Origin of the sequence: Falsiroseomonas oleicola, assembly GCF_019029495.1 — a bacterium.
Taxonomy (GTDB): domain Bacteria; phylum Pseudomonadota; class Alphaproteobacteria; order Acetobacterales; family Acetobacteraceae; genus Falsiroseomonas; species Falsiroseomonas oleicola.
This window is the reverse complement of the sequence record NZ_JAERQM010000001.1, coordinates 776,358-888,221: the sequence shown is the minus strand read 5'-3', so window position 1 is coordinate 888,221 and position 111,864 is coordinate 776,358. Positions and strand designations below refer to the sequence as shown.

The 111,864-nt window shown below is 69.7% G+C and carries 109 protein-coding genes (2 of these 109 running past the window's edge); 71 read left to right on the top strand and 38 right to left on the bottom strand.

What is annotated here, in order from left to right; genetic code table 11:
- A protein-coding gene (locus JJQ90_RS04160; RefSeq protein WP_216873171.1) for a YeeE/YedE thiosulfate transporter family protein crosses the window boundary here: on the top strand, nt 1–142 show its 3' end. The gene continues 1,016 nt to the left of window position 1, outside the view; only the last 142 of its 1,158 coding nucleotides appear in the window; its start codon lies off the left edge, out of view; it ends in the stop codon at nt 140–142.
- On the opposite strand, the gene JJQ90_RS04155 is transcribed toward JJQ90_RS04160, so the two are convergent.
- Together JJQ90_RS04155 and JJQ90_RS04150 are read right to left on the bottom strand one after the other, a co-directional pair.
- Nucleotides 69–998 carry a bifunctional riboflavin kinase/FAD synthetase gene (locus JJQ90_RS04155; protein WP_216873170.1) on the bottom strand — a complete coding sequence of 310 codons (930 nt, stop codon included), beginning with the start codon at nt 996–998 and terminating at the stop codon, nt 69–71. The two genes, JJQ90_RS04160 and JJQ90_RS04155, sit on opposite strands and share 74 nt — an antisense overlap.
- Nucleotides 995–1,588 (bottom strand): LOG family protein, encoded by a 594-nt coding sequence (locus JJQ90_RS04150; RefSeq protein WP_329959363.1) that lies wholly within the window; start codon nt 1,586–1,588, stop codon nt 995–997. Before JJQ90_RS04150 ends, JJQ90_RS04155 begins: the two co-directional genes overlap by 4 nt.
- A 111-nt stretch (nt 1,589–1,699) precedes the next feature.
- On the opposite strand from JJQ90_RS04150, the gene JJQ90_RS04145 reads away from it, so the two are divergent.
- Genes JJQ90_RS04145 through JJQ90_RS04130 form a run of 4 tightly spaced genes read left to right on the top strand, consistent with a single transcriptional unit; the run spans nt 1,700 to nt 5,203 of the window.
- Nucleotides 1,700–2,839, top strand: a complete 1,140-nt coding sequence (locus JJQ90_RS04145) for a M20 family metallopeptidase (protein ID WP_216873169.1) — start codon at nt 1,700–1,702, stop codon at nt 2,837–2,839.
- A complete protein-coding gene (locus tag JJQ90_RS04140) occupies nt 2,812–3,162 on the top strand; it encodes a YnfA family protein (protein WP_329959362.1) in 351 nt (116 codons plus the stop codon). The genes JJQ90_RS04145 and JJQ90_RS04140 overlap by 28 nt, the downstream gene beginning before the upstream one ends.
- Before the next feature lie 10 nt (nt 3,163–3,172).
- The gene (locus tag JJQ90_RS04135) at nt 3,173–3,847 is read left to right on the top strand and encodes an SDR family NAD(P)-dependent oxidoreductase (protein WP_216873168.1); all 675 of its coding nucleotides are present in this window, start codon (nt 3,173–3,175) and stop codon (nt 3,845–3,847) included.
- Nucleotides 3,848–3,859: 12 nt separating this feature from the next.
- A complete protein-coding gene (locus JJQ90_RS04130; protein WP_216873167.1) occupies nt 3,860–5,203 on the top strand; it encodes a tetratricopeptide repeat protein in 1,344 nt (447 codons plus the stop codon).
- Between the two features lie 45 nt (nt 5,204–5,248).
- On the opposite strand, the gene JJQ90_RS04125 is transcribed toward JJQ90_RS04130, so the two are convergent.
- Nucleotides 5,249–6,229 (bottom strand): OmpA family protein, encoded by a 981-nt coding sequence (locus JJQ90_RS04125; protein WP_216873166.1) that lies wholly within the window; start codon nt 6,227–6,229, stop codon nt 5,249–5,251.
- A gap of 82 nt (nt 6,230–6,311) precedes the next feature.
- Between JJQ90_RS04125 and JJQ90_RS04120 the strand changes: the two genes are divergently transcribed.
- The 7 genes from JJQ90_RS04120 (at nt 6,312) to JJQ90_RS04090 (ending at nt 12,846) form a co-directional block, all read left to right on the top strand.
- Entirely contained in the window at nt 6,312–6,740 is a 429-nt protein-coding gene (locus tag JJQ90_RS04120) for a CoA-binding protein (RefSeq protein WP_216873165.1), read from the top strand.
- A gap of 134 nt (nt 6,741–6,874) precedes the next feature.
- Nucleotides 6,875–7,585 (top strand): DUF2076 domain-containing protein, encoded by a 711-nt coding sequence (locus tag JJQ90_RS04115; protein ID WP_216873164.1) that lies wholly within the window; start codon nt 6,875–6,877, stop codon nt 7,583–7,585.
- Between the two features lie 118 nt (nt 7,586–7,703).
- Nucleotides 7,704–8,561, top strand: a complete 858-nt coding sequence (locus JJQ90_RS04110; protein ID WP_216873163.1) for a LysR substrate-binding domain-containing protein — start codon at nt 7,704–7,706, stop codon at nt 8,559–8,561.
- A complete protein-coding gene (gene wecB, locus JJQ90_RS04105; RefSeq protein WP_216873162.1) occupies nt 8,558–9,688 on the top strand; it encodes a non-hydrolyzing UDP-N-acetylglucosamine 2-epimerase in 1,131 nt (376 codons plus the stop codon). The genes JJQ90_RS04110 and wecB overlap by 4 nt, the downstream gene beginning before the upstream one ends.
- On the top strand, nt 9,670–10,917 hold the full coding sequence (gene wecC, locus JJQ90_RS04100) for a UDP-N-acetyl-D-mannosamine dehydrogenase (protein WP_329959361.1): 1,248 nt from the start codon (nt 9,670–9,672) through the stop codon (nt 10,915–10,917). The genes wecB and wecC overlap by 19 nt, the downstream gene beginning before the upstream one ends.
- 57 nt (nt 10,918–10,974) lie before the next feature.
- Nucleotides 10,975–12,198, top strand: a complete 1,224-nt coding sequence (locus tag JJQ90_RS04095; RefSeq protein WP_216873161.1) for an MFS transporter — start codon at nt 10,975–10,977, stop codon at nt 12,196–12,198.
- A complete protein-coding gene (locus tag JJQ90_RS04090) occupies nt 12,199–12,846 on the top strand; it encodes a trimeric intracellular cation channel family protein (RefSeq protein WP_216873160.1) in 648 nt (215 codons plus the stop codon).
- 6 nt (nt 12,847–12,852) lie between these two features.
- Here JJQ90_RS04090 and JJQ90_RS04085 read toward each other — a convergent pair whose 3' ends face one another.
- The 8 genes from JJQ90_RS04085 to JJQ90_RS04050 all read right to left on the bottom strand — a co-directional run bounded on the left by JJQ90_RS04085 (nt 12,853) and on the right by JJQ90_RS04050 (nt 20,894).
- Nucleotides 12,853–13,203, bottom strand: coding sequence for a bleomycin resistance protein (locus tag JJQ90_RS04085; protein WP_216873159.1), 351 nt, complete (start codon nt 13,201–13,203; stop codon nt 12,853–12,855).
- Nucleotides 13,200–13,808 (bottom strand): nitroreductase family protein, encoded by a 609-nt coding sequence (locus tag JJQ90_RS04080; protein ID WP_216873158.1) that lies wholly within the window; start codon nt 13,806–13,808, stop codon nt 13,200–13,202. The genes JJQ90_RS04085 and JJQ90_RS04080 overlap by 4 nt, the downstream gene beginning before the upstream one ends.
- Nucleotides 13,809–13,911: 103 nt before the next feature.
- Nucleotides 13,912–14,955 carry a hydroxymethylbilane synthase gene (gene hemC / locus JJQ90_RS04075; RefSeq protein ID WP_216873157.1) on the bottom strand — a complete coding sequence of 348 codons (1,044 nt, stop codon included), beginning with the start codon at nt 14,953–14,955 and terminating at the stop codon, nt 13,912–13,914.
- 2 nt (nt 14,956–14,957) lie between these two features.
- Nucleotides 14,958–16,187, bottom strand: coding sequence for a geranylgeranyl diphosphate reductase (locus JJQ90_RS04070; RefSeq protein WP_216873156.1), 1,230 nt, complete (start codon nt 16,185–16,187; stop codon nt 14,958–14,960).
- Nucleotides 16,184–17,515 (bottom strand): BCD family MFS transporter, encoded by a 1,332-nt coding sequence (locus JJQ90_RS04065; RefSeq protein ID WP_216873155.1) that lies wholly within the window; start codon nt 17,513–17,515, stop codon nt 16,184–16,186. The genes JJQ90_RS04070 and JJQ90_RS04065 overlap by 4 nt, the downstream gene beginning before the upstream one ends.
- Complete coding sequence (gene chlG / locus JJQ90_RS04060; protein WP_216873154.1) at nt 17,512–18,411, bottom strand: chlorophyll synthase ChlG; 900 nt, start codon at nt 18,409–18,411, stop codon at nt 17,512–17,514. The genes JJQ90_RS04065 and chlG overlap by 4 nt, the downstream gene beginning before the upstream one ends.
- 6 nt (nt 18,412–18,417) lie before the next feature.
- Nucleotides 18,418–19,833 (bottom strand): transcriptional regulator PpsR, encoded by a 1,416-nt coding sequence (gene ppsR, locus JJQ90_RS04055; protein ID WP_216873153.1) that lies wholly within the window; start codon nt 19,831–19,833, stop codon nt 18,418–18,420.
- Between the two features lie 119 nt (nt 19,834–19,952).
- Nucleotides 19,953–20,894 (bottom strand): cobalamin B12-binding domain-containing protein, encoded by a 942-nt coding sequence (locus JJQ90_RS04050; RefSeq protein ID WP_216873152.1) that lies wholly within the window; start codon nt 20,892–20,894, stop codon nt 19,953–19,955.
- Nucleotides 20,895–21,160: 266 nt separating this feature from the next.
- Here JJQ90_RS04050 and bchF point away from each other — a divergent pair, with 266 nt between their 5' ends.
- The 18 genes from bchF to JJQ90_RS03960 are packed head-to-tail and all read left to right on the top strand — an operon-like array spanning nt 21,161 to nt 41,421.
- On the top strand, nt 21,161–21,742 hold the full coding sequence (bchF, locus tag JJQ90_RS04045) for a 2-vinyl bacteriochlorophyllide hydratase (protein ID WP_216873151.1): 582 nt from the start codon (nt 21,161–21,163) through the stop codon (nt 21,740–21,742).
- The gene (locus JJQ90_RS04040; protein ID WP_216873150.1) at nt 21,739–23,016 is read left to right on the top strand and encodes a ferredoxin:protochlorophyllide reductase (ATP-dependent) subunit N; all 1,278 of its coding nucleotides are present in this window, start codon (nt 21,739–21,741) and stop codon (nt 23,014–23,016) included. Before bchF ends, JJQ90_RS04040 begins: the two co-directional genes overlap by 4 nt.
- A gap of 4 nt (nt 23,017–23,020) precedes the next feature.
- Nucleotides 23,021–24,625 (top strand): ferredoxin:protochlorophyllide reductase (ATP-dependent) subunit B, encoded by a 1,605-nt coding sequence (gene bchB / locus JJQ90_RS04035; RefSeq protein ID WP_216873149.1) that lies wholly within the window; start codon nt 23,021–23,023, stop codon nt 24,623–24,625.
- 33 nt (nt 24,626–24,658) lie between these two features.
- Nucleotides 24,659–28,297, top strand: coding sequence for a magnesium chelatase subunit H (locus JJQ90_RS04030; RefSeq protein WP_216873148.1), 3,639 nt, complete (start codon nt 24,659–24,661; stop codon nt 28,295–28,297).
- A complete protein-coding gene (bchL, locus tag JJQ90_RS04025; RefSeq protein ID WP_216873147.1) occupies nt 28,294–29,196 on the top strand; it encodes a ferredoxin:protochlorophyllide reductase (ATP-dependent) iron-sulfur ATP-binding protein in 903 nt (300 codons plus the stop codon). Before JJQ90_RS04030 ends, bchL begins: the two co-directional genes overlap by 4 nt.
- The gene (gene bchM, locus JJQ90_RS04020; RefSeq protein ID WP_216873146.1) at nt 29,196–29,897 is read left to right on the top strand and encodes a magnesium protoporphyrin IX methyltransferase; all 702 of its coding nucleotides are present in this window, start codon (nt 29,196–29,198) and stop codon (nt 29,895–29,897) included. The genes bchL and bchM overlap by 1 nt, the downstream gene beginning before the upstream one ends.
- On the top strand, nt 29,894–31,324 hold the full coding sequence (locus JJQ90_RS04015) for a BCD family MFS transporter (protein ID WP_216873145.1): 1,431 nt from the start codon (nt 29,894–29,896) through the stop codon (nt 31,322–31,324). The genes bchM and JJQ90_RS04015 overlap by 4 nt, the downstream gene beginning before the upstream one ends.
- Nucleotides 31,325–31,348: 24 nt before the next feature.
- Entirely contained in the window at nt 31,349–32,125 is a 777-nt protein-coding gene (puhA, locus tag JJQ90_RS04010; RefSeq protein WP_216873144.1) for a photosynthetic reaction center subunit H, read from the top strand.
- Complete coding sequence (gene puhB, locus JJQ90_RS27225; RefSeq protein ID WP_216873143.1) at nt 32,122–32,784, top strand: photosynthetic complex putative assembly protein PuhB; 663 nt, start codon at nt 32,122–32,124, stop codon at nt 32,782–32,784. The genes puhA and puhB overlap by 4 nt, the downstream gene beginning before the upstream one ends.
- 12 nt (nt 32,785–32,796) lie before the next feature.
- Nucleotides 32,797–33,243 (top strand): photosynthetic complex assembly protein PuhC, encoded by a 447-nt coding sequence (gene puhC, locus JJQ90_RS04000; RefSeq protein WP_216873142.1) that lies wholly within the window; start codon nt 32,797–32,799, stop codon nt 33,241–33,243.
- A gap of 5 nt (nt 33,244–33,248) precedes the next feature.
- Nucleotides 33,249–33,581 (top strand): hypothetical protein, encoded by a 333-nt coding sequence (locus JJQ90_RS03995; RefSeq protein ID WP_216873141.1) that lies wholly within the window; start codon nt 33,249–33,251, stop codon nt 33,579–33,581.
- On the top strand, nt 33,569–34,672 hold the full coding sequence (gene acsF / locus JJQ90_RS03990) for a magnesium-protoporphyrin IX monomethyl ester (oxidative) cyclase (protein WP_216873140.1): 1,104 nt from the start codon (nt 33,569–33,571) through the stop codon (nt 34,670–34,672). Before JJQ90_RS03995 ends, acsF begins: the two co-directional genes overlap by 13 nt.
- A gap of 5 nt (nt 34,673–34,677) precedes the next feature.
- On the top strand, nt 34,678–35,466 hold the full coding sequence (gene puhE, locus JJQ90_RS03985; protein WP_216873139.1) for a putative photosynthetic complex assembly protein PuhE: 789 nt from the start codon (nt 34,678–34,680) through the stop codon (nt 35,464–35,466).
- 52 nt (nt 35,467–35,518) lie between these two features.
- Nucleotides 35,519–36,730: a 5-aminolevulinate synthase gene (gene hemA, locus JJQ90_RS03980; protein WP_216873138.1), complete on the top strand. Its 1,212-nt coding sequence runs from the start codon at nt 35,519–35,521 to the stop codon at nt 36,728–36,730.
- Nucleotides 36,730–37,785: a magnesium chelatase ATPase subunit I gene (gene bchI / locus JJQ90_RS03975; protein ID WP_216873137.1), complete on the top strand. Its 1,056-nt coding sequence runs from the start codon at nt 36,730–36,732 to the stop codon at nt 37,783–37,785. The genes hemA and bchI overlap by 1 nt, the downstream gene beginning before the upstream one ends.
- Nucleotides 37,782–39,521, top strand: a complete 1,740-nt coding sequence (locus JJQ90_RS03970) for a magnesium chelatase subunit D (RefSeq protein ID WP_216873136.1) — start codon at nt 37,782–37,784, stop codon at nt 39,519–39,521. Before bchI ends, JJQ90_RS03970 begins: the two co-directional genes overlap by 4 nt.
- A complete protein-coding gene (bchO, locus tag JJQ90_RS03965; RefSeq protein WP_216873135.1) occupies nt 39,521–40,411 on the top strand; it encodes an alpha/beta fold hydrolase BchO in 891 nt (296 codons plus the stop codon). Before JJQ90_RS03970 ends, bchO begins: the two co-directional genes overlap by 1 nt.
- Complete coding sequence (locus tag JJQ90_RS03960; protein WP_216873134.1) at nt 40,408–41,421, top strand: phytoene/squalene synthase family protein; 1,014 nt, start codon at nt 40,408–40,410, stop codon at nt 41,419–41,421. The genes bchO and JJQ90_RS03960 overlap by 4 nt, the downstream gene beginning before the upstream one ends.
- Before the next feature lie 7 nt (nt 41,422–41,428).
- On the opposite strand, the gene JJQ90_RS03955 is transcribed toward JJQ90_RS03960, so the two are convergent.
- Nucleotides 41,429–42,235 (bottom strand): DUF2189 domain-containing protein, encoded by an 807-nt coding sequence (locus JJQ90_RS03955; RefSeq protein WP_230410326.1) that lies wholly within the window; start codon nt 42,233–42,235, stop codon nt 41,429–41,431.
- Between the two features lie 212 nt (nt 42,236–42,447).
- On the opposite strand from JJQ90_RS03955, the gene JJQ90_RS03950 reads away from it, so the two are divergent.
- The 14 genes from JJQ90_RS03950 (at nt 42,448) to JJQ90_RS03885 (ending at nt 55,456) form a co-directional block, all read left to right on the top strand.
- Complete coding sequence (locus tag JJQ90_RS03950) at nt 42,448–43,320, top strand: polyprenyl synthetase family protein (RefSeq protein ID WP_216873133.1); 873 nt, start codon at nt 42,448–42,450, stop codon at nt 43,318–43,320.
- Entirely contained in the window at nt 43,317–44,480 is a 1,164-nt protein-coding gene (locus JJQ90_RS03945) for a methyltransferase (protein WP_329959360.1), read from the top strand. The genes JJQ90_RS03950 and JJQ90_RS03945 overlap by 4 nt, the downstream gene beginning before the upstream one ends.
- 78 nt (nt 44,481–44,558) lie before the next feature.
- Entirely contained in the window at nt 44,559–45,488 is a 930-nt protein-coding gene (bchC, locus tag JJQ90_RS03940; protein ID WP_216873132.1) for a chlorophyll synthesis pathway protein BchC, read from the top strand.
- Nucleotides 45,485–46,504, top strand: a complete 1,020-nt coding sequence (locus tag JJQ90_RS03935; RefSeq protein WP_230410325.1) for a chlorophyllide a reductase iron protein subunit X — start codon at nt 45,485–45,487, stop codon at nt 46,502–46,504. The genes bchC and JJQ90_RS03935 overlap by 4 nt, the downstream gene beginning before the upstream one ends.
- Before the next feature lie 3 nt (nt 46,505–46,507).
- A complete protein-coding gene (bchY, locus tag JJQ90_RS03930) occupies nt 46,508–47,989 on the top strand; it encodes a chlorophyllide a reductase subunit Y (protein ID WP_216873131.1) in 1,482 nt (493 codons plus the stop codon).
- Nucleotides 47,990–47,992: 3 nt separating this feature from the next.
- Nucleotides 47,993–49,453 carry a chlorophyllide a reductase subunit Z gene (gene bchZ / locus JJQ90_RS03925; RefSeq protein ID WP_216873130.1) on the top strand — a complete coding sequence of 487 codons (1,461 nt, stop codon included), beginning with the start codon at nt 47,993–47,995 and terminating at the stop codon, nt 49,451–49,453.
- Between the two features lie 139 nt (nt 49,454–49,592).
- Complete coding sequence (locus JJQ90_RS03920; RefSeq protein ID WP_216873129.1) at nt 49,593–49,772, top strand: light-harvesting protein; 180 nt, start codon at nt 49,593–49,595, stop codon at nt 49,770–49,772.
- Between the two features lie 36 nt (nt 49,773–49,808).
- Nucleotides 49,809–49,994, top strand: a complete 186-nt coding sequence (pufA, locus tag JJQ90_RS03915) for a light-harvesting antenna LH1, alpha subunit (protein WP_216873128.1) — start codon at nt 49,809–49,811, stop codon at nt 49,992–49,994.
- Between the two features lie 119 nt (nt 49,995–50,113).
- Nucleotides 50,114–50,938 carry a photosynthetic reaction center subunit L gene (gene pufL / locus JJQ90_RS03910; RefSeq protein ID WP_216873127.1) on the top strand — a complete coding sequence of 275 codons (825 nt, stop codon included), beginning with the start codon at nt 50,114–50,116 and terminating at the stop codon, nt 50,936–50,938.
- A 21-nt stretch (nt 50,939–50,959) separates the two neighbouring features.
- Nucleotides 50,960–51,955, top strand: coding sequence for a photosynthetic reaction center subunit M (gene pufM / locus JJQ90_RS03905; protein WP_216873126.1), 996 nt, complete (start codon nt 50,960–50,962; stop codon nt 51,953–51,955).
- The gene (pufC, locus tag JJQ90_RS03900) at nt 51,952–53,025 is read left to right on the top strand and encodes a photosynthetic reaction center cytochrome PufC (protein WP_216873125.1); all 1,074 of its coding nucleotides are present in this window, start codon (nt 51,952–51,954) and stop codon (nt 53,023–53,025) included. The genes pufM and pufC overlap by 4 nt, the downstream gene beginning before the upstream one ends.
- A 114-nt stretch (nt 53,026–53,139) precedes the next feature.
- Nucleotides 53,140–53,577 (top strand): YqaA family protein, encoded by a 438-nt coding sequence (locus JJQ90_RS03895; RefSeq protein ID WP_216873124.1) that lies wholly within the window; start codon nt 53,140–53,142, stop codon nt 53,575–53,577.
- A gap of 16 nt (nt 53,578–53,593) precedes the next feature.
- On the top strand, nt 53,594–55,114 hold the full coding sequence (locus JJQ90_RS03890) for a phytoene desaturase (RefSeq protein ID WP_216873123.1): 1,521 nt from the start codon (nt 53,594–53,596) through the stop codon (nt 55,112–55,114).
- Nucleotides 55,115–55,153: 39 nt separating this feature from the next.
- A complete protein-coding gene (locus JJQ90_RS03885; protein WP_216873122.1) occupies nt 55,154–55,456 on the top strand; it encodes a DUF4189 domain-containing protein in 303 nt (100 codons plus the stop codon).
- On the opposite strand, the gene crtD is transcribed toward JJQ90_RS03885, so the two are convergent.
- The gene (gene crtD / locus JJQ90_RS03880; RefSeq protein ID WP_216873121.1) at nt 55,425–56,927 is read right to left on the bottom strand and encodes a 1-hydroxycarotenoid 3,4-desaturase CrtD; all 1,503 of its coding nucleotides are present in this window, start codon (nt 56,925–56,927) and stop codon (nt 55,425–55,427) included. The two genes, JJQ90_RS03885 and crtD, sit on opposite strands and share 32 nt — an antisense overlap.
- Nucleotides 56,927–57,661, bottom strand: coding sequence for a hypothetical protein (locus JJQ90_RS03875; protein ID WP_216873120.1), 735 nt, complete (start codon nt 57,659–57,661; stop codon nt 56,927–56,929). Before JJQ90_RS03875 ends, crtD begins: the two co-directional genes overlap by 1 nt.
- 76 nt (nt 57,662–57,737) lie before the next feature.
- Here JJQ90_RS03875 and JJQ90_RS03870 point away from each other — a divergent pair, with 76 nt between their 5' ends.
- Nucleotides 57,738–59,123, top strand: a complete 1,386-nt coding sequence (locus tag JJQ90_RS03870; RefSeq protein ID WP_216873119.1) for a cytochrome P450 — start codon at nt 57,738–57,740, stop codon at nt 59,121–59,123.
- Nucleotides 59,123–60,241, top strand: a complete 1,119-nt coding sequence (locus JJQ90_RS03865; protein WP_216873118.1) for an ATP-grasp domain-containing protein — start codon at nt 59,123–59,125, stop codon at nt 60,239–60,241. Before JJQ90_RS03870 ends, JJQ90_RS03865 begins: the two co-directional genes overlap by 1 nt.
- Here the strand turns inward: JJQ90_RS03865 and JJQ90_RS03860 are convergent.
- Nucleotides 60,238–61,440, bottom strand: coding sequence for an FkbM family methyltransferase (locus tag JJQ90_RS03860; RefSeq protein ID WP_216873117.1), 1,203 nt, complete (start codon nt 61,438–61,440; stop codon nt 60,238–60,240). The two genes, JJQ90_RS03865 and JJQ90_RS03860, sit on opposite strands and share 4 nt — an antisense overlap.
- A gap of 18 nt (nt 61,441–61,458) precedes the next feature.
- Nucleotides 61,459–62,436 (bottom strand): methyltransferase domain-containing protein, encoded by a 978-nt coding sequence (locus JJQ90_RS03855; protein ID WP_216873116.1) that lies wholly within the window; start codon nt 62,434–62,436, stop codon nt 61,459–61,461.
- A gap of 126 nt (nt 62,437–62,562) precedes the next feature.
- Here JJQ90_RS03855 and JJQ90_RS03850 point away from each other — a divergent pair, with 126 nt between their 5' ends.
- The 9 genes from JJQ90_RS03850 to JJQ90_RS03810 all read left to right on the top strand — a co-directional run bounded on the left by JJQ90_RS03850 (nt 62,563) and on the right by JJQ90_RS03810 (nt 73,843).
- Nucleotides 62,563–63,135 (top strand): D-sedoheptulose-7-phosphate isomerase, encoded by a 573-nt coding sequence (locus JJQ90_RS03850; RefSeq protein WP_216873115.1) that lies wholly within the window; start codon nt 62,563–62,565, stop codon nt 63,133–63,135.
- On the top strand, nt 63,128–64,330 hold the full coding sequence (locus JJQ90_RS03845) for an HAD-IIIA family hydrolase (RefSeq protein WP_216873114.1): 1,203 nt from the start codon (nt 63,128–63,130) through the stop codon (nt 64,328–64,330). Before JJQ90_RS03850 ends, JJQ90_RS03845 begins: the two co-directional genes overlap by 8 nt.
- Nucleotides 64,327–65,565: a glycosyltransferase gene (locus tag JJQ90_RS27435; protein WP_216873113.1), complete on the top strand. Its 1,239-nt coding sequence runs from the start codon at nt 64,327–64,329 to the stop codon at nt 65,563–65,565. Before JJQ90_RS03845 ends, JJQ90_RS27435 begins: the two co-directional genes overlap by 4 nt.
- Before the next feature lie 79 nt (nt 65,566–65,644).
- Nucleotides 65,645–66,577, top strand: coding sequence for an NAD-dependent epimerase/dehydratase family protein (locus JJQ90_RS03835; protein WP_216873112.1), 933 nt, complete (start codon nt 65,645–65,647; stop codon nt 66,575–66,577).
- Nucleotides 66,570–67,847: a class I SAM-dependent methyltransferase gene (locus JJQ90_RS03830; protein ID WP_216873111.1), complete on the top strand. Its 1,278-nt coding sequence runs from the start codon at nt 66,570–66,572 to the stop codon at nt 67,845–67,847. The genes JJQ90_RS03835 and JJQ90_RS03830 overlap by 8 nt, the downstream gene beginning before the upstream one ends.
- Nucleotides 67,844–68,797, top strand: coding sequence for an NAD-dependent epimerase/dehydratase family protein (locus tag JJQ90_RS03825; RefSeq protein WP_216873110.1), 954 nt, complete (start codon nt 67,844–67,846; stop codon nt 68,795–68,797). Before JJQ90_RS03830 ends, JJQ90_RS03825 begins: the two co-directional genes overlap by 4 nt.
- The gene (locus JJQ90_RS03820) at nt 68,781–69,719 is read left to right on the top strand and encodes an NAD-dependent epimerase/dehydratase family protein (protein ID WP_216873109.1); all 939 of its coding nucleotides are present in this window, start codon (nt 68,781–68,783) and stop codon (nt 69,717–69,719) included. Before JJQ90_RS03825 ends, JJQ90_RS03820 begins: the two co-directional genes overlap by 17 nt.
- A complete protein-coding gene (locus JJQ90_RS03815; RefSeq protein ID WP_216873108.1) occupies nt 69,716–70,708 on the top strand; it encodes a GHMP family kinase ATP-binding protein in 993 nt (330 codons plus the stop codon). The genes JJQ90_RS03820 and JJQ90_RS03815 overlap by 4 nt, the downstream gene beginning before the upstream one ends.
- 3 nt (nt 70,709–70,711) lie before the next feature.
- Nucleotides 70,712–73,843 carry a glycosyltransferase gene (locus JJQ90_RS03810; RefSeq protein WP_216873107.1) on the top strand — a complete coding sequence of 1,044 codons (3,132 nt, stop codon included), beginning with the start codon at nt 70,712–70,714 and terminating at the stop codon, nt 73,841–73,843.
- Between the two features lie 21 nt (nt 73,844–73,864).
- On the opposite strand, the gene JJQ90_RS03805 is transcribed toward JJQ90_RS03810, so the two are convergent.
- From JJQ90_RS03805 to JJQ90_RS03790, 4 genes are read right to left on the bottom strand one after another with little or no spacing between them, the layout of a single operon-like run.
- Nucleotides 73,865–76,387: a glycosyltransferase gene (locus tag JJQ90_RS03805; RefSeq protein WP_216873106.1), complete on the bottom strand. Its 2,523-nt coding sequence runs from the start codon at nt 76,385–76,387 to the stop codon at nt 73,865–73,867.
- Nucleotides 76,384–77,121 (bottom strand): ABC transporter ATP-binding protein, encoded by a 738-nt coding sequence (locus tag JJQ90_RS03800; RefSeq protein ID WP_216873105.1) that lies wholly within the window; start codon nt 77,119–77,121, stop codon nt 76,384–76,386. Before JJQ90_RS03800 ends, JJQ90_RS03805 begins: the two co-directional genes overlap by 4 nt.
- Before the next feature lie 3 nt (nt 77,122–77,124).
- Nucleotides 77,125–77,967, bottom strand: coding sequence for an ABC transporter permease (locus tag JJQ90_RS03795; protein WP_216873104.1), 843 nt, complete (start codon nt 77,965–77,967; stop codon nt 77,125–77,127).
- A 50-nt stretch (nt 77,968–78,017) separates the two neighbouring features.
- A complete protein-coding gene (locus tag JJQ90_RS03790) occupies nt 78,018–78,596 on the bottom strand; it encodes a hypothetical protein (RefSeq protein WP_230410324.1) in 579 nt (192 codons plus the stop codon).
- A gap of 338 nt (nt 78,597–78,934) precedes the next feature.
- On the opposite strand from JJQ90_RS03790, the gene JJQ90_RS27430 reads away from it, so the two are divergent.
- The 8 genes from JJQ90_RS27430 (at nt 78,935) to JJQ90_RS03750 (ending at nt 87,081) form a co-directional block, all read left to right on the top strand.
- On the top strand, nt 78,935–80,494 hold the full coding sequence (locus JJQ90_RS27430) for a transglycosylase SLT domain-containing protein (protein ID WP_216873103.1): 1,560 nt from the start codon (nt 78,935–78,937) through the stop codon (nt 80,492–80,494).
- Between the two features lie 3 nt (nt 80,495–80,497).
- A complete protein-coding gene (locus tag JJQ90_RS03780; protein WP_216873102.1) occupies nt 80,498–81,130 on the top strand; it encodes a NeuD/PglB/VioB family sugar acetyltransferase in 633 nt (210 codons plus the stop codon).
- Nucleotides 81,131–81,337: 207 nt separating this feature from the next.
- Entirely contained in the window at nt 81,338–81,523 is a 186-nt protein-coding gene (locus JJQ90_RS03775) for a hypothetical protein (protein WP_216873101.1), read from the top strand.
- A 117-nt stretch (nt 81,524–81,640) separates the two neighbouring features.
- A complete protein-coding gene (locus tag JJQ90_RS03770; protein WP_230410323.1) occupies nt 81,641–83,719 on the top strand; it encodes an acetate--CoA ligase family protein in 2,079 nt (692 codons plus the stop codon).
- Nucleotides 83,720–83,721: 2 nt separating this feature from the next.
- Nucleotides 83,722–84,582: a MaoC/PaaZ C-terminal domain-containing protein gene (locus tag JJQ90_RS03765; protein WP_216873100.1), complete on the top strand. Its 861-nt coding sequence runs from the start codon at nt 83,722–83,724 to the stop codon at nt 84,580–84,582.
- A gap of 115 nt (nt 84,583–84,697) precedes the next feature.
- Nucleotides 84,698–85,378 (top strand): 3-oxoacid CoA-transferase subunit A, encoded by a 681-nt coding sequence (locus tag JJQ90_RS03760; RefSeq protein WP_216873099.1) that lies wholly within the window; start codon nt 84,698–84,700, stop codon nt 85,376–85,378.
- A 270-nt stretch (nt 85,379–85,648) separates the two neighbouring features.
- The gene (locus JJQ90_RS03755) at nt 85,649–86,311 is read left to right on the top strand and encodes a 3-oxoacid CoA-transferase subunit B (RefSeq protein WP_216873098.1); all 663 of its coding nucleotides are present in this window, start codon (nt 85,649–85,651) and stop codon (nt 86,309–86,311) included.
- Nucleotides 86,308–87,081 (top strand): enoyl-CoA hydratase/isomerase family protein, encoded by a 774-nt coding sequence (locus JJQ90_RS03750; protein WP_216873097.1) that lies wholly within the window; start codon nt 86,308–86,310, stop codon nt 87,079–87,081. Before JJQ90_RS03755 ends, JJQ90_RS03750 begins: the two co-directional genes overlap by 4 nt.
- A gap of 15 nt (nt 87,082–87,096) precedes the next feature.
- Here JJQ90_RS03750 and JJQ90_RS03745 read toward each other — a convergent pair whose 3' ends face one another.
- The 12 genes from JJQ90_RS03745 to JJQ90_RS27605 form a co-directional block, all read right to left on the bottom strand.
- The gene (locus JJQ90_RS03745) at nt 87,097–87,462 is read right to left on the bottom strand and encodes a gamma-butyrobetaine hydroxylase-like domain-containing protein (protein ID WP_216873096.1); all 366 of its coding nucleotides are present in this window, start codon (nt 87,460–87,462) and stop codon (nt 87,097–87,099) included.
- Nucleotides 87,462–87,641, bottom strand: a complete 180-nt coding sequence (locus JJQ90_RS03740) for a Trm112 family protein (RefSeq protein WP_457851878.1) — start codon at nt 87,639–87,641, stop codon at nt 87,462–87,464. The genes JJQ90_RS03745 and JJQ90_RS03740 overlap by 1 nt, the downstream gene beginning before the upstream one ends.
- A 123-nt stretch (nt 87,642–87,764) precedes the next feature.
- Nucleotides 87,765–88,424 (bottom strand): LON peptidase substrate-binding domain-containing protein, encoded by a 660-nt coding sequence (locus JJQ90_RS03735; RefSeq protein WP_216873094.1) that lies wholly within the window; start codon nt 88,422–88,424, stop codon nt 87,765–87,767.
- A gap of 89 nt (nt 88,425–88,513) precedes the next feature.
- Nucleotides 88,514–89,467: a thioredoxin family protein gene (locus JJQ90_RS03730; protein WP_216873093.1), complete on the bottom strand. Its 954-nt coding sequence runs from the start codon at nt 89,465–89,467 to the stop codon at nt 88,514–88,516.
- An 81-nt stretch (nt 89,468–89,548) separates the two neighbouring features.
- Complete coding sequence (locus JJQ90_RS03725; RefSeq protein ID WP_216873092.1) at nt 89,549–90,055, bottom strand: prolyl-tRNA synthetase associated domain-containing protein; 507 nt, start codon at nt 90,053–90,055, stop codon at nt 89,549–89,551.
- Nucleotides 90,055–90,468 (bottom strand): Co2+/Mg2+ efflux protein ApaG, encoded by a 414-nt coding sequence (gene apaG, locus JJQ90_RS03720; protein ID WP_216873091.1) that lies wholly within the window; start codon nt 90,466–90,468, stop codon nt 90,055–90,057. The genes JJQ90_RS03725 and apaG overlap by 1 nt, the downstream gene beginning before the upstream one ends.
- 46 nt (nt 90,469–90,514) lie before the next feature.
- Nucleotides 90,515–92,080, bottom strand: a complete 1,566-nt coding sequence (locus tag JJQ90_RS03715; protein ID WP_216873090.1) for a GMC family oxidoreductase — start codon at nt 92,078–92,080, stop codon at nt 90,515–90,517.
- Nucleotides 92,081–92,085: 5 nt separating this feature from the next.
- Nucleotides 92,086–93,654 (bottom strand): ABC transporter substrate-binding protein, encoded by a 1,569-nt coding sequence (locus JJQ90_RS03710; RefSeq protein WP_216873089.1) that lies wholly within the window; start codon nt 93,652–93,654, stop codon nt 92,086–92,088.
- An 81-nt stretch (nt 93,655–93,735) separates the two neighbouring features.
- The gene (locus JJQ90_RS03705) at nt 93,736–94,344 is read right to left on the bottom strand and encodes a LysE family translocator (RefSeq protein ID WP_216873088.1); all 609 of its coding nucleotides are present in this window, start codon (nt 94,342–94,344) and stop codon (nt 93,736–93,738) included.
- Nucleotides 94,345–94,348: 4 nt separating this feature from the next.
- Nucleotides 94,349–95,722 (bottom strand): O-succinylhomoserine sulfhydrylase, encoded by a 1,374-nt coding sequence (metZ, locus tag JJQ90_RS03700; RefSeq protein ID WP_216873087.1) that lies wholly within the window; start codon nt 95,720–95,722, stop codon nt 94,349–94,351.
- 275 nt (nt 95,723–95,997) lie between these two features.
- Nucleotides 95,998–96,570 (bottom strand): Bug family tripartite tricarboxylate transporter substrate binding protein, encoded by a 573-nt coding sequence (locus tag JJQ90_RS27610; protein WP_377097689.1) that lies wholly within the window; start codon nt 96,568–96,570, stop codon nt 95,998–96,000.
- Entirely contained in the window at nt 96,567–96,983 is a 417-nt protein-coding gene (locus tag JJQ90_RS27605; RefSeq protein ID WP_377097687.1) for a Bug family tripartite tricarboxylate transporter substrate binding protein, read from the bottom strand. Before JJQ90_RS27605 ends, JJQ90_RS27610 begins: the two co-directional genes overlap by 4 nt.
- Nucleotides 96,984–97,098: 115 nt before the next feature.
- Here JJQ90_RS27605 and JJQ90_RS03690 point away from each other — a divergent pair, with 115 nt between their 5' ends.
- On the top strand, nt 97,099–98,343 hold the full coding sequence (locus tag JJQ90_RS03690) for an amidohydrolase family protein (protein ID WP_216873086.1): 1,245 nt from the start codon (nt 97,099–97,101) through the stop codon (nt 98,341–98,343).
- A gap of 51 nt (nt 98,344–98,394) precedes the next feature.
- On the opposite strand, the gene JJQ90_RS03685 is transcribed toward JJQ90_RS03690, so the two are convergent.
- Genes JJQ90_RS03685 through JJQ90_RS03670 form a run of 5 tightly spaced genes read right to left on the bottom strand, consistent with a single transcriptional unit; the run spans nt 98,395 to nt 102,924 of the window.
- The gene (locus tag JJQ90_RS03685; protein ID WP_216873085.1) at nt 98,395–99,228 is read right to left on the bottom strand and encodes a universal stress protein; all 834 of its coding nucleotides are present in this window, start codon (nt 99,226–99,228) and stop codon (nt 98,395–98,397) included.
- Between the two features lie 59 nt (nt 99,229–99,287).
- A complete protein-coding gene (locus JJQ90_RS27220; RefSeq protein WP_268958575.1) occupies nt 99,288–99,422 on the bottom strand; it encodes a hypothetical protein in 135 nt (44 codons plus the stop codon).
- Nucleotides 99,423–99,478: 56 nt separating this feature from the next.
- Nucleotides 99,479–100,312: a penicillin-binding transpeptidase domain-containing protein gene (locus JJQ90_RS03680; RefSeq protein WP_216873084.1), complete on the bottom strand. Its 834-nt coding sequence runs from the start codon at nt 100,310–100,312 to the stop codon at nt 99,479–99,481.
- The gene (locus JJQ90_RS03675; protein WP_216873083.1) at nt 100,309–101,526 is read right to left on the bottom strand and encodes an MFS transporter; all 1,218 of its coding nucleotides are present in this window, start codon (nt 101,524–101,526) and stop codon (nt 100,309–100,311) included. Before JJQ90_RS03675 ends, JJQ90_RS03680 begins: the two co-directional genes overlap by 4 nt.
- A 3-nt stretch (nt 101,527–101,529) precedes the next feature.
- Entirely contained in the window at nt 101,530–102,924 is a 1,395-nt protein-coding gene (locus JJQ90_RS03670) for an FAD-binding oxidoreductase (protein ID WP_216873082.1), read from the bottom strand.
- 154 nt (nt 102,925–103,078) lie between these two features.
- On the opposite strand from JJQ90_RS03670, the gene JJQ90_RS03665 reads away from it, so the two are divergent.
- The 3 genes from JJQ90_RS03665 to JJQ90_RS27215 all read left to right on the top strand — a co-directional run bounded on the left by JJQ90_RS03665 (nt 103,079) and on the right by JJQ90_RS27215 (nt 105,008).
- Complete coding sequence (locus tag JJQ90_RS03665) at nt 103,079–103,834, top strand: HpcH/HpaI aldolase family protein (RefSeq protein WP_216873081.1); 756 nt, start codon at nt 103,079–103,081, stop codon at nt 103,832–103,834.
- Between the two features lie 217 nt (nt 103,835–104,051).
- On the top strand, nt 104,052–104,678 hold the full coding sequence (locus tag JJQ90_RS03660; RefSeq protein ID WP_216873080.1) for a hypothetical protein: 627 nt from the start codon (nt 104,052–104,054) through the stop codon (nt 104,676–104,678).
- 204 nt (nt 104,679–104,882) lie between these two features.
- Nucleotides 104,883–105,008, top strand: coding sequence for a hypothetical protein (locus tag JJQ90_RS27215; protein WP_268958574.1), 126 nt, complete (start codon nt 104,883–104,885; stop codon nt 105,006–105,008).
- A 45-nt stretch (nt 105,009–105,053) separates the two neighbouring features.
- On the opposite strand, the gene JJQ90_RS03655 is transcribed toward JJQ90_RS27215, so the two are convergent.
- Nucleotides 105,054–106,064 (bottom strand): SMP-30/gluconolactonase/LRE family protein, encoded by a 1,011-nt coding sequence (locus tag JJQ90_RS03655; protein ID WP_216873079.1) that lies wholly within the window; start codon nt 106,062–106,064, stop codon nt 105,054–105,056.
- A gap of 222 nt (nt 106,065–106,286) precedes the next feature.
- On the opposite strand from JJQ90_RS03655, the gene JJQ90_RS03650 reads away from it, so the two are divergent.
- The 4 genes from JJQ90_RS03650 to JJQ90_RS03635 all read left to right on the top strand — a co-directional run.
- A complete protein-coding gene (locus JJQ90_RS03650; RefSeq protein WP_216873078.1) occupies nt 106,287–107,687 on the top strand; it encodes an amidase family protein in 1,401 nt (466 codons plus the stop codon).
- Nucleotides 107,688–108,010: 323 nt separating this feature from the next.
- A complete protein-coding gene (locus JJQ90_RS03645) occupies nt 108,011–110,320 on the top strand; it encodes a M10 family metallopeptidase C-terminal domain-containing protein (protein WP_216873077.1) in 2,310 nt (769 codons plus the stop codon).
- Between the two features lie 78 nt (nt 110,321–110,398).
- Nucleotides 110,399–111,376, top strand: coding sequence for a Bug family tripartite tricarboxylate transporter substrate binding protein (locus JJQ90_RS03640; RefSeq protein WP_216873076.1), 978 nt, complete (start codon nt 110,399–110,401; stop codon nt 111,374–111,376).
- Nucleotides 111,373–111,864 carry the 5' end (the start) of a mandelate racemase/muconate lactonizing enzyme family protein gene (locus tag JJQ90_RS03635; RefSeq protein ID WP_216873075.1) on the top strand. Its footprint extends 654 nt past the window's final position, so the window shows 492 of its 1,146 coding nt (coding positions 1–492); it begins with the start codon at nt 111,373–111,375; its stop codon lies beyond the right edge, outside the window. Before JJQ90_RS03640 ends, JJQ90_RS03635 begins: the two co-directional genes overlap by 4 nt.

Genomic DNA, 111,864 nt, shown 5'->3' with positions numbered 1-111,864 from the left:
GCTCTGGGTGGCGGCGACGCTGCCGGGCTGCTGGCTCGGCATCCGGCTGCGGCCGGTGTTTGGGCTGCCTACAAGCCCAGGACCCGCCGCGCCTCCGCCGCATCCGCCGCGATCGCCGCCTTCAGCGCTTCCAGCCCCGTGAAGGTCGCGTCCGGCCGCAGGAAGCGTACCAGCCGCACGCCGATCTCCTGGTCATAGAGGTCGCCGCTGAAGTCGAAGATGTGGGTTTCCAGCCGGGTCACCGGGTCGCCGCCGAGCGTCGGCCGGCGGCCGACATTGGCGACGCCATCCACCACCCGCCCATCCGACAGCGCCACCCGCACGGCATAGACGCCGCGCGCCGGCTCCAGATGCCGGCCGAGCAGGATGTTGGCGGTGGGCCAGCCGAGTTCCCGGCCCAGCTTGTCGCCGTGGAAGACCTCCCCGCGCACCTCCCAGTCCCGGCCCAGCTCGGCGGCGGCACGGTCCGGATAGCCGTCCTGCAATGCGCGGCGGATGCGGGTGGAGGAGATCGGCCCACCCTCATCCACCACCGGCGGCACCACGGTCAGGCCGATGCCGCGCGCTTCCGCCTGCCGCGCGAGGAAGGCGACATCGCCGCCGCGGCGATGGCCGAAGGCGAAGTCGGCGCCGCAGGCAAGGTGCTTGGCGCCGAGGGAATCGTGCAGCACCTGTTCGACGAAGGCCTCGGCCGGCATGGCGGCCAGCCGCGCATCGAAGGGCAGGGCGAAGACGGTGGCCACGCCGTGTTCCGCCAGCGCCCGCGCCTTGGCCGGCAGCAGGGTCAGGCGGAAGGGCGGGTCCTCGGGCCGGAAATGCTCGCGCGGATGCGGCTCGAAGGTCAGGGCCGCCAGGGGCAGGTCGGGCCGCGCCGCATGGGCGGCGCGCAGCACCGCCAGATGGCCCAGATGCACGCCGTCGAAATTGCCCAGCGCCAGGGTGGCGCCGCGCGCCGCCGCCGGCACCGCGTGCCAGTCCTGGATGATGGCGGGCGTCACGTCTGGTCGGGCCGCAGCCAGGGCAGGGTGCCGCTGGGCAGGGCGAAGGCGTCCAGCCGGTCCAGCGCCTCCGCCACCGTGGCGGCCTGCATCGCCAGGGGGCGCTGCGACTCCCGCACGAAGCCTTCGGCCTGCATGAAGTCCAGGGTTTTCAGGAAGGGCTGCCAGAAGCCGGCGATATCGAGGAACACGACGCCCTTGGCCTGGATGCCGAGCTGCGCCCAGGTCAGCGCCTCCACCGCTTCTTCCAGCGTGCCGTAGCCGCCGGGCAGCACGATGAAGCCATCGGACAGCGCCGCCATCTTCGCCTTGCGCTCATGCATCGTGTCGACGACGTGCATCTCCACGCCGCCGCCATGGCCGACCTCGCGCTTCAGCAGGCCGTGCGGGATCACGCCGATCACCTCCGCCCCGGCGCTCAGCGCCGCATCGGCGGCAATGCCCATCAGCCCGACGGCGCCGCCGCCATAGACCAGCCCCATGCCGCGCCGCGCCACTTCGCGCCCCAGCTCCCGCGCCGCTTCGGCATATTCGGGCCGGGCGCCGGTCATGGAGCCGCAGAACACGCAAACCCGCTTGGTTTCGGCCACGCCCTACCTCCATGCTGCACCGCGAACGGCTGCGTTAGCCCTGCCCCGCCGGATCGACAAGGCCCGGGCGAGTTGCCACAACACGGCGCAGTCCAACGCAGGGAAGTCAGCATGCCCGCCACCACGATCGGCACCTCGGAACAGCTTCTGGAGGAGCTTCGGCTCTGGGTGGAGCAGGAGACGCCGACGACCGACCCGGTGGCGGTGAACCGGCTGATCGACCGCTGCGAGGCGGAGCTTCGCGCGGTGGGCGGCGAGATCACCCGGATTCCGGGGCGGGACGGTTTTGGCGACACGCTGCTCTGCCGCACCCCGGCCGAGGCCGGCAGCAACCAGGCGCCGGTGATGGTTTCGGGCCATCTCGACACGGTCTGGGACCATGGCAGCCTCGCCGGCCCGATGCCCTTCAAGATCGAGGGCGACAAGGCCTATGGCCCCGGCATCTACGACATGAAGGCCGGCTCCTTCATGGCGTTTCACAGCGTGCGGGAGATCCTGCGCCAGAAGATCCCGACGAGGCGGCCGATCGTGCTGCTGCTGACCCCGGATGAGGAGGTGGGCAGCCCGACCAGCCGCGACATCATCGAACAGACCGCCCGCGGCGCCCGCGCCGTGCTGATCCCGGAGCCGGCGGGGGCGGGCGGCGCCTGCGTCACGGCTCGGAAAGGCGTGGGGCGCTTCGTCATCAAGGTGCATGGCGTCTCCGCCCATGCCGGCGGCAACTGGGCGGAGGGCCGCAGCGCCGTCGTCGCCCTGTCCCGCCTGGTGCTGAAGATTCATGAGATGACGGACCTCGCGGCCGGCATCACCACCAATGTCGCCCCCTTCTTCGGCGGCACCCGCCCCAATGTCATCCCGCCCGAGGCCAGCGCGGAGGTGGATCTGCGGGTGCCGACCATCGCGGAAGGGGAGCGGATGGAGGCGCTGATTCTGGGACTTGCCGGCGAGCAGGACGGCATCCGCATCGAGATCACCGGCGGCATGAACCGCCCGCCCTTCGCCGAGAATGGCGAGATCGTCGCGCTGTATGAGCAGGCCAAGGCCCTGGCGGCAGCGGCGGGCTACACCCTGCCGAAGCAGCATCGCGGCGGCGGGTCGGACGGCAATTTCACCGCGGCCCTCGGCATTCCGACCCTGGACGGGCTGGGCTGCACCGGCGCCGGCGCCCATGCACCGCATGAGCACATCATCTGGACCGACCTCGCCGCGCGGTGCAGCACCCTGTGCGGGCTGCTGGAAGGCATCGACTGACCGGGCTGGTCTTCTATGCCCTGGCGGCGCTGGCGGAGATTGCCGGCTGCTTCGCCGTCTGGGTGGTGGTGCGGGACGGGCGGAGCGTCTGGTGGCTGCTGCCGGGCCTCGCCTGCCTGGCCTTCTTCGCCTGGGCGCTGACCCGCATCGACACGCCCTTCGCCGGCCGCGCCTATGCCGCCTATGGCGGCGTCTATATCGCCGCCTCGCTGACCTGGATGTGGGCGGTGGAGGGGGCGCGGCCGGATCGCTACGACCTGGCGGGCCTGTTGCTATGCCTCGGCGGGGCGGCGATCATCCTGTTCGCGCCACGCGCGGGGTAGGGGAAACGTCATGCCAAAAGCCTTGATCGTCGGCGCCGGGCCGGGCTTTTCGGCCAGCTTCGCCCGGCTTCTGGCCGCCGAGGGCTATGCCGTGGCGCTGGCCGCGCGGGACACCGCCAAGCTGGCGGCGCTGGCCGCCGAGACCGGCGCGAGCCTGCATCGCTGCGACGCCAGCGACCCCGCCCAGGTCGCCGCCCTGTTCGCCACGCCGGAGGCGGCGGAGGCGGAGGTGGTGCTCTACAACGCCTCCTTCCGCGTGCGCGGCCCGACGGTCGATCTGGCGCCGGAGGATGTGCGCCGCACGCTGGAGGTCTGTGCCTTCGGCGCCTTCCTCGTCGCCCAGCAGGCCGCCGCCCATATGCTGCCGCGCAAGGCGGGCACCATCCTGCTGACCGGCGCTTCCGCCGGGGTGAAGGGCTATGCCCGTTCTGCCCCCTTCGCCATGGGCAAGTTCGCGCTGCGCGGACTGGGGCAGGCCCTGGCGCGAGAACTGCATCCGCAGGGCATCCATGTGGTCCATATCGTGGTGGATGGCGGCATCCGCAGCGAAAGGCGGCCCGATCCGGGCCAGGATACGCTGCTGGACCCGGATGCCATCGCCACTGCGGCCCTGGCCGCCATCCGCCAGCCCCGAACTGCCTGGTCGGCCGAAATCGAGCTGCGGCCCTGGGTCGAGACTTTCTGAGGGAAACGTCCAATGCACCAAGATGCCCAGGGAAACACCCTGACCGTTGCCTCGGCGGAGGCGGCGCGGGCCTTCGACCATGCGATCGAGGGTTTTCTGAAATACCGCTTCGACACCGGGCTGCGGCTGAAGGCCTTCCTCACTGCCGATCCCACGGCGCCGCTGGGGCAGGTGATGGCGGGCTGCTTCGCCATGCTGGCCTATGACCGCGGCCTGCTCGGCCGCGCCGCCGGGGCGCTGGCCAAGGCGCAGGCGCTGCCGGCCAATCCGCGCGAAAAGGCCCATATGGCGGCGCTGTCGGCCTGGATCGACGGCACGCCCGAAAAGGCGCTGTCGATCTGGGAACAGATCACGGCGGAGCATCCGCGCGACCTGCTCGCCTTCCGCCTGCACCATTTCTGCGCCTTCTGGATGGGGGCGCCGGACCGGATGGTGACCCTGGTGGAACAGGTGATGCCGGGCTGGGCGGAGGATGTCGCCGGCTATGGCAGCGTGCTCGCCTGCCGCTGCTTCGCGCATGAGGAAACCGGCAGCTACACCATCGCCGAATATGCCGGCCGCCAGGCCGTGGCGCTGGACCCCGCCGACCTCTGGGCCGCGCATGGCGTCGCCCATGTGCTGGAAATGCAGGGCCGCCGCAGCGAGGGGCTGGACTGGATCGCCGCGCTGGAGCCGAACTGGGAGGGGGGCAACAACCTGATGCACCATCTCTGGTGGCACCAGGCCATGTTCCTGATGGAGCATCGCGACTTTGCGGGTGTGCTGCACCTCTACGACACGCGCTTCCGCAACCGTGACTCCAAGGTCCATCTGGCGCAGCCGGACCTCTATATCGATGTGCAGAACGCCGCCTCCATGCTGTTCCGGCTCGGGCTGCGCGGCGTCGCCGTGGGGGATCGCTGGGGCGAGCTGGCGGAGAAGGCGGAGGCCCGCATCGGCGACACGCTGTCCGCCTTTACCCAGCCGCACTGGATGATGGCCCTGACCGCGACAGGGCGGTGGGAGGCCGCGGGCCGCCTGCTGACGGCGCTGGAGGAGGCGGCGCGGGGCAATACCCACCATGCCCGCATCCTGCGTGAGGCGGCGCTGCCCGCCACCCGCGCCGTCGCCTTCCATGCCGAGGGCCGCCATGACGAGGCCTGCGCCGCCCTGCGCCCGGCCTTGGGTGGGCTGCACCGCCTCGGCGGCAGCCATGCCCAGCAGGATGTGCTGGAACAGGTCTTCGTCGATTCTGCCCTGAAGGCGGGGCGCCCGGGCGATGCGCGGCTGGCGCTGGAACGCGCCGCGGCCAAATCCCCGGTGGCGCCGGCGCGGCGCATTGGCTTCGCCGAAGCGGCGCTGAGCGTCGGCTTCTGAGCGGCGGCTGCCGCACCCATGGCGCCCGGCTGGCGGAGCTGCAGGCTACCGCCTGACGATCTCCACCCGCCGATTCCGTGCCCGGCCCGCCTCGTCGTCATTGCGCGCCAGCGGCGCGGCCATGCCGGCGCCGAAGGCAGTCAGGCGGGCGGCGGGAATGCCGAAGTCCCGGGTCAGCGCGGCCACCACCGCCTGCGCCCGCCGGGCCGAAAGGCCGAGATTGTAGTCGAATTCGCCCTGCGAATCGGTGTGCCCGGTGACCACCACCCGCAGCGCCGCATTCGCGCGCAGGAAGCGCGCCACCTCCTCCAGCGTCGGACGGCTGTCGGGCAGGATCTCGGCGCTGTCGAAGGCGAAGTTGATGCCATAGAGCGCGACGCGCCCCGTCTCCTCCACCGCGCGCTGCATGGCGGAGGCATCGACGAAGGTGATGCGATCGGCCTGCATCGGCCGCGCCTCCACCACATCGACCAGCAGTTGCGGGCCGCCGCGGTTCTCCACCGCGAGCATCGCGACCAGAACCTCGCCCTCCGGCCGTTCCAGTCGGGCGAGCAGATAGCTCTGGTCGCGCCAGGCGCTGGTCAGGCGGGGGCCCGGGCCGGGGGCGCTCTCCACCACCGCGTTCCAGAAGGCGGCGGGGTCGCCGCAGGCCTGGGCGCGGCAGGCGAAGACGGTCGCAAAGCCCTTCGCCGCCAGGGCCTGCTGGTGGTTGCGCAGCACCTCCGCCGCGCTGCGGCCGGCCGGCGCCTCATAGCGCAGGCGCCAGGCGCGGCCGGCGACGGGCCGGGAGTTGCGGTCGTTGATGAGCGTGCCGGTCTGCTGCCGGTCCCGGTTCAGCACCTGGCGGTCGATCATGCGGAATTCGTCGAATTCGCGGCTGTGATGGTGGCGCAGCACCGCGCCTTCATAGCGCCCGACCAGGGGATGGTCCCGCCCGCCCGCGACATCGCCGCCCGGCTGCGCGCGGACCGGACCCAGCGGCAGCGCCACCAGCAACACAGCGAGGAGCAGGACGAGCCTCGTCATGGCGCAATCATCGCCCAGCCGTGACGCTCGCCGCAAGCGCCAGATGGCTTTGCGGGTGGCGGCGAAGGGCGCAGACTGGGCTATGGGCCCTGACGATTCCGCGATCCGCGACCTGCTCCTCGCCACCCGGCGCATCGCCGTGGTCGGTGCCTCCGACCGGCCGGACCGGGCGAGCCATGGCGTCTTCGGCTTCCTGCTGGAGCGTGGCTACGACGCCGTGCCGGTGAATCCGGTGCTGGCGGGCAGGACGGTCCATGGCCGCACCGTGGTGGCCGGGCTGGCGGAGGCCGCGCCGCTCGACATGGTCGATGTGTTCCGCCGCAGCGCCGAGGCCGGGGCCGTGGTGGATGAAGCGGTGCGGCTGGGCGCGAAATCGGTCTGGCTGCAGCTCGGCGTGGTGGATGAGGCGGCGGCCGTCCGGGCAAGGGCGGCGGGGCTGGTGGTGGTGGTGGATCGCTGCCCGGCCATCGAATGGCGCCGGCTGGGCCTGCCGCCGCGCATCGGTCACTGAACGTCACGCGGACGCCGCTTGAAATCTGTGCCCGGCCGGGCCAATTCCGCCTCCGGATGACACGCCGGTAACGATCGGGGGCGGAACCCCCGAGGGCTGGCGACATCGGCCACACGCAGAGGAAGCAGGGACACATGACGGACGAGGAACGCCGGATCATCACCGGCTATGTGGAGCGGGTGAGCGGCGCCGCCGGCGCGGCACCAGCGCGCCCGGCCTCGCCCTGGGGGGCGCTGGGCGGCGGCCAGCAGGCACCGGCGCAGCCGCTGCCGCCGGTGGATCCGGAGGCCGACCGGCTGATCGGGGACCTGTTCACCCGCTATCCGGAAGCCCGCTACCGCATCACCCAGACCGCCTTCGTGCAGGAGCATGCGGTGGTGGAGATGCAGAACCGCATCCAGCAGTTGGAATGGGAGCTGGAACAGGCCCAGTCCCAGGCGCAGCAGGCCCAGCAGCAGCCGCGCGGGCTGCTCGGCGGCATGTTCGGCGGCGGCCAGCAGCAGCGCCCGATGATGCGCACCCGGCCGCAGCCGCAGCCGCAATACCCGCCGGGCTACAACCCCCAGGCGCTTCAGCAGGGCCAGAGCGGCGGCTTCATGCGCACCGCGATGATGACCGCGGTCGGCGTGGCCGGCGGCATGATGCTGGGCAATGCGCTGATGTCCGCCTTCTCCGGCGGCGGCGCGGCCGAGGCGGCGACGACCGGCGCGGCCGATGCCGGTGCCTTCGGCCAGGAGCAGGTGCCGACCTCCTCCCCCTGGACCGATCCGGGGCAGGACCAGGCGGGCTACCAGGATGATGCCGGCGCCTGGGACGATGGCGGCGGCTACGACGAGGATATCTGAAGCTCGGCCACTGCTTGACGTGACCGGTTGAACGGGCGGCGCGAGGGATCGCGCCGCCCGTTTTGTCTTTCAACCGCGGGTTGCCCGTTTACCAACAATTCACCATCATCGTCGGGCCATGCGTATACCCGACCTGGATCTGGATCTGCTGCGCTGTTTCGTCATGGTCGCGGAGCAGGGCGGCTTCACGGCCGCCGGCGGTGTGCTCGGCCTGACCCAATCCGCCATCAGCCTGAAGGTGAAGCGGCTGGAGGACCTGGTCCGCCGCCCGGTGTTCCGCCGCACCTCCCGCCGTGTCGAGCTGACCGGGGAGGGGGAGATGCTGCTGGCCTATGCCCGGCGGATGCTGGCCCTGAATGACGAGGCGGTGCGGCGCATGGTGGCGCCACCGATCGCCGGCCGGCTGCGGCTCGGCGTCGCCGACCATTTCGTGCCGCGCAGCCTGGCCCATATCCTGGCCCGCTTCGCCCGCACCTATCCGGAGGCGCGGCTGGAGGTGGAGGTCGGCCGCAGCCACGAACTCCGCGCCAAGCAGGAGGCCGGCGGCCTCGACCTGGTGCTCGGCAAGCGCCGGGACGGGGAGGTGGCGGGCGTGCCGATCTGGACGGAGGCGGTGGTCTGGGCCGCCGCGCCGGATTGGTTGGCACCGGAAGGCCGGCCTTTGCCGCTGGCGCTGCTGCCGGAGGGCTGCATGTTCCGCGACCGCGCGCTGCGCGCCCTGTCCCGCGCCGGGCTTGCCTGCGAACCGGTCTTCACCTGCGACAGCCTGCTGGGCCTGGCCGCCGCCGCCCAGGCCGGCTTCGCCTTGACCGTGCTCGGCCGCAGCGGCTTCCCCGCCGGGCTGCGGGAGGTGACGGGCCTGCCGGAGCTGGGGCAGGTGGAGATGGCGGTCTTCGGCGATGCCGAGGGCCGCAGCCAGGTGGTGCAGCCGCTGATCGGCTTCATCCGCGAATCCCTCGGCGCCGCCGCGGGATGATCCCGGCCACGCCGCGTCCCTGCCGGGTGCTGGTGGTCTTCGGCACACGGCCGGAGGCGATCAAGATGATGCCGGTGCTGGCCGCGCTGCGCCGCCAGCCAAGCCTCGCCCCCATCGCCTGCGCCACCGGTCAGCATGCCCGGCTGGTGGCGGAGGTGCTGGCCGAATTCGACGAGCGGGCGGAGATCGACCTGGGCAGCCAGCCCGCCGGCCAGTCGCTGCCGCTGCTCACCGCCTATCTGCTCACCGCTACGTCCGGGGCGCTGGCCGCCACGCGGCCGGACCTGGTGCTGGTGCAGGGCGACACGCTCAGCGCCTTCGCAGCGGCGCTGGCGGCGCATCAGTCGGGCATTCCGGTGGGCCATGTGGAGGCCGGGCTGCGCTCCGGCGATCTGGGCAATCCCTGGCCGGAGGAATTCCACCGCGTCGCCATCGATGCGCTGGCGGCGCTGCGCTTTGCCCCCACCGCGGCGGCAGCGGCGCATCTGCGCGCGGAATACGGGGAGGGGCGGGTGCTGGTCACCGGCAATACCGGGATCGACGCGCTGTTCCGCCATCGCCGCAGCGGGGTGGTGCCGGTCGCCGTTGCCCCGGGCCGCCGCCTGCTGCTGGTCACCGCGCATCGGCGGGAGAACTGGGGCGCGCCGCTGATGCGGATCGCGGAGGCCGTGGCGGCGCTGGCGGCGCGCGGCGATGTCGAGATCGCCTGGCCGCTGCACCCCAACCCGGCGGTGCGCGACCCGGTGACGGCTCGGCTGGCCGGCGTGGCGGGGGTGCATCTGCTGGCGCCCTTGCCCTATTGCGACAGCATCGCCCTGATGAACGCCGCCACCCTGGTGCTGACCGACAGTGGCGGGTTGCAGGAGGAAGCGCCGGCATTGGGCCGCCCCGTGCTGGTGCTCCGCGAACAGACGGAGCGGCCGGAGGTGGTCGAGGCCGGCGCCGCCCTGGTCACCGGCACCGGCACCACCGCGATCCTGGCCGCCGCCAATGCCCTGCTGGACGACCCCGCGCGGCTGGCCGCGATGAGCCGCCCGGTCTTCCCCTATGGCGATGGCCGCGCCGCCGAGCGGATCGCGCAGGCGGTGGCGGCGTGGTGGGAGGCTCGGTGCGGCGTCTCTGCGTGATGGGACTTGGCTATATCGGCCTGCCCACCGCGGCCATGCTGGCGGCCCGCGGCCATGCCGTGCTGGGCTGCGACACCGATCCGCGCGTGGTCAAGGCGGTGGCCTCCGGCCAGGCGCATTTCCGGGAGCCTGACCTCGACAGCCTGCTGGCCGCCGCCTTGGCCACGGGGCGGCTGGTGGCGCAAGGCGCGCCGAGGCCGGCGGAGGTGTTTCTCATTGCCGTGCCGACGCCGCTCGGGCCGGGCAACCGCGCCGACCTTTCGGCCGTCTGGGCCGCGACGGACGCCATCGCGCCGCTGCTGAAGCCGGGCGACCTGGTGATCCTGGAATCGACCTGCCCGGTCGGCACGACGGAGGCGCTGGCCGCCCGCATCGCCGCAGCCCGTCCCGACCTGGCGCTGCCCATGCGCGGCGTCCCGGCCCCGCCTGGCTGCGTGCATCTGGCGCATTGCCCGGAACGGGTGCTGCCCGGCGCCATGCTGCGGGAGCTGGTGGCGAATGACCGGATCATCGGCGGCCTGACCCCCGGCTGCGCCGAAAGCGCCCGCGCGCTCTATGCCGGCTTCGTCACCGGCCAGTGCCATGTCACCGACAGCCGCACGGCGGAACTGGCAAAACTGGCGGAGAACGCCTTTCGCGACGTGAACATAGCCTTCGCCAATGAACTGGCAGACATTGCAATAGGTGTGCAGGTGGACCCCTGGGCCGCCATCGCCCTGGCCAACCGCCATCCCCGCGTGGCGATCCTGGCGCCCGGCCCCGGGGTGGGCGGGCATTGCATCGCCGTCGATCCCTGGTTCCTGGCCGAGTCGGCGCCGGAGGGCGCGCCGCTGATCCGCGCCGCCCGGGCGGTGAACGATGCGCGGCCCGGCCACGTCGCCGCGGCGATCCGGGCGCTGGCGCGGCCGGGCGCCGCCGTGGCCTGCCTCGGCCTGACCTACAAGCCGGATGTGGGCGATCTGCGCGCCAGCCCGGCCCTGGCCGTGGCCGAGGAACTGTCGCGCGACGGCACGCTGCGCCTGATCTGCTGCGACCCGCTGTTGGCGGCGCTGCCGCCGCCGTTGGCGGGGCGCCCGGGGGTGGTCCTGGCGGGGCTGGAATCGGCGCTGGCCCAGGCGGATGTCGTCGCCATCCTGGTGGCGCATCGCGCCTTCCGGGCACTTGGCGCCCCGGCCTTGCAGGGCAGGACGGTGCTGGATGCGGTCGGGATGCTGGTGGCGGCGGTTTGACCTGCCGGCCCCGCCGGATGCACTCTGGAGGCTCTCGCCGCGGAGCCCTGGTCCGGCATGTCCTCCTCCCCTGATGCGCCACCCCCCGCCCAGGATGCGCGCATCCTGGCGCTGATCGGCACCGGGCATTTCCTCAGCCATTTCTACATGCTGTGCCTGCCGCCGCTGTTCCTGGTCTGGCGCGACGAATTCGACGTTTCCTTCGCCGCACTCGGCCTGGCGGTGGCGTTGATGAGCGGGGTGACGGCGGCCTTGCAGACCCCCGTGGGCTTCCTGGTGGACAAGCATGGCGCGCGGCCCTTCCTGGTGGGCGGCGTGCTGCTGATGGCGCTTTCCATCGCCGCGATGGCCTTCGCGCCGGGGTATTGGGCGATCCTGCTGCTGGCGCTGCTGTCGGGCGTGGGCAATTCGGTGATCCACCCGGCGGACTACGCCATCCTCGGCGGGTCGATCCCTCCGAGCCGCATCGGCCGCGCCTTCGCCATGCACACCTTCACCGGCAATCTCGGCTTCGCCGCCGGGCCGCCGGTGATCGCGGGAATGCTTTTGGTGATGGGCTGGCGGCCGGCGCTGCTGATCCTGGGGCTGGTGGGCCTTCCGGTGGTGCTGGGCATCCTGTGGCAAAGCCGCATCCTGCGCGACCAGGCCAAGCCGAAGGACCGCAAGGCCGGCCCGACGGGGCGGGAGCTGCTGCTGTCGCGGCCCATCCTGCTGTTCTTCGGCTTCTTCCTGCTCTCGGCCATGGCCGGCACCGCGATCCAGGCCTTTTCCATCACCGTGCTGGGGGAGCTCTGGGGCACCCCGGTGGCCGTCGCCTCCCTCGCCCTGACCGGCTACATGATGGGCGCCACGGGCGGCACGCTGGTGGGCGGCTGGTTCGCGGACCGGTCGAAGAAGCACCTCGCCTTCATCGTCGCTTTGACCCTGGTGGCCGCGGCGCTGCTGCTGGTGATGGGGCTGGTGCCGATGCCGGACTGGCTGCTGCCCTTGGTGGCCGGCGCGGCGGGGCTGGCGCTCGGCTCCTCCCGCACCCCGCGCGACGTGATGCTGAAGGATGCGATCCCGCCGGGGCAGATGGGCAAGGTCTTCGGCTTCGTCTCCTCCGGCCTGCCGCTGGGCGGCGCCATCACCCCGGTGCCCTTCGGCTGGCTGATCGATATCGGCCTAGCCTGGCTGGTGCTGCCGCTGGCGGCGGCGCTGCTCGTCGCCTCCCTGTTCTGCATGGGGGGTGCCGGGCAGGCGGCGCGGGCGGCGCGGCCGATCGCCGTGCCGGCGGAATAATTGGGCGGTCTCGATACCGCGCTGCGGGCGCTGGACCTGCTGGGCATCGCGGTCTTCGCCGCCTCCGGCGCGCTGGTGGCCAGCCGCAAGCAGTTGGACGCGGTGGGCTTCGTGCTGATCGGCATGGTCACCGGCTTCGGCGGTGGCACGGTGCGCGACCTGCTGCTGGGGCGCACGCCGCTGTTCTGGCTGAAGCAGCCGGAACTGCCGGCGATCGCCGCCGCGGCCGCGCTGCTGGTGTTCTTCTTCGCCCATCGGGTGGAAAGCCGTTTCAAAGCGCTGCTCTGGGCCGATGCGCTGGGCATGGCGCTGTTCGCGGTGCTGGGGGCGGAGATCGCGCTGATCGCGGGGGCGGAAGCCTGGGCGGCGGTGCTGCTCGGCACCGTGACGGCCACGGCGGGCGGCATCCTGCGCGATGTGATCTGCGACGAGGTGCCGCTGATCCTGCGCAAGGAAATCTACATCACCGCCGCCGCCGCTGCGGCCCTGGCCTATGTGGCGCTGCGCCTGGCGCCCCTGCCGCGCGACTGGTCGCTGATAGCGGGCATCGCGCTGGGCTTCGGCATCCGCGGCGCCGCGATCTGGCGCGGCTGGTCGCTGCCGGCCTTCAAGCCCCGGCCGGCGCGCGATTATCCGGACGAGCGATAGCCGTCCCTACACTTCCGCGCAGCCGAAGCGCAGCAGGTTGCCGTGCGGGTCGATCAGGTGGAATTCGTGCATGTTCCACGGCCGCAGCTCAAAGGGCGACAGGCCGGGCACGCCGGCCGCGCTGAATTCGGCATGCAGCGCCGGCACCTGCCCGCCCCGGATGTAGCAGGAGGTATGCTCCGGATGGCTGCGGTCCGTGCTGAGCCAGAAATGCAGCTCCATCGCATCCCGCTTCACGATGGCATAGTTGTCGCCATAGGCCTCGCCGCCGAAGCCCAGGCGGTCGCGATAGAAGTCCAGCGTCTCCGCCATGTTGAGCGAGGCGAGGACGGGGATGCATTGCGCCAGGTCGGTCATGCCGGCTGCCAATCCCGCCAGAACCCATCCGGCGCCGGGCGCTCGGGGCGGGGGCGCTCGGCCTCCGGCGTGCCGACATAGATCCAGCCAAGCAGCCGGTCCGCTTCCGCGAAGCCCAGCGCGGCCTTGATCGCCGGGTCCTGAAGCGCGCCGGAGGACAGCCAGCAGCAGCCGAAGCCCATGGAATCCAGGGCATTGAGGAAATTCATGATGCCGGCGGAGGCCGTGGCCTCCTGCTCCCAGGCCGGAATCTTGGAATGCGCCCGCAGTACGGCGCCGGCGGCGACCACCAGCGGGGCGCGCAGCGGCTTGGCGCGTTCCAGGTCGAGGCGCGCCTCCGTCGTCTCCGGCTCCCGCGCCTTCAGGGATTGCGCCAGCAGCTCGCCGAAGGCAGCGCGGGCCTCGCCCTGGATGCCGACGAAGCGCCAGGGGCGCAGCCAGCCATGGTCCGGCGCGCGGGCGGCGGCGGAGACGGCGAGCGACAGCGCCGCCGCATCCGGGGCCGGATCATGCAACTGGCGGGGCGGGACGGAGGCGCGGGCGAGAAGGGCGCGGAGCGCCGGATTCGGCGGGGCCTCGGAGGTGGGGAAGGGCGCTTCGGGCATGGTCGTCCTGCGGCAGGGTGCGACCTAGATGATGCGAACCATTCTCAATTGCAAGTATAGGAATGTGACACCCGGGGGGGGCGAACCCCCCCGGCGTCACCGCTCAGCCAAAAATATCGGCCGGGCTGTCAATCCGCAGGCTGTCGCCCAGCTCCCGGCCCATCCGCGCCGCATCGGCCGGCGCGCCCCAAAGCTTGCGCTTGAGCAGGAAGGATCCGTCGGCGCGGGCCACCAGCCCGGTCAGCTGCAACTGGCCATCCGCCAGAAGCTGGGCATGGCCGCCGATCGGCGTGCGGCAGGACCCGTCCAGCGCGCCCAGCAGGCCGCGCTCGGCGGCGCTGACGCAGGCGGCGTCGCGATCCTCGATGGCGGAGAGCAGCTCGCGCAGCTCCACGTCATCGGCGCGCACGGTGACGCCGACGATGCCCTGGCAGGCGGCGGGCACCATGGTCTCGGCGTCCAGCACCACCGCGGCCTCGTGCTCCATCTCCATGCGCTTGAGGCCGGCGATGGCGAGCAGGGAGGCCTGCGGCCCGCCCTCTGCCCGCACCTTGGCCAGGCGCATCTGCACATTGCCGCGGATGATCTCCACCCGCAGGTCCGGCCGGGCATGCAGCAACTGGCTCTGCCGGCGGATGGAGGCGGTGCCGATCAGCGCGCCATGCGGCAGGCAGGCATAGGGGTCCTCCGCCGCCATGCCTTCCGCCGCGCGGCCGAGCACGATGGCGTCCCGGCTGTCCTCCCGCTTCAGGGCGCAGGCGAGCACGATGCCGGGCGGCAGTTCCGTCTCCAGGTCCTTCATGCTGTGGACCGCGAAATCCACGCGGCCATCCAGCAGCGCCTCATGAATTTCCTTGGCGAACAGGCCCTTGCCGCCGATATCGGCCAGCCGCCGGTCCTGCACCATGTCGCCGGAGGTGGCGATGACGCATTCCTCGAAGGCGTTCACCTGGCGCAGCAGCGGGCAGACCTTGGTGATGAGGCCAAGGAAATGCCGCGTCTGCCACAAAGCGAGCGGGGAGCCTCGGGTGCCGACCCGCAGCGGCAGGGTGCGGGTGCTGTTCCGGTGCTGCGGCGAATGGCCATGGATCGCGCCGCGCTTGCGCATCGCCTCGGCGGCGGTGGAATCCTGGGATGACAATAACATGCTCAGGCGTCTCCACGCGAGGTCGAGGCAGGGCGGTCGAGGCGCGGACCGGCGAGGCCCAGAAGATGCGCCATGTCCTTCAAGAAAATCTTGATATGCGTCAAAGGATTGGGCCGGGCGAGTTCCTTGTTCATATAGGCCTCCCAGGTCAGGCGCTGAACGTCCTTGTCCTGGCAGATCGCGACGAACTTCTCGCGGCGCTTGTCCGACGAATACCAGAAATACTGCATGATCCCGAGGATCAGGAAGACGCGGCCATGCGCCTTCATGAAGCGCTTGCGCGCGGTCGCCAGCGCGCTGGCGCGGCCCGTCGCGCAGAATTCGGCGGCGGCATCGGCGGCGAGCCGGCCGCAGAGCATGGCGTAGTAGATGCCCTCGCCGGAGGAAGGCGCCACGACGCCGGCGGAATCGCCCGCCAGCACTACGTCCCGCCCATTGTCCCAGCGCTTCAGCGGCTTCAGCGGGATCGGCGCGCCTTCCCGGCGGATGGTCCGCACCTTGTCGAGCCCGGTGGACGCCCGCAATTCACCGACCGAGCCGCGTAGAGAAAAACCCTTATGGGCGGAGCCGGTGCCGATGCTGACCTTGTCGCCATGCGGGAAGATCCAGGCGTAGAAATCCGGGGAGAGCTTGCCCTGGTAGAAGACGTCGCAGCGCAGCGGGTCGTATTTCGGCGCCTGGTCGGTCGGTGCCTCGACGATCTCATGATAGGCGAAGACGCAGGGAATCTTCTCCGCACCTTTCACCGACTGCTTCGCCACCTGGCTGCGCGCGCCATCGGCGCCGATGATGCAGCGGGTGCGCAGGCGCTGTTCCGCCGTGTCGCCCTTCGCCGTGTAGACGATGACGGCCATGCCATCGGCATCATGCTCGATGCGCTGGAATTCGCCGGTCAGGCGCTCGGCCCCGGCCTCCGCCGCGCGCGCTCGTAAAAATTCGTCGAAGGAGGCGCGCTCCACCATGCCGACATAGCCGCCATCGATGGGCATATCGACCTCGCGGTCGGAGGGCGAGATCATGCGGGCGGCGTTCACGCGGGCCACCAGCAGATCGGCCGGGATGTCGAAATCCCGGATCAGCCGGGGCGGAATGGCTCCGCCGCAGGGCTTGATGCGCCCCGCCTTGTCCAGCAGCGCCACATGGCGCCCCTGCCGTGCCAGATCATGCGCCGCGGTGGCGCCGGCGGGGCCACCGCCCACCACCACGACGTCGAAGGCCTGTTCCAGGCTCATGCGCGTTGTCCCCCCATCAGCGGCGGGACCTTGCCCGCGCTGATCCTTGGCGTTGGCGCGCGCCCGATGCGCAGCGCCAGCATCGCCGCGGCGAGGAACAACCCCGCATCGGCCAGAAATACCGTGACGTAGCCACCCTCGGCGCTGCCGGTCAGCAGCCGCCCGAGGTCCAGCACCACCGTGCCAGCGAGGCCGCCGGCGCCGAAGGCAATCGCCTGCGCCGCGCCGAACATGCCCATCCGCACGCCCTGTCGCCCCTCATGCCCCTGGGAGACCAGCTGCATCATCGCGGCGATGGCCGCGGCGGCGAAGGCGCCATTGGCGAGGCCGAGCGCGAAGAAGACTTCCCGCAGGGGAAACCGCGTCCCCGCCATGCCGGCGCTGGCCAGCGTGACCAGCAGCGCGCAGGCCGCGAAGCAGCCAGCCAGGATGCAGCCCCGCAGCACCGCCACCCGGCCGCCGCACAGGCTGCCGATCACCGCGGCCAGGATCATCCCCGCCAGCACGCCGCCATTCTGCACGGAGGACAGCCGCGTGGTCTCGCCGAGGGACATGCCGAAGACGGTGCCGGCGAAGGGCTCGAGGATCAGGTCCTGGGCGCTGTAGGCCAGCATCGAGACGAAGACGAAGATGGTGAAGTGCCGCGCAACGGGCTCCGCCCAGACCTCTTTCAACGCCGGACCGAAGGCGGTGCGGGCGCTGGCGGCGGGTGCCGCCTGGGTCGGCCCTTCGATGCCCGCAACCGCCAGCAGCGCCAGCAGGAAGGCAATGATCGAAACACCGGCCGAGACCGCGACCAGGCGTGTCCCCTCATAGGGGTCCAGCAGCCGGCCCGCGATCGCCGTGGTCAGCACGAAGCCCGCGATCATCATGATCCAGACCAGGGAGGCCGCCGCCGGCCGCCGCGCCGGCGCGACGCGGTTGGCCAGCAGTACCAGCAGCGAGGTGCCCGCGGCGCCGACGCCGATGCCGACCAGCAGGAAGGCCAGCACCGCCAGCGCGATGCCGGGGATCAGCGCCGAGCCCATCCAGGCCGTCGCCACCGCCGCCAGCACGCCGCCCAGCCCCAGCACCGCCATGCCGCCGATGATCCAGGGGGTGCGCCGCCCGCCCTGGTCCGAACCATGGCCGAGCCTCGGCCGCAGCATCTGCACCGCGTAATGCAGCGCCACCAGCACCCCGGGCAGGGAGGCCGGCAGGGCATGTTCCACCACCATCACCCGGTTCAGCGCCGCCGTGGTCAGCACCACCACCGCGCCCAGCGCCGTCTGCACCAGACCGAGCCGCACGATGCCAAGCCAGCCCAGGGGAGGAAGGGTGCCGTTCATGGCGCCAGCGCCACGGCGGCGGCCATCATGCCGGAGACATAGAGCGCGATGCCCGTGCCATTGTACCAGGGCGCCAGCCCGCGCGGATCGCGCAGCAGCTTCCGCATCAGGGCCAGCTGCGCCAGCAGCGACAGCGCCACCAGGGTCGCCGCGATCGGCGAATCCCAGGCCGCCAGCAGCGCCACGACCACCGCCTGCGGCACCGCCATGAACAGGCAGGCCACCCTCGCCGCCCGCGCCGCGCCCAGGATCACCGGCAGGGAGCGCAGGCCGAAGCGGGTGTCGCCCTCGATCGACTTGAAGTCGTTCAGCGTCATGATGCCATGCGCGCCGAGCCCGTAGAGCACGGCCACCGCCACCACCTGCGCATTTGGCGCCGCGGCGGAGAGCACGGCCACGGCGGTCAGCCAGGGCAGCGTCTCATAGGACAGGCCGCAGGCCAGGTTGCCCCACCAGCCATTCTGTTTCAGGCGCAGCGGCGGCGCCGAATAGATCCAGGCCATCACCACCGCCAGCACCGTCGCCGCGAAGCCCCAGGGGCCGAGCGCCGCACCGAGCAGCAGGGAGGCGAGCGTCCACAGAAGGGCGACGTAAAGCCCCGTCAGCCCCGGCAGGCGGCCGGAGGGAATCGGCCGGTTCGGCTCGTTGATCGCGTCCACATGGCGGTCGAACCAGTCGTTCACGGCCTGGCTCATGCCGCAGACCATGGGGCCGGTGAGCAGCACGCCCAGCGCGATCAGCGGGAAATGCTCCAGCACATTGGCGCCGGAGGCCGCAACGCCGCAGCCAAAGGCCCACATCGGCGGGAACCAGGTGACCGGCTTCAACAGCTCCAGCACCGCCGCCGGCTGAAGCCGGGGCGTGGAGAGGCCGAGACTGGTCACCGGATTCGTCATGCCTGCCTATCCCTGCTGCTCGTCGAGGTCGCCGAGGCCATAGCGGCGCAGCTTCACGTAGAGGCTCTGCCGGCTCAGCCCGAGCATCTCCGCCGCCGAGGCGCGGTTGTCGCCGGTCAGTTCCAGCGCCGCCTCGATGCACAGACGCTCGATGGCATCGGTCGCCTCCCGCACCAGATCCTTCAGCGGCACCCGGCCGATGAGTTCGGTGAGCTGTTCGACGGAGCGCGTGGCGCCTTCCGCGGCGCGGGCGGCGGGGCGCGAACGGGGGCCGATGTCGCGGATCTGGAAGCCGAAACAGGGCTGCCCGCCATTCATCACGGAGACGGCGGAAATCTCCACCTCCACCTGCCCGCCCATCTCGCCCTGCAAGGTGGTGACATAGAGCCGCACGGCGCCGCGGTTGCGGAGATTGGAGAGCAACACCTCCAGCTCCACGCCCTGATGGCCGATCCAGCGGTCGAGCGAGGCGCCGCGCGCCTGCTCCTCGCTGGTCAGCTGCGCCATGTCGAGGAAGGCGGCATTGGCGGTCAGGATCTGCGCGCCGGAATCGGTGACGACGAAGCCATCCGGGGCCACTTCGATCACCTTCAACTGCTTGTCCTGGGCATCCGGCAGGCTGGGCGCGGTGGTGCCGGGGGCCGTCAGCCGCAGCAGGTACAGCAGCCCACCCTCCTGCCGGAAGGTGGAGGCGGAAACCAGCACCGCCTCCCCACCCTCGGCCAGATGGGCGGTGACGTCATCGGCGCGCCCGGCGTTGCGCACCGTGGTCAGCAGCGCCTGCACGGCGGCGCGGCCGGTGGGGTCGAACAGTTCGCTGAGCATGCGGCCCGGGCTGCGCCTGGCGCCGCGGCCGAACAGCCGCTGCGCGGCGGGATTCGATTCCAGGATTCGCTGCTGCTCGGCATCCAGGATCAGCACCGGATCGACCGACATCTGGAACAGCAGGCGGTAGCGGGTTTCCGCCTGGCGCAGGCGGGAATAGTCCCGCTCCATGGATTGCTGCACCTCCACCAGGCGCTGCTGCAATTGCGACAGGGGCCGCAGGTCGCGTCCGAACACCACACGGCGCCCGGCCGTGCCCAGCGGCGCGCTGGAACAGAGCAGCGGAACGGAGATGCCACGCGCGGAAAGCTGGTTCACATGACGCCAGCGGGCCTGGTCCGCCGGCGGATCGAGGAGCAGCAGCGCCTCCACCTTTGGGCGGCTGTCCCGGGCGACCGTGTCGATCCAGGGGCGGCCGAGCCAGGCCTCCGGCCCCTCGAACTCCCGGGCCAGTTCGGCATGGCTGAAGGCCAGGTCGCGGATGATGCCGGCCTCGTCAAGCACGAGCGCGATATCCGCAGCGGCGGCGATGAGCCCTGCCGCCGCATCCGCGTCGAGGGGGCCAAGCGACGTCCTTGGTGTAGCGAAGGTCTTCACGGAACACAGCGTCCTTCATCCCAAGGGTCCCCTCCCCAGCCGAGCCTCCTGAACGTCACTGCCGCACACTCAATTCAGCCGGGGTGGCCCCGGACAATCCAGCCGGGGCGGCCCCCGGATTAGGCTTCCCGCATCAGCAGCGCCAGAAGGGTTTCCGCCTTCAGCGCGGCCTGATGACCATCCGAGGCCGTCGCATCCGCGCCCACGAGGGCGGCGAGTTCCGGCCTTTCATTGAACACCCGTCCGCCGACGAGCACCCCGATCTGCGGATTGCGCGACGCCCGCCGGACATCCCGGATGGTGCCCGCCAGCACTTCCAGCCGCTCCTCCCCCGCCACCGACAGGCCAATGGCGGCGAACCACTGCCGGCGGACCATCGCCGCCAGTTCCTTCGAGGTGCCGCCGGTGCCCGACACCACCTCCCACCCCTGTCGGCGAAAGAACTCGCCGACCATGAGCAGGCCGAAGCTGTGCTGTTCGCCCGGAACCGGGGCCAGCAGCACCCGCCGATCCGCATCGGCACGGCCGAGTCGCGGCTGGAAGGAGGCGCTGTTCTCCAGCACCACCTGTTGCAGGCAGCACAGGCCGATCGTCACCGCGGTGAAATCGCAGCGATCCTGTTCCCAGAACTCACCGAGTCGCCGCGCGACCGGGGCCAGCAGGTCCAGATAGATGCGCTCCAGCTTCATGCCCCGCGCTGCCAGGCCGCTGACATAGGCCAGCGCGCCGCCAAGATCGCCCTGCATGGTCAGGCCGGCGAGGATCGAGACATCCTCCTCACGCGGCATGCTCGCGGCGGGGCTGTCGATATAGGCGGGGGTATTGGCTTCGCGGCGCGCCAGGACCAGGCGCGGAATCACGTCCATCTCCAGCGTCCGCGCCAGCAGCGCGACGCGGCGCCGTTCGGCGCGGGCGGGGCTGGTGGGCGGGGGGGCGCGGGAGCCGCCTCGGCGCTCACCGCTGGCGGTTTCACGCGCCGCGAGCGGGGCGGAGGTCGCCTCCTGCTTCGCTGTGGCGCATTCCGCCATGTGAGATGTGGCCAACATTGGCTTAGCGGACATCGCCCCCTCCGGTCATTGCAGTTGAGCCCCGGGGCGCCGGAATGTCAATCTTGATTTACGTCAATCGTGCTTGACACTCAGAGCCGCCGGCCTCTAGCCTCCCTGAACAGACGCGGTGTGGGGGAGAAAACGATGCGCAACGGAAGGGCCGAAACGGCCATGGAGCGCGGATTTCTCGAATGCTTCCCCCATCGCGGGCTGTCGGCCAGGGGCTTCGACAGCCTTGTGTCGACAGCGGACCGCCTTTGACGGAGGGTTGTCAAGCCATGTTTACAACGAACAGCCTGTCCGGATTGCTTGACGCATGGGACGCCGCCCCCTGGGGCGCCACCGCCGGGCGCAGCGCGCGGCACAGGATGGAGGCCGCGGAACGCCGCCGCCCGCTCTATACTGCGGAAGAACGCCAGCGGCGCGATGCGACGCCCTGGACCCTTGTGCAGGGCGTGCTGGCGCCGATCCAGTTCGCCGTCTTCCTGGTGAGCCTCGGCCTGGTGCTGAACTTCCTCGTCACGGGTGAGGGCCTGGCGGTCGCCACGGCCTCCGTCGTGGTGAAGACGGTGTTGCTCTACACCATCATGGTGACCGGCTGCGTCTGGGAGAAGGTGGTGTTCGGCCGCTACCTCTTCGCCCCCGCCTTCTTCTGGGAAGACGTGTTCAGCATGCTGGTGCTGGCGTTGCACAGTGCCTACCTGCTGGCGGTCTTCACCGGCTTCGGGGACGGCCAGGGGCAGATGCTGCTGGCGCTTGCCGCCTACGCCGCCTACGTCGTCAACGCCGCGCAGTTCGTGCTGAAGCTGCGCGCCGCACGGCTCGACGAAGCCCGCGTCAGCACCAGGCTGGCGGCATGAGCGCCGCGGCCGCCCTTCCCCAGATTGGATGCGCGGATGCGCCCGTGCTGCGGGAGCGCGGCCAGCGCGAGGTGTTCTGCGGGCTGACCGGCATCGTCTGGCTGCACCGCAAGATCCAGGACGCCTTCTTCCTGGTGGTCGGCAGCCGCACCTGCGCGCATCTGCTGCAATCCGCCGCCGGCGTGATGATCTTTGCCGAGCCGCGCTTCGCCACCGCCATCATCGATGAGCGCGACCTGGCGGGGCTGGCCGATTGCAATGCGGAACTGGACCGCGTGGTGACGCGGCTGCTGGAGCGGCGGCCCGACATCCGCATGCTGTTCCTTGTCGGCTCCTGCCCCAGCGAGGTCATCAAGCTCGATCTGTCGCGCGCCGCGCAGCGCCTGTCGCAGCGCTTCCTGCCGCAGGTCCGCGTGCTGAACTATTCCGGCAGCGGCATCGAGACCACCTTCACCCAGGGCGAGGATGCCTGCCTGGCGTCCCTGGTGCCCGAGATGCCCGCCGAGCCCGGCGCCGCGCGATCCCTGCTGGTGGTCGGCGCGCTGGCCGAAGTGGTCGAAGACCAGTTCCTGCGGATTTTCGCCGCGCTGGGTGTGGGGCCGGTGCGCTTCCTGCCTTCGCGCCGCGCGGCGGAGCTGCCGGCGGTGGGGCCGGGCACGCGCTTTCTCCTCGCGCAGCCTTTCCTCGGCGACACGGCGCGCGCGTTGGAAGCACGTGGCGCGACGCGAATCGCAGCGCCGTTCCCGCTCGGCGTCGAAGGCACCACGGCCTGGCTGACGGCAGCCGCGGAGGTGTGGGGCACGCCCCCGGCGCGCATCGCGGAGGCGACATCCAGCGCCGCGACCCGCGCAAGCGCCGCGGTCGGCCGGATTCGCGAAAGGCTTGCCGGCAAAAGCATCTTCTTCTTCCCAGACAGCCAGCTCGAAGTCCCGCTTGCGCGTTTCCTGTCGCGCGAACTGGGCATGCGGCTGACCGAGGTCGGCACCCCCTATCTGCACCGCCAGCACCTTGCAGAAGAACTGGCGCTGCTGCCGGAGGGCACGATGCTGTCCGAAGGGCAGCATGTGGACCGGCAGCTCGATCGCTGCCGTGCGCTGCGCCCGGATATCACCGTCTGTGGCCTCGGCCTCGCCAATCCGCTGGAGGCGGAGGGGCTGACGACGAAATGGTCCATCGAGCTCGTCTTCACCCCGATCCAGGGCTACGACCAGGCCGCCGATCTCGCCGAACTCTTTGCGCGCCCGCTGCTGCGGCGCGCGAAGCTGGCGGTGTAGCGCCATGCAGCTCGCACTCTGGACCTATGAGGGGCCGCCGCATATCGGGGCGATGCGCGTCGCCACCGCGATGGACGGTGTGCACTACGTGCTGCACGCGCCGCAGGGCGATACCTATGCCGACCTGCTGTTCACCATGATCGAGCGGCGCGCCAAGCGTCCGCCCGTCACCTACACCACCTTCCAGGCACGCGACCTGGGCGGCGACACGGCGAACCTGTTCCGCGAATCCGTGCTCGATGCCTATGAGCGGTTCCGGCCGCAGGCGATGCTGGTGGGCGCGAGCTGCACGGCGGAGTTGATCCAGGACGATCCGGGGGGCCTTGCGAAAACCCTGGGGCTGCCGATTCCCGTGGTGCCGCTGGAACTGCCCGCCTATCAGCGCAAGGAAAACTGGGGCGCGTCCGAAACCTTCTACCAGCTGGTCCGCGCCTGCGCCGGCCCGCATGTGCCGAAGCCCGGCACGGTGCGCGCCAAAGGCGCGACGCCGCGCTGCAATATCCTCGGCCCCACCGCGCTCGGCTTCCGCCATCGTGACGATGTGCCGGAGGTGGAGCGGCTGTTGGCGGCCCTCGGTATCGAGACACATGTGATCGCGCCGATGGGCGCGACGCCGGCGGATCTCGCCACGCTGGGCGAGGCCGATTTCAACGTGGTGCTCTACCCCGAAGTGGCCGGGCAGGCGGCCGCCTGGTTGCGCCGCAGCTTCGGCCAGCCCTGCACCACGGTGGTGCCGATCGGAGTCGGTGCCACGCGCGACTTCGTGCAGGAAGTGGCGAAGCTCGCGGGCGTGCCGGCCACCACGGCGGAAGGCGCGCTGCGCCTGCCCTGGTACTCTCGCTCCGTCGACAGCACCTACCTGACCGGCAAGCGCGTCTTCATCTTCGGTGACGCGACCCATGCCATCGCCGCAGCGCGCGTGGCGCAGGAGGAGATGGGCTTCAACGTCGTCGGCCTCGGCAGCTATTCGCGCGAATTCGGCCGCGAAATCCGCGCCGCCGCCGCGCTGCATGGCGTGGAACCGCTGATCACCGATGACTACCTCGAGGTCGAGGCGCAGATCGCGTCGCTTCAGCCGGAACTGGTGCTGGGCACGCAGATGGAACGCCATGTGGCCAAGCGGCTTGGCATTCCCTGCACGGTGATCTCCGCGCCGGTGCATGTGCAGGACTTCCCGGCGCGGCATTCGCCGCAGATGGGAATCGAGGGCGCGAACGTGCTGTTCGACACCTGGGTCCATCCGCTGATGATGGGCCTGGAGGAACATCTGCTCGGCATGTTCCGCGAGGATTTCGAGTTCAACGACGGCGTGCAGCCCAGTCATCTTGGTCATGGTTCCAAGAAGGACCTGGGCGCCCCGTCACAGTCGGGCAGAGAGGCCGCGCCCGCCGCGCAGCCCATGCCCGTGCCCGCGGCGGAGACTCCCCACTCCGCCGCGGGCGCCCTTTCCCTGAGCTGGGGCCATGACGCGGAGAAGGAGCTGAAGAAGATTCCCTTCTTCGTCCGCGGCAAGGCCCGGCGCAACACCGAACGCTTCGCGCAGGAACGTGGCATCGGCACCATCACCATCGAGACCCTGTACGACGCAAAAGCGCATTTTTCGCGGTGAGATATTCCTCTCGCCGCCGGACCGGAGGGCCGTATGCCTGAGGGTATGAATTGGCACGCTGCGACCACGATGCGTATCGTCGTCGTCACCATGGACAGCCACCTCGCCGGGGCGATGATGCAGGCGCGGGAGGTTCTGCGGCGCGAAGTGCCGGGCCTCGAGATCGCCGTGCATGCCGCCGATGAATGGGGCACGGACCAGGCGGCGCTGGCGGACTGCCATGCGGATATCGCGCGCGGCGACATCATCATCGCCACCATGCTTTTCCTGGAAGATCACATCAACCTGGTGCTGCCGGCGCTTCGGGCGCGGCGTGATTCCTGCGATGCCATGCTGTGCTGCATGTCGGCCGGCGAGGTGATGAAGCTGACCCGCATCGGCCGCTTCGACATGGGCGCCGAGGCCAAGGGCGTGATGGGCCTGCTGAAGCGCCTGCGCGGCAACAAGAAGGGCGGCGCGGCGTCATCCGGCAAGGGCCAGATGAAGATGCTGCGGGAACTGCCGAAGCTGCTGCGCTTCATCCCCGGCACGGCGCAGGATGTGCGGATCTATTTTCTGGCGCTGCAATACTGGCTGGCCGGCAGCCAAGCGAACCTCGCGAACCTGGTGCGACTGCTGGTGAATCGCTACGCCGCCGGCCTGCGTGCCGGGTTGGTGGGCACGCTGAAGGTCGCGCCGCCCGTCGAGTATCCGGAAGTCGGCCTGTACCATCCGCGCATTCCGGGCCAGGTGACGGACCGCGTGGCGCAACTGCCGGCGCGCGGCACCAAGGGCACGGTCGGGCTGCTGATCATGCGGTCCTATGTGCTGGCCGGGAACGCCGCGCATTATGATGGCGTGATCGCGGCGCTCGAGGCGCGCGGGCTGAACGTGGTGCCGGCCTTCGCCAGCGGCCTCGACAATCGTCCGGCGATCGAGGCCCATTTCATGCGCGACGGCGTGACCACCGTGGATGCCGTGGTCTCGCTCACCGGCTTCTCCCTGGTCGGAGGCCCCGCCTACAATGATGCGCGCGCGGCGGAGGAAACGCTGGCGGCACTCGATGTCCCCTATATCTCCGCCCATCCGCTGGAATTCCAGACGATGCGGCAGTGGGAGGCCGATCCGCGCGGGTTGTTGCCGGTGGAAGCCACCATGATGGTGGCGATCCCGGAGCTGGATGGCGGCATCCTGCCGATGACCTTTGGCGGCCGCTGCGGTGCCTCCTCCACCGGCGTGACCTGCCCGGGCTGCGATGGCGTGAATTGCGGACGTGACATGGTGTCCTATCGCGAACGCGCGGAGACGCTGGCGGCGCGCGTGGCGCGCATGGTGGCGCTGCGGCGCTCGGCGCGGGCGGAGCGGCGCGTGGCAGCGGTGGTGTTCAACTTCCCGCCGAATGCGGGCAATACCGGCACGGCTGCCTATCTGTCCGTCTTCCAGTCGCTGTTCAACACGCTGCGCGCGATGCAGAAGGCGGGCTACACCGTCGAGATGCCGGCCAGCGTGGATGCGCTGCGCAGCGCCATCATCGACGGCAATGCCCAGCAGTTCGGCGCCGTGGCGAATGTCGCCGCGCGCATCTCCGCCGATGACCATGTGCGGCGCGAGACGCATCTGGCCGAGATCGAGCGCACATGGGGCCCGGCGCCCGGCCGCGCGCAGTCGGACGGCGCCAGCATCTTCGTGCTTGGCGTGCGCTTCGGAAATGTGTTCATCGGCGTGCAGCCCGGTTTCGGCTATGAGGGCGACCCGATGCGCCTGCTGTTCGAGCGCGGCTTTGCGCCGACGCATGCCTTCAGCGCCTTCTACCGCTGGATCCGCGAGGATTTCGGCGCCCATGCCGTGCTGCACTTCGGCACCCATGGTGCGCTGGAATTCATGCCGGGCAAGCAGGCTGGGCTGTCGGCCGCCTGCTGGCCGGACCGTCTGATCGGCGATCTGCCGAACCTGTACCTGTATGCCTCGAACAATCCGTCGGAGGGGATGCTGGCGAAGCGGCGCGCGGGGGCTTCGCTCATCAGCTACCTCACGCCGCCGGTGACGAGCGCGGGCCTGTATCGCGGGCTGCTCGACCTCAAGGCAACGCTGGATCGCTGGCGCGCGCTGGAGCCGGATTGTGATGACGGCGTACGCGCCGCGCTGGCCGAGCTGGTGCAGGCGCAGGCCGCGGCGGTGGATCTCGCAGCGCCAGAGCCGGCCTGGGATCTGGCGGAAGCGCCGGGCGTGATCCAGCGCCTGGGCAACCAACTGTTGGAGCTGGAATACACGCTGATCCCGCACGGGCTGCATGTGGTGGGCGAAGTGCCGGATGCCGCGCAGCGCAAGGAAATGCTGGACGCGGCCGGTGTCACCGATACGGCCGAGTTCGCCCGGCTCGATGCGCTGCTGGCGACCGAGCACGAAATTCCGGCCATCCTGCATGCGCTGGATGGCGGCTATACGCGGCCGGCGCCTGGCGGCGATCTGCTGCGCACCACGGATGTGCTGCCGACCGGTCGCAACCTGCACGGCTTCGACCCCTTCAAGATCCCCTCCGCCTTCGCGGTGCAGGATGGTGCGCGCCAGGCGGACCGGCTGCTGGCGCGGCATGCGGCGGATGGCAAGGGCCTGCCGGAGACGGTGGCGATCGTCCTCTGGGGCACCGACAACCTGAAGACGGAAGGCGGCCCGATCGCCCAGGCGCTGTGGCTGATGGGCGCGGAGCCGCGGCATGACAGCTACGGTCGCCTGACCGGTGCGAAGCTGGTGCCGCTTGATGTGCTAGGCCGCCCGCGCATCGACGTCATGGTGACGCTGTCAGGGATCTTTCGTGATCTTCTGCCACTGCAGACGAAGCTGCTGGCCGAGGCCGCGCTGCTGGCAGCAAGCGCCGAGGAGCCGATCGAAGAAAACTACATCCGCAAGCACGCGCTGACGCATCTCGCACAGCATGGCGGCGAGATGGCGCAGGCGGCGCTGCGGGTGTTTGGGAATGCCGACGGGGCCTATGGCACGAACGTCAACCAGATCCTGGATGCGGGGCTTTGGACGGATGAGGACGAACTCGCCGAGGCCTATGTGAAGCGCAAGGGTTTTGCCTACGGCGTCGACGGCAAGGCGGCGCGGCAGGACAAGGTGCTGACGCAGCTTCTGGGTTCGGTCGATGTCACCTACCAGAATCTCGACAGCGTCGAGGTCGGCCTGACCACCATCGACCAGTATTTCGATACGCTTGGCGGCATGAGCCGCGCGGTGCGGCGTGCGCGCGGCGGGCAGGAGGCGTCGGTCTATGTCGGCGACCAGACCCGCGGCGAGGGCACCATCCGAAGTGTCGCCGAACAGGTGGCGCTGGAGACGCGGACGCGGGCGCTGAACCCCAAATGGTTCGAACCGCTGCTGGCGCATGGCTATGAGGGCGTTCGGCAGATCGAGGCGCAGGTGACCAACACCGTCGGTTGGTCCGCGACCACCGGCCAGGTGGCGCCCTGGATCTACCAGAACCTGGCCGAGACCTACATGCTCGACCCCGCCATGCGCGCGCGCCTCGCGGCGCTGAACCCGACCGCTTCCGCGAAGATCGCCAACCGGCTGATCGAAGCGCAGGAGCGCAGCTACTGGCAGCCTGATGCCGAAACCCTGGCCGCGCTGCGACGCGCGGGCGAGGAGTTGGAAGACCGGCTCGAAGGCATTACCGAGGAGATGGCGGCATGACCGTGATCGTACGACCGCGGCCCGATGAGCGTCTGATCGGCGATGGCGATGGCAGCGTGCAGGTGCATATGCACGACCCGCTGAAGATCGACGGCGCCAAGGTCTTTGCGGTGTATGGGAAGGGGGGCATCGGCAAGAGCACGACCAGCTCCAATCTTTCAGTGGCTTTCGCGAAACTGGGCAAGCGCGTGCTGCAGATCGGCTGCGATCCGAAGCATGACAGCACCTTCACCCTGACCGGCCGCATGATCCCGACCGTGATCGATGTGCTCGACGGCGTCGGCTTCCATTCGGAAGAGCTCCGCGCCGAGGATTTCGTGGTGGAAGGCCGCCACGGCGTCATGTGCGTGGAGGCCGGCGGCCCGCCGGCGGGCACGGGCTGCGGCGGCTATGTGGTGGGCCAGACGGTGAAGCTGCTGAAGGAGCATCATCTTCTGGAGGACACCGACATCGTCATCTTCGACGTCCTGGGCGACGTTGTCTGCGGTGGCTTCGCCGCGCCCCTGCTGCATGCGGATCGCGGTGTGATCGTCGCGGCGAATGACTTCGACAGCATCTTTGCGATGAACCGCATCGTCGCGGCCATCAAGGCGAAGTCGGCGAATTACGGCGTGCGGCTGGGGGGCGTCATCGTCAACCGGTCGAAGGACACCGACCAGATCCAGAAGTACAACGATGCGACCGGCATGAAGATGCTGGCGCATCTGCCGGACCTGGACGTGATCCGCCGCTCCCGCCTCAAGAAGGCGACGCTGTTCGACATGGAGCAGACGCCGGAGGTGGAGGCGGTGTGCACGGAATACCTCCGCCTCGCCGCAGGCCTGCTCGCCGGCGTCACGCCGCTGGAGGCGACGCCGCTGAAGGACCGGGAAATCTTCGACCTGCTGGGGTACGACTGATGCCCACCGCCAGCTACGCCACCCGCCGCGGCGAACTCGAGACCTATTTCGACCGCACCGCGGCGAAGGCCTGGGAACGCCTGACCTCCGACGCGCCGGTCAGCGGCATCCGCGCCACGGTGAGGGCCGGGCGTGATGCGATGCGCGCCAACCTGCTGTCCTGGCTGCCACCGGATCTGCGCGGCAAGCGCGTGCTGGATGCCGGCTGCGGAACTGGCGCGCTGGCCGTGGAAGCTGCACGGCGCGGGGCGGAGGTGGTGGCGGTCGATATTTCCCCCACCCTCGTCGCACTCGGGCAGAATCGTGCGGAGGGCAGCCACGGCGCGGGCTCCGTCAGCTTTCATGTGGGCGACATGCTTGACCCTGCCTTCGGGCGCTTCGACCATGTGGTCGGCATGGATTGCCTGATCCACTACAAGCCGGACGATGTGCTGCGTGCACTCGCGGGCCTCTCGGCACGCACCAAGCGGAGCATCCTGTTCACCTTCGCGCCGCGCAGCGCCTTCCTGATGGCCTTCCTCACAGTGGGCCGCCTGGTGCCGCGCGGCGACCGTTCGCCCGCCATCGTGCCGGTGGCGGAAGCCACGTTGCGGCGCCTGGTCGGCGGCAATCCGGCGATGATGGGTTGGCACCCGGTGCGGACGCATCGCGTGGCGAGCGGCTTCTACACCTCCCAGGCCCTGGAGCTCGTGCGGCGATGAAGCGCCCCGGCAGGATCATTCGGCTGTGGCAGGGCGTGGGGCCGCATCTGCTGCCTTTCGCGGCGGCCACATCCGAACGCCTGCCCATGGCGCGGCTGCTGCGACTTTCGCTGTTCCAGATTTCCTGCGGCATGGCGGCAGTGCTGCTGGTCGGCACGCTGAACCGCGTGATGATCGTGGAGCTGAGCGTGCCGGCCTGGCTGGTCGCCAGCATGGTGGCGCTGCCGTTGCTGTTCGCGCCGGCGCGGGCGCTGATCGGTTATCGCTCCGACACCTACAAATCGGTGCTGGGCTGGAAGCGCGTGCCCTATCTGTGGCTCGGCACCATCATCCAGTTCGGCGGCTTGGCAATGATGCCTTTCGCCTTGCTGGTCCTGGCCGGCGACACCTGGGCGGAGCCCTGGACCGGCCAGTTGGCGGCGGCGATCGCCTTCCTGATGACCGGCGCAGGCATGCACATGGTGCAGACGGTGGGCCTCGCTTTGGCGACCGATCTCACGCCGCGCGACCAGCAGCCGAATGTCGTGGCCATGCTGTCGGCCATGCAGCTCGTCGGCATGGTCCTCGCCGCCCTGGTCTTCGGCGCGCTACTGGCGGATTTCTCGCAGCTTCGGCTGATCCAGGTGGTGCAGGGCGCGGCGGCGCTGACGCTGGTGCTCAACCTGGTCGCGGCCTGGCAGCAGGAGGTGCGCGATCCGTCGCGCACGGCGCGCGGCGACGTGCCGGACCCGAGCTTCCGTGAGGCCTTTCGCACGCTGCGGCAAAGCGGGCCGTGGAACCGTCGGCTGCTTGGGGCGGGTATCGGCACGGCCGGCTTCACCATGCAGGACGTTTTGCTGGAGCCCTATGGCGGCCAGGTCCTGGGCCTCTCTGTTGGCGCGACCACCGCGCTGTCCGCACTGCTTGCCGGCGGTGCCGTGGTGGGCTTCCTGCGCGCGGCGAAGCGGCTGCGCCGGGGCACCGACCCGCATCTCGTTGCGGGCCATGGCGCGCTGTTCGGCATTCTGGGCTTCAGCCTCATCATCTTCTCCGGCGCCTTCGGCAGCAGCGCGGTCTTCGCGGGCGGCGTGGTCATGATCGGCTTCGGCGCTGGCCTGTTCGGCCATGCGACGCTGACCGCCTGCATGCGTGCCGCACCGCCGGACAAGGTGGGGCTGGCGCTTGGCGTCTGGGGTGCGGTGCAGGCCACGGCGGCGGGCGGCGCCATCGCGCTCGGTGGCGTGTTGCGTGATGTGCTCTCCGCCCTTGCAGTATCCGGCGCCTTGGGCGAGGGGTTGAATCAGGCGGCGACGGGCTATGTTGCCATCTATCTGATCGAGATCGCGCTGCTGTTCGTGACACTTGCCGTGGTCGGGCCGCTGGTGCGCGCCCGCGGCCGCACGCTACGTGAATCCGCCTCCGGCCTCGCCGGCCAGGCGTCTGTCTGATCCCAGGGAGTGGAGGCTCAAGAAATGCCCGGCGCACATCAATTCGTCCAAATGGATCTGGCGGCGGGGCTGCTCTATGCCTTCTTCGCCTTCTTCTTCATCCTGTGCCTGTGGCTGCACCGGGAGGGAAAGCGTGAGGGATATCCGCTGATCTCCGATCGTCCGAGCCACCCGCTGCGCGTGCCGATCGAGGGCTTTCCGGGCGTTCCGCCCCTCAAGCACTTCAAGCTGGCGCATCCCGATGCGCATGCGCTCAACCGGCAGGAGCGGGACCTGAGCGCTCTGCTGGAGCCGGCGGATGGCTATCCCGGCGCGCCGCTGCTGCCGACGGGGGACGCGATGCGCGACGGTGTTGGTCCCGCATCCTACGCCCAACGCGCCGATGTTCCGGACCTCGCCTTCGATGACGGCCTGCCCAAGATCATCCCGCTGCGCGCCGCACCCGGCTTCGTCATCGGTGAGTCCGATCCCGATCCGCGCGGCAAGCCGGTGGTGACGCTGGATGGCAAGATCGCCGGCGTGGTCGTCGATCTCTGGGTCGATCGGTCGGAGATGATCCTGCGCTACCTGGAAGTGGAGGCCAGCGGCGGTGCACGCCGCGTGCTGGTGCCGATGTTCCTGGCCACCATCAATGCTGCGGGCACGGTGCGCGTCATCTCCGTCACCGCCGCGCAGTTGGCGGCGGCGCCGGGCATCGCCCTGCCGGAGCAGATCACGCTGCTGGAGGAGGACAAGGTCTCCGCCTATTTCGGCGGTGGGCATTTCTACGCCACCGCTGCGCGCAGCGAGCCGCTGCTGTGACGCCCCGCCCCGAAATCGCCGAGCATGATGGGGAAGTCATCCCCGGACTGCCCGGCCCGCTGCCGGCCGGCGAGAGCATTCTGTGGCAGGGTTCGCCGATCTGGCAGGGTGTTGCCCGCCGCGGCCTCTTCGTGCGTGGCGTCGTCATCTACTTCCTTCTGCTCGCGCTGCTGCGCGGCGCCGATCTGACGGCAGGCGGTGCGGGCCTGTCGGAGACGCTGGCCGGCGCGGCCCTGCTGGTCGTGATCGGCGCGGTGCCGGTGGCGCTTCTGCTGCTGTTTGCCGGACTCTCGGCGCGCAGCACACTCTACACGATCACGACGCGGCGAATCGTTTTGCGCGTGGGTGTGGCGCTGCCGATGACCATCAACATTCCTTTCGCGGTGATCGAATCGGCCGGCGTGATTCGGCATGCGGATGGCACGGGCGATGTCGTGGTCAAGGTGATGGAGCCCCATCGCGTGTCGTGGATGGCGCTTTGGCCGCATATCAGCCCCTTCCGTCTGGCGCGGCCGGAGCCGATGCTGCGCGCGCTGGCGGATGCGGACGAGGCCGCGCAGATTCTCGCGCGGGCGCTCGCCGCATCGACGGAGCGCCAGGCACCAGCCGTCGTATCGGCCGGTGTGTCCGCGCCTGACCGCGCCGAAGCGATGGCCTGAGGGGAGAGAGACATGTCGCAGACATTGGCGGAGAATCCCCTTCTGCGCCGTCCGGCGCTGATCTGTGGGGGCATGGTGGCGGCGACGCTGGCCTTCGTGCTCGCCACGCCCCTGCTGCAACGGGGCCATGACGGGGCGACGCCCGTGGTGCTCGTGCAGCGCGACCTGTTCTTCGCCGATCGCGCCGATGGCGGCGTCGCCATCACCGATTCCCGCAGCGGTGCCGAAGTGGCGGAGTTGCTGCCGGGCGAGGGCGGCTTCGTGCGTGGAACGCTGCGCAGCCTGGTGCGGGAGCGGCGGCGGGAACAGATCGGCGCGGCCACGCCGTTCCGCCTGACCGCCTGGCAGAGTGGCCGAATCACGCTGGAGGACCAGGCAACAGGTCGCCAGCTCGACCTTCACGGCTTCGGCCAGACCAATGCGGAAGCCTTCGTGCGTTTCCTGACCAACAAGGAGTAACCAGGATGAACGGCCGCTGGGGAGTGGGCCGGGCGATCTTCGGTAGGGAGGAATCCTTCGAAGTGCCCTGCACAGTGGATATCGAGAGAACAGCCGACAGCTTCCATGCCTATGCGGTGCCGGAGGGTGTCTTCCTTCGGCCTGGCGATCGAGTGATCGTGCATGGCGCACCGGACCACGTGGCCTTCGGTGAGCGCATGCGCTTCGAAACGCGCGCGACCGTGCTGCGGGCCGGGCCGTTGACGCGAATCTGGACGCAATGGGTTGCAATCTTCGAGCTGACGGAGCTGTATCATTGCGGCTTCGAGGCCAAGGAGGACATGGCATGGAACGCTTGATCCTCGACGAGGCGGCGCCAATCGGCACGCCGGGCGGCCGCCCCGACGCCACCGGTATCGCCACCAAGATGGCGCTGACCGAGACGGCGTTGTCGCCACGCTTCTACACCACCGATTTCGCGGCGATGGACCGGATCGACATCTCCCCCGTGCGGCAGCAATGGGATGCGATGATGGCGGAATTCCACGCCGATCCGAACAAGGGGCATTTCACCCGGACCGCCGAATTCGACGCATTCGACATCAAGGCGCTGCCGGAGCCGTTGCAGAAGGAATTGCTGGAATTCCTCGTCAGCTCCGTCACCGCGGAGTTCTCCGGCTGCGTTCTCTATGCCGAGATCAAGAAGCGCGTCACCAATCCGGACATGAAGGACATCTTCGGCGTGATGGCACGGGATGAAAGCCGGCATGCCGGCTTCATCAACGATGCGCTGAAGGATGTCGGCGTCGGCGTTGATCTCGGCTTCCTGACCAAGGCGAAGAAGTACCACTACTTCCAGCCGAAATTCATCTTCTACGCGACCTATCTGTCCGAGAAGATCGGCTATGCCCGCTACATCACCATCTTCCGGCAGTTCGAACGGCATCCGGAGTTGCGCTTCCACCCGATCTTCAAGTGGTTCGAGAACTGGTGCAATGACGAGTTCCGCCATGGGGAGGCTTTTGCGCTGTTGATGCGGGCAAACCCGCATCTGCTGAGCGGCACCAACGTGTACTGGGTGCGGTTCTTCCAGCTCGCGGTCTTCGCGACGATGTATGTGCGCGACCATGCGCGGCCGGAATTCCACAAGGCGCTCGGCATGACGCCGACGGAATACGACATGAAGGTCTTCCGCATCACGGAGGAGATCTGCCGCCAGGTCTTCCCGGCGACGCTGGACGTGGACAATCCCAGCTTCCTGCGTGGCCTGGAAAGGCTGCGCCGAATTGCCGAGGGAATCGCTGCGGCAAGGGCGAAGGGCGGTGTGCTCGGCGGCGTGAAGCGCGCCGGGCTGACGGTGGCCGCGGCGGCCAGCTTCGCGCGGCTGTATCTGCTGCGCCCGCGCCGCCAGCCGCTGCCGGCCGATCCGCGCCTGCAGCCGGCCTGGTAGCGGATATGGCCGAGCATGGGCTGCCCGCGCTGTTCACCCTGTTCATCTGGTGGTTCAGCACGGGCATCATCCTGTATCTGGATGGGCTGCGGCGGGAGACCTTCCGCTGGACCATGCTCGGCGCCAGTGCGCTGCTGTTCGCGGCCCTCATTGGGCTGCACATGGTGGCCTGGGATGTGACCATGCGCGGTGCCTATCTCGGCTTCTTCTGCGCGCTGCTGATCTGGGCCTGGGTGGAGATGGCCTTCCTGACAGGCATGGTCACGGGGCCACGGCGCATCGCCTGTCCCGAGGGCGCGCGCGGCTGGGTTCGGTTGCGCGCGGCGGTGGCGGCGATCCTGTGGCATGAGCTTGCGATTGTCGCGGGATTGGTGGCGATTGCGGCAGTCAGCTGGGGCGCGCCGAACCAGTTCGGGCTGTGGACATTCCTGGCCTTCTGGATCATGCGCCTGAGCGCCAAGCTGAATGTCTTCCTCGGTGTTCGGAACCTAGCAGAGTCCTTCCTGCCGGAACATCTGCGCTACATGGAGAGCTTTTTCCGCCGGCGGCGCATGAATGCGCTCTTCCCGCTTTCCGTCCTCGCAGGCATCATCGCCTGCGTGCTGCTGGCGAGGGCGGCGATGGCGGGGCATGCTTCGCCGCACGAGGCGGTCGGCTATTCTTTGCTCGCCACGCTCGTGGCGCTCGGCCTGATCGAGCATATCTTCATGGTGATGCCCGTGCCGGCGGATGCGCTCTGGCGCTGGGGGCTTGCCTCACGCAAGGGACGGCCCGCGCCGTCGCATGTGACATGACAGGGTGCGATTCAACGCGCCAGGGACGACGACCGGCCACAGGGGGTCCGAGATGAATTACGAATCCTTCTTCCGTTCCCAGCTCGACACGCTCCGCCGCGAGGGGCGCTACCGCGTCTTCGCCGATATCGAGCGCCAGGCCGGGCAGTTCCCGAAGGCCATGCGGCACCGCAACGGCAAGACCACGGAAGTGACCGTCTGGTGCTCCAACGACTATCTCGGCATGGGGCAGCATCCCAAGGTGCTGGCGGCCATGCACAAGGCGCTGGACCAGCACGGCGCTGGTGCTGGCGGCACGCGCAACATTTCCGGCACCAATCACGAGCATGTCCTGCTGGAACGTGCGCTCGCCCGGCTGCATGGCACGGAGGACGCGCTGCTGTTCAATTCCGGCTACATGTCCAACTGGGCGTCGCTGTCGACGCTGGCGGGGCGGATGCCGGGCTGCGTGATCGTCTCCGACGAGATGAACCACGCCTCGATGATCGAGGGCATGCGCCATTCCCGCGCCCAGCGCCGCATGTTCCGGCACAATGACATGGCGGATCTGGAACGGGTGCTGTCGGAAATCGATCCCTCCGCGCCGAAGCTGGTGGCCTTCGAGAGCGTCTATTCGATGGATGGCGACATCGCCCCCATCGCCGAGATCTGCGACATCGCCGAGAAGTACGGCGCCATGACCTATTGCGACGAGGTCCATGGCGTCGGCCTCTACGGCCCGAATGGTGGTGGCATCACGGATCGCGACGGCGTCGCGCATCGGTTGACGGTGATCGAGGGGACCCTGGCAAAGGCCTTTGGGGTGATCGGCGGCTATATCGCTGGCTCCGCCGCCATGTGCGATTTCGTGCGCAGCTATGCCAGCGGCTTCATCTTCTCCACCGCCCTGCCGCCGGCCATCGCCGCGGGCGCGCGCGCCTCCATCGAGCATCTGATGGCCAGCGATGTGGAGAGGGTGCGGCTGCATGAGCGGGCGGCGACGCTGCGCCGGCGGCTGGACGGGATCGGCGTGCCGCATCTCGACAATCCCAGCCATATCGTGCCGGTGATGGTGGGCGACCCCGTGGTCTGCAAGGCGATCAGCGACATCCTGCTGGATGAGCACGGCGTCTATGTGCAGCCGATCAACTACCCCACCGTGCCGCGCGGCACGGAGCGTCTGCGCATCACGCCGAGCCCGGTGCACAGTGATGCCGACATGGATCGGCTGGTGGAGGCGCTGTCCGCCGTCTGGGCGCAGTTCAGCCTGCAGCGGGCGGCTTGATGGATATCGGAACCACGGCGGCGCGCAGCCGCGCGGCATCGCGGCCGGTCTTCCCCTTCGCCGCGATCGTGGCGCAGGAGGAGATGAAACTGGCGCTGCTGATCGCGGCGGTCGATGCCTCCGTTGGCGGCGTGCTGGTCTTCGGCGATCGCGGCACCGGCAAGTCCACGGCGGTGCGCGCCCTGGCGGCGCTGCTGCCGCCGATGCGTGCCGTGGCCGGCTGCCGCTTCGGCTGCGATCCGGGACGTGTCGCGGAGCTGTGCGATGCCTGCCGTGATTCGGCCGAGTTGGTCGCCATCAGCGTGCCCGTGCCTGTCGTGGATCTGCCGCTGGGCGCGACGGAGGACCGCGTGGCCGGCGCACTGGATATCGAGCGCGCGCTGGCGCATGGCGAGAAGGCCTTCGAGCCGGGGCTGCTGGCCCGCGCGCATCGCGGCTTTCTTTACATCGACGAGGTGAATCTGCTGGAGGATCACCTGGTCGATCTTCTGCTGGATGTCGCGGCCTCGGGCGAGAATGTGGTGGAGCGCGAGGGCATCAGCATCCGCCACCCCGCGCGCTTCGTCCTGGTGGGCAGCGGCAATCCCGAGGAAGGAGAGTTGCGGCCGCAATTGCTGGACCGCTTCGGCCTTTCGGTGGAGGTGCGCACCCCGACCGACCTTGCGACGCGTGTCGAGGTCATCAAGCGTCGCGATTCCTTCGAACGCGATCCCGCCGCCTTTCTCGCGCATTGGGACGCGGAGGCCGAGGCGGTGCGCGAGCGCATTCTGGCGGCCCGCGCGCTGCTGCCGGCGGTCGTCGTGGCGGATGCGGTGCTGGAGGATGCGGCACGGCTCTGCATGGCGCTCGGCACCGATGGGTTGCGCGGAGAGCTGACATTGCTGCGCACGGCCCGCGCGCTGGCGGCGCTGGAAGGCGATGCGGCCGTGGGCGTGGCGCATCTGCGCCGGGTCGCGGCGCCGGCCCTGCGCCACCGGTTGCGCCGCAACCCGCTGGATGAGGCGGTGGCCACCACCCGTGTCGATCGCGCGGTGGCGGAACTGTTCGGGTCATGACCGAAGGCGCCGCCCCCGCAGCCGAGATGGATGGGGGGCGCGCCGCGCTGCTGCTGGCGGTCGATCCGGAAGGGCTGGGCGGCGCCGTGCTGCGCGGTCCGCCGGGGCTGGCGCGGGAGGCCTGGCTGGCCGCGCTGCGGGAGTCGCTGCCGGCGGGCACGCCCTGGCGGCGCCTGCCACTCGGCATTCCGGATTCGCGTCTGCTGGGCGGGCTCGATCTGGCCTCGACCCTGGCCACGGGGCGCGCCGTCGCCGAACGTGGCGTGCTGGCGGAGGCCGATGGCGGCATCGTCCTGGCCGCGATGGCGGAGCGTCTGGCGCTGGGCACGGCGGCGAAGCTCGCCGCGGTGCTGGATGTCGGCGAGGTTTCGGTGCAACGCGATGGCCTCGCTCTGTGCCTGCCGGCGCGCATCGCCCTGGTGGCGCTGGATGAGGGGCTGACGGCGGAGGAGGCTGTGCCGACCGCGCTGTCCGAGCGTCTGGCTTTTCGGGTCGAGCCTGACGACCTCGCCCTGGACGCCGTGGATGTCAGCGCCGCGCGCACGCTTCTGCCGCAGGTCGAAGTCCCGGAAACGCTGCTGCCGGCGCTTTGTGCCGCCGCGCTGGCCTTCGGCATCCATTCGATGCGCGCCCCGCTTTTCGCGCTGCGGGCCGCCCGCGCCTCGGCGGCGCTGGAGGGGCGGGGCCTGGTGGACCAGGCCGATGCGGCGCTCGCGGTGCGGCTGGTCTTCGGGCCGCGTGCCACGCAACTGCCGGCCGAATCACCGCCGGACTCCGAACCCGCCCCGCCCGAGCCCTCGCCGGAGCAGCAGGCGGAATCGCCGCCCCAGGCGCAGCCGGATTCCGCGATGATGGAAGACATCCTGCTCGCCGCGACGCGCGCCGCCATGCCGGCGGGCCTGCTGGCGGCGCTGGGTGCGGGCGTGCGGGAATCGGCGCGCCGTGCGGCGGGCGCGGAAGGGCGCGCGGGCCAGAGGCAGCTTTCCGCCCGGCGCGGCCGGCCCATCGGCACGCGCCCCGGCATGCTGCGCGATGGCGCGCGGCTGTCACTGATCGAGACGCTGCGCGCCGCCGCGCCCTGGCAGCGCCTGCGCCGCCAGCAGACCTCCGCCGGGCCGCTGGTGCGGGTGCGGCGCGACGACATCCGCCTGCTGCGCTTTCGCCAGACCACGGAAACCACGGCGATCTTCGCCGTCGATGCCTCCGGCTCTGCCGCTTTGGCGCGGCTGGCGGAGGCCAAGGGCGCGGTGGAGGCGCTGCTGGCGGATTGCTATGTGCGGCGCGACCGCGTCGCCGTGGTGGCCTTCCGGGGCCGTGCCGCGGAACTGCTATTGCCGCCGACGCAATCCCTGCTGCGCGCCCGTCGCAGCCTCGCCGGCCTGCCTGGCGGTGGCGGCACGCCCCTGGCCGCCGGACTCGACGCGGCGATGGCGCTGGCGGAGGACGCCCGGCGCAAGGGCCGCACGCCCTTGCTCGTGCTGCTGACCGATGGCCGCGCCAATGTCGCGCGCGATGGCCGCACGGGGCGCGCGGTGGCGGAGGCGGATGCGCTGGTCGCCGCGCTGCCCCTGCGCCTGTTCGGCCTTGCGACCTTGCTGGTGGACACCGCACCGCGCCCGAGCCCCTTCGCGCGCCAGCTCGCCACCGCCATGGGCGCGCGCTACCTCGCTCTGCCGGCCAGCGATCCGGCGCGCCTGTCCGCCGCCGTCAACGCGACCAACCGGGCGGCGGCGTGATGGCCAGCCGCCCCGACTGGCAGGTTGAAGGACGGGACTGGCCGAACCGCGCCGCCAGCCGCTTTGTCACCGCCGCCGGGCTGCGCTGGCATGTGATGGTGATGGGGGAGGGGCCTGTGCTGCTGCTGCTGCACGGCACCGCCGCCGCCACCCATTCCTGGCGCGACATGCTGCCGCTGCTGGCGCGCCATTTCACCGTGGTGGCGCCGGATCTTCCAGGTCATGGCTTCTCCGATGCCGTGCCCGCCGCGCGGCTTTCGCTGCCGGGCATGGCGGCGTCCGTCGCGGCGCTGCTCGATGTGCTGGGGCTGCGGCCGGCGCTGGCGGCGGGACATTCGGCGGGGGCGGCGATTCTGCTGCGGATGGCGCTGGATGGGCGCATCGCCCCCGGCGCGATCCTGAGCCTGAACGGCGCGCTCCAGCCGCTGGGCGACCGCCATGCGGCCTTCTTCACCCGCGCGGCGCGGCTGCTGGTCGGCCTGCCCTTCGTGCCGAGTCTCTTCGCCTGGCGCGCCGCCGATCGCGCGGTGGCCGAACGGCTGCTGCGGGATACCGGCAGCCGCATCGACGCGCGCGGCGTTGATCTTTATGCGCGGCTGTTCCGCCATTCCGGGCACCTTGCCGCCGCGCTCGGCATGATGGCGCATTGGGATCTGGTGCCGCTGCTGCGCGACCTGCCGAGGCTGGTGCCACGACTGGTACTGGTGGTGGGGCAGGGGGATCGCGCCGTGCCGCCTGTGCAGGCACAGGCGGTGCAGCGGCGCCTGCCCTCGGCACGCATCATCACCCTGCCGGGCCTCGGCCATCTGGCCCATGAGGAACGGCCGGCCGAGGTCGCGGCGTTGATCCTGACAGAGCATCCGGATGCGGCGGAGGAGTTGGCAGCATGAAGGATCTCGGCGCCGCGGACCTCGCCGCCTGCCGCGTGCTTCTGGCCGGCGGATCGAAATCCTTCCGGGCCGCCTCGCGCCTTCTGCCTGCGCGCATCGCGACGCCCGCCGCCGCGCTCTATGGTTTCTGCCGCGTGGCCGACGATGCGATCGACGAGGCGCCGGATCCCGCGGCGGCGCTGCCGGCCTTGCAGGCGCGGCTGGATGCGATCCTGGCCGGGCGCCCCCAGCACCATCCGGCGGATCGCGCCTTCGCCGTTGTGGTCAGGGATTTCGGCATTCCGCGCGCCTTGCCGGCGGCCCTGGTCGAGGGCTTCGCCTGGGATGCGGCGGGGCGGCGCTATGCCGATCTGGCGGCGCTGGAGGGTTATGCGGCGCGCGTCGCGGCCTCCGTCGGCGTGATGATGACGCTGCTGATGGGTGTGCGCGACCCCGTGGCCCTGGCGCGGGCCTGCGACCTGGGCGTGGCCATGCAGTTGACGAACATCGCGCGCGATGTCGGCGCCGACGCGCAGATGGGCCGCCTGTACCTGCCGCTGGACTGGATGGCGGAGGCGGGGCTGGAGGCGGAGGCCTTCCTCGCCGCACCACGCTTCACCCCGGCGCTGGGCGATGTCGTGCGGCGGCTGCTGCGCCATGCGGATACGCTTTATGCGCGGGCGGAACAGGGCTTTGCCTATCTGCCCTGGGATTGCCGCGCGGGAATCGGCGCGGCGCGGCATGTCTATGCGGCGATCGGTCGCGCGGTGGAAGGCCAGGGCGGCGATTCCGTCACGCATCGCGCCGTGGTGAGCGGTTCGGCCAAGGCGCGGCTGATGGCGCGCGGCATGACGGCGCTCGCCGCCCGTCCCGCCCGCCACCCGGCGCCGCCCCTGCCGGCGGTGCGCTTCCTGGTGGAGGCCGTCGGCACCCAGGCTGTGCCGCCGGCGCTGGCGGACCGCATCGCCCGCGCCGTCGCGCTGTTCGATCGGCTGGGGCAGAACACGGCCCTCGGTCCCATGACGCGATAGGTCGCGTTCAGCGCGCCACCACGAGTCGATAGAGATGCCAGGTTGCGTGCCCCAGCACCGGCAGCGCCACCGCGAGCCCGATGAACAGCGGCAGCGAACCCAGCAGCAGCAGGACGGCGACGATCAGGCCCCAGGCGGCCATCGGCACGGGGTTCATCGCCACGGCCCGCAGCGACATCCCGATCGCCTCGCCGAGCCCTGCCCGCGGCCGATCCAGCAGCATGGGGAAAGACACCACGGTCAGCGCCAGCACAACAGCGGCGAAGCCGAAGCCCACGACATGGCCCAGCAGCAGCATGCGCCGGCCTTCCGCGGTGCCGAAGATCTGGCCCAGGAAGGCGCGCGGGCCGGTCCCACTCGGGTCCAGCGGCAGCGTGCCGAGGGTGGCCGCATGGATCGCATGGGCGGCCCAGATCCAGCCCAGGAACAACCCGACCAGCACCAGGCCGAGCAGCAGGATCGCCGGCAGGGAGGGTGCCCGCAACACGGTGAAGACATCGGACCAGCGGGCCGTCAGCCCGGCCTCCCGCCTCCGGCTGATTTCGTAAAGGCCAAGCGCGGCAATGGGTCCGACAAGGGCGAAGCCCGTGGCCATCGGGTAGAACAGGTGCATGACCTCATCGCCCGCGGCCAGTGTCGCCGCCACGAGACCGATGAGGGGATAGAGCACGCAAAGGAACATCAACTGCGTCGGTGCCGCCAGGAAATCCGCCCAGCCGCGCCCCAGCGCCGTGGCGAGATCCGGCAGGCCGATACGGCGCGGTGCCACGGGGGCACTCTCCAACATATGGGTGGTGGTCAAAGCCTCAGCCATCGTTCGCTTCCCCCATCAGGGTTCCGCGGACGGCCCGGTGCCGGCGATGTCCGGCAAGGACCCCGCGACTGTCATCTGGGGATGACAATCACGTCTTCGCCTCAAGCCCGCGTGACCGAATGGTGATTGACTTATGTGTCAGGAAAGAATGACACTCCGGACTGACAAGCCAAGATGACAATCAAGCCGGGCGCAGGTCAGGAGGGGCTTCCATGGATGCCGTATCACGCATCGAATCCAGCCTGGCGGATGCCGTGCTCTATGCGGAGGCCGCCGGCGCGCCACCTCGCCTCGCGGCGGCGCTGCGGCATGCGGTGTTTCCACGTGGCGGGCGCATCCGTCCGCGCCTGACGCTGGCGGTGGCCGCGGCCTGCGGCGATGATCGGCCGGCCTTGTCCTCCGCCGCCGCGGCCGCGATCGAGCTGCTGCATTGCGCCAGCCTGGTGCATGACGACCTGCCCTGCTTCGACGATGCCGCCACGCGGCGCGGCAAGCCCAGCGTGCATCGCGCCTTTGGCGAGCCGCTGGCGGTGCTGGCCGGCGATGCGCTGATCGTGCTGGCCTTCCAGACCCTGGCGCGGGCCGCGCCGGCGGCGCCGGAACGGCTGGGGCCACTGCTGCTGACGGTGGGGGATGGCGTCGGCGTGCCCTTCGGTATCGTCGCGGGCCAGGCCTGGGAATGCGAGCCGCGCGCCGATCTTTCCGAATATCAGCGCCAGAAGACCGGCAGCCTGTTCGCCGCCGCGACCATCGCCGGCGCCACCGCCGCGGGCCATGCCGAGCCCGATTCCTGGCGCCTGCTGGGGGATAGGCTGGGCGAGGCCTATCAGGTCGCCGACGACCTTCGCGACGCCGTGGAGGATGCGGAGACGCTCGGCAAGCCGGTCGGCGTGGACAAAGCGCTGGGAAGGCCGAGCGCCGTGGCGGAATTCGGCCTGGAGGGCGCCGTGGCGCGGCTTCGCGCTTTGTCGGACCAGGCGGTGGCGGCGGTGCCGCCCTGCCGGGGCCAGGCGGCGCTGCGCGGGCTGATGCTGGCGGAGGTGAAGCGGCTGGTGCCGCAGAAACTCGCCACCATGGCGGCGTGAAGACCGTCGCACCCCCAGTGCTGGCCAGCATGCCGGCCGTGCTCTGCCTGCGCGATCGCCTGCGCGGGTGGCGGGAGGCGGTGACGGCCGATCCGCGCTTTCGCGCCTGGGCCGCGCGCTTTCCGCTGACACGCCCGATGGCGCGGCGCCGTGCGCGGCAACTTTTCGATATCTGCGCGGGCTTCGTCTATGCGCAGGTGCTGACCGCCTGCGTGCGCCTCAACCTGTTCGAGATTCTGCATGAGGCGCCGGCCACCGATGCCGCGCTCGCGCATCGCCTGGCGCTGACGCCGGAGGCGACGACACGGCTGCTGGAGGCCGCCGCTTCGCTGGAACTCACCTATCGCCGCGCCGATGGGCGCTGGGTGTTGGGGCCGCTGGGCGCGGCGATGATCGGCAATCCCGGCATCGCCGCCATGGTGGAACATCACGCACTGCTCTACGCGGATCTTGCCGACCCCGTGGCGCTGCTGCGGCGGGAACGCGGAGGCAATGCGCTGTCGGGCTACTGGGCCTATGCCGGTGCCGAGGCGCCCGCCGCGCTGCCTGGCGGGCAGGTGGCCGATTACTCCGGGTTGATGGCGGCGTCGCAGCCGATGGTCGCGGCCGAGGTTCTGGCCGCCTATGATTTCCGGCGCCATCGCGCGCTGCTGGATGTCGGTGGCGGAGAGGGCGCCTTCCTCGCGGAGGTGGCGCCCAGCGCGCCGGCGCTGCGCCTGATGCTGTTCGATCTGCCGCCGGTGGCGGTGCGCGCCCAGGCGCGTCTGGCGGCGCGGGGTTTTGGCGCGCGGTCGGCGGTGTTCGGCGGCGACTTCACCGCCGATTCGCTGCCGCAGGGCGCCGACCTCATCAGCTTCGTGCGTGTGCTGCACGACCATGACGACAAGGTGGTGATGCACCTGCTGCGCAGTGCGCGGGCCGCGCTGCCCGCGGGCGGGCGATTGCTGATCGCCGAGCCGATGGCCGGCACGCCCGGGGCGGAGCCGATGGGGCAGGCCTATTTCGGCTTCTACCTGCTTGCCATGGGCCGCGGCCGGCCGCGCCGCGCCGAGGAGCTTCAGGCGATGCTGCGCGAGGCCGGCTTTGCCGCGAGCCGCGCCTTGCCGACGCCGACGCCGCTGTTGGCGCGTGTCCTGATCGCGGATGTCAGCGCAGCATGACGCCTGGTATGTCAGTTTAGCTTGACATAGTTTTATGTCAGGCTAGGCTGACACGTAACGAAGGGGAGCGTCTCCAAGGTGGACACCACGGCAGTCGTGCTGGAAGCGCCGGAACGCCTCGTTCTGAGCCGCCTCGAACTCTCACCGCCTGTCGCGGGGGATGTCGTGGTGGATGTGGAATGGAGCGGCATCAGCACCGGCACCGAGCGTCTGCTGTGGTCCGGCCGCATGCCGCCCTTTCCCGGCATGGGCTACCCCCTGGTGCCTGGCTACGAATCGGTCGGCCGTGTGGTGGAGGCGATGCCCGAAGCCGGATTGTCGGTCGGCGCACGCGTCTTCGTGCCGGGTGCGCGCTGCTTCGGCGACGTGCGCGGCCTGTTCGGCGGGGCCGCCTCGCGGCTGGTGGTGCCGGCAGCGCGCGCCGTGCGGATCGATGACGCGATGGGCGAGACGGGCGTGTTGATGGCCCTGGCCGCCACCGCGCAACACGCCATCGCCGCGGAACTGCCGGAGCTGATTGTCGGCCATGGCGTGCTCGGCCGGCTGGTGGCGCGGCTGGTTGTCGCGGCGGGGGGCACGCCCACGGTGTGGGAGACCAACCCTGCGCGCGCCGATGGCGCCGAAGGCTACAGCGTGCTGGCGCCGGAGACCGACACCCGGCGCGACTACCGCAGCATCTGCGATGTCAGTGGCGACAGCGGGCTTCTGGACAGCCTGGTGCAGCGCCTGGCGCCGGGCGGCGAGATCGTGCTCGCCGGCTTCTACAGCGCGCCCCTGAGCTTTGCCTTCCCGCCGGCCTTCATGCGGGAGGCGCGGATCCGCGTGGCGGCCGAATGGAAGACGCCGGACCTGATCGCCGTGCGTGAACTGCTCGATGCCGGGCGGCTGTCGCTGGACGGGTTGATCACGCATCGGCGTGACGCCGCGGCCGCGCCCGATGCCTACCGCACGGCCTTCAACGATCCCGCGTGCCTCAAGATGATCCTCGATTGGAGAGCATGCTCATGACCGCACAGACCGGTTCTTCGCCCGCACCCTCGGCCCAGCAGAGCATGGCGGATGCGCTGCGCGCGGAAGCGGAGCAGGAGCCGGATGCGGTGACGACGGGGCCTGTGAAGAAGGAAACGCAGATCATCGCCATCTACGGCAAGGGTGGCATCGGCAAGTCCTTCACGCTGGCGAACCTCAGCTACATGATGGCGCAGCAGGGCAAGCGCGTGCTGCTGATCGGCTGCGATCCGAAGTCGGACACGACCAGCCTGCTGTTCGGCGGCCGTTCCGTGCCGACGATCATCGAGACGTCTTCCAAGAAGAAGGCGGCCGGTGAGGCGGTGAAGATCGGCGATGTCTGCTTCAAGCGCGACGGAGTCTTCGCCATGGAACTCGGCGGGCCGGAAGTTGGCCGCGGCTGCGGCGGGCGCGGCATCATCCACGGCTTCGAGCTGCTGGAGAAGCTGGGCTTCCATCAGTGGGATTTTGATTATGTCCTGCTCGACTTCCTTGGGGACGTCGTGTGCGGCGGCTTCGGTCTGCCGATCGCACGCGACATGTGCCAGAAGGTGATCGTGGTCGGCTCGAACGACCTGCAGTCGCTCTATGTTGCGAACAACGTCTGCTCGGCGGTCGAGTACTTCAAGAAGCTTGGCGGCAATGTAGGCGTGGCCGGCATGGTCATCAACAAGGATGACGGCACCGGCGAGGCGCAGGCCTTTGCGAAGGAAGTCGGCATCCCGGTGCTGGCGGCGATCCCGGCCGATGACGACATCCGCCGCAAGTCCGCGAATTACGAGATCGTCGGCGTGCCGGGCGGCCAATGGGCCAGCGTGTTCGAGGAGCTCGCTTTGCAGGTGGCCGGCGCGCCGCCCGTCCGCCCCTATCCGCTGACGCACGAAAACCTGCTGAACCTGTTCAAGGGCGATGCGGTTGGCCGTGGCGTGGTGCTGGATCCGGCGACGATGGAGGACATGTGCGGCGCCGAGGTGCTGAACAAGCCGTCCCTCGAAGTCGTCTATGAGGGCGCTTGAACCATGAGTGACCCCGCTGGTTGCCACGGAGGCCGTGAGACTTTGGAGGCCGCCGCGCGCGCCGCCGGCAAGTCTCTGGTGATGGACGAGCTGACGAAGAACTACCCGCGCGGCCCGCATGACCAGCCGCAGAGCATGTGCCCGGCCTTCGGGTCGCTGCGCGTCGGGCTGCGCATGCGCCGCACTGCGACCATTCTGTCGGGCAGCGCCTGCTGCGTCTATGGCCTGACCTTTACCAGCCACTTCTACGGCGCGCGCCGAACGGTGGGCTATGTGCCCTTCAATTCCGAGACGCTGGTCACCGGAAAATTGTTCGAGGATATCCGGGATGCGGTGACGGAAACCGCGAAGCCCGAGGACTACGACGCCGTCGTCATCATCAATCTCTGCGTGCCCACCGCCTCCGGCGTGCCGCTGGACCTGCTGCCGAAGCAGATCAACGGCGTGCGCATCATCGGCATCGACGTGCCGGGCTTTGGTGTGCCGACGCATGCGGAAGCCAAGGACGTGCTGGCCGGCGCCATGCTGCGCTATGCCCGCGGCGAGGCCGAGGCCGGCCCGGTGGCGCGGCCGCGGCAGATGGTGGAGGGCGAGCGCACCGTCGCGCTGATCGGTGAGCTGTTCCCCGCGGATCCGATGGGTGTGGGCGCCATGCTGGCGCCGATGGGCCTGGCCGTGGCCCCGCAGACACCGGCGCGGGAATGGCGTGACCTCTATGCTGCGCTGGACTGCGAAGTCGTGGCCGCGGTGCATCCCTTCTACACCGCCAGCATCCGCGAATTTCGCGCCGCCGGCCGTCCTGTGGTCGGCTCCGGCCCCGTGGGACATGACGGGACGGCGGCTTGGCTCGACGCCATCGCGCGCGCCACCGGCACCACCGCCGCGCAACTCGATGCCGCCAAGGCGCGGGCGCTGCCGGCGATCAAAGCGGCGCTGGAAGCGGCCCCGATCAATGCGCGCATCACCGTCTCCGGCTACGAAGGCTCCGAATTGCTGGTTGCGCGGCTGATGGTCGAGGCGGGCGCGGAAGTGCCCTATGTCGGCACCGCCTGCCCGCGCACCGAATGGTCCGATGCCGACCGCGAATGGCTGGAGGCACGCGGCACGCATGTGCAGTACCGCGCCAGCCTGGAACAGGACATGGCGGCGATGCGGGAGGTGAGGCCCGACCTGGCGCTCGGTACCACGCCGCTGGTGCAGAAGGCGAAGGAGCTCGGCATCCCCGCGCTGTATTTCACCAACATGATCTCGGCGCGGCCATTGTTCGGCGCGGCCGGCGCTGGCTCCATGGCCAGCATCGTCGCCGCACAGACCAAGGGGCGTGAGCGTTTCAGCCGCATGGTCAGCTTCTTCGAAGGCGTCGGCACGCCGGATGGCGCGGGCTACGGCTTCCGCGACAAACCGGTGGATCCGCCCGGCTTCCGGGAGCGTCAGCGCAAGATCCAGGCGGCCAAGGCGAAAGCCGAAGAATCGGTGGGGACCTGAATCATGCTTGTCCTCGATCACGACAGGGCCGGTGGCTATTGGGGCGCGATCTACGCCTTCTCCGCCGTGCGTGGATTGCGCGTGGTGATCGACGGCCCGGTGGGCTGCGAGAACCTGCCCGTCACCGCCGTGCTGCACTACACGGATGCGCTGCCGCCGCATGAGCTGCCCGTGGTCGTCACCGGCCTCGACGAGGACAGCCTGTCCAAGAACGGCACCGAGGATTCCATGCGCCGCGCCGCCGGCACGCAGGATCGCGAGCTGCCGGCCGTGGTCGTCACCGGTTCCATCGCCGAGATGATCGGCGGCGGCGTGACGCCGCAGGGCAGCAACCTGCAGCGCTTCATCTGCCGCACCATCGACGAGGACCAGTGGCAGGCCGCCGACCGCGCCATCATGTGGCTCTGGACCGAATTCGGCGCCCGCGGCCGCAAGATGCGGGCGCGCAATCCGAAGCTCGGCGCCACGCCGCGCGTCAACATCATCGGCCCGATCTACGGCACCTTCAACATGCCGTCCGACCTGGCCGAGATCCGGCGTCTGGTGGAAGGCATCGGCTGCGAGGTGAACCTGGTGTTCCCGCTCGGCAGCCATGTCGAGGATATCGCCAAACTGCCCGATGCGGATGTCAACGTCTGCATGTATCGCGAATTCGGCCAGAAGCTGTGCGAGGAGCTGGAACGCCCCTGGCTGCGCGCGCCGATGGGCCTTTTCGCCACAACCAACTTCCTCCGCAAGCTCGGCGAGATGACGGGCCTCGACCCCGAGCCTTTCATCGAGCGGGAGAAGCACACCACCATCAAGCCGATCTGGGACCTGTGGCGCAGCGTCACCCAGGACTTTTTTGCCAGTGCCAGCTTCGCGGTCGTCGCAACGGATACCTACGCCCGTGGCCTGCAGCGTTTCCTCGGCGAGGAAATGGGCGTGCCCTGCGCCTTCGCCTTCAGCCGCAAGGCGGGCGAGAAGCCGGACAATGCCGCGGTGCGGGAAGCGATGAAGACGTCGCCCCCGCTGGTGCTGTTCGGCAGCTTCAACGAGCGCATGTACGCGGCGGAGCTGAAGTCCCGTGCCATGTACATCCCAGCGAGCTTTCCGGGCGCGATCATCCGCCGCGCCACCGGCACGCCCTTCATGGGCTATGCCGGCGCCACCTACATCGTGCAGGAATACTGCAACGCGCTGTTCGATGCGCTGTTCCACATGATTCCGCTCGGCACCGATCTCGACCGCGTCGAGCCGACGCCTGCGCGTGCCGCCGAGATCTGGGATGACGACGCAGTCGCCCTGCTCGACGCGCATGTCGAGGCTGAGCCCTTCCTTCTGCGTATCTCCGCCGCCAAGCGCCTGCGGGAGGCGGTGGAACGCGCCGCCCGCGCGGCCGGCGAGACGCGCATCCTGCGCGAACGTGTTCAGCGCGAGCTGGGCGACGTGGTCGTGCACCAAGTTGCGGAGGGCGTCGCGTGACGCGGCCCCTGCATCCTTCCGATCCTGCCAGTCGCCGTCGGCGGTTTGCAGGTCGGTCCTGGCGGTGTCCCGCCAAGTCCATCCCAGCCGCGCGGGATCAGCGCGGTAGCGGCCGAAAGGCCAGTTGGAGGTCGAATTGATGGCCGAAGGTTCAAAGACCGGCCTGACCGAAGGCGAGGCGCGCGAGATCCATTCCCTGTTGATCCAGGGTTGGGCCTTCGCCGTCTTCGCTTCGATGGGCGCGCATATCCTGGTGTGGCTGTGGCGGCCGCTGGTTTACGGCAACCAGATCGTCCCGCCGGACTGGCGCTTCTTCTGAGGCGCCTGGCCCGACGACAGAGAGGAGACAGAAGCAATGCATAAGATCTGGATGGTTGTGGACCCGCGGCGATCGCTGTTCCTGGCGATGGTCGGCGTGATCGCCGTATCGGGGTTGCTGCACATCGTTGTGCTCGCATCCCCGCGCTACTGCGACCATTGGGGCTGGTGCGCGACGCCGGCGACCTTCACCCCGGGGCAACCGGTCGGAGCCCTGCGCTAGCAGGGCGAAGGCGGCGTTGTCGGGTCGCGGGTGGGGTTGGCAGTGCAAACCTCACCCGCTGCCCGGGACGATGTCACAGGCGGGTTCTACGCACCCCGCCCATTTGGGAGCGTCATGCGATGGCGATACTGACTTTCGAGCGGAAATATCGCGTCCGCGGGGGCACCCTGGTGGGCGGCGACCTCTTTGATTTCTGGATAGGCCCGTTCTGGGTCGGGTTCTTCGGGGTGACCACGGCCTTCTTCACCTTCATCGGTGTCGGCCTGATCCTGATGGGCGCGGCGATGGGCGGCACCTTCAATCCCTGGCTCATCAACATCGCGCCGCCCGATCTCAGCTACGGTCTGCGCCTGGCACCGATGGCGCAGGGTGGCTTGTGGCAGGCGATCACGGTCTGCGCGATCGGGGCCTTCGTGTCCTGGGCACTGCGCCAGGCGGAGATCTCGCGCAAGCTGGGCATGGGCTATCACATCCCGATCGCCTATGGCGTCGCGGTGTTCGCCTACATCACGCTGGTGGTGGTCCGCCCGGTGCTGATGGGCGCCTGGGGGCACGGCTTCCCCTACGGCATCTTCAGCCACCTCGACTGGGTGTCGAACGTCGGCTACCAGCACCTGCATTTCCACTACAATCCGGCACATATGATCGCGGTGACGTTCTTCTTCACCACGACGCTGGCGCTGTCGATGCATGGCGGCCTGGTGCTGTCGGCGCTGAACCCTGCCAAGGGCGAGGTGGTGAAGACCGCTGAACATGAGAACACCTATTTCCGTGACCTGATCGGCTACTCGATCGGCACGCTCGGCATCCATCGCCTCGGCCTGTTCCTGGCGCTCTCGGCCGGGTTCTGGAGTGCCGTGTGCATCGTCATCAGCGGACCGTTCTGGACGCGCGGCTGGCCCGAATGGTGGGGCTGGTGGCTCAACCTGCCGATCTGGCGCTGACGGGGAAGGGGAGAAACGCAGATGCCTGAATACCAGAACCTCTTCACCCGCGTGCAGGTCCGGGGGCCCACGCCCTATCCCGGCACGCCGATGGGCGAAGGCCAGCTTCTTGTCGGCAATTCGACACGCGAGATGCGGGGCGGCTTCGTCCATCTGTTCGGTCGCATTGGCGATGCACAGATCGGGCCGGTCTATCTCGGCACGCTCGGCGTCCTCTCGTTGATCTTCGGCTTCATCGCCATCGAGATCATCGGACTGAACATGCTCGCTTCGGTGAACTGGGACGTTGTCCAGTTCGTCCGCCAACTGTTCTGGTTGGCGCTTGAGCCGCCCTCGGCCGAATACGGGCTGCGCATCCCGCCATTGCGGGAGGGCGGCTGGTGGATCGTCGCGGGCTTCTGCCTGACCGTTTCCATTCTGCTCTGGTGGGCGCGCACCTATCGCCGCGCACGGGCGCTTGGCATGGGCACCCATGTGGCCTGGGCCTTCGCCGCGGCCATCTGGCTGTATCTGGTGCTCGGATTCATTCGCCCCGTGCTGATGGGGTCGTGGTCCGAGGCGGTGCCCTTCGGCATCTTCCCGCATCTCGACTGGACCGCGGCGTTTTCCATCCGCTACGGCAACCTGTTCTACAACCCGTTCCACGCGCTTTCGATCGTGTTCCTGTATGGCTCCACCCTGCTGTTCGCGATGCATGGCGCGACCATCCTCGCACTCGGCCGCTACGGCGGTGAGCGTGAGATCGAGCTGGTGCTGGATCGCGGCACGGCGGCGGAACGTGGTGCGCTGTTCTGGCGCTGGTGCATGGGCTTCAATGCCAGCTTCGAGAGCATCCATCGCTGGGCCTGGTGGTTCGCCGTGCTCTGCCCGCTGACGGGTGGCATCGGCATCCTGCTGACCGGCACCGTCGTGGACAATTGGTACCTCTGGGCCGTGGAACGCCATTTCGCACCGGCCTATCCGCAGCTTTGGGCGCCGGTCATCGACCCCGCCCTGACGACGGGAGCACCGCGATGAGCCTCACGGCACGGGTTGGCCTGGTCTTCGCCGCAGCGCTCTGCGTCGTGATCGTGCTGATGACCTTCGAACGACCGCCGGTGAGCACCAGCCAGCAGGGCTTCCGCGGCGTGGCGATGGAGCAGGTGGTGAACCCGCGCACGCAGGCCGTGCGCCTCGCCGCCAACCGCATCCCGGAAGCACCGGAGGCGGCGGATACGGAGGGTGAGAAGGCGCGCGAGATCTATGAAAACGTCCAGGTCCTGGGTGAGCTCAGCGTCGCGCAGTTCGGCCGCATCATGGCGGCGATGACCGAATGGATCGCGCCGGAACAGGGTTGCGCCTATTGCCACAACGTCGAGAACCTGGCCTCCGACGAGGTCTATACCAAGGTCGTCTCGCGCCGCATGTTGCAGATGACGCGGCACATCAATGCGGATTGGACGCCGCATGTCGGCACCACGGGCGTCACCTGCTACACCTGCCATCGTGGCCGTCCGGTCCCGGCGGAGGTCTGGGCCTCGGTTCCGCTGCCGCATAACGGGCTTCAGGCCTCGCGTGGGCAGAACCACCCGGCGGCGGTCGCCAATGACAGCTCCCTTCCCGGTGAGCCCTTCACGCCCTTCCTGCTTCAGGACAACGAGATCCGTGTGATCAGCACGGCATCAGGCCCGGGCACCAACCCGGCCAATACGATGCAGGCGGAATGGACCTATGCGCTGATGATGCATATGTCGGAAGGCCTCGGCGTGAACTGCACCTTCTGCCACAACAGCCGATCCTTCGCGAACTGGTCCACCAGTCCGCCCGCACGGTTGAATGCCTGGCATGGCATCCGCATGGTGCGGGATCTGAACAACAACTATGTCGTGCCGCTGACACCGCTCTGGGTCGCCAATCCACGGGGTCCCGCGGAAGGTCCGCATATGCCGAGGCTTGGTGTGGCGGGCGATGCGCTGAAGGTGAACTGCGCCACCTGCCATCAGGGCGCCAACCGGCCCTTCTATGGCGCGCCGATGTTGCAGGACTATCCCGAATTGGGGCTGGTGAGTGAGGCGCCGCTGCGCGCCGCCTCGGCCGTGCCGCGGTGATCGCCGGCGCCGCCCCCATGGGCGTGCGCCGGAACGGGCAGGCCGGTTCCGTGGCAACACGGCGCCGGCCTTGCCGCATTTTCAGCAATGCCCGCATGGGGCATAGAGGCAGGCATGTCCTCGCTGCTGGAACTGCTCGGATTGTTCGTGGTGGCGCTGGGCGCCGCCAGCCTGCTGCCCATGCAGTCGGAACCTGTGCTGGTCGCGCTGCTGCTGCTGGGCGAGCAACCCGCCTGGCTGCTGGTGCTGGTGGCCAGCGCGGGCAATACGCTGGGCTCCGTGGTGAACTGGCTGCTGGGCCGGCAGCTCATCCGCTGGCAGGACCGGCGCTGGTTCCCCGTGAAGCCGGCGGCGCTGGAACGCGCCAGCGGTTGGTACAGGCGCTGGGGCCACTGGTCCCTGCTGCTGAGCTGGGCGCCGATCATTGGCGATCCGCTGACCCTGGCCGCCGGCGTGCTGCGCGAGCCTTTTGGGCGCTTCCTGCTGCTGGTCGCCATCGCCAAGACCGGACGCTACGTGGTGCTCGCACTGATTACGCTCGGCCTGGCGTAGAGCGAGGAGAAGCATGATGGACGGCATCGACCTTCACCACGACACCCGCCCGCATGCCATCGTCATCGGTGCCGGCTTTGGTGGCCTCGCCGCCGCGATCCGCCTCGGCGCGCGCGGTTGGCGCGTGACAGTCCTCGAGAAACTCGATGCGCCGGGCGGCCGCGCCTATGTCTATCGGCAGGATGGCTTCACCTTCGACGCCGGCCCCACCATCATCACCGCGCCCTATCTGCTGGAGGAATTGTGGACGCTGGCCGGGCGCCGCATGTCGGATCACCTCGACCTGAGGGCGATGAACCCCTTCTACCGCATCCGCTTCGACGACGGCACGGTGATGAATTGCAGCGCCGACCTTGCCGCGACACGCGCCGAGATCGCCCGCATCGCGCCGGAGGACCTGCCGGGATTCGAGCGCTTCATCGCCGACAGCGAAAAGATCTTCGAGGTTGCCTTCGCCAAGCTGGCCGATCAGCCCTTCCACCAGCTTTCCACGCTGCTGCGCGCCGTGCCGGACATGCTGCGCCTTCAGGGCTACCGCACGGTCTACAGCAAGGTCAGTGACTATTTCTCGAATGACAAGCTGCGCATCGCCTTCAGCTTCCATCCGCTGCTGATTGGCGGCAATCCGCTGAACACCACGGCCTATTACTGCCTGATCGCGCATCTCGAACGCCTGCACGGCGTGCACTATGCCATGGGCGGCATGGGCGCCGTCGTGAACGGGCTGGTGGACCTCATCCACCATTTCGGTGGCAGGCTGCGCACCGGCGTCGAGGTCGAGCAGATCACCGTGCGGGATGGCCGCGCCAGCGGCGTGCGCCTGGCCGGCGGTGAGACGCTGTCCGCCGACATCGTCGTCTCCAACGCCGATGTCGGCTGGACCTACACGAAACTGCTCTCGGAGCATAAGCGCCGCCGCTGGACCGATGCCAAGGTCGCGCGCGCCAATTCCTCCATGAGCCTCTTCGTCTGGTATTTCGGCACCAATCGTCGCTTTGACGACGTCTACCACCACACCATGGTGCTCGGCCCACGCTACCAGGAATTGCTGACCGACATTTTCGAGCGGAAGGTGCTGTCCGACGACTTTTCGCTGTATCTGCACCGGCCGACAGCGACGGACCCCTCCCTGGCACCGCCGGGCTGCGACAGCTTCTATGTGCTGTCCCCCGTGCCGCATCTCGGCAGCGGCACCGACTGGGCCCGACACGCAGAACCCTACCGCGCCGCCATCGAGAAGCGGCTGGAGGAGACGGTGCTGCCCGGGCTCGGCGCCAGCCTTGTCACCTCTCGCGTCCTGACCCCGCAGGATTTCCGCGACCGGCTGCTCTCGGTGCAGGGCGCGGCCTTCTCGCTGGAGCCGCAGCTGTTCCAATCCGCGTGGTTCCGTCCGCACAATGTCAGCGAGGACCTGCCCGGCCTGTTCCTCGTCGGCGCCGGCACCCATCCCGGCGCCGGCGTTCCCGGCGTGGTCTCCTCGGCCAGGATCCTCGACCAGGTGGTGCCGCATGGCAGCACCTTGGTCAAAGCGCGATAGATTCAGGCCGCGCCGGCACCCTCCGCCGCGCATGGGCTGGTGACCGCGGTGGCGGACCGGGTGTCGGCGCATCGCCAGGCGCAGCAGCGCTGCGGCGGGCAGGCCTGCCGGCTGCTGGGCGAAAGCGCGCAGGCCTGCGGGGCGGCGGTGCAGGGGGTGCGGCGCAGCCAATGGGCGCTGTTCATCACCAGCGACCCGGCCAGCTATGTCGTCACCTCCGTCAGCGTCGGCTTCGGCGCCACCCAGCCGGAGGCGGAGCGCGTCGCCATGGCGGAATGCCGCAGCCGTGGCCAGGGCCTGCATTGCCGCGTCATCGCCGCGAGCTGCGCCAGCCGGAGCTGACCGGCGCGTCCGCCAGCACACGCGCCGCCGCCAGCCGCCCGGACATCGCCGCCATCGGCACGCCCGGCCCCGGATGCACCGAACCCCCCGCGAGATACAGTCCAGGAAGCCGGGACGCCGCGCCGGGCCGTGCGAAGGTGCCGGTGGCGCCATGGCTGGCGCGGCCGTACAGCGCGCCGCCGGTGCCGGGAAACAGGCGATGGAAGCCCGCGGGCGTGGTGGCGGTGGTGGTCGCGGCGCTGGCCTGGATGGTCAGGCCGCAGCGTTGCAGCAGCGCCATGGTGCGTTCCCGCAGGTCGGCCAGCGCGTCGGGCGCCATCTCGCCGAGGTCGCCATCGGCGGGCGCATTCACCAGCAGCAGCAGCCGCTCCGCCGCGCCAGCGGGGACCGTGCCGCGGCCGCGATCCTGCGCGCAGAGATAGACCGTCGGCGCCTCGGTGATTTTGCGACCGCGGAAGATGGCGGCGAATTCGGCGGCATAGTCCTCGGCGAAGAAGACGTTGTGATGCACCAGGGGAAAGCCCTGCGTCGGCGCATGCAGGCACCAGGTGACGGCGGAGAGGGAGCGGGCCAGGCGCGGCGTGTCGCGTGCCGCCTGCCGGGCACCGCCGCCGAGCAGCCCCTGCGCCAGGGCGGCGACATCGCCGTTGAAGACCACGGCATCGGCGGCCAGTGTTTCGCCATCGGCCAGCCGCACCCCGGCGGCGCGGCCATTGGCCACCAGGATGTCCAGCACCTCCGCCCCGAAGCGGAAGGTCGCGCCCTGGCTTTCGGCAAGGTCGCGCACCGCGTCCGCCACGCGCCGCATGCCGCCTTCCACCAGCCAGACGCCGTCCTGCTCGACATGCGCCACCAGCATCAGCGTGGCCGGGGCGAGGAAGGGCGAGCAGCCGCAATAGGTCGCGTAGCGGCCGAACAACTGGCGCAGCCGCGGATCGGTGAAATGTGTGCCGAGCGCCTGCCACATCGTCGCCCAGGGCGCCGTGCGCCACAGCGCATCCAGTCGCCCGACCCGCCGTACCAGATCGAGCGGCGAGGGCCGCTGCGCCGCGATGAAGCTTTTCTTCAACGTCCCGAAAATATCGGCGCTGCGGGCGGCGAAGTCGCGAAAGCCCTGTGCGTCGCGCGCGCCGGCGAAATCGCCGATGGCGTCGGCGGAGCGTTCGACATCCGCAAAGAGGGCAAGTTGGCCACCCTCGCGCCAGGCATGCCGCGCCAGGATATCCGCGCGATGCAGGGTCAGCGCATGCTCCAGCCGCCGCCCCGCATCCGCGAAGAGTTGGACAAAAATCCAGCGCATGGTGAAGACGGTGGGGCCGCCATCGATGTCGGCGGTGCCGGCCCGCACATGGCGCATCTTGCCGCCCGCCGTCGCCGCGCGTTCCAGCACCGTCACGCGCACGCCCTGCCGCGCGAGATCGGCGGCGGCGGTCAGCCCGCCGATGCCGGCGCCAACCACGATGACATGCATCAGGCCACGGCCCGCCGTCGGGGCCGCGCCTGGCGTTCCACCGCGAGGCGGTGCCAGATGATGAGCGCCAGGCCCACGATCAGCGGAACGCTCCACATGGCGGGGTGCAGCGCCAGTTCCGGAAAGATGCGGACGGAGCCGAAGGCCATGAAGGCGGTGTAGACCGAGATGCCGGCGCCGATCAGCGCCTTGATATGCTCCTTCAGCCAGTCCTGCCGTTCGACTCGCGGCTTGTGCAGAAACCAGAGATTGGTCAGCCCCGTAGCCACGCCGACCACGGCGATGCCGATCATCAGCTTCTGGCCGATGATCCAGCCCTGCGCCGCGCAGGCCAGCGCCGCGGCGATGACGGCATATTGCAGGGCGAGGTTCAGCGGCGTCCGATTCGCCGCGTGGTTCGCCTTGTTGGTGATGGCGAGCCAGCCGTACCAGGCGAGGTTGATGGTCAGGATGCCGGTGTGCAGCATCATCCAGCCGAACATGCCGCGCAGGAAGGCCGCGTCGTAATCGGCCGCGAGATGCGGATGCGTGCCGAAGGGATCGGCCAGGGTCAGCAGGCTCATCGCCACGGCGAAGCTGCCGGTGGCGAGCATGGCATAGGTGAAGATGCGCCCCCAGCGCCGGTGCCGCGCCCCGCCCTTCCTGCCGATCACCGGCACCCAGAAGGCAATCGCCCCCGTCGTGCCGGTCAGGATATGCGCAACGATCAGCCCGTGGAACAACATCAGCTCCATGGTCTGTATGCCTCCCCTGACAGAAAGTGACAATGACACTTGACAGTTCCGGGTGTAAAGCGGGGGAATGATCGTCATGGAAGGGTTCGACGCGATGCTGGCTGGTGACTTCGTCCCGCCACACCCGCATCCGCGATCGCCCGTCATCGCCCTGTTCCGCGCGCTGCTGCAGGGGGAGGGGGACCTTCTCGGGCTGCTGCCGACCGAGGCCTACACCATGCCGATCGGCCCGCTGGGCTATTCGCGCCGTTCCATCGTGGTGGTGAACGACCCGAAGCTGGTGCGGCATGTGCTGGTGGACCCGGAGGGCATCTTCCCCAAATCCGACCTGATGGTGAATGCGCTGGACCCGCTGATCGGCGACAGCATCTTCGTCAGCTCCGGCGAGACCTGGCGGCGGCAGCGGGCGATGATGGACCCCGCCTTGACGCTGATGCGCGTGAACCGCGCCTTCCCCAGCATGCAGGCGGGCATCGACGCGGCGGAGGTGACCCTGGGCCGCGCCGTCGCGACCGGCGAGAGCCTGTCGCTCGACCTGATGATGAGCCATCTGACGGCCGATATCATCTGCCGCTCGGTCTTCTCCAGCGGGCTTGAGGGTCGCGTCGCGCATGCGGTCTTCGACGCCTTCACCTTCTTCGAACGCAGCGTGGCGCAGGTGGAAATCCGCCGCCTGATCCTCGACCGCGCCTGGACGAAGATTCCGCAGAGCCAGGCCGTGCTCGATAGCTGCGCGCTGATCCGCCGCTGCCTCGGCGAATTGCTGGACAGCCATCTCGACGCCGGAAAGTCCTTCGACGACATCGCCAGCGCCGTGGTCGCCGCGCGCGATGGCGAGGGCAGGGCCTTCACGCGGGAGGAGCTGATCGACCAGCTCGGCGTGCTGTTCCTGGCCGGGCACGAGACCAGCGCCAGCGCGCTGACCTGGGTTTTCTTCCTGCTGGCGGCGCGGCCCGAATTCGTGCGGCGGCTGCGGGCGGAAGTGGACAGCGTGTGTGGCGATGGGCCGATCAGCTTCGAACACACCAAGCGCCTGGTCTTCACCCGCAACATCTTCCGGGAGACGCTGCGGCTGTATCCGCCCATCACTTTCCTGCCCCGCGTGGCGAACACCGCGACGCGCCTCGACGGCTATCGGGTGAAGCGCGGCGCGCTGGTGATGGTGGCGCCCTGGCTGATGCACCGGCATCGCCGCTACTGGGCGCGCCCGAACCATTTCGACCCGGACCGCTTCCTGCCGGAACGCGAAAGCGAGATGGTCTCCGGCGCCTATATCCCCTTCGGCATCGGCCCGCGCATCTGCGCGGGCGCCGCCTTCGCCACGGTGGAGGCGGTGCTGCTGATCGCCCGGCTCTTCCGTCGTTTCGATTTCCACCTGGATGCGCCGGAGGCGGTGCGCCCGGCGGCGCGGCTGACGACGCGGCCGGCGCGCCAGGTGATGCTGCGGGTGACGGCGGCCTGATGCCGACCGTGCTGCTGACGCTGGGCCGGCTGCCCAAGGCGCTCGACCTCGCCCGCGGATTTTCCCGGATTGGCTGGCGCGTGGTGGTGGCCGAGCCTTTTGGGCGGCATCTCTGCGGGTCGTCCCGTGCCGTGGCCAGATCCTATCGCGTGCCTGCGCCGGCCACGGACCGCCCCGGCTATCTCGCGGCGCTGGCTGAAGTGGTGGCTGTGGAAAATGTGTCGCTGGTGCTGCCGGTGTCGGAGGAAATCCTGCACGTCGCGCATCTGCCGCCCTTGCTGCCACCCGCTGTGCGGGTGGTGGCGATGCCGCCCGACATCCTGCTGCGCCTGCATCACAAGGGCAGCTTCATCGACTTCGCGCGGGCGCAGGGGCTGGATGTGCCGGAAAGCGCACCGCTCGGCACGGCCGCTGCGCATTCGATCGTCTCGGCCGGGAAGGTGGTGGTGAAGCCCGTCCATGGCTGTTCGGGGCGCGGTGTGCTGCGGCTGGAACAGGGCGCGGCGCTGCCGGACCACGGGCCGCCCGCCATCGTGCAGCGCTTCATCGAGGGCCCGGAATTCTCCACCTGCAGCCTGGCGCATCAGGGCCGCGTGCTCGGCACCAGCATCTATCGCGGCACACTGATGGGGGGCTCCGTCGCCGTCGCCTTCGAACGTGTCGCGCATCCCGCCATCGCCGATTGGGTGGCGCGGTTCGTCGCCGCTGCCAACTGGTCCGGCTTCATCGCCTTCGACCTGATCGTCGATGCGGAAGGCCGTCCCTGGGGTCTGGAATGCAACCCCCGCACCACCAGCGGCCTGCATTTTTTCCAATGCGAGGACATCGCCCGGGCGCTGCTGGACCCGGACGGCGCGGCGCCGCGCCTCCGTCCGGAAACGCATCTCCAGCAGTTCTGGTCCTGCCTGACGGAGACACAGCTTTCGTTGTTCCGCGGCGGCCCCTTCCGCCGCAATCTGCGCGCGCTGCTGACCACGCGCGATGTCTGCTGGCGGGCGGATGACCCGATGCCGCTGCTCGCCATGCCCTGGACCACCTGGCCCATCATCCGCATGGCCGCCCAGCGCCGCGTGCCCTTTGGCGAGGTCGCGACGCTGGACCTCGCCCTGGGGAGTTAAAACACCAGCGGCGGCGCGACGCCGTCGAAGGCCGGCAGCCGCAGCACCTCCGCCCCGCGCCAGTCCAGCGTCGCATCGCTGCCGTTCAGGAAGCGCAGGAAGGGCGTGATGCGGCCGGGGCGGTCGAGCTGCACCACCCAGTCGCGGTAGCATTCCGCCATGAAGGCGGTGAAGGTGTGGTAGCGGAACACGGTCTCGCCATCCGCCTCGACGCCCGCATAGACCTCATTGTCCCGCCCGGAGGCAGCGAAATCGGCGCGCACCAGGTAGCGCCCGGCGGGCAGTTCCATCGGCTGCGCCAGCCGCGCGCCGCCGGCCGCGTCGCGGGTGAAGGCGCCGGCTTCCAGCTTCGCCACCCGTTCCTGCCGCGGGTCGAAATAGGGCGAGGCCGCGGTCTTCTCCTCCGGCACGAAGAGCACGTTGTTGACGCCGGTCGGGTTGGAAAAATCCTCCCCGCGCGTGATCCGCTTGTAGCTGCCGAGATCGACGGCGAGGTAGCCCGCCGCGATCAGCAGCTCATGGCAGCGCATATCGTCCGGCGCCTGTTCCAGCGCCATGATCGGCCGGCCCTCGGCGATCAGCCGCGCGCTGCCGCGCAGCGCGTCCAGCTCCGCCCCCTCGATGTCCATCTTGATGAAGCTGGGGCTGAGGCCGGTGGCGGCGATGAAGTCGTCCAGTGCCAGGGTGGGCACCGGAATGCCGCCGGCACCCTGTTCGACGCGGTCGTTCAGATGGCTGCCCTCGGCGATATGCACGAAGTCGCCGCTGCGGTTCCAGATGGCGCGGTGATACAGCGTGACATTGTGGCAACCCGCCGCCGTCAGGTTGTGATGGGTGCGGCCGATGATGCGCGGGCTGGCCTCGAAGGCACAGACGATGCCGCGGGGCCCGGCCTGGCGCGACATCTGCATGGCGAAGGCGCCGGCATTGGCGCCGACATCGAAGGCGATGTCGCCCGGCCGCACATGGTCGCGCACCGCCAGTTGCACCACCGGCTCCCACAGCGACCTTTCCCACCAGCTCTGCAGCGGGAAATCGGCATGGCGCGCCAGCCGCGCCAGCTCCGCCTGATGCGGCAGGGCGGCTGGCGCCTGCGGGCGCATCGCCCGCGCCACCTCCTCCTCCAGCAATGTCACGCTCTGGCGAAGCTGTTGGGTGCCGGTGGCGCGGCGCAGGGTGTCCAGGATCATTCGGCGCATGCGATGTCTTCCGTGGTGTCAGGCGCGGCGGGCGACGAAGTGGAAGCCGATATGCGGATTGCTGCGGTAGTTTTCATCGATCGGGCCATTGCTGGTGCCGCGGCAGAAATCCTCGAAGGCGAAGTCGTGCTGCGGCAGCATGGGCAGGCCGAGTTCGGCGAAGCGTGCCTCCCACCAGCCCTGCGGCTGCACCGTGCGATGATAGCGCGCGCCCGTCACGGGGTTGTCGTCCGGTCCCAGCGCGATGGAGCCGATGAACAGGCCATCCGGCGCCAGATGCGCGTGCAGATTGGCGAAGAGCCCGGGCAGGTCCGCATCGGCGATGTGCTCCATCACCTCCCAGGCCGAGATCACGTCGCAGGCCACGGGCGCTGCGCCGGCGGCCGGGCGCAGCGTGAAGGGGCGGGTGATGTCCCCGGTGAACAGGTTGTTGCGCAGCACGCGCCATTCGGCCCGCTGTGCCCGCAGCGGCGCATCGCTGCCTTCCACCCCATAACCGGCATGGCCACGCAGGATGAAATCCAGCACCAGCCCGCCACCGGAACAGCCGAGATCCATGAAGGTCAGGGCGCGGCCGGGGAAATGCCGCTCGCAGGCCGCGACGAAACGGGGGGAACGCGTATTGTCCTGCGCGGCGCCCCAGGGAAACACATGATCGTCGGTGTCGACCGCCACCGGCCGCTCCGCTTCGAACAGCATGGGTGTGCTGGGCAGGAGATGGGCCAGCCGGTCGATCGCCAGCAGCAGGTCCCGGTTCGCCAGTTCCCGGACCCGCATCGCCTCCTTCAGGTGGAGATACAGGTTGTGATTGGTGTAGTTGATCTGGTGCAGGATGGCGTCGCGATCCGCCGCGGTCAGGCCCGGTGCTGGCGGCGGCGGTGCCGCCGGCAGGGCTGCGGCCAGGGCGGTCAGGCGGGCGTCGAGCGACTCGATCTGGCGGGTCAGGGATGTGGTGCCTGTGGCCCGGCGAATCAGGTCGAGAATCCTGGCACGCATTCCAACCTCGGATTGAATTTCCTCTCGTCTAGCCGTGCGATCCCATGGCGTCCAGGCTCGACCGGCGTTGGCGGCCGGGCTAGGAGGCTCGGCAGGATAGACCACCCCGGAAGGTTCCTGCCCGACATGATCACGCTCGATGCCTGGCTTGCGGAGGCGGAGGCGCTGCTGGCCAGCACCCGTGCCCAGGGGCTGGATGCCACGATGGACGCGGCGGTCGCCGCGACGGTCACGGCCCTGGCCGCCGGGAAGCCGCTTCTGGTCTGCGGCAATGGCGGTTCCGCCGCCGATGCGCAGCATATCGTGGGGGAGATGGTGGGCCGCTTCCTGCGCGAACGCCGGGCGCTGAAGGCGATCTGCCTGTCCTCCAACCCGGCGGTGCTCACCGCCTGGTCCAACGACTACAGCTACGCCACCGTCTTCGCCCGTCAGGTGGAAGCCTATGGCGAGGCCGGCGGTGTCATCCTTGGCCTGTCCACCTCCGGCAATTCGGAGAATGTGGTGCTGGCCTTCGAGGCGGCGCGGAAGCTGGGCATGGTGACGATCGGCATGACCGGGCAGGGGGGCGGCAAGATGGCGGCGGTGTCCGATCATCTGCTGGCGGTTCCCTCCCGCTCCACCCCGGCGATCCAGCAGGTGCATCTGGCGTTGTATCATTGCTACTGCGCCGCCGTGGAAGCCCGCATCGCCGATGCGTGACGGGCTGCCGCGCCAGGCGGCCATCCTGGTCGGCGGCCGCGGCACGCGACTCGGCGCGCTGACCGATGCGATCCCGAAGCCGATGGTGGAGGTCGCGGGCCGCCCCTTCCTCGACTGGCTGGTGGAGGAGGTGGCGCGTTTCGGCATCCCCCGCATCACCCTGATGGCCGGCTATCTCGGCCATACCATCCGCGACCGCTACGACGGCCGGATGGTGCGCGGCAGCCGGGTGGAGGTGGTGGTGGAGCCGGAGCCGCTGGGCACCGGCGGCGGGCTGCGGCTGTTCGCCGACCGGCTGGACGACGAATTCCTGCTGCTGAACGGCGATACCCGCTTCGACGTGAACCTGCTGGACCTGCCGCTGCATGCCGGCGACGCGCTCGCCACCCTGGCGCTGCGCCGCACCGCGCCGGGCGCCCGCTATGGCACGGTGGATGTGGCGGCGGACGGCCGTATTTCCGGCTTCGCGGCGCGCAGCCCGGACCGCACGGGGCAGATCAATGGCGGCATCTACTGGCTGCGCAGGCCGATCCTGGACCATATCGGCCCTGGCGCCGTCTCCCTGGAATCCGACGTCTTTCCGAAGCTGGCGGAGGCGGGCCTGCTGCGCGGCGGGCTGTATGACGGCGATTTCATCGATATCGGCATCCCGGAGGATCTGGCCGCGGCGCAGACCGTGATCCCCGCCATGGCGCGCCGCCGCGCCCTGTTCCTGGACCGCGACGGCGTGCTGATCGAGGATACCGGCTGGCCGCATGACCCGGCCCAGGTGCGCTGGATGCCGGGTGCCGCGGCGGCGGTGAAGCGGGCGAATGATGCCGGCTGGTTCGTCTTCGTGGTCACCAACCAGGCCGGCGTGGCCAAGGGCAAGTTCCCGGAAAGCCAGGTCGGCGTGATGCATGGCTGGATGGCCGGAGTGCTGGCCGGCGCGGGCGCCCATGTCGACGCCTTCGAATACTGCCCGAACCATCCGGAGGCGCCGCTGGCGGCCTATCGGCTGGATTGCCGCCGCCGCAAGCCCAGGCCCGGCATGGTCGAGGACCTGCTCGCCGCCTGGCCCGTGGTGGCGGAAGGCTCCTTCCTGATCGGCGACAAGCAGACCGACCTGGACGCGGCCGCCGCCTGCGGCCTGCCCGGGCATCTGTTCCCCGGCGGCGACCTGGACGCCTTCCTGGCGGGGCTCTTGCCGGCGTGAGGTTCGTGATCGCCGATCCCGGGTTGAACGGGCCGGCGGGGCATCACCTGTCCTACAGCCTGGCGGTGGCCCGCGCGGCGCGGGATGCGGGGCTGGCGCCCCTGGTGCTGGCGGGGCGCGGCTTCACCGGTGTGCTGGACTCCGGCGCACCGGATCGGGGCCGCATCCCGGCTGAGGCGGTCCTCGGCGCGCGGTACCAGAGCGCCGGCGGCGGCGGTGCTGCCCGGCGGCTGGCCTTCGGCCTGGCGGCGCGGCTGCCGGCACCCCTTGCAGGGCTGGTGGCGCCGCCGCTGCGGGCGCTGCGCCGGCATCTGCGCCGGGGCCGGACCACCGATCCGCTGGGGGCGGAACTGGCGGCGGCATTGGCCGGCCTCGGGGCCGGGCCGGGCGATCATCTGCTGCTGCACAGCGTCTCCGGCGCCAATCTGCACGCCCTGGCCACCACGCCCGGCCTGCCGGCGGTGACCCTTCTGGTGGTGCTGCGCCGCATGCCGGCGGAGATGGAGGCCGATGACCCGGCGCCGGAGCCCCTGGCGGCGCTGCTCGCCCGGCTTCAGGCCCGCTTCGGCGTCGATCTGCGCCTTTTCGCCGATACCGAACCCCTGGCCGCGCAATTCGCCGCCCTGTCCGGCCAGAAGGTCCGGCCGGTGCCGCTGCCGGTGGAAATGCCGCCGCTGCCCGCGCTTCGGCCAATCCCCAAGCTGCCGCATGTGGTCTTTGCCGGCGGTGCCCGGGCGGAGAAGGGCTTCGCGCAACTGCCCGAGGCGATCGCCGCGGTGGCCGGCCGGGCGCGCTTCACCGTGCAGTCCGGGCCGGTGGGGGCGGAGGCCGATCCGCTGGTGCAGCGCGCGCAGCGTCAGTTGCGGGCGCGGGGCGACGTGACCCTGGTGGAGCAGGCGCTGGAACCGGCGGACTACACCGCCCTGATGGCCGCGGCCGACCTGCTGCTGCTGCCCTATGACGGTGCCACCTATGGCGCCCGCAGCAGCGGCATATTGGCCGAGGCGCTGGCGCTCGGCCTGCCGGCCGTGGTGCCGGATGGCTGCTGGATGGCGCAGGCGGCGGGACCGCAGCGCGCGGTGTTCATCCCCCCCGGCGCCGCCCCCGGGGCCAGCCTGGCCGCGGCGCTGGACCGGCTGTCCGAACTGACCGCGACCGCCCGGCGGGAGGCACCCGCCTGGCGCGCGAAACACAACCCGGACGCGCTGCTACAGGCGCTTCTGGCCGCGCCTTGATATGGCACTCCAGGTTGCCCCTGGCGACGCCAGACTCTATACGCGGCAGAGCTACCGGTTACCCGAGGGAAACAAATTCATGCGCGTGCTCGTCACCGGCGGGGCCGGCTATATTGGGTCCATGCTGGTTCCGGCGCTTCTCGCCCGCGGCTGGCAGGTGACCGTGCTGGACACCTTCGCCGCCGGCGAGCCCTTCCTGGCCCATTCCTGCGCCGATCCGAATTTCAACCCGGTGCGCGGCGACTGCCGCGACATGCGGGTGGTGGAGCCGCTGCTGCGCGAGGCCGATATCGCCATTCCGCTCGCCGCGCTGGTCGGCGCGCCGCTCTGCGCGCGCGACGAAATCGGCGCCAGCACGCTGAACCGCGACGCGGTGCGGGACCTGGTGAAGCGCGCCAGCCCGAACCAGCTGATCGCCTATCCCACCACCAATTCCGGCTATGGCGTGGGGGTGGGCAATGCCTTCTGCACGGAGGAGACTCCGCTGCGCCCGGTCTCGCTCTATGGCCGCACCAAGGTGGATGCGGAGGAGGCGGTGCTGTCGCACCCCAATTCGCTGTCCTTCCGCCTCGCCACCGTCTTCGGCATGGCGCCGCGCATGCGGCTCGACCTTCTGGTGAACGACTTCACCTGGCGCGCGGTGAACGACCGGGCCGTGGTGCTGTTCGAGGCGCATTTCCGCCGTAACTACATCCATATCCGCGACGTGGTGAAGGCCTTCCTGCACGGCATCGACAATGTCGGCACCATGCGCCAGCAGGCCTATAATGTCGGCCTGTCGGAGGCCAACCTGTCCAAGGCGCAGCTCTGCGACCGCATCGCCAAGCATGTGCCGGGCTTCGTCTGGCTGGAAGCGCCGGTGGGGGAGGACCCCGACAAGCGCGACTACGTCGTCTCCAACGACAAGCTGGAAGCGACCGGCTGGGCGCCGGACCACGGGCTGGACAAGGGCATCCAGGAACTCATCAAGGGCTACCGCATGCTGCGCAACGGGCGCTTCGCCAATGTCTGAGGTGAAATCCCGCATGGTTGTGCCGCCGCCCGGCGTGATGCTCGACATGACCTGCCGCTGTTGCGGCGGGCATCGCGTGGAGCTGGTGATCGATCTGGGCGACCAGCCGCATTGCAATCGTCTCGTGCGCCCGGACCTCGCCCCGGGGGTGGAGCCGCATTACCCGCTGCGCGTCGGCTTCTGCCGCGACTGCAGCATGGTGCAGATCGACCATACGATTCCCAAGGAATCGATGTTCACCGACTACCCCTACGTCTCCGGCACCACCAAGACGCTGCCGGCGCATTTCCTGGCGACCAGCCAGCGCATCGCCGCCGCCTATGGTGTGAAGGCCGGCGACCTCGTGGTCGATATCGGCAGCAATGACGGCACCTGGCTGAAGCAATGGGCCTTCAGCGGCGCCCGCGTGCTGGGCGTGGAAGCCGCCGGCAATGTGGCGAAGCTGGCGCAGGAGGCCGGTGTGCCGACCTGGCACCGCTTCTTCAACGCCGAATGCTGCGCCGATATCCGCAAGGAGCACGGCCCCGCCAAGGTCATCACCGCCGCCGGCGTGTTTTTTCATCTCGAGGAACTGCACAGCGTCGTCGAAGGCATCGCCAGCCTGCTGTCGGATGACGGCGTCTTCGTGGTGCAGGCGATCTATCTCGGCGGCATGGTGGAAAATACCGCCTTCGATCAGGTCTATCACGAGCATCTTTGCTACTACACGCTGAAGTCGCTCTCGGCCCTGCTGGAGCAGCATGGGCTGGAGGTTTTCGAGGCCAGCCTCGTCGACATCCATGGCGGCTCCATCGAGGCCCATGTGACGCGCAAGGGCGTGCGCCCGGTGGGCGACAGCGTGCGCGCCATGCAGGCGGAAGAAGTTCGCAAGGGCTTTGGTGAGATCGAGACCTACCGCCAATTCGCCGACAACGTGCTGGACCTGCGCAAGCGCCTGGTGGCGCTGCTCGAAGGCTACAAGAATTCGGGCAAATCGGTCTGGGCCTATGGTGCGCCGGCCAAGGGCGCGACGCTGCTGAACAGCTTCGGCATCGGGCCGGATCTGGTGCAGAAGGCGGTCGAGAAGAACCCGATGAAGGTCGGCCTCGCCATCCCCGGCGTGCGCATTCCGATCGAGGCGGAGGAAGGCGCGCGGCCGGATGCCTACCTCGTCCTCGCCTGGAATTTCATCAGTGAGTTCCTGGTGAAGGAGCGCGAGTACCTTGCCGGTGGCGGCGAACTCGTGGTGCCGATTCCGAAGGTGCATGCTTACGGAAAGGAGTCCGCGTGACCCTGCCGCCCGCGGTTCTCGTCTGGGGCGCCAGCGGCTTCATCGGGCGCAACGTGGTCGATGCGCTGGCCGGCCAGGTGCCGATGGTGATCGGCGTGACGGCCTCCGGCACCCCGGTGCCAGGCTGCACGATGACTGTGGCGGCCGCGGCGGTGGATGGCTTGCCTGCGTTGCCGGAAGGCACCGCGATCATCCATGTCGCGGCCTTCCGCTACTACGCCTCCCAGTTTGGCAAGCAGCAGGAAGCCATCCTCAGTGCCAACCTGGCGATGACGGAGCAGGTCTACGGCTTCGCCATGGCGCGCGGCATTTCCGAGATCCGCGTCGCCTCCTCCTCCGCCGTTTATCCGGCGAGCTGGGCCGTGCAGGACGATTCGCTGCCGCTCGACCTGAACGACTGGCCGCATGATGGCGAGGCCGCCTATGCCTGGTCGAAGCGCTGGGGCGAGATCACCGGCGAGTTGTGGCGCCGCCGCGCCGGCATCCACACCATCAGCTTCCGCCTGACCAATCCCTACGGTCCGCATGACACGCTGGATGAGGCGGAGGCGCATGTCGCCACTGCCTTCGTCATCCGCGCCGCCGGCGACGCCCCGGAATTCGAGGTGCGCGGCGACCCCGATGCCGAGCGCGACTTCATCTATGCCGGCGACGCCGCCCTGGCCTTTGTCGAATCGCTGAAGCTGCGCGGCGTCACCGATGCGGTGAACCTCGCCTATGGGGAAACCCGCACGGTCCGCGACCTGGCCGAATGCGCCATGCGCGCGGCGGGCCGGCAGCGCCCGATCAGGCTGACCTCGCCGCCGGCCGCCGGCAATCGCGGCGTGAAGGTGCGCCGCGCCACGGCCACAAAGCTGCGCCAGCTTCTGCCGGGCCTCGCCCGCTTCCGCACGCTGGATGACGGCATGGCCGCAACCCTTGCCTGGTATCGCGATGCCCTACGCCGATAGCCCCACCATCATCCTCGGCGCCGACGGTTTTCTGGGGCGCAACCTCGTGGAGCGTTGGCAGGCCGAAGGCTGGCCGGTGCATGCCATCGGCCGCGCCGCCGGCGACCTGACCGATGCCGCAACCGTCGATGCCATCTTTCGCGCCGCGCCAAAGGCGGGCCGCATCTTCCATGCGGTGACAAAACAGCGCACCGGGCAGATCCAGTTCGGCATCCAGGGCGAATTGCTGCGCGACAATGCCCGTATCCATCTGAACGTGCTGGATGCCTGGCGGGCGCATCAGCCGCAGGCCAAGCTGGTTTCCCTCGGCTCCTCCTGCACCTATGCCGAGACCGACCATGCGACGCCGGAAGACGAATTCGGCATCGGCCGGCCGCATCCTTCCGTGCAGGGCTATGCGCTGGCGAAGGAATTGCTGGCCACCGGCTGCGAGGTCTTCGGCAAGCAGTACGGGATGAACTGGCTGCATTGCGTGCTCGCCACCGTCTATGGCCCGCATGCCCATACCGAGGACAACCGCGCGCATTTCATGGCCGCGATGATCGACCGCGCGATCCGCACACACGCCTCTGGCGCGATGGAATTCGAGGTCTGGGGGAACCCGCGCACGGTGCGCGACCTTCTGCATGTGCATGACCAGATCGACGCCATCATCGCCGCCGACGGCGCCTTCACCGATTGCGTGCTGAACGTGACGCCGAATGCGCCGGTCGAGATCGGTGAATGCGCCCGCGCCATCCTGGCCGCGCTGCGCTGGGATGCGCGCATCGTCAGCCCGCCGGGCTCCTTCCAGGGCGCCGGCTACAAGAGTCTCGATTCCAGCCGCTTCCTGGCGAAGACCGGCTGGCAGCCAAAGCTGAGCGTGGAACAGGGCGTCGCGCAGATCCTCGCGACGCATAAGGCAGAGACGTCCCCCCGATGATGACCGTCTCCCGCACGCCGCTGCGTGTGTCCTTCTTCGGTGGCGGCACCGACTATCCCGAATATTTTGCGCGGTCGCGCGGCGCCGTGCTCGGCATGGCGATCGACCAGTATGTCTATGTCGCGGCGCTGCGGCTGACCAATATCCTCGACTACCGCTACCGCATCTCCTACTCGAAGATGGAGCAGGTGACGGAACTCGACGCCATCGAGCATCCGGTGGTGCGGGAAGCGATTCGCCACTACGGCTATGGCGCGCCGCTCGACATCTCCATCATGGCGGACCTGCCGGCGCGCAGCGGCCTAGGCTCCTCGTCCAGCTTCACCGTCGGCTTCGTGAACCTGCTCTTCGAACTGCTGGGCCGTGGCGCCACCAAGATGGACCTGGCGCGGGAGGCGGTGCATGTCGAGCGCGGCCTGCTGCATGAGAATTGCGGCGTGCAGGACCAGCACCATGCGGCCTTCGGCGGCCTCAACCGCTTCGATTTCGAGGGCGGCCGCACCCGCATCAGCCCGATCCAGATGACGGCCGATTGCCAGGCGGCGCTGACCACCTCGCTGTTCCTGGTCTACACCGGCATGACCCGCTTCGCCTCCGCCACGCTGGACGAGCAGATGGCGAAGACGAAGTCCGGTGCCTCCGACAAGGACCTGTCGCATCTGCTCGCCCTGGTCGACCAGGCGCAGACGGTGCTGGAAGGCAGGGATGCGCCGGCGATGCTGACGGAGTTCGGCGCCATGCTGCATGAGGGGTGGGAGACGAAGAAGCGCCTCTCCTCCAAGGTCTCCAGCCCGGAGATCGACGCGCTGTACGACAAGGCACGCGCGGCCGGCGCGCTGGGCGGCAAGCTCTGCGGCGCCGGTGCCGGCGGCTTCCTGCTGATGCTGGTGCCGCCCGACCGCCAGCCCGGTTTCCGCGCCCGCATGGCCGACCACGCGCTGATCCCGGTCGGGCTCGACACGCTCGGCGCCACCATCCTGAGAGGTTGAGCCATGTCGGCCGCCGAGACCGCCGATCGCCCCGGCCGCCGCATCCTCATCCTGGACTCCGACCTGTTCGGACAGGTGGGCGGTGGCCAATCCGTGTTCCGGCGGATGATGGAGCACCGCCCCCAGGACAAGTGGTTCTATTTCCGGCGCGAGGAGGCGGCGGAGGCGCCGCGCCCGGCCAATGCCACCGCCATCCCGCTGGTCGAGCCGCTGATCGCGCTGCCGCATGAGGCACCGGAATCGCTGCACCATTTCCTCTGGGTCTGGCGCATCGCGCGCAACATGGCGCGCTCGGTCGCGCTGGCCTGCGGCCGTGTCGATTTCGACGTGGTGGATGTGCCGGACTACACCCAGCTCGGGCCCTTCATCCGCCTCGCTCTGGCCGCCGAGCAATGCCATGTCGGCCGCGTGGTGCTGTCACTGCATGGCACGCTCTCCGACGCCTTCCGCGGTGGCTGGCCGACCGGCCAGGACGAGGGCCGCATCCTGGCCGAGCTGCGGCTGCGGGAGCATCTGCAGTTCCGCGCCGCCGATGCGCGCTACGCCATCAGCGAAAGCTATGCGGAGGCCTGGCAGCGCCGCATCCCGGCCGCGGTGAACCTGCTCGATCCGCTGGTCATCACCGGCGCCCCGGCGCCGCGCCCGGCCAGCCGGTCCAGAGGCGCGCCGGACCTGATCTTCATCGGGCGGCGGGAGAAGTGGAAGGGTCCCGACCTGTTCCTTGATGCCGCCTGGGGCCTCGACCCCGCGAGCTATGGCCGGCTGCTGCTGATCGGCCCGGAAGGCCCGAACCGCCTGCGCCAGGGGTCCGAGGCGCTGCTGCGTGCCGCCGCCGCGCGGCGTGGGCTTGCCGAGCGGCTGGAGATGCCGGGCGGGCAGGATGCGGCCGCGGTGCGGGCGCTTCTCGCCGGGCGCAGCCTGCTGCTGCTGCCCTCCCGCCACGACACCTTCAACCTGACGGCGCTGGAAGCGCTGTGCCAGGGCTGCCCGGTGCTGCTCTCCGACCGCGCCGGCATGGCCGCCTGGCTGCGGGCGAGGGTGCCCGAGCTGGCATGGCTGGTCACCGGCATCGACTGTTCGCGTGCCGCCGCCGCCCGCGCGGCGGAGGTGCTGGCCGATTATGACGGCCACCGGGCACGGGTGGCGGAGGCGCTGCACCGCGCCGCGCTGGTGCCGGACCTGTCGGGCCTGGACCGGCTGCATCTGCCGCGGGGCGCCGCCGATGTGCAGGCGCAGCAGACCGCCATCGAGATCGTCGCGCAGCTTTCCGCGGCGCTGATGGACCCGCCCAGCGGGCTGCGCCAGACGGCGGAGGCGCGGCTGGCCCAGGGGCGCGCGGCGCTGCTCTCCGGCGCCCGCGCCGTGCATCGGGTGGTGCCGGTGAAGCCTGCGCTGCGCCGTGCCTGGCGCCTGCTGCCAGATCGTGCGCGCACGGAAGCGCTGGGCGTGGCCGGTGGGCTGCGCGCCGTGCTGGCCACGCCGCCCGGCCATTCCCGCCGCGCCACCCTGACAAGCCAGGTCGATGCGGCGATCCAGCGACGCGCCGGCGTCACGGACCAGGGCTACGACCAGATCCGCGCCTTGTCGCACCTGCCGCCGCTGCTGGCCGAATTGCACGCCATGCCGGAACGCCGGGCGGAGGAGGTGGCGGCGAAGCTGCGCCGGCTGACCCGCGCCATCGACACGCATCGCGCGGACCGGGTTCCGCTGTTCCGGGAAATGGCGCGGCTGGAACGCCGGCTCGGCAATCCGCTGACCGCCGCCACCTATCTGCTGCGCACGCTGCGCTGGGTCGGCGCCGATGCGCGCGGCGACCTGCCCTTCATCGCCAGCACCCTGCGCGAACACAACTTCGCGCAGGAGGCCCTGGTGGCGGAGGCGATGTTCGACGGCACGCCGGAAGGGCCGGAACGCAGCCTCGACCTGATGCGCGGCGCCTATGCCCGCAACCGCAGCAAGCCCGACCTGCCTTTGGCCGTGCTGGACGACCGCCGCGACCCGGGCGCCGCGCCGCGCGCCTGCGTCATCGCCTCGCTCTACAATGCCGCCGACAAGCTGCCGACGCTGCTGGGCATGCTGGCGCGGCAGACCCTGGCCCAGCAGGGACGGCTGGAGGTGGTGCTGGTGGACAGCAACTCCCCGGCCGATGAGCAGGGCGCCTTCGCCGCCTTCGCCGCCGCGCATCCCGACCTGCCGATCTGCTTCGCCCGCTCGGCGGAGCGGGAGACCATCCAGGCCGCCTGGAACCGCGGCATCAAGCTGGCCCGCGCCCCCTACCTCGCCTTCCTCGGCGCTGATGAGGGGCTGCATCCCGATGCGCTGCGACAACTGGCGGAGGCGCTGGACGCCGATGCCAGCGCCGACTGGGCGATGGCCGACAGCATCGTCACCAATGTCGACCGCCACGGCGTCTACGACAACGACATCATGGTCTATGACCGCACCGGCTACCGGCAGGACCTGGTCTATCTGGAGACCTGCTACCTGTCCTGGGTGGGCGCGCTGTATCGCCGTTCGATCCATGACCGCTTCGGCTATTACGACGAGGGTTTCCGGGCGGCGGGGGACACGGAGTTCAAGAACCGGGTGATGCCGCATATCCGCAGCATCCACATCCCCGCCCCGCTCGGCATCTTCAACAACTACCCCGAGGAACGCACCACGCAGCATCCGCGCGCGGAGATCGAGGATCTGCGCGCCTGGTATCTGTGGCGCAGCGCAGCGGGCATGGACTACGCCTTCGGGCAACGCGCGCCGGAGGAAGCGATGGCGCTGCTGCGGGACTGCTTCGGCTACCGCAAATCCTATTGCGGCCATCTCTCCACCGATTTCGACCTGGCCGCCGCCCTGTCCGAGCATCTGCTGCGGCGGGAGGACCGGCCGGAAGCGGCCGCCATCGCCTGGCAGGAGGCGCGCCGCGCTTTGGCGCTGATCCGTGGCTTCGAGGAGGTGCCCGACGATGTGCGCCGCCCCGGCAGCGGCATTCCGCGCCGCGTCTGGGGCCTCAGCCAGCTTCGCGCCGCCCAGGCGCAGGGGGAGAGGCAGCGGGCGCGACTCGGCCTGGCGGCGGCACCCTTCCAGGTCTTCAACGACAACCGGTACGAACAGCATTGGTGGTCGTGGAGCGTCGGCTGAACAGCCGCACCCCACCGGCCCTCACCCCACCGGCAGTGTCCCGCCGCTGAAGGCCGGCAGGCGCGGCCGGGCAGGGGCTGGCGGGGCCAGGCGCGGATCGTCGGCCATCAGGCGCGGCAGGGCCTGACTGGCTTCCGAATCCTCCGGAATGCCGAGCAGCGGCAGATAGGCCGCCATCACCCGGCGATGGTCATAGTTCGCGGCCAGCGCCCGGCCCCCCGCGGCGATGCGCGCCAGAAGGTCGGGATCGGCCAGCAGCGCCGGCAGCCGCGCCGACCAGCGGCCGAGGTCATCCTCCACCGCCGCCTGCGCGCCATCCGTCACAGCGAGGCCGCGAAAGGCCACGCTGGTGCCGAGAACGGGCAGGCCGGCGGCCATGGCTTCCAGCGTCTTCAGGGACGATCCCGTTCCCTCCGGCAGCGGCACCAGGGCCAGGCGCGCGGCCTGATACAGGGCGGCCAGGGCCATTGCATGTACGCGGCCGAGGGCGATGAAGCCGGGCGCTTCCTCCTCCGCCGCGGCGCTGCCGGCGATGACGATGAGCGGCGCGGCCGGCCCCATCCCGGCCTGCAGGCGCGCGGCCAAGTCGCGCAGCGTGGCGACGGCGGCGATATTGGGGGCGTGGCGGCTGCCGACGAAAAGGCAGATGTCGCGGTCCGCCAGCTCGATGCCCAGCCGTTCCAGCATCCGGCGCGGTGGGGCGGGCAAAGGGCGGGACATGGCGGCGACATCCACCGGGTTCGGCACCACCCGTGCGGTGACGCCGAGCGCGGCGAAGCGTGCGGCATCGCCCGGTGTCACCGCCACGACATGGCTGGCCCGGCGCAGCGCCCGCGTCTCCAGCCATCCGGTCAGGCGGCGCAGCAGGGCGGAGCCCGGCACGCGGTCCTCGATCACGTCATGCGCGGTCAGCACGCAGGGCACGCCGAGCCTTTCGCAGATGCGCAGCACCGGCCCGGCCCAGAAGCCGTATTCCAGCAGCACCGCATCGGCATTGCCGATCTGCCGTTCCATGCGGCGGCGGAAGAAGGGGTCGGCAAGTCTTTGCAGATGCAGCCAGGGGAACAGCACCTCCTCCCGGTGCGCCGCGCCGCTCAGCGGCCGCGCCAGCAGGCGGAGGGCGCGCCAACCGAGCGACTTTGCCAGGCGGATCAGCCGCCGTTCATGAAGCGATTCCACCAGGATATTGCCGCGCCGCGTGGTCGGGGCGGCGCCGTCCTGCATGACACACACCTCCTCCACATGCGGCGCCACCACCTCCGCCATCAGGTTGCTGCGCAGGCTGGCGCCGGCGGCGCGGTCCAGGAAATCCGGCCAGGGATACAGGATCTGCACGCGGCGCGGCGGCTCCGCCGGCAAGGGCGGCGGCGGTGGGGCCACCAGCGCGCGCATGAAGGCGTCGCCGCCGTGCCGCGCCAGGCACAGCGCCCGCCCGGCTTCCGCCCCGGCGGCCAGCCGCGTCCAGGATTGCCGCGCGAGGCGGATGGCGCGGGCCAGCCCGGCCGGGTCGTGATCCGCCACCAATATGCCGGCGCCGTGCAGCGCCAGCTCGTCGGCCATCCAGGTGCCGGCGGTGCAGATCACCGGCCGGCCGCCGCCCAGCGCCTCCGGCAGCACGCCGGAGGTCCGCGCCTCATAGATCTCCCGCCAATAGGGCAGCAGCAGGATGTCGGACTCGGCCAGCAGCCGCGTATAGGCCTGCGGCGAGAGGGCGCGGCGCAGCAGCCGCACCTCCTCCGGCAGGTCCATGGCGAGGTCGTCGATGGCGGCGGCCAAAGCGGGCGCGGCGTCATTCGCCTGAAGCGTGAAGCGCAGGCCCGCCAGCCCGCCGGGCTCGGATCGCAGCCGCCGGATGGCGTCGAGAATTTCGAAAAAACCCTTCTCGTCGCGGGCATTGCCCAGGCTGACCAGATGCAGCGCCCGGCCCTCCGCCGGGGCCGGGCGGGGCAGTTCCGGCGGCGTGTGCGGGATCGGCAGCACCTCCACCGGCAGGCCGGCGAGCCGGCCGATGCGCCGCGCCAGCCGGGCGCTGTCCGAGGCGAGCCGCAGCCTCGCCCCGGCGCCCACGGCACGGCGCAGGCGGGCGAAGGCGCGTCTGCTCAGGTCGTCGTCGTAGAATTCGGTCTGGTAGCGCAGCAGTGCGACAATCGTGACATGCCGCGGCAGCGCGTCCACCACCTCGGCCAGCCCGAGCAGTTGGCGCCGCGTCAGCATATGCGCCAGCAGGATGGAACCCGCCGGCAGGTCCTTTGGCAGCGCGGCCCGCAGATCCTCGGCGAAGCGGCGGTTGCGGAACAGGTCGTCGCGCCGGCGGCGCAGCGGGCCCACGCCCTGGCGCTGCGCCCAGATATCGTCGCGGAAGGCCGGCACGGCATCGGCCTGGCAGGCGACATCGGCCGGCAGGTCGCGATGGCCGAGCACCAGCGGCGTGAAGCCCGCGGCGCGGGCGGCTTCCGCCACGGCCTGGTCGTAGGAGAAATGATGCCCGACGAAGTCGCGCAGGCTTTGGTCGGCGATGCAGAACAGGGGCGGCGTGCCGCTCACGCGGCCGCTTCCATGCCCCGAAGCACGTCCTCGACCGGCCCATCGGCCAGGATCAGGCCGCCTTCCAGGCGGATGGCGCGGTTGCACCAGCGCCGGACCACGCTGAAATCATGGGTGGCGACCACCATGATATCGGCCCCGCCGACCAGCCGGGCGAGTCGTTCCTCCGCCTTGGCCATGAAGGCGGCGTCGCCGGCCAGGAACCACTCATCCATCAGCAGCACCTGCGGCTGCATGGCGGTGGCCAGGGCGAAGGCCAGGCGCACGCCCATGCCGGCGGAATAGGTGCGGATCGGCACGTCGAAGAAGTCGCCGAGTCCGGCGAAGGCCGCCACCTCCTCCGCCAGCCGGTCGGATTCGGCATCCGTCAGGCCGCGATACAACCCACGCAGGCGGACGTTTTCGCGACCCGTCGATTCGGTGTCCATGCCGGCGGCGACATCGATCAGCGCGCCGATCTGGCCCTGTACGGTCAGGCTGCCGGCGACCGGCTCATAGACCCCGGCCAGGGTGCGCAGCAGCGTCGTCTTGCCCGCGCCATTGGGTCCCACCAATGCCACCCTCTCGCCCTTGCCGATGCGGAAATCGAGGTTCCGCAAGGCGGTGACGACGATCCGGTTCGACGGGTCGGTGTGCAGCCGGGACTTGCCCATCAGCCGCTTCTTCAGCGACCGCGCGCCGATATGGTAATAGGGGAAGTCGAGGCAGAGCCCGCGGGCTTCGATCAGGGCCATGCGCTACACCCAGAAGGCCACACGGCCACGGAAGCGCACGAAGAACACCGCCGCCACCACGACCGTCAGCAAGGTATATACAATCGCTGCCACCCAGGCGAGCGGCGGGCCGCCGCCTTCCACCAGCGGGCCGCGCACCGTCTCCAGGATCGCGTAGAAGGGATTGAAGGGCATCCAGGCCTCCCAATGCCCCAGCAGGCGCGGCTTCCACAGGATCGGCGTCAGGAAGAAGGCGAGCTGCATGATGCTGCCGACGATCGGGCCGATGTCCCGGAAGCGGGCGCAGAGCATGCCGAGGAACAGCGCTGCGGCGATCGAATTGATGGCGATCAGCACGAAGCCCGGGATGGCCAGCAACGCCTCCGGCCCCGGCAGGTGGCCGCAGATCAGGAAGATCACCAGGATCAGCGGGAAGTTGTGCGCGGCGATGATGCCGTTGCGCATCACGCAGCGCAGCGCGTGCACGGTGTAGGGCAGGGGCATCTGCCGGATGATGCCCTCCGACCCCGTCAGGCTGGCCGTCGCATCGTTCACCATCTGGCTGATGGCGTTCCAGATCACCAGGCTGACCGCCAGATGCGGCAGGTATTCGCGCAGCGACATGTTGAACAGCGTCGAATACAGCAGGCCGAGCCCGAGCAGCATCGCGCCGGTGGACAGCGTCAGCCAGAAGGGGCCGAGGACGGAGCCGCGGTAGCGGTTGCGGATGTCCAGCCAGGCGAGGGTCAGGGCCAGGCGCCAGCGGCTGACGCCGAGCCGCACATCGTCAATCGCCTTGCGCAGCCGCTGCGGGTCTGCCGCATCGACATGGTAGGACGGCATCGCCGCGGTGGAAGGGTCAGACATGCCGCGGCTCATAGCCCGGCCGAACCGGCCGGGCCAGATGGTGCGCAGGCCTACTTGCCGCTGCCGGGAGCCACCTGCTCGGCGGCGCCATAGCCCTGGGGTGCATAGCCCTGGGGCGTGCTGTAGCCCTGGGGGGCATAGGCGGCGGGCGGCGGCGGGCCACCGGCGGCGCGGGACAGGCGCACGCGGTCGCCACGGCTGATGACCACGCGGTCGCCGACCTGGAGCCCGGCCTCATTGGTCTGCACCACGGCGATGTCGCCGCCGCGATCCTCCCGCACCACGAATTCGATGGCGGTGCCGCTGCTCAGCCCGCCTTCCACCGCGGCGCCAGCCAGGCCGCCGATCAGCGCGCCGCCAAGTCCGGCCAGCAGGTTGGAACGGACATCACCGCCGATGAAGCTGCCGGCGATGCCGCCCGCCACCGCGCCGCCGGCCGCGCCCAGCCCGGTGCCGCCCTGGACCTGCACGGGGCGGCTGCCGACGATGGTGCCGTAGGAAACATGGGCGGCGCTGCCCAGCGAACGGGCGGAGACGGTGCTGCCGGTCTGGGTCGGGGCGCAGCCGGGCAGGGCCGCGACCAGGGCCAGCGCGGCAATGGCGGGGATCAACCTCTGGGACAGACGCATGTCAGAACATCCTTACGCAATGCTCGCCGGCCGGGGCCAGCCAGTCTTAAACAGGGCCGGTCTCATAAGTGGTCCGGATAGTGTAGCGCGACCGGGGCCGGCCAAGGATTTCATCTTGTTACACCACCATGGCGTGATCGGGGCGGGCTTCGCCATGATCTCGTCCTTGCTTCCGCCAGGGGCGATGGGTTAGGCATCTTTCCCAGAGACTTGCGAGCGTACTTGAACAACGGGACGGAAGTCGGGGTTGGCCTGGGCCGGCGCATCGCTTGGGGGCGGTGTGCGGGCCGGGGGGGCAGGCCTCGGGGATCGGCACCCGCAACCGACGGAGAGCCTGCATGACCCGGTTCAGCGCTGCGCGCGACGGTCACCGCTGGGGGCGGCCCGTGGTGGCCTGCCTTCTGGTCGGGATGCTCGCCGCCTGCGGCCAGACCACCACCCAGCGGGCGGTGACGCAGGCCCCGGTCTCCAATTCCCAATGGGCGCGGCCGTCCAGCTACGACGCGCCCGGCCCCTCGCATGACCCCTGGGGTCCCTACATCACCCAGGCGTCGCAACGCTTCGACATCCCGGAACGCTGGATCCGGGAAGTGATGCGCCAGGAATCCGGCGGCCGTGTCTCCGCCACCTCCCGCGTCGGGGCCATGGGCCTGATGCAGGTGATGCCGGGCACCTATCGCGAGTTGCGGGCGAAATACGACCTCGGCTCCGACCCCTACCATCCCTGGGACAGCCTGATGGCGGGCACCGCCTATCTGCGGGAAATGTATGAGCTGTATGGCGCGCCGGCCTTCCTGGCCGCCTACAATGCCGGCCCGCGGCGGCTGGAAGATTATCTTTGGGGCAGCCGCGGGCTGCCGGCGGAAACCCGCAACTACGTCGCCCGCATCGGGCCGCGGATCCAGGGCGCGCATCCGAACCGCCGCGCGGCGCCGGAGGTCTATGCTGCCGCTGAGATTCCGCTGAGCATCCCGGCCGGGCCACGGCGCGGTGACACCGCCACCATGCTGGCGCTGCGCGACCAGCGCCGCGCGGTGGACCCTGGCATCCGCGTTGCGACGCTGCCGCCGGGTCCGGTGGTGCGGATGGACCCGATTCCGGATGGCTCGACCAGCCAGCCGCAGCCGACGCAACTGGCTTCCGCTGGCGGCTTCATGGTGTCCAACGCCGCCGCCGCCGGCGTTTCCTATGCGCCGCAGGGCACCGTCGTCGCCATGGCGCCGGTGGCCAGCCTCGGCGATTTCCAGACCCGGATGGAGCCGATCGCCAGCCCGGGCGATGGCGTCGCCGCCAGCGCGGTGCCCGCCAGCAGCCTCGGCACCAGCTTCGAGAGCTATCAGACGGCGACGGCCCCGGTCACGCGCATGGCGCCGGTGGTGAGCCCGGGTGATCCCGGCAGCATCGGCAGCGAGTCGCTGGCGATGATTGCGCCGCCGCCCGCCGCCCCGGCCGTAAGGGCGGCCGCCGCGCCGCGCCCCGCCCAGACCGTGGCCGCGCTGAGCCCGGCCGCACCCACCTCCCTGCCGTTCGTTCGCGTCGATCCGCCCGGCCTGGCGGCCTCCCCGGCACCGCGCGGCTTTTCCCTGATCCCGCAGGCCCATGCCAGCACCCTGCCGGCTGCGCCGCGCCCCTCGGCGGGCGCGCCCGCCACCGGCGGCGGCTGGTCGATCCAGGTTGGGGCCTTCGCCTCCGAGAACCTGGCGCGTGCCGCCGCCGGCCAGGCGCGGGAACGCGTCGGCACTACGGGCACACGCCTGCTGGTGCAGCCCGCGCCGCAGGGGCGCACCACGCTCTACCGCGCCCGGGTGCTCGGCCTCGCCGATCGCGATGCGGCCGAGGCGGCCTGCGAGCGGATGCGCGGCCGTAGTGCCTGCATGGTGGTGGCGCCCGGCGCCTGAGCCATGCCGGTGCTGGTGATCGGCGCCGGCGGCCATGCGCGGGTGGTGATCGAACTGCTGCAGGCCAATGGCCGCAGCGTGGCCGGGCTGCTGGATGACGCGCCGGGGCGCGCGCCCGTGCTGGGCTACCCGATTCTCGGCGGCACCGACGCGCTGGCGGCCTTGCGGGCGGAGGGGCTGACCGAACTGGCCGTGGCGATCGGCGACAATGCGGCTCGTGCGCGACTCGGCCTGATGGCGGAGGCGGCGGGCTTCGTGCTGCCGCCGCTGCTGCATCCCAGCGCCCTGATCTCCCCCAGCGCCATCCTGGAGGAGGGGGTGCAGATCATGGCCCGCGCGGTGCTGGGGCCCGAGTCGCGGGTGGCGCGGCTGGCCCTGGTGAACACCGGTGCCATCGTCGAGCATGACTGCGTGGTCGAGGAAGCGGCGCATATCGGCCCCGGTGCCGTCCTTTGCGGCGCGGCCCGCGTCGGTGCGCGCGCCCTGATCGCGGCCGGTGCTGTGCTGCAGCCGGGCGTTGCGGTGGGCGTGGGGGCGGTGGTGGCGCTGGGCGCCGCGGTGGTCGATTCGGTGCCGGATGGTGCGCGCCACGGTGGCGTCCCGGCGCGTGCGTTGGCGCAACGATCGCGCGACTGAATATTCTGACGAGAGAATGAGGCTCGGATCGACAGCCGGCGGTGGTATTTTTCAGCCTGCTTCACGTGTCCGGACGTCGCAAAAAAATGGACCGATGACCACTGGATGGTGGAAAATATCTCCCGATTGGCGAATACTTTCGCCATGGCCAGCGAAACCCCGCAATCCGATCAACCCCGAGCCCTGCTCGGCCTGCGTTCTCCGACCATGCTCGCGGACGCGCCCGCACGGGTCGGCCAGACGCCCGAGCGGCCGGACTACCAGGTGATATCCTCCGGCTGGGACAGTGAGGATGGCGGCAGCAAGAGCCAGCGCAGCAATCTGCTGACGGCGCTGGGCGCGGCTGTGATGCTGCTGCTGGCGCTGGTGGGGATCGGCCTGCTGATCGGCTGATCGGCCCGGCGGCGCCTGCCGGGGCTTGCCGCCGCTCGACGCCTCCCGCAATTTGGCCCCCCGCGTGCAGGCGCGAAAGGGGAGGCAGAACTGGCATTCCGGGATCTCGATCGGCTGTTGCGGCCGCGTTCCGTCGCCGTGGTCGGTGCGTCCGACGACGCCACCCGCATCGGCGGGCGGCCACTGGCCTATATGCTGTCCCAGGGATTTTCCGGGGCGCTGATGCCGGTGAACCCGAACCGGGCGACGGTACAGGGGGTGCCGGCCTTCGCCAGCGTCGCTTCCCTGCCACAGGCGCCCGACGCCGCGATCGTGGCGATTCCCGGGGAGGCGGCGATCCAGGCGGTGGCCGATCTCGGTGCGCGCGGCTGCGGCGCGGCCATCGTCTTCACCGCCGGATTCGCGGAGACCGGAGAGGCGGGTGCGGCCATGCAGGCGCGGCTGCTGGAGGCGGCGCGGCCTTCGGGCATGCGGCTGCTCGGGCCGAACTGCCTCGGCATGTTCAACGCCACCTTGGGCTACTATCCGATCTTCTCCGCCAGCTTCGAGAATGGCTGGCCCCGCCAGGCCATGCGCGGCATGGGCGGCGTCGGCATCGCCAGCCAGTCCGGCGCCTATGGCAGCCATCTGTTCGCCGCCGCGCGTGATCGCGGCATCGCCACCCCCGTCCTGGTGACCACGGGCAATGAGGCCGACCTCGGCCTGTCCGACATCATCGGCTGGATGGCGGAAAGCGAGGAGGTGCAGGTCATCGCCGCCTATGCCGAGGGCATCCAGAACGGCCCGCGCTTCATCGCCGCGCTGGAAGCAGCACGGGCCGCGAAGAAGCCGGTGGTGATGATGAAGGTGGGGCGCAGCAAGCTGGGCCAGGCGGCGGCGCAGTCCCACACCGCCTCCATCGCCGGCGACGACCGGGTGATGGATGCCGTGCTGGCCGAATTCGGTGTGCACCGCGCGCGGACCACGGAAGAACTGCTGGACGTCTGCTACGTCGCCCAGCGCGGTATTTTTCCGAAGCGCAACTCGCTGGGCGTGGTGACCATTTCGGGCGGCGCCGGCGTGCTGATGTCGGACGCGGCGGAAGCCGTGAGCCTGCCCATGCCGCCGATGCCGGAGGCGGCGCAGCAAAAACTGAAGAAGCTGGTGCCCTTCTCCTCGCCGCTGAACCCGGTGGACTGCACGGCGCAGGCCTTCAACGACATGAGCGTGATCGGCGCCTTTGCCGAAAGCATGGTCACCGATGGCGGCTATGCCAGCGTCATCGCCTTCTTCACCCAATGGGGGGCCAGCCCCTCCATGGCGCCGCGCCTGCGGGCGGAGTTGAAGAAGGTGCTGGACGCGCATCCCGACCGCATTTTTCTCCTGTCCATCCTCGCCCCGGTCGAGCGGGTGCGGGAATGGGAGGCGGATGGCTTCCTGTGCATGGAGGACCCTTCACGAGCTGTGGTCGCGCTCGCCGCCATGGGCCGCTTCGGCGAAGCCTTTGCGGAAGCTTCGGCGCCTGCCGCGGCACCGCCGGCGGTCACGCTGCCTGACGCTTCGCCGAACGAGGCCGAGGCCAAGCGCATCCTGGAGGAGGCCGGCATCCCCATGGTGCCGGAAGCCGCCTGCCAGAGCGTCGAGGACGCGGTGAACGCCGCCGAGGCCATCGGCTATCCGGTGGTGGCGAAAATCCTGTCGCCCGATATCCTGCACAAATCCGAGATCGGCGGCGTCCTGCTGAACCTGTCCCATGCCAGCGCGGTGCGGGAGGGTTTTGCGCTGCTGAAGCAGCGCGCCCGCGCCCATGCGCCCGGCGCCCGCATCGACGGCGTGCTGATCGCCAAGCAGGTGGTGGGCGGCACTGAAATCGCGCTCGGCGTGGTGCGGGACCCGGTCTTCGGGCCGATGGCGATGGTGGGCCTCGGCGGCGTCTTCATCGAGATTTTTGCCGATGTCGCCTTCCGCCGCTGCCCCGTCGATCCAGCGCAGGCGGAGGCCATGATCCGATCCCTGCGCGGCTTCCCGCTGCTGGATGGCGCACGCGGCAAACCCAAGGCGGATCTTCCCGCACTCGCGCAGGCGCTGGTGGCGCTGTCCCGCTTCGGCGCGGCGGCGGGACCGCGCCTGGCCTCGGCCGAAATCAACCCGCTGCTGGTGCTGCCCGCGGGCCAGGGCGCCTTCGCCGCGGACGCCGTCCTCGAACTTACGGACTGATCATGCCCATCGACTATCAGGCGCTGCTGAACTTCCCGATCCCGGAAATCCGCCAGGAGCTGCGCTGGCAGGATTCTTCACTCTACGCCCTGTCGCTGGGTCTCGGGCAGGACCCGATGGACACCGAGGCGCTGCGCTACGTCACCGAAGGCCCGGCCATGCGCGCGCTGCCGACCATGGCGGTGGTGCTCGGCTATCCCGGCTTCTGGCTCGCGGACCCGGCAACTGGCGTGGATGCGGTGAAACTGGTCGCCGGCGAACAGGCCGTCGAACTCTTTGCGCCGCTGCCGACAAGCGGCACGGTGGTCGGCAAATCCCGCGTCACCGGCCTGGTGGATCGCGGCGCCGGCAAGGGCGCGCTGCTCTACACCGCGCGCGACATCATCGACGAAGCCACGGGCGCGAAACTCGCCACGGTGGAGAACACCACGTTTCTCCGTGGCGATGGCGGCTTCGGCGGGCCGGATGGCCCCGTGAAGCGCCTGGCGGCGGAGCCTGACACCACGCCCGACCTTACGCTCGACCTGCCGACGCGGCCCGAAATGGCGCTGATCTACCGTCTGAACGGCGACCACAACCCGCTGCACAGCGACCCGGCGCTCGCCGCCAAGGCCGGCTTCCCGCGCCCCATCCTGCACGGCCTGGGCACCTTCGGCGTGGTCGGCCGCGCGCTGCTGGCGACCATCTGCGACCACGACCCGGACCGCTTCGGCCGCATGGAATGCCGCTTCTCCGCCCCCGTCTTCCCGGGCGAGACAATCCGCACCGAAATCTGGCGCAAGCCGGACGGCGCCGCCTTCCGCGCCAAGGTCGTGGAACGCGACCTGACCGTCATCAGCCACGGCGCCTTCCGCACAAGATAGATCCAGTTCAACGCATTTTCCGAGTCGCCTCGCGCAGCCGCGAGGCTTGAAAATGCTCTGATCTGGACGCCCTGCGCCAAGACGTTTACCTGACACCCGCAACCAGAGGGCGGACATGATCAACAAGATCGTCCAATCGATCGCCGAATCGCTGGAAGGCGTGCCACACGGCGCCACCATCCTGATGGGCGGCTTCGGCGCCGTCGGCCAGCCCGACGAACTCATCGAAGGCCTGCTGGAACAAGGCGCGCGCGACCTGACCGTGGTCGCCAACAACGCCGGCGCCGGCAAGGTCGGCCTCGCCCGCCTGATGATGGAAGGCCGCGTGCGGAAGATCATCTGCTCCTTCCCCCGCTCCGCCGGCTCCACGGTGTTCGAGGAACTCTACCGCGCCGGCAAGCTGGAACTGGAAATCGTCCCGCAGGGGACCCTCGCCGAACGCATGCGCGCCGCCGGCGCCGGCATCCCCGCCTTCTTCACCCCCACAGGTGCCGGCACCAAACTCGCCCAGGGCAAGGAAAGCCGCGTCTTCAACGGCCGCGAACACATCCTGGAACAGGCCCTGCCCGGCGACGTTGCCCTGATCGAAGCCTGGCAGGCCGACCGCTGGGGCAATCTGACCTATCGGGAGTCCGGCCGGAACTTCAACCCGGTCATGGCCATGGCCGCCACCCTCACCGTCGCCCAAACCCACCACGTGGTGGACCTCGGCGACATTGCCCCCGACCACGTCCACACGCCCGGCATCTTCGTCCAACGGGTCGTCCAGGTGGAACGCGGGGCGCCGTGGGTGTAGCACTGGGTGGCTTTGCAGGAGGGGCTCTGCCCCTCCCGCACCCTCCCCGCCAGGAGGCAGTGGCCTCCTGGACCACGGGACCTTGAGGGGAGATGGAGAGGGGCCGGAGCGCCCGCCGATCCAGAGGCCCCGCTGGCCCCTCTCCATCTCCCCTCATGAATCGAAGGGTTCCAAGGGGCCACTGCCCCTTGGCAGGGGGTGCAGGGGGACAGCGTCCCCCTGCGAATCACGCAGCGCAACCCAAGGCACACCCGTGCCCTGGGCGATCCGATGGAGCTGAAGCTGATGGCGGGTGTGACGCGGCAGGGGATGGCGGCGCGGGTGGCGCGGGACATTCCGGAGGGGTGGTTTGTCAATCTCGGGATTGGGATTCCGACGATGGTGGCGGATCATGTGCCGGTGGAGCGGGAGGTGATCCTGCATTCCGAGAATGGCATTCTGGGGATGGGTCCGGCGCCGGAGGCGGGGAAGGGGAATGCCTGGCTGGTGAATGCCGGCAAGCAGCAGGTGACCCTGCGGCCGGGTGGGAGCTTTTTCCACCATGCGGACAGTTTTGGGATGATCCGCGGCGGGCACATTGATTTGTGTGTGCTGGGGGCGTTCGAGGTCGCGGAGAATGGCGACATCGCGAATTGGGCGACGAGCGAGAATGACTCGGCGCCGGCGGTGGGTGGCGCGATGGATCTGGCCGCGGGGGCGAAGCGGCTGTGGGTGGTGATGGACCACACGACCAAGGATGGGCGGCCGAAGCTGGTGGAGGCCTGTGGCTATCCGCTGACGGCGCCGGGGGCGGTGCAGCGCATCTATACCAACCTGGCGGTGGTGGATGTGGTGCAGGGGCGCGGCTTCGTGCTGCGGGAGATCCTGGCGGAGGGCATGTCCTTGGCGGAGCTGCAGGCGCAGACCGGCGCCGTGCTGCACACCGACGCATGAGTGACGCCCCGGTGATGCGCGTGGCGCAGGCGCGCGATGGTGCGGTGCTGACGCTGACGCTGGACTATCCGTCGCGGCGCAATGCGCTGTCGGTGGCATTGCGGGAGCAGTTGTTCGAGGCGCTGGAGGCGGCGCAGGGCGATGCGGGCGTGCGCGCGGTGGTCATCACCGGCGCGGGCGGCACCTTCTGCTCGGGCGGCGACATTTCGGGCATGGATGTGCGGGATGCCGAGCAGGGGCGGGAGAGGATGCGGCGCACGCATCGCATCATCCGGCTGATGGTCGGCGGGCGGCTGCCGATCGTGGCCGCGGTGGAGGGCTGGTGCGTGGGTGCCGGGCTGTCGGTGGCCTGTGCCAGCGACACCATCGTTGCCTCGGCGGAGGCGCGCTTCATGGCGGGCTTCAACAAGGTGGGGCTGATGGCCGATCTTGGCCTGCCTTTCACCCTGCCGGCGCGCATCGGCGTGGCGCGCGCGCGGCAGGTTCTGTTCTATGCGGAGCCGATGGGCGCTGCCGAGGCGGAGCGGATCGGGCTGGTCGACCGCGTGGTGCCGAAGGGTACGGCGCTGGAAGCTGCGCAGGACGTCGCGCGCGGATTGGCCGCCCAGGCGGCGCTGCCGATCGCACTCACAAAACGCATGCTGGCCGAGGGGCTGGACGCGGCGCTGGAGCGGGAGCGGGACTGGCAGACCATGTGCTTCCTCTCCGCCGATCACGCGGAGGGGCGCGAGGCCTTCATGGCGAAGCGGGAGCCGGTCTTCGGCGGCTGACCGCCAGGGTCGCTTCTACCGCCGCTTCGGCGGGTCCCGGCTCAGCCCCTTGGCGGCCAGCGCCGCCTCATAGGCGGCCCAGCGTTCGGCGTATTGCTCGCCGAGCGTGCGGAAGAAGTCCCAACTGTAGATGCCGCTGTCGTGCAGGTCGTCGAAGACCAGCCGCACGGCGTAATGGCCGACCGGCTCGATCCGCATGATGCCGACATGGCGCCGCCCGGGCACCGTCACCCGCTGCCCCGGCCCATGCCCCTGCACCTCGGCGGAGGGGCTTTCGACGCGCAGATATTCCGCCGGCAGGGCGAAATGCACGCCGTCATCCCAGGCCAGGTGCAGCACCTGCTCCGCCCGGGACAGGCGGATTTCGGTCAGTGTCGGCATCAGGCCGGCAGTTTGCGGGCCTCGTCCGGCAGCATGATGGGGATGCCATCGCGCACCGGATAGGCGAGGCCGGCCTTTTCGCTGACCAGTTCGCCGGCTTCGCGGTCGTAGCGCAGCGGGCCCTTGCTCACCGGGCAGACCAGGATTTCCAGAAGCCGGGGGTCCACCGCCCCGGCCATCGGCTCGGATGCCGTCATCGCCAAATGTCTCCCCAACAGGATGCGTGAGGTGGGGCGACTGGAAAGGCCCCCCTCACCCAACCCTCTCCCCCCGTTGGGGGGAGAGGGCCAAGTGGATTCCGTTTAGCTGGGGCGGCCCTCGGGCGCCATGGCGTGGCCGCCCATCTGCAGCAGGGTCACCAGCATGGCGGCGCGGTCGGAGACGGTCGGTGCCTCCAGCAGCGCCTGCTTCTCCCGCACCTCGAAGGGGCAGAGCATGCAGAGCGTGGTGACCAGCAGGGAGTCCGGCGTGGCCTCCACCGCCTCCCAATTCGCCTCGATGCCGCGCGCCTTGAAATAGGGGCGCAGCGCGATGAGCATGGCGTTGCGGTCCACCTGCGGGGCCGGCGTGTCCAGCGCCAGGTCGGCGGCATACGGGGCGTAGTCGACGCTGGCGCGGCGATAGCCCCGGCGCATTTCCGCCTCCTCCACCACCCGGCAGCGGATCACGCCGGTCAGGGTGATGAGGTAGCGCCCATCCTCCGTCTCGGCGAAGGAGGAGATGCGGCCGAGGCAGCCGACGCGGTAGATCTGGCTGCCGATCTCGGTGCGCGGCAGCGCCGGGTCGGGCTGCACCATGGCGAACAACCGGCCCGCTGCCAGCGCATCCTCGGTCATCGCCAGGAAGCGTGGCTCGAAGATGTTCAGCGGCAGCCGGCCGCCGGGCAGCAGCAGCGCGCCCGAGAGCGGGAAGATGGGAACCTCCGAGGGCAGCGCCTCGAAGGTGGTCTGGAAGGCGGGCATGGGCTCCGTTTCAGCCACTGGCGCTGGCCGGCGGCGCTGCTGCCCCCCGCGCGGCGGGTGCCGCGCGGTTTGGCCCAGGCCGGGTCGGCTTATCGGAACAGAAGGGTGGAGAGCTTCCGGCGTCCTGCAAGGGTGGCGGGGTCATCGAATCCCCAGGCCTCGAAGAACTTCAGAAGCTGCTTGCGCGCCGCTTCCTCGTTCCAGGCGCGGTCGCGCTTGATGGCGACCATCAGCGCGTCCACCGCCTCCGCCCGCTTGTCCATGGCGTTCAGGGCCACGGCCAGGTCGATGCGGGCGGCGTGGTCATCCGGGTCGGCTTCCAGCCGGCGCTCGAACTCGCCCAGCTTTTCCCGCGCCTCGCGGCCTTCCCGGGCGAGCTGGAGCTGGGAGCGGACGGAGGCGATCTCGGCATGGCCGGCGATCTTTTCCGGCACCTGGTCCAGCACCTCCTGCGCCTGTTCCTCCTCGCCCAGCGCCATCAGGCAGCGGGCGAGGCCGGCCATGGCATCGGGGTTCTCCGGCTCGGCCTGGGCCAGGGCGGCGAAGAGCTCCACCGCGCCGGCATGGTCGCCGGCTTCCACCAGGGCCTTGGCCTCGGCCAGCAGGTCGGCGCTGGGCAATTGGCCGCCGGCCGCCTTCAGCAGGGTCTCGATGAATTTCTTCACCTCACCCTCCGGCAGGGCGCCCTGGAACAGGTCGGCGATCTGGCCCTGGACGAAGCCGACGACGGTCGGCACCGATTGCAGCGGCAGGCCCATCTGGGCGAGCTGCTGGACAAGCTGGCGGTTCTTGTCGATGTCGATCTTCACCAGCTTCACGCGGCCGCCGGCGGCGCGCACCACCTTTTCCAGCGTCGGCGTCAGCGTCTTGCAGGGGCCGCACCAGGTGGCCCAGAAGTCGACCAGGACGGGGGTTTCGCGGCTGGCCTCGATGACATCGGCCATGAAGGTGCGCTGGTCACCATCCTTCACCGGATCAGGCGTGCCGGCGGGGCTGGCGCCGCCCGGGGCGGGCTGGCGGCTGGGGTCGAAGATGAGATCCATGGCGGCAAATTCCTCTCGCTTGGGCGCATAGATGCGCCATGCGCGTTCCGAAGCAAGCGGGTCCGGGCGTTTCCGGGCGGCTCAGACCGGATTCGGGGGGTCCAGCACCTCGGGCGCATGGCCCAGATGGTGCAGGAAACGCAGCAGATCGGCCGGGCGGATGGCCGTGGTCATGCGGTTGGTCAAAGGATGGACATGGATCCACTCAAAACCTTCCACCAGCAGTCGGTCGATCACGATCCGCACCGTGCCGGGGGCAGCATTGACCAGGCCCAGGGGCGTGACGGAGCCCGGTTCCACGCCGAGCGTGGCCCACAAGGCCTCGGCCTCCGCAAAGACGCTGCGCGGCTGGCCCAGGGCGCGGATCAGGGCATTGACCTTCACCTGCCGGTCCTCCTCCAGCACCGCCAGCAGGAAGGGGCCGGCGGCCTTCTCCGGCCGCAGGAACAGGTTCTTGACATGGCCGCCGGGCAGGCTGGGCCGCAACGCCTTGCTTTCGGCGACGGTGAAGACCGGCGCGTGGCTGACCGTATGCGCGTCGATGCCGAGCGCGCTGAGCCGTGCCAAAAGCCCCTCCGGAGTCTCCATCAATGCAGCCGGCTGGCCGGCTGGTGCGGGCTGTCCAGGCTGAAGGCGGGCACGGCGACGTCGAAGTTCTCGCCGGTTTCCGTCACCACCATATGGTAGGCGCCGGCCATGAAGCCGGAAGGCGTCGGAAGCGGGGTGCCGGAGGTGTATTCGAACTGCTCCCCCGGCGCGAGCACGGGCTGTTCGCCGACCACGCCTTCGCCATGCACCTGTTGCACCCGGCCCTGCGCATCGGTGATGCGCCAGCTTCGCTTCAGAAGCTGCACCGTCTGCGCCCCCTCATTGGCGATGGCGATGCGATAGGCCCAGACGAAAAGGCCGCGCTCCGGCTCCGACTGATCCTCCAGGTAGAAGCTGCGCACCGTGACGCGGACGCCACGGGTGATCTCGCTGAACGCATCGGCCTGGGCCATTGCCTGTCTCCCCTGGCCGCCCATTCTCGGCCCATGGGGGCGGGCGTCAACCTGCCGCGCGCATGCGGCGCGCCAGGGCCTCCCCGATCATCACGCAGGTGAAGTGCAGGTTGGCGCGGCAATCGCTCGGCATGATGGAGGCATCCGCCACGCGCAGCCCCTTGATGCCGCGCACGCGGAGGTCCGGATCCACCACGCCGCGCGGTTCCTCATGCGCCGTCATGCGGCAGGTGCCGGCGGCGTGCTGGATGTCGGCGGCCTCGGCCAGCATGATCGCGTCCAGCGCATCATCCGGCAGCGCTGCGGCCTGATCCATGCTCAGGCCGGTCTCGCCGAAGGTGATCTGCTGCGAAATGTCGCTGAGTGGTGCGAGCGCGGTCAGGCGGGCCAGGCGCCGCACGCCATCCCGCATCCGCGCGCGGTCGCGCGGATCGTCCAGCATGTTCTCCTCGACAACCGGCTGCGCCTCGGGATCGGCGGAGGTCAGCGCCAGGGTGCCGCGCGACCAGGCATCATACAGCGCGAGGCCCACCGCGCCGCCCTCCGCCGGGCCGCCATCGGTGGTCAGGCCGCGATGGTTGTAGGCGATCATGATCATGTCGCGCTCGCCGCCCATGCCGCTGCTATAGGTCAGGCAGCAATTGGTGTGACGGGCATCGGCGCCCTGGGCACGATGTTCCGGCTTCAGCGCCAGGGTGGCGCGCAGGATCGGGTGGTCCATCAGGTTCTGGCCGACCCAGGGCAGGTCCCGCACCACCGCGATGCCGAGGCCCGACAGCGCTGCCGCCGGCCCGATGCCGGAGCGCATGAGGATGGCCGGGCTGTGGATGGCGCCGGCGCAGAGCACCACCTCCCGCCCCGCGATCTCCTCCCATGCGCCGCCACCGAAGCGCACGCGCACGCCGGTGGCGCGGCCGTTCGCGACCAGCACGCGATCGACCAGCGCCTCGCCCCGGATGGTCAGGTTCGCGCGGCTGCGCGCCGGCTCCAGATAGCCGTCATTGGTCGTCACGCGCAGCCCGTTGCGCAGGTTGATGGGGTTGCAGGAAATGCCCTCCCCTTCCGGCGCGTTCAGGTCCGGCTTCCAGCGGTAGCCGCCCGCCAGCGCGGCATCGCGCAGGCCGAGATCGACGGCGCCCCATTGCTCCAACGGCATGCGGAACACCGGCAGCGGGCCGCCCTGGCGGATGCCGGGGGCGGTGCCGGTATCCGCGTCATCCTCGATGGCATCGAAGATCGGCAGCACATCGGCGGCCGACCAGCCCTCGCAGCCCGCTTCCGCCCAGGCATCGAAGGCCGCCGGCACGCCGCGGATGGCGATCTGCGCATTGACCGTGGAGGACCCGCCCATGGCCTTGCCGCGCCAGTAGAACTTTGGCTGCTGCGCCTTGGTCCGCCGCGTCATCAGGCCGGGCCATTGCCAAGCGGCCTGATGCGCCGGGTCATGCATGAAGGGGATGATATTGGCGCTGCGCAGCGCCGCCGGCGCCTCCGCCGCGCGCCAGTCGCGCCCGGCTTCCAGCAGCAGGACCTTGCGGTGCCCGTCCTCCGACAGCCGCGCCGCCAGCGGGGCGCCGGCCGAACCGGCGCCGACAACAATCACGTCATACATGGCGTCTATCGCTTCCCGACATTCCAGAACAGGGGGATGGCGGAGGGGATCAGGTTCTCCAACTGCGCGCGCGAGGCGGCGGGCTGGGCGAACTGGCCCCAGGGCACGGCCATGCCCTGCTCGTAGATGATCGCCTGCATCTGCGCCACGATCGCCTGCCGCGCCTCCAGCGTCGGCGCCGCGGCGAAGGCAGCAAACAGCGGCGTCAGGCGCTGTTCGCAATGGAAGCCGCCGGTGGTCGCATTGGTGCAGTTGAAGCCGATGACGGAGTTGGTCAGCGGGTTGTGCAGGTCGACGCCCAGCGCGTGGACGCCGAACACGCTCCAACCATCGCGCCGCGTGCGGCGGGCAAGGACGGAGGCCCAGTCCATCACCTGCATGTCCACGGTGAAGCCCGCGCGGCGCAGCCGGTCCGCCAGGATTTCCGACGAAATTTTTGCGGCTTCCAGGTCGTTGGCGACCAGCACCACGACGGGCTCGCCCGCATAGCGCGTCTGCGCCAGGGCGGCGCGCGCCGCCTCGATGGAGGGGCTGCGCATCGGCTCCGTGCCGACATCGGACTCATAGGGCGAGCCGCAGATGAAGAAGGCGTTGCAGGTCCGGGCATAGCGGTCGGACAGGCCAAAACCCGCCATCACCTCCGCCTGATCGACCAGATGCAGCAGCACGCGACGAATGGCCGGATCGGCGAAGGGGCCGGAGGCGGCATTGGTGCGGTAATGGCCCGTGAACTGGTCGAGACCCGTAAAGCTCTGCACCCGCACGCCGCGATCGCGCTCCAGCAGCGCCAGCATGTCGAAGGGGGCGTATTGGATGAAATCGACCTCGCCGGCGCGCATGGCGGCGACGGCGGTCTGGCCATCCGGGATCACGCGGATGTCCAGCGCCTCGATCCGCACCTGCTTGCCGCCGGCCAGATGGTCCGCCGGCTCCGCGCGCGGCACGTAGCGGGCATTGCGGCGCAGCAGCATGCGGTCGCCGGTGCGGTGGTCGGCGCGGGCATAGGTGAAGGGGCCGGAGCCGATGATCTCCGCGATACGCTCCGTCCCCGGGGTGCGGGCCAGACGCTCCGGCAGCATGAAGGGCACGGGGGAGGAGGTGGTGCCCAGCGCATCCAGCACCAGGCCGAAGGGCTCCTTCAGCACCAAAGTGAAGCGCTTCGCGTCATTGGCTTCCAGCGAGGCCGTGGCCGCCATCAGCCGGCTGCCCAGCGCGCTGCGCGTGCCCCAGCGGCGCAGCGAGGCGACGGCATCGGCGGCGGTGACCGGCGCGCCATCATGCCACAGCAACCCGTCGCGCAACGTGAAGGACCAGGTGAGGCCGTCCTCGGAGCGGGTCCAGTCCTGCACCATCTGCGGCTGGATGCGGCCCTGGCCGTCGGCCGCGAACAGGGTGTCGAAGACCATGTAGCCGAAGGTGCGGGTGATATAGGCCGGGGTGAAATGCGGATCGAGGGTGACGATCTCGGCTTCCAGCACCGCCGTCAGGGTCTGCGCGCGAGGCGCCGCCGCCGGCAGCAAAGGAAGCGCCAGAAGCGGCAGCAGGCGGAGCCATCGGGGAAGCGGGAGCGGCATCGCGGCACCTCGGATCAGGGATGCCGCGAGTGTAGGAACAGGGTTTCCGCAGTGTAAACCCCGATGTTGCAACGCAGCAGATCAGCCCCGCCGCAGCGCCACCGCGAGGCCCGCGCCCATCAGGATGGCGCCGCCGCCCCGGTTCAGCGCGCGGCGCAGCCCGGGCCGGCGCACCGCGCCGGAAAGCCGCCCGGCCAGCGCAGCATAGATCGCGGCATTGGCCGCCGCCAGCGTCACGAAGGTGGCGGTCAGCAGTGCTGCCTGCGCCACAAAGGGCCGCGCCGGGTCGATGAACTGCGGCACGAAGGCGACGAAGAACACGATGCCCTTCGGGTTCAGCGCCGTGACCAGCCAGGCCTGGCGCAGCGCCTTGCCGCCCGCCAGCGGTGGCGCCGCGGTCGCCTCCACCGGCGCGCGCCACATCTTCACCCCGAGCCAGATCAGATAGGCCGCCCCCGTCCATTTCAGCGCGGTGAACAGCGTGGCGGAGGTCGCCAGGATCGCCCCCAGCCCGGCCAGGGAAAGCGTCATCGCCGTCAGGTCGCCCAGCGCCACGCCGGCCACCAGCGGCAGCGCATTGCGCGCGCCGCCGCCGAGGCTCTGGCCGATCACCAGCAGGATGGTCGGCCCCGGGATGATGAGCATGGCAACGGCCGCCGCGCAGAAGGCGAGCCAGATGGCGAGGTCCACGGGACTACTCCTTGCGGCGGGAGGCTTCCGGCAGGTCGCTCGCCAGCTCGAACAGCGTGGCGTCGGCGGCCGGCTTGGCCTTGGCGGGCTTCTTCGCCGCCGGGGCCGGTGCCGGGGCGGGCTCGGCCGCCGGTGCCGGTGCGTCGATCACCACCTTGGCCCGCTTCGTCGGCTTCGGCGGGGGCGCGACGGCGTCCAGCGCTTCCGACAGATCGACGATCAGATCGGCCACATCCTCCAGCCCCACCGACAGGCGGATGGTGCCGTCGGTGATGCCGAGGCGCGCGCGTTCCTCCGCGCCGACGCGCATATGCGTCGTCGTCGCCGGATGCGTCACCAGGGACTTGGCATCGCCCAGGTTGTTGGAGACATCGACCAGCTTCAGCGCATCGAGGAAGCGGAAGGCCGCCTCCTTCCCGCCCTTGATGTCGAAGGTCACCAGGCTGCCGCCGGCCGTCATCTGCGCCTTGGCCAAGGCCTGCTGCGGATGGTCGACGCGGAAGGGATACAGCACGCGCGACACCTCCACCCGCTCCGCCAGGAAATCGGCGATGGCGGCGGCGGAATGGCACATGGCGGGCAGGCGGAGATGCAGCGTCTCCAGCCCCTTCAGGATCACCCAGGCATTGAACGGGCTGAGCGCCGGGCCGGTGTTGCGGATGAAGGGCTGCAGCACCTCATCCACCCACTTCTTCCTGCCCAGCACGGCGCCGCCGAGCACGCGGCCCTGGCCGTCCATATGCTTGGTCAGCGAATAGACGACGACATCCGCGCCGAAATCCAACGGCTTCTGCAGCAGCGGCGTGGCGAAGACATTGTCGGCCACAACGATCGCCCCGGCCTGATGCGCCAGGTCGCAGACCGCGGCGAGGTCGAGGATATCCAGCATCGGGTTTGACGGCGTCTCCAGCAGCACCAGCGCCGCCGGCTTGGCCAGCGCCGCCTTCCACTGCTCCAGATCCCCGCCATCCACGAATTCGGAGACGATGCCGTAGCGCGGCAGCAAAGTGGAGACGATCCAGTGGCAGGAGCCGAACAAAGCGCGGGAGGCGACGACGCGATCGCCAGTCTTCAGATGGCTCAGCATCGCGGCATGCACGGCGGCCATGCCGGTCGCGGTCAGCCGGCAGGCCTCCGCCCCTTCCAGCGCTGCCAGCCGGTCTTCCAGCATGGTGGTGGTGGGATTGCCGAAGCGGGAATACTGGTAGTGCTGGGTGGTGCCGAGGAAGGTGTCCTCGGCCTGGCCCGCGCTTTCATAGACGAAGCCGGAGGTGAGGTAGAGCGCCTCCGACGTCTCATCTTGGTTGGACCGCATCTGCCCGCCGCGGACCAGCAGCGTGGCGGGGCGGAGGGGGCGGTCGGGCAGGGTTCTGGCCATCGGGACACCTAAAAGCTGCAGCTGGGCTGCGACCACAGGACGTCCGGCCCCCTTCCGGGGCAACAGGACCGCATGAGGCGGACCCCGCGACCCTTTAGCGCGTTTGTTTTCGGAGATTTCGGGTCCGTGCCGGACCCGCAACCACCGCCCGGTACACCGGGACCTCGCCGCAATCAGGCCGGACAAATCGCGAGGGGCGCCTGGGGCGCCTGACCCATGGCTTACGAGCGGGGCGCGCGGCGGTCAAGGATGCTGTGAACACCGCCCAGGCGCCATCAGTCCACCTTGATATTGCCGACGCGAATCACCTCCCGCCACTTGTCCAACTCGGCGCGGATCATCGCGGTATAGGCCTCCGCCCCCAGCGTGCCGGGGCGCACGCCGATGCGGCCGAACTTCTCGGCGATCTCGGGGGAGGCCATGGCCTTCGCCATCTCCTCCTCCCACCGCGCCTTCACCGCGGCCGGAATGCCGGCGGCGGCGGAGAAGCCGAACCAGTTGGTCGAGGTCACACTCGGGAAGCCGATCTCGGAAAAAGTCGGCACATCCGGCAAAGCCGGGGAGCGTTCGGCCTCGCTGGTCGCGATCGGCCGCATGCGGCCGGCGCGGAGGTTGGGCAAAGCGGTGGGCAGGCTTTCCATCAGCGCCGGAATCTGCCCGCCCATCACATCGGTCATCGCCGGCGCCGATCCGCGATAGGGCACATGGGTCAGCTCCACCCCCGCCGCGCGGGCCAGCAACTGCCCGATCAGGTGGTTCATCGTGCCATTGCCGCCGGAGCCGTAGTTCATCTCCCCCGGCTTCGCCCGCGCCTGCGCCAGGAAGCCCGCGAGGTCCGGCGCCGTCACACCGGGCCCCACCGCCAGCACACTCGGAAAGTGCCGACCAGGTGGATATGGGAAAAATCGGCCAGCGGATCATAGGGCACATTGGCATAGAGCACCGGCCCGATGCCGTGCGAGGCGGCGTTGGAGATCATGACCATGTGCTGGTCGCCACGCGCCTTGGCCAGCAGGTCGCTGCCGACCATGCCGCCGGCGCCGGGGCGGTTCTCCACCACGATGGGCTGGCCGAGCCTGGTGCCGAACCACTCCGCCAGGATGCGGGACAGGATGTCGGCCGCGCCGCCCGGCGGGAAATTCACGATCCAGCGGATCGGCCGCTCCGGCCAGTTGGACTGGGCGCCGGCGAGCGACGGCGCGGCGAGGCCGAGGGCGCCGCCGAACAACAGGCGCCGGCCGAGGATGGGTTGGTGCGGCATGGTCATCTCCCGATTCTGGATCCCGTGATCCGTCGGGGGTCGGCAAAGCAAACCCGGTGCCGTAGAGGATGAGGGCGCCTGATTCGCCGCCTCCGCTCGCTTACGGAGACCCCGCATGGAATTCGACCTTCTGCTCCGCCAGGTCCGGCTGCCTCATTCGGCTGCAACTGACCCGTTGATGGACATCGGCGTGCAGGGCGGGCGCATCGCCGCTTTGGCGCCGCGGCTGGAGGGTTCGGCGCGGGAACAGGTGCAGGGCCAGGGCCGGCTGGTCTGCGCCGGCTTCGTGGAAACCCACATCCACCTCGACAAATCCTGCCTGTTCAACCGCTGCGACTGCGAGACCACGCGCTTCCCGCATCTGGCGATGGAGCGTGTCTCCGCCATCAAGCCGCAGATCACGGTGGAGGATGTGACGGCACGCGCCGCCGCGACGCTGGAGAAATGCGTGCTGCATGGCTGCACGCGGATGCGCACCCATGTGGAGGTCGACCCGCGCATCGGCCTGCGCTTCTTCGAGGGCGTGAAGGCGCTGATCGACAGCTACGCCTGGGCCGTCGATGTCGAGATCTGCGTGATGCCGCAGGAGGGTCTGACCAACAATCCCGGCACGGATGAGCTGATGGTCGCCGCGCTGCGCAATGGCGCCAGGGTGGTCGGCGCCGCGCCGAACTACGACAGCGACCGCGCCGCGCAGATCCGCCGGGTGTTCGAGATGGCGCGTGAATTCGACGTCGATATCGACATGCATCTCGACAGCGGCATCAGCGGCGACGATCTCGACACGCATCTGGTCTGCGACCTGACGGAGCAATATGGCTGGGGCGGCCGTGTCGCCATCGGCCATGTCACCAAGCTGTCCACCATGAAGCCGGCGGATGTGGATGTGGTGGCCAGGCGCATGGCGGATGCGGGCGTGGCGCTGACGGTGCTGCCGGCGACGGACCTCTATCTCGGCGGGCGGCACCGCGATGCCGATGTGCCGCGCAGCGTGGTGGATGCGAACCGGCTGGTGGAATCGGGCGTGGTCTGCTCGATCTCCTCCAACAACATCCAGAACCCTTTTACGCCATTTGGCGACGGGCAGTTGATCCGGCAGGCGAGCACCTATGCCAACATCATCCAGCGCGGCAATGCGGCGGATGTGCGGGCGGTATGGTCGATGATTACCGACAGCTCCGCCCGGTTGTTGCGGCAGGACGACTACGGCATCCGCGAAGGCGCGCCGGCCGACCTGGTGGTGGTGGATGCGACGGATGAGGTGGATGCGCTGCGCAGCTTCGCGCCGGTGCTGGACGCCTTCAAGCGCGGCCGCCGGACGGTGACGCGCACCCCGGCGGTGCTGCACCGGCCGGGGTGATTGCCCCGCAGGGGGCGGGGCGGAACAGCGGCCAGTTCCCGCTGTCCCCGCTCAGTGATGGATGAACAGCGGGCAGCGCGCATGGCGCAGCAGCGTGTGCGTGGCGCTGCCGGTGAACAGGCGGCGCAGGCCGCTTTCCTCGAAGGATCCCACCACCAGCAGCCGCGCCCGCAGCCCCTCCGCCTCCGCCAGCAGCAGATCGGCAGGGCGGTCGCCGACCATGGCCAATGGCGTCGCGTCCAGCCCATGCTGGCGCAGATAGGCGCAGCCTTCCTCCGCCATCGCCAGCGCCGTGGCCCGGTTCCCGGCGGCGGAGGCGACGCGCACCGGCGCACCCTCTGCCAGGCCCAGCAATGCGAAAAGCTGCAGCGTCGCCATGGCGGGGATGGAGGCGTCGTAGCCCACCAGAACCGGGCCTTCGGCCGGCGCCGACTCGGGGGGAATCACCAGCAGCGGGCGCGCGCCGTCCATCAGCAGCCGCTCGATCACCGGGGCGACGCCGTCTTCCGTCGCCTCCAGGCCCAGGGTGCTGTCGCGGCCGATCATCAGCAGGTCGTGGGTGGCGCTGGCGCGCAGCAGGGCGGCCTCCGGCGCGTCCTCCAGCCGGAGTTCGGCATAGGGATGGCCGGCGGCGGCGGCCGCGCAATCGGCCAGCGCCAGCGCCGCATCCTCCTGCGCCCGCTTCGCCAGGGCGGCGTCGCGCCTGGCCTTGAAGGCGGCGCCGCCGAGGGGGACGAATTCGTGGTCGCTCTCGGTATGCGGCCGGTCCAGCACCACGGCGGCGGTCATCGCCGCGCCGCTGCGGCGGGACAAGGCGAAGGCGGCGTTCTGGGCCGCCTTGGCACCGGGCGTGTCATCCAAAGCGACCAATAGGCTGCGCAGCATGCGGGGCTCCTCCTGCCCGGCGATCCTAGTGCAGGAGCGTGCGCGGCGGCACCCCGTCCTCAATGGCAGGCGGCGCAGGTGCCGGCGGCGAGGCGGCCGACCTCCCCCGGCATCTGCACCCCCTGCACCAGCAGCCAATGGCCGAGCAGCGCGACGCCCGCCAGAACCACCACCAGACCCACCAGCCTCAGCATGGGAAGGACCTCCGCTGTCGGCCGAAGGCTATCAGCCCGGCGGGCCGGGTGGACAGTTACGACTGGGGGAAGCCCGCCGGCAGCAGCCCGGCGGCCGCCAGCAACCGCAGCGCCGCGTCGCGCCGGAAGTCGCGCAGCGCGGCGAAATCCGGCGCATAGGTGTGCAGGGCGAAGGCCACGGGCGGCGCGGCGTCCCGGCGCAGGAAGCCGACATACCAGCCTTCCGCCCCCGGTCCGGGGCGGCGCGGGCCGGCGCCGGTCTTGCCATGCAGGGTGAGGCCGGGCGCGGCGCCGGCCAGGCTCGCCGCCTCCAGCGCCGCCAGGCTGGCGGGCGCCACGCCGAGGCGGCTCTCCAGCAGCGCGGCGAGGAAGGCCACCTGTTCCCGCACCGAAATCCGCAGCGTGCCATCCAGCCAGAAGCGGTCCGATCCCTGCGACACCGTGGCATTGCCATAGCCCCAGCGTGCCAGGGTGGCACGGTAGCGGGCCGTGCCGACCTGCCGCGCCAGGTCCTGGAAATACCAGACGGTGGAATTGCGAAAGGCCTCCCCCAGCGTCTGGTCCTGGCGCCAGATGGCCGGCCAGTGCGGCGCGGCCGGGCGGCGGGCGGGGTCCCAGCGCCGGGCGGCGGCGAGATCGGCGGCGATGCCGCTTTCCAGCGCGATCAGCAGGTTGGGGACCTTGAAGCTGGACCAGGGGGTGTGCAGCGCATCCAGCGCGCTATCCACCAGCATCCAGGCGCCGGGGCCGCCCACCTCCCGCGCCAGGAAGCTGACCGGCCGCCCGGCCTCCGCGCCGAGGGCGGCACGCGGCAGGATGCGCGGTGCCTGCGCCAGCGCCGGGCGGGCTGCCAGTGCGGTGACCCCGGCCAGGAGCAGCCGGCGCCTCATCGCGGCCGCAGCGCCAGGAAGCCGAGGGTGCAGACCAGCAGCCCCACCGCGAAGGTGGTCAGCGCCGCCGAGGGTCCGCCCCAGCCGGCCATGGCCCCCGACAGCGCCTGGAACACCGCCGCGCCGGAGAAGAAGAACAGGTTGGCGGCCGACAGCGCGCGGCCCGCCTGTTCCGGCGGCACGGCCGATCGCACGATGGAAAAGGCCAGCACCTGGAAGGAGATGATGCCGCCGAACAGCACCAGCAGCACCGCATCCCAGGCCACCGGCAGCATCGGCAGGCCGAGCATCGCGGCCAGCCAGCCGCCAGGGCCCCCGCCCACGATCAGCAGGATGAAGACGGCGCAGGCCAGGTGGCTGCCGGCCATCAGCGCCCGCGCATGGCCGACGCGCCGCAGCACCAGCCCCGCCAGCAATGGCCCCACCGTCAGCGCCACGGTGCAGGCCAGCAGCACATTCCCCGCCGCCACCCGGTCCAGCCCCTTGCCTTCCATCAGCCAGGGGCCGCCCCACAGCCCGCGCAGGCCGAGCACCGCGGCGAAGGAGGCGAAGACGAAGACCATCACGCCGCGCAGCGCCGGCTGGGCCGCCATCCGCGCCACCTCCCGCACATCCGCGCCGAGGCTGCGGGCGGGGACCGCCGCCGGCCGGTCGCCCGGCACCAGCAGCGCCACCAGGGGCAGGGCCAGCGCGGCGATGCCGGCGCAGGCCAGGAAGCCGGCGCGCCAGTCCAGCGCCTCCACCAACAGGGCCAGCGGGCTGGCCGAGAGCAGCATGCCGGTATTGCCCAGCGCCTGGATCAGGCCGGACCAGACGGCGAAGCGGGCGGTGGAGAGGCCTCGCGCGGCGAAGGTGATGGGGCACATCAGCATCCCGGAACAGCCGGCCCCCAGCACCACCTGGGCCAGCAGCATCGACCACGGCCCGGTCGCCATGGCCCCCAGCACCGCGCCACAGCCCGCCACCGTCAGCAGGCCCAGCGCCACGCGCTTCACGCCAAAGCGGTCGAGCGCGATGCCGACCGGGATCATCACCGCGGCGAAGGCCAGCGGGAAGGCGCCGGTGATCTGGGCCAGCGCCTCCGCCGTCAGGCCGAGGTCGCGCATCAGCACGTCGGCCGCCATGGCGGGAATGGTCCGCACGGCATTGGAGAAGACATGGCCGAGGCAGAGCACCAGGATCGGCACCGCGATCCCGGTCGCCGCGCGGATCATCCCCTAATTCCGGAACATCTTGCCGGGATTCATGATGCCCTTGGGGTCGAGCGTCGCCTTCAGGCTGCGCATCACGGCCAGCGCTTCCGCGCCATGTTCCGTCTCCAGGAATTCGCGCTTGCCGAGGCCGATGCCGTGCTCGCCGGAACAGGTACCGCCGAGCGACAAGCCGCGCGCCACCACGCGCCGGTCCATGTCCCAGGCGCCTTCCAGCCCCTTCGGGTCCTCCGGATTGTAGAGGATCATCTGGTGGAAATTGCCGTCGCCGACATGGCCGACGATGCAGGTGGTGTGGCCGAGCTCGGTCGCTTCCTGCTTGGCGCCCACCAGCGCCTCCGCCAGGCGGGAGATCGGCACGCAGACATCGGTGGTCAGCGCCTTGAAGCCCGGCTTCCAGGCGATGCCGGCCCAGTAGCTGTCATGCCTTGCCTTCCACAGCTTGGCCCGGGCCGCCGGATCGGTTTCCCAGCGGAAGCCGCTGCCGCCATTTTCGGTGGTGATGGCCTCCACCAGCTCCGCCTGTTCCTTCACCCCGGCCTCGGTGCCGTGGAATTCGAGGAAGAGGGTGGTGAGCGGGGCAAAACCCTCGAGCTTCGAGAAGGCGATGGAGGCGGCCATCATGTCGTCGTCCAGCAGCTCGATCCGCGCCACCGGGATGCCGAGCTGCATGACCTGGATGGTGCTTTCCACCGCGCCCGCCAGGGTCGGGAACTGCACCACGGCGGAGCTCATCGCCTCCGGAATGCCGGTGAGGCGCAGGCGAACCTTGGTGACGACGCCGAGCGTGCCCTCGCTGCCGATGAACAGCCGGGTCAGGTCGTAGCCATTGGCGGCCTTGCGGGTGCGGCCACCGGTGGTGATGACCCGGCCATCCGCCAGCACCACCTCCAGCCCCAGCGTATTTTCCCGGATCGTGCCGTAGCGGACCGCATTGGTGCCGGAGGCCCGCGTGGCCACCATGCCGCCCAGCGTGCAGTGGCTGCCGGGGTCGACCGGGAAGAACAGGCCCTTGTCCCGCAGATGCTCGTTGAGTTGCTGGCGGGTGACGCCGGGTTCCAGCAGGCAATCCATGTCCTGCTCGTTCACCTCCAGGATCGCCGTCATGCGCGACAGGTCGAGGCTGATGCCGGCGCGCACCGGATTCACATGGCCCTCCAGGCTGGTGCCGGCGCCGAAGGGCACCACCGGCACGCCATGCTGGTGGCACAGCGCCAGCAGGCGGCTGACCTCCTCCGTGGTTTCGACGAAGGCGACGGCATCCGGCATCGTCGGCGTGGAACTGTCCTCGCCATGGCTGTGCTGTTCGCGGATGGCGGCGTTGATCGTCATGCGTTCGCCCAGGAAAGCACTGGCGGCCGCGATCACGGCATCCACCGGGCGGGGGGAAAGGGTGTTCATGCAAAGCTCCGGCGGCACGGGCTGGTCCGCGCCCTGGCCCCCAACCTGCCATGTGCGGAGCCGCCTCGCAAAGCGGCGCCCGGCGCGTTGACGCCCCGGCGGCGCGCGCCTAGCGTCCAGTCATCATACAACCACCCAAGGGGGAACGGATAAGATGGCAAATGGCGTCAAGGCAGCCTGGGCAGCAGGCAAGCCGGTGGTGAATGGGTGGCTCGCCATCCCGAGTGGCTTCACCGCGGAAGTCATGGCCCTGGCCGGCTGGGACAGCCTGACCGTCGATATCCAGCATGGCGTGCAGGACTACATGTCCATGGTCGCCTGCTTCCAGGGCATGCAGCCGCATGGCGTCACCCCCATGGTGCGCGTGCCGTGGAACGAGCCCGGCATCATCGGCAAGGTGCTGGATGGCGGGGCCAAGGGCGTGATCTGCCCGATGGTGAACACGGAAGCCGAGGCGCGCGCCCTGGTGTCCTATTGCCGCTACCCCAACAAGGGCACGCGCAGCTTCGGCCCGATCCGCTCCGGCATGTATGGCGCCGCGGCCGATACCAATGCGGCGAATGAGGATGTGCTGGTCATCCCGATGATCGAGACCAAGACGGCGCTCGACAATCTGGAAGCCATCGTCTCCGTCCCCGGCGTCGACGCCATCTATATCGGCCCGTCCGACCTCAGTCTGTCGCTCGGCATGGCGCCCTTGCAGGATCGGCGGGAGCCGGAGTTCCTGGCGGTGCTCGACAAGATCCGCACCACCGCCCATGCGCATGGCGTGAAGGTGGGCATCCACACCATGACCGGCGCCTATTCGAAGGAGATGTTCGAGCGGGGCTTCAACCTGGCGACCATCATGAACGACAGCGGTCTGATGCTGACCGCCGCCAAGGCGCAGGTCGCGATCGCGCGCGGCTGAGTCTCCGCGACAGGGACGGGGGCTTCGGCCCCTGTCTCTGGTAGTCTCTATGCTGGATCACCGTGATGCGTCGCTCAGTGGCGTGCCGGAATGACGGCGATTCCTGCCATGACTGCCACTGCGAGGCTGCTATGGCTGGCAGCCTTACTGCAATTTTTGGTATGGGCACTTCCTTCACAGAAGCATGTGGCGGGTGATGGTGGGTGAGAGGGCGCCCTTGAAAGGAAAGAAGCGGCGTCTGTCGCTTGATCAGCGAGCGACTCTGCCAATCGCTGATGACAACCCAAGCCTTGAATACCTACGGCTCAATCGACGAGAAATCTGCCGGACTGAGATTAACGCGGCGATTCGGCTTTTCCTCGTCGACGAAGACCCGATACCAGCCCATCTACTCGCCAGCGCTGCGACCGAGATCATGGCTACACTTTCGGGTGGAAAGCCAGAGGTTGGGCTGAACGATTTGCGTAGATTGTTAAAAATAGCTGACATCTCGCCCGAATTGGAAGGTGAAATCTTCGAAGCCCTGCTGCATCCATATAATTTTCTAAAACACAGCTCATCAGATATTAATATTGAGAACAGTTTCTCAATAGAATATATTACGATAACAATATATACGGCGGTTCACAGCTATCGGCGGTTATTTGGTGATTTGTCGGATGAGATGATGGTATTTTATGGAATCATTCAATCTTGGCGTATTCATTGGTGGAAAGACGCGCCGGATTTCGAAGCCAGGATGCGAGCGGCCGAAAAATTTCCCTTGATTGGAGCTTCCAGGCAAAAAATGTGCGAGTTCGGCAGGCGCATGCTACAACAGGCGAGGCTGCGGAAGCCGGAGTGACAAAGGATATTCCGCCTTTCCGCGAAGTGGATGCGCGATAATTGCCCGAAATTGAGCTTCCGCTCTAATCTCGGAGCATATATTGCGACCTTAATAGATCAAACCATCAAAGTGGCGGAGAATAAATCTAAGCCTCGGGCATCAATATTTCGAATATAACACAAGTAACGAAAATTTTGCCACGTGATAGTGTGACTATGGGATATGCGCTTGAAGTGGTGCCTATTCGAAGAGATGTTCGGGCGGGGCTTTAACTTGGCGACCATCATGAACGACAGCGGCTTGATGCTGACCGCCGCCAAGGCGCAGGTCGCGATCGCCCGCGGCTGATGCCGGCAAGGGCCTCCCCCGCATGCGCGGGGGAGGAACCGACCCTCACCCGTAGGCCACGCCCTGCGTATTCACATAAAGGCTGTAGAGCGACCGGCTCGCCGGCATGAACAGCCGGTTCCGGAAGCGCCCGCCGAAGGTCACATTGGCGCAGCGTTCCGGCAGGCGGATATGGCCGATCGGCGCGCCGTCCTTGTTCAGCACCCGCACGCCATCCAGCTCCGGCGTGCCCATGCCCCAGCCGCACCACAGGTTGCCGTCGACATCGACGCGGAAGCCGTCCGGCGTCTCACCCTCCCTGCACTGGTGGAAGACGCGGCTGTTGGAGAGGCGGCCGTCATCGCCGACGTCGAAGGCGCGGATCACCCGCGGCGTCGCCGCCGCCTCCACCACATAGAGAATCCGCTCATCCGGGGAGAAGGCGAGGCCGTTGGGCCGGCCGACATCGCCGGTGGCCACGCTGATCCGACCATCGGGCGCCACGCGGTAAAGGTTGGTCGGCAGCTCCGGCTCCGCCCGCTCGCCCTCATAGAAGCCGAGGATGCCGAAGGGCGGGTCGGTGAACCAGATGCTGCCATCCGACTTCACCACCACGTCGTTCGGGCTGTTCAGCCGCTTGCCGTCATAGCGGTCGGCGATGACGGTGATGCGGCCATCCAGCTCCGTCCGGGTCACGCGCCGCGTCAGATGCTCGCAGGTGATGAGGCGGCCCTGGCGGTCGCGGGTATTGCCGTTGCTGTTGTTGGAGGGTTCGCGGAAGACGTCGACGCGGCCGGTCGTCTCGCTCCAGCGCATCATCTTGTTGGAGGGGATGTCGGACCAGATCAGGCAGCGCTGGTCGCCGAACCAGACCGGCCCCTCGCTCCAGCGGAAGCCGGTGGCCAGGCGTTCCACCGCCGCCAGCACCAGGCGGTAGCGGTTGAAGCTGGGATCGAGCACCTCGATGGAGGGGTCCGGATAGCGGCCGGGGGCTTCGCGCTGGGCGAAGGCGGGCGTGGCGGCGAGCGCGGCCACCCCGCCGGCGGCGCCCAACAGGGCACGGCGGCTGGAGGACATGGCGATTCCTTCCCTTGTTCATTCCGGCCTCTGACGGGCCGGGGGAAGGCTCGCATGGCGCCCCGGCGGGCCACAGCCCGCCGGTCCTTGGCGGGGCAACATCACCGGAACGTGAGATGGATGGTCCCGGCGCGACAGCCCGTATCGACCCGCGATGCCCCGGGGCGTTGACGCCGGCCAGCCGGCACCGCAGCCTAGCCGGATGCCGATGGGAAGCCCGCAATGACCGAGTATTGGCGCCTGCCAGCCACCGAGATTGCCGCCCTGGTGCGTGGCGGCCAGGTGAGCGCGACGGAGGTGGCGCGCGACGCCCTGGCCCGGCTGGATGCCGCGAACCCCGCCATCAATGCCGTGGTGGATCACCGGCCGGAGGATGTGCTCGGCCAGGCCGCGGTGATCGACGCCGCGCTGGCGCGCGGCGAGGACCCCGGCCCGATGGCCGGCGTGCCAGTGACCATCAAGGTCAATGTCGACCAGACCGGCCATGCGACGACGAATGGCCTGCGCATCCAGAAGGACCTAGTGGCGACGCAGGACAATCCGGTGGTGGCGAATTTCCGCAAGGCGGGCGCGGTGCTGCTCGGGCGCACCAATACGCCGGCCTTCAGCCTGCGCTGGTTCTGCCGCAACAGCCTGCATGGGCATACGAAGAATCCGCGCGATCCGGGGATCACGCCGGGCGGGTCCTCGGGCGGCGCGGCGGCGGCCGTGGCGGCAGGCATCGGTGCGGTGGGGCATGGCACGGATATCGGCGGCTCCATCCGCTATCCGGCCTATGCCTGCGGCGTGCATGGGCTGCGGCCGACACTGGGGCGGATTCCGGTGTGGAACGCCTCCGGCGCCGAGCGGGCGATCGGCGGGCAGATCATGGCCGTCTCCGGTCCCATCGCGCGGACCATCGGCGACCTGCGGCTGGCCTTCGCGGCAATGAGCGCCCGCGACCTGCGCGACCCCTGGTGGGTCGACGCCGCGCATGACGGCCCGCCCGTGGAGAAGCGCGCCGCGCTCTGCATCCGGCCGGAAGGCATGGCGACGGTGCCGGAGGTGGAGGCCGCGCTGCGCGACGCTGCGAAGCGGCTGGAGGCCGATGGCTGGGTGGTGGAGGAGGTGGAATGCCCGCCCTTGCGGGAGCCCGCCGCGATCCAGGCCATGCTCTGGCTGGCGGAAAGCCGCCGTGGGCTGAATGCCAGCCTGCACCAGGAAGCCGACCCCGACGCCACCTTCATCTTCGGCGAGATGGAGGCGCTCTGCGCCCAGCCCGACCTGAACAGCTTCATGGACGGGTTGCAGAAGCGCGCCGGCTTTGTCCGCGCCTGGATGCAGTTCTTCGAACGCTATCCGGTGGCGATCACCCCGGTCTCCGCCGAGCTGCCCTTCCCGGACCAGGACGATGTCAGCAGCCCGGCGCGGTTCCGCGCGATCATGGAAGCCCAGCTCACCCAGGTCGGCCTGCCGCTGATGGGACTGCCCGGGCTGGTGGTGACCACGGGCCTGGTCGGGCGGGTGCCGGTCGGCACGCAGCTTCTGGCCGGGCGCTACCGTGAGGACCTGCTGTTCGCGGCGGCCGAGGTGATCGAGGCCGCCGGCGTGCCGGCCAGCCCGGTGGACCCCTTCCTCGGCTGAGCCGGCGGGTGGCGCATGGACGGCCTCCAGCGTCACCCGACCAGGGCGGCTTTGGGGCGCGTTTGTTCCTGTTTTTGCGACAGCTGATCCTAGAATGAGGCATATCTGGCCGCGATATCACGATTAATTGATGTCCGACCCTCGATCCTGCGGCGCGCGATATACGGATTCTTCAGGATTTCCCGGCCTCCCGTTGGTTCATCACAACTATCACCTCCATCCAGAAACACGTAAAATCTCTCATCACCTGGAGGGGGCCGGTCGATATGTGCGTGATATGCGGGGCTGCTGGCCTGAACGTTTTCGAAGTCGCCTCGCAGCACGTGACGGCGGGCTTTTCCGCCTCGGCCGTTGCGGCCCCAGCGCCGGAGCGCGACTGGGCGCCTGTGTTCTTCACCGGCGAGGCAGCGATCGATTCGCTCCTCGCGGGCACGCGCTGGACCAGCGGCAGCCTGACCTATGCACTGCCGGTCGACCGCGCCGCCTGGGGCGACGCCTTCATCAGCGGTGCGGCCGATGCGCTGGAGACGCCGACCCCGTCCCTGACCCGCGCCCTCGACCTGATCCTGACAGGTGAGTCCGACCTGCCGGGTGGGCAGCAGCAGCGCCTGACCTCGCTCGCGGCTTTCACCAACCTCGAACTCAGCCGCACCGAGGATCTGGAAGGCGCGACACTTCGCTTCGGCGCGGCCACCAGCCTGCCTGGCCTGTTCGGCATCGGCGGCTTCCCGGGGATCGAGGAATTCGACCCGGTGCAGGTCGCGGACTTCGGCCCCGGCTACCGCGGCGGGGATACCTGGCTGTCCAGCGAAGCCTTCGTGAGCGGCCCGGGCGGGCTGCTGGATCCCGTCGTGGGCAGCGTTTCCTGGCATGTCATCATGCACGAGCTTGGCCATGCCCTCGGCCTGTCGCATCCGCATTCCGCCAACGCACGGCCCGGCGGGCAGGTGTTCCAGATGCCGGATGCTTGGCACAGCATCGAATTCACCAATATGTCCTACCGCATGCCGGTCGGCGGCCATGTCGACGACCAGCCCGTCGCCGGCAGCTACGAATCGCCGCAGAGCTGGATGACGCATGACATCCGCGCCCTGCAGCACATCTATGGCGCGAATTACGCGACCAATTCCGGCAACACGACCTACCGCTTCGACCCGGCGACCGGTGAGGTCTTCGTCGATGGCATCGGCCAGGGCGCGCCGGGGGCCAACCGCATCCTGCTGACCATCTGGGATGGCGGCGGCATCGATACCTATGACCTCTCGGCCTATGCCAATGGCCTGCGCATCGACCTGACGCCGGGCGAGGGCTCCATCCTCTCGACGGATCAGTTGGTGGATCTGACGCCGGCCAATACCGGGGCGGTGCCCGGAACCCATATGGCGCAGCGCAACCTGTACAATGCCTTTCTGCATGAGGACGACCCGCGCGCGCTGATCGAGAATGTCATCGGTGGCGGCGGCAATGACTGGATGCGCGGCAACCAGGCCGCCAACTGGCTGTCCGGCGGCGCCGGTGCCGACACGCTGATGGGGCTGGCCGGCGCCGACACGCTGGAAGGCGGCGCCGGGATCGACCTGATGATCGGCGGCACCGGCAACGACACCTATCTGGTCGATGACAGGCTGGACCGTATCCTGGAACTGGCGGGGGAGGGCCTGGACACGGTGCTCGCCAGCACCGGCTACCGCCTCGGCCAGAATCTGGAAGTGCTGATCCTGACCGAGGCCGCCGGCGCCGCCTATGGTCATGGCAATGACCTGTCCAACCGCATCGAGGGCAACAGCTTCGACAACTTCCTGACCGGCGGCGCCGGCAACGACAATCTGGCGGGTCTCGCCGGCAATGACCGGCTGGATGGCAATGCGGGTGACGACTTTCTCTACGGCGGCGATGGCGATGACCGGCTCTATGGCGGCGATGGCAACGACCTGCTGGTGGGCGGCGCCGGGAATGACAGCATGTTCGGCGGGCTCGGCGATGACACCTACCGGGTGGATGATGCCGGCGACCGCATCCGGGAATATGCGGATGAGGGCTTCGACACCGTGCTCGTCAGCTTCAACTTCCGCCTGCAACAGCATTTCGAGGGCCTGACCCTGGTCGGCTTCGCCACTCAGGGCTTTGGCAATGCGGCCGGCAATACATTGACGGGCAATTCGCTGGCCAACCTTCTGGCCGGGCATGATGGCAACGACACCATCTACGGCGGCGGCGGTGGCGACACGCTGACGGGCGGCGCGGGCGACGACATCCTGCTCGGCCAGGCCGGCGACGACCGGCTTCTGGGCGGGGAGGGCGCGGACACGCTGGGCGGAGGCGCCGGCAACGACACGCTGATCGGCGGCGCCGGGGCCGATCTGTTCGGCTTCAATAAGGAGAGTACCGGCCACGACCTGATCACCGATTTCGACCTGACCATGGATCGGATCGACGCCAGCGACCTGTTCACGGATGTGGCGGCGATCATGGCGGCGCTGGTCGGTCTGGGCAGCCATACGCGGCTCGACTTCGCCAGGACGGGTGGTTCCGTGCTGCTGCGCAATGTCGAACTGGCCGATATCACGGAGGCGATCTTCGTCTTCGAGGACGACGAGCCCGCCGCGGCCTCGCAGGATGTCTGGATGGCGTAGCGCGCGCCAAATGGCTGTTCGACGGCGGGCGGCCGCGCCATGATGGCGCCCGGAAACGCCCCAACGGAGAACGGCCCCATGCCGCAACGTCGTACCTTGCTGGCCAGTGCCCTGGCGGGCCTGGCCACGCCGCATCTTGCCCTGGCGCAAAGCTGGCCCACGCGCCCGGTGCGGCTGGTGGTGCCGGATGCGCCGGGCGGCGGCAATGACAGCACCGCGCGGGTCTTCGCGCATCACATGGAACAGGCGCTCGGCCAGCCGGTGCCGGTGGAAAACCGGGCCGGTGCCGGCGGGCGGATCGGCGTGGAGAACGCCTTTCGCTCCCCGGGCGATGGCACCACGCTGCTGCTCGGCAATGCCGGGTCCAACGGCATCAATGCGGCGCTCTATCGCGACCTGCCCTATGACCTGGAGACCAGCTTCGTCCCGATCTCGCTGCTGGTGACCGGCCCGAATGCCCTGGTGGTGAACCAGCGGGTCTTCCCGGTGGACAGCCTGGCGGAGCTGCTGGCGATGATCCGCGCCAAGCCCGCCGGCCACTACAACTACGCCACCGCCGGCGCGGGGTCCTCGGCGCATTTCTCCACCGAGCTGTTCAAGTCCATGACGCGCACGGACATGATCCATGTGCCCTATCGCGGCGCGGCGGGGATGGTTCAGGCCGTGGTCTCCGGCGATGCGCCCTTCCTGATCGCCAATATGGTCAATGTCATGCCCTTCGCCCGGCGCGGCGAGGTGAAGATGCTGGCGGTGACCAGCCTGGAACGCTGGCCGGATGCGCCGGATATTCCCACGCTGCACGAATCCGGCCTGCCGGGCTTCGAGACCATCGCCTGGAACGGGCTGTTCGGACCGCCCGGCCTTCCGAATGAGGTGGTGGCCCGTCTGGTGCCGGAGTTGCAGCGCATCGGCCGGCTGCCGGAGGTGATCGACCGCATCAAGCTGCTGGGCGGGCGCATCGTCACCAGCACGCCGGATGTGCTGATCCAGCGCGTGCGCAGCGACATCGCGAAGTGGAAGGCGCTGGCCGCCAGCGCGAATATCACCATCTCATGAAGATCGCCGGAATCGCCTTCCGGGGCTTCAATGTCACGCCGAAGACCAACTGGTCCTTCCTGGAGGTCCGCACCGAGGACGGGCGGGTGGGCATCGGCGAATGCACGCTGGCCAACCACGAACCGCTGATGGCGGCGGAGGTTTCGCGACTCGCCGCCAATCTGCAAGGCGACGATTCGCGGGACCGCAACCGCCTCGCCCGCTACCTGCCGCATGCGCCCGGCGGGCTGGTGACCGCCACCGCGATCTCCGCGCTGGACCAGGCGCTGTGCGACCTGGCGGCGCAGCGGAATGGGGAGCCGCTGCACCGCCTGCTCGGCGGCGCATTTTCCGACAGCGTGCGGCTCTATGCCAATATCAACCGGGGCGCCAATCCGCGCACGCCGGAGGGCTTTGCCGCCGCCGCGACGCGCGCGGTGGCGGACGGCTTCGCGGGCGTGAAGCTGGCGCCATTCGAGCCCCTGGTCTGGGAGGATGGCGCGACCCCC

Coding starts and splice junctions, on each gene's coding strand:
- JJQ90_RS04145 (WP_216873169.1), top strand. CDS start 1,700: ATGCCCGCCACCACGATCGGCACCTCGGAACAGCTTCTGGAGGAGCTT.
- JJQ90_RS04135 (WP_216873168.1), top strand. CDS start 3,173: ATGCCAAAAGCCTTGATCGTCGGCGCCGGGCCGGGCTTTTCGGCCAGC.
- JJQ90_RS04130 (WP_216873167.1), top strand. CDS start 3,860: ATGCACCAAGATGCCCAGGGAAACACCCTGACCGTTGCCTCGGCGGAG.
- JJQ90_RS04125 (WP_216873166.1), bottom strand. CDS start 6,229: ATGACGAGGCTCGTCCTGCTCCTCGCTGTGTTGCTGGTGGCGCTGCCG.
- JJQ90_RS04120 (WP_216873165.1), top strand. CDS start 6,312: ATGGGCCCTGACGATTCCGCGATCCGCGACCTGCTCCTCGCCACCCGG.
- JJQ90_RS04115 (WP_216873164.1), top strand. CDS start 6,875: ATGACGGACGAGGAACGCCGGATCATCACCGGCTATGTGGAGCGGGTG.
- JJQ90_RS04110 (WP_216873163.1), top strand. CDS start 7,704: ATGCGTATACCCGACCTGGATCTGGATCTGCTGCGCTGTTTCGTCATG.
- wecB (WP_216873162.1), top strand. CDS start 8,558: ATGATCCCGGCCACGCCGCGTCCCTGCCGGGTGCTGGTGGTCTTCGGC.
- JJQ90_RS04095 (WP_216873161.1), top strand. CDS start 10,975: ATGTCCTCCTCCCCTGATGCGCCACCCCCCGCCCAGGATGCGCGCATC.
- JJQ90_RS04085 (WP_216873159.1), bottom strand. CDS start 13,203: ATGACCGACCTGGCGCAATGCATCCCCGTCCTCGCCTCGCTCAACATG.
- JJQ90_RS04080 (WP_216873158.1), bottom strand. CDS start 13,808: ATGCCCGAAGCGCCCTTCCCCACCTCCGAGGCCCCGCCGAATCCGGCG.
- hemC (WP_216873157.1), bottom strand. CDS start 14,955: ATGTTATTGTCATCCCAGGATTCCACCGCCGCCGAGGCGATGCGCAAG.
- JJQ90_RS04070 (WP_216873156.1), bottom strand. CDS start 16,187: ATGAGCCTGGAACAGGCCTTCGACGTCGTGGTGGTGGGCGGTGGCCCC.
- JJQ90_RS04065 (WP_216873155.1), bottom strand. CDS start 17,515: ATGAACGGCACCCTTCCTCCCCTGGGCTGGCTTGGCATCGTGCGGCTC.
- chlG (WP_216873154.1), bottom strand. CDS start 18,411: ATGACGAATCCGGTGACCAGTCTCGGCCTCTCCACGCCCCGGCTTCAG.
- JJQ90_RS04050 (WP_216873152.1), bottom strand. CDS start 20,894: ATGTCCGCTAAGCCAATGTTGGCCACATCTCACATGGCGGAATGCGCC.
- bchF (WP_216873151.1), top strand. CDS start 21,161: ATGTTTACAACGAACAGCCTGTCCGGATTGCTTGACGCATGGGACGCC.
- JJQ90_RS04040 (WP_216873150.1), top strand. CDS start 21,739: ATGAGCGCCGCGGCCGCCCTTCCCCAGATTGGATGCGCGGATGCGCCC.
- bchB (WP_216873149.1), top strand. CDS start 23,021: ATGCAGCTCGCACTCTGGACCTATGAGGGGCCGCCGCATATCGGGGCG.
- JJQ90_RS04030 (WP_216873148.1), top strand. CDS start 24,659: ATGCCTGAGGGTATGAATTGGCACGCTGCGACCACGATGCGTATCGTC.
- bchL (WP_216873147.1), top strand. CDS start 28,294: ATGACCGTGATCGTACGACCGCGGCCCGATGAGCGTCTGATCGGCGAT.
- bchM (WP_216873146.1), top strand. CDS start 29,196: ATGCCCACCGCCAGCTACGCCACCCGCCGCGGCGAACTCGAGACCTAT.
- JJQ90_RS04015 (WP_216873145.1), top strand. CDS start 29,894: ATGAAGCGCCCCGGCAGGATCATTCGGCTGTGGCAGGGCGTGGGGCCG.
- puhA (WP_216873144.1), top strand. CDS start 31,349: ATGCCCGGCGCACATCAATTCGTCCAAATGGATCTGGCGGCGGGGCTG.
- puhC (WP_216873142.1), top strand. CDS start 32,797: ATGTCGCAGACATTGGCGGAGAATCCCCTTCTGCGCCGTCCGGCGCTG.
- JJQ90_RS03995 (WP_216873141.1), top strand. CDS start 33,249: ATGAACGGCCGCTGGGGAGTGGGCCGGGCGATCTTCGGTAGGGAGGAA.
- acsF (WP_216873140.1), top strand. CDS start 33,569: ATGGAACGCTTGATCCTCGACGAGGCGGCGCCAATCGGCACGCCGGGC.
- puhE (WP_216873139.1), top strand. CDS start 34,678: ATGGCCGAGCATGGGCTGCCCGCGCTGTTCACCCTGTTCATCTGGTGG.
- hemA (WP_216873138.1), top strand. CDS start 35,519: ATGAATTACGAATCCTTCTTCCGTTCCCAGCTCGACACGCTCCGCCGC.
- bchI (WP_216873137.1), top strand. CDS start 36,730: ATGGATATCGGAACCACGGCGGCGCGCAGCCGCGCGGCATCGCGGCCG.
- JJQ90_RS03970 (WP_216873136.1), top strand. CDS start 37,782: ATGACCGAAGGCGCCGCCCCCGCAGCCGAGATGGATGGGGGGCGCGCC.
- bchO (WP_216873135.1), top strand. CDS start 39,521: ATGGCCAGCCGCCCCGACTGGCAGGTTGAAGGACGGGACTGGCCGAAC.
- JJQ90_RS03960 (WP_216873134.1), top strand. CDS start 40,408: ATGAAGGATCTCGGCGCCGCGGACCTCGCCGCCTGCCGCGTGCTTCTG.
- JJQ90_RS03955 (WP_230410326.1), bottom strand. CDS start 42,235: ATGGCTGAGGCTTTGACCACCACCCATATGTTGGAGAGTGCCCCCGTG.
- JJQ90_RS03950 (WP_216873133.1), top strand. CDS start 42,448: ATGGATGCCGTATCACGCATCGAATCCAGCCTGGCGGATGCCGTGCTC.
- JJQ90_RS03935 (WP_230410325.1), top strand. CDS start 45,485: ATGACCGCACAGACCGGTTCTTCGCCCGCACCCTCGGCCCAGCAGAGC.
- bchY (WP_216873131.1), top strand. CDS start 46,508: ATGAGTGACCCCGCTGGTTGCCACGGAGGCCGTGAGACTTTGGAGGCC.
- bchZ (WP_216873130.1), top strand. CDS start 47,993: ATGCTTGTCCTCGATCACGACAGGGCCGGTGGCTATTGGGGCGCGATC.
- JJQ90_RS03920 (WP_216873129.1), top strand. CDS start 49,593: ATGGCCGAAGGTTCAAAGACCGGCCTGACCGAAGGCGAGGCGCGCGAG.
- pufA (WP_216873128.1), top strand. CDS start 49,809: ATGCATAAGATCTGGATGGTTGTGGACCCGCGGCGATCGCTGTTCCTG.
- pufL (WP_216873127.1), top strand. CDS start 50,114: ATGGCGATACTGACTTTCGAGCGGAAATATCGCGTCCGCGGGGGCACC.
- pufM (WP_216873126.1), top strand. CDS start 50,960: ATGCCTGAATACCAGAACCTCTTCACCCGCGTGCAGGTCCGGGGGCCC.
- pufC (WP_216873125.1), top strand. CDS start 51,952: ATGAGCCTCACGGCACGGGTTGGCCTGGTCTTCGCCGCAGCGCTCTGC.
- JJQ90_RS03895 (WP_216873124.1), top strand. CDS start 53,140: ATGTCCTCGCTGCTGGAACTGCTCGGATTGTTCGTGGTGGCGCTGGGC.
- JJQ90_RS03890 (WP_216873123.1), top strand. CDS start 53,594: ATGGACGGCATCGACCTTCACCACGACACCCGCCCGCATGCCATCGTC.
- crtD (WP_216873121.1), bottom strand. CDS start 56,927: ATGCATGTCATCGTGGTTGGCGCCGGCATCGGCGGGCTGACCGCCGCC.
- JJQ90_RS03875 (WP_216873120.1), bottom strand. CDS start 57,661: ATGGAGCTGATGTTGTTCCACGGGCTGATCGTTGCGCATATCCTGACC.
- JJQ90_RS03870 (WP_216873119.1), top strand. CDS start 57,738: ATGGAAGGGTTCGACGCGATGCTGGCTGGTGACTTCGTCCCGCCACAC.
- JJQ90_RS03865 (WP_216873118.1), top strand. CDS start 59,123: ATGCCGACCGTGCTGCTGACGCTGGGCCGGCTGCCCAAGGCGCTCGAC.
- JJQ90_RS03860 (WP_216873117.1), bottom strand. CDS start 61,440: ATGCGCCGAATGATCCTGGACACCCTGCGCCGCGCCACCGGCACCCAA.
- JJQ90_RS03855 (WP_216873116.1), bottom strand. CDS start 62,436: ATGCGTGCCAGGATTCTCGACCTGATTCGCCGGGCCACAGGCACCACA.
- JJQ90_RS03850 (WP_216873115.1), top strand. CDS start 62,563: ATGATCACGCTCGATGCCTGGCTTGCGGAGGCGGAGGCGCTGCTGGCC.
- JJQ90_RS03845 (WP_216873114.1), top strand. CDS start 63,128: ATGCGTGACGGGCTGCCGCGCCAGGCGGCCATCCTGGTCGGCGGCCGC.
- JJQ90_RS03835 (WP_216873112.1), top strand. CDS start 65,645: ATGCGCGTGCTCGTCACCGGCGGGGCCGGCTATATTGGGTCCATGCTG.
- JJQ90_RS03830 (WP_216873111.1), top strand. CDS start 66,570: ATGTCTGAGGTGAAATCCCGCATGGTTGTGCCGCCGCCCGGCGTGATG.
- JJQ90_RS03820 (WP_216873109.1), top strand. CDS start 68,781: ATGCCCTACGCCGATAGCCCCACCATCATCCTCGGCGCCGACGGTTTT.
- JJQ90_RS03815 (WP_216873108.1), top strand. CDS start 69,716: ATGATGACCGTCTCCCGCACGCCGCTGCGTGTGTCCTTCTTCGGTGGC.
- JJQ90_RS03810 (WP_216873107.1), top strand. CDS start 70,712: ATGTCGGCCGCCGAGACCGCCGATCGCCCCGGCCGCCGCATCCTCATC.
- JJQ90_RS03800 (WP_216873105.1), bottom strand. CDS start 77,121: ATGGCCCTGATCGAAGCCCGCGGGCTCTGCCTCGACTTCCCCTATTAC.
- JJQ90_RS03795 (WP_216873104.1), bottom strand. CDS start 77,967: ATGTCTGACCCTTCCACCGCGGCGATGCCGTCCTACCATGTCGATGCG.
- JJQ90_RS03790 (WP_230410324.1), bottom strand. CDS start 78,596: ATGCGTCTGTCCCAGAGGTTGATCCCCGCCATTGCCGCGCTGGCCCTG.
- JJQ90_RS27430 (WP_216873103.1), top strand. CDS start 78,935: ATGACCCGGTTCAGCGCTGCGCGCGACGGTCACCGCTGGGGGCGGCCC.
- JJQ90_RS03780 (WP_216873102.1), top strand. CDS start 80,498: ATGCCGGTGCTGGTGATCGGCGCCGGCGGCCATGCGCGGGTGGTGATC.
- JJQ90_RS03775 (WP_216873101.1), top strand. CDS start 81,338: ATGCTCGCGGACGCGCCCGCACGGGTCGGCCAGACGCCCGAGCGGCCG.
- JJQ90_RS03765 (WP_216873100.1), top strand. CDS start 83,722: ATGCCCATCGACTATCAGGCGCTGCTGAACTTCCCGATCCCGGAAATC.
- JJQ90_RS03760 (WP_216873099.1), top strand. CDS start 84,698: ATGATCAACAAGATCGTCCAATCGATCGCCGAATCGCTGGAAGGCGTG.
- JJQ90_RS03755 (WP_216873098.1), top strand. CDS start 85,649: ATGGAGCTGAAGCTGATGGCGGGTGTGACGCGGCAGGGGATGGCGGCG.
- JJQ90_RS03750 (WP_216873097.1), top strand. CDS start 86,308: ATGAGTGACGCCCCGGTGATGCGCGTGGCGCAGGCGCGCGATGGTGCG.
- JJQ90_RS03745 (WP_216873096.1), bottom strand. CDS start 87,462: ATGCCGACACTGACCGAAATCCGCCTGTCCCGGGCGGAGCAGGTGCTG.
- JJQ90_RS03740 (WP_457851878.1), bottom strand. CDS start 87,641: ATGGCCGGGGCGGTGGACCCCCGGCTTCTGGAAATCCTGGTCTGCCCG.
- JJQ90_RS03735 (WP_216873094.1), bottom strand. CDS start 88,424: ATGCCCGCCTTCCAGACCACCTTCGAGGCGCTGCCCTCGGAGGTTCCC.
- JJQ90_RS03730 (WP_216873093.1), bottom strand. CDS start 89,467: ATGGATCTCATCTTCGACCCCAGCCGCCAGCCCGCCCCGGGCGGCGCC.
- JJQ90_RS03725 (WP_216873092.1), bottom strand. CDS start 90,055: ATGGAGACTCCGGAGGGGCTTTTGGCACGGCTCAGCGCGCTCGGCATC.
- apaG (WP_216873091.1), bottom strand. CDS start 90,468: ATGGCCCAGGCCGATGCGTTCAGCGAGATCACCCGTGGCGTCCGCGTC.
- JJQ90_RS03715 (WP_216873090.1), bottom strand. CDS start 92,080: ATGTATGACGTGATTGTTGTCGGCGCCGGTTCGGCCGGCGCCCCGCTG.
- JJQ90_RS03710 (WP_216873089.1), bottom strand. CDS start 93,654: ATGCCGCTCCCGCTTCCCCGATGGCTCCGCCTGCTGCCGCTTCTGGCG.
- metZ (WP_216873087.1), bottom strand. CDS start 95,722: ATGGCCAGAACCCTGCCCGACCGCCCCCTCCGCCCCGCCACGCTGCTG.
- JJQ90_RS27605 (WP_377097687.1), bottom strand. CDS start 96,983: ATGCCGCACCAACCCATCCTCGGCCGGCGCCTGTTGTTCGGCGGCGCC.
- JJQ90_RS03690 (WP_216873086.1), top strand. CDS start 97,099: ATGGAATTCGACCTTCTGCTCCGCCAGGTCCGGCTGCCTCATTCGGCT.
- JJQ90_RS03685 (WP_216873085.1), bottom strand. CDS start 99,228: ATGCTGCGCAGCCTATTGGTCGCTTTGGATGACACGCCCGGTGCCAAG.
- JJQ90_RS27220 (WP_268958575.1), bottom strand. CDS start 99,422: ATGCTGAGGCTGGTGGGTCTGGTGGTGGTTCTGGCGGGCGTCGCGCTG.
- JJQ90_RS03680 (WP_216873084.1), bottom strand. CDS start 100,312: ATGAGGCGCCGGCTGCTCCTGGCCGGGGTCACCGCACTGGCAGCCCGC.
- JJQ90_RS03675 (WP_216873083.1), bottom strand. CDS start 101,526: ATGATCCGCGCGGCGACCGGGATCGCGGTGCCGATCCTGGTGCTCTGC.
- JJQ90_RS03670 (WP_216873082.1), bottom strand. CDS start 102,924: ATGAACACCCTTTCCCCCCGCCCGGTGGATGCCGTGATCGCGGCCGCC.
- JJQ90_RS03665 (WP_216873081.1), top strand. CDS start 103,079: ATGGCAAATGGCGTCAAGGCAGCCTGGGCAGCAGGCAAGCCGGTGGTG.
- JJQ90_RS27215 (WP_268958574.1), top strand. CDS start 104,883: ATGCGCTTGAAGTGGTGCCTATTCGAAGAGATGTTCGGGCGGGGCTTT.
- JJQ90_RS03655 (WP_216873079.1), bottom strand. CDS start 106,064: ATGTCCTCCAGCCGCCGTGCCCTGTTGGGCGCCGCCGGCGGGGTGGCC.
- JJQ90_RS03650 (WP_216873078.1), top strand. CDS start 106,287: ATGACCGAGTATTGGCGCCTGCCAGCCACCGAGATTGCCGCCCTGGTG.
- JJQ90_RS03640 (WP_216873076.1), top strand. CDS start 110,399: ATGCCGCAACGTCGTACCTTGCTGGCCAGTGCCCTGGCGGGCCTGGCC.